Origin of the sequence: Streptomyces sp. NPDC050560, from assembly GCF_044457285.1 — a bacterium.
Lineage (GTDB): Bacteria > Actinomycetota > Actinomycetes > Streptomycetales > Streptomycetaceae > Streptomyces.
Genome location: NZ_JBITGT010000007.1, coordinates 280,453 through 392,248, shown reverse-complemented (window position 1 = coordinate 392,248; position 111,796 = coordinate 280,453). Strand labels below are relative to the sequence as shown.

The following is a 111,796-nucleotide window of genomic DNA, read 5'->3' as shown; positions in this document are numbered from 1 at the left end:
GCAGAACCGGAAGCAGAAGACGGAGCCGGAACCGAGCCCGAGCCCGCGGCTGCAACCAGAGCCGAACCGAGACCAGCTTCTCGAACCGGAACTAGAAACGGAATCCGAACCGGAATCCAAACCGGAACCGGAACCGGCACCGGCATCCCCACCCCGGCCCCCCGCGGCGCCCCCTCGCCGCTGAACCACATCCGCGTCCCCGCCCTCTTCTCCCTCCTCCTGCTCCTGGTGTGGTTCCCGCTGATCACGGGCCGCCGCGCGGACCACTACGCGTCCGCGACCACGCTCGACCCGGACGGCTTCCTCACCCGATGGCTGCTGATGACCGCCGGCCTCTTCACGCTCTCCGCGCTCTGGCTCGCCGTACGGCTGCTGCTGCGGTGGCGGCGCAGCGCCACGAAGGGCCGCCCGGCCACCGCCCACTGACGCACCGCGCCCCAGCCGCTCGCGCGCGCGTGCCGCAGCAGCGCCGGTACGCCCACCCGCGCCCACGGGAACGGGCCCCCGCCGAAGCCGCGCCCGTCCTCGACCCGCACGTCCACCCGCTCGTCCACGTCCACCGGGGCCGCCTCCGCGAGGAGCAGCCCGCCGGGCGCGAGCAGCGCAGCCGCCCGGTCGAGGAGCGCGCCGGGATCGCCGCCGATGCCGATGTTCCCGTCGATGAGCAGCGCCGTGCCCCAGCCCCCCTCGTCGGGCAGCGGCTCGAACACCGAGCGGCGCAGCGCCCGCGCCCCGATGCCCACCGCGCGCGCCACCGCCGCCTCGCTGACGTCGATGCCGAGCACCCGGTGCCCGCGCGCGGACAGCTCCGCGACCAGCCGTCCCGGCCCGCAGCCGATGTCGAGCACCGCGCCACGGCAGCGCCGCAGCACCGACAGGTCGGCCGCGTCGGGGCCCGCGCACCAGCGCTCCACGTCGAGCGGCAGCAGCCAGCCGTCGTCGCGCCGCAGGAACAGCGGCCCCTGCCCGGTGCGCAGCGCCTGCGCGTAGGGCCCCGCCGACCAGTTCCTCTCACCGGGCCCCCGCACGGCCGTCATCGACCGCCCCCGCCCCCGCCGGAGCCGCCGCTCCCGCCCCGTACCGCCGCAGGGCCCAGGAACTCGGCGAGCAGCGCGGCGAACCGGGTGCGGGGCGCGAGCGCCGCCACCGCGAGCGCGTCATCCGGCGTGTCCACGTCCCGTACCACCGGCAGGTCACGCACCCGAAGGCCCGCCCCGGTCAGCCGGGCGCGCTGCGCGCTGCCGGTGTGCGGGGTCGACATGGGCACGCCGTGCAGCAGCGCGGGCGCCGCCGCGGGCTCCGCGAGGCCGAGCGCCCAGAAGCCGCCGTCGGCCGCGGGCCCGAACCAGGCGTCGCAGTCCCCCCAGCCGCCCGCCGAGGTCGCGGGCGCGAGCAGGTCCCCGGTCAGTTGCGGGGTGTCCATGCCCACCAGCAGCGTCGGCCCCGTACACGCGCCGAAGGCGGCGGCAAGACGCTCGTCGAGCCCGCCCGCGCCCTGCGGTACGACGTCGAAGCCGGGCGGCAGCCAGCGGCCGGGGGCCCCGGCGAGCGCGAGCACCCGCCGCCGGGCCGGCACCGCGGCGACCAGCGCCAGGGTGTCCCGCAGCGCCGCCTCGGCGAGCCGCGCGGCCTGCTCGGGGGTGAAGCGCGCGGTCAGCCGGGTCTTGACCCGCCCGGGCCGCGGCTCCTTGGCGATGACGAGAAGGGTGGGGCGCCCGTCATCGTTCATCGACGACCACCCGCACCCACGGTGCCCGCACCGGGACCCGGCTCCGCGAGCACGCCCCGCATGTCCCGCACCGCGTGCCAGGTGCCCCGCCAGGTCCCGGTGACCTTCGACTTCCCGGTACGCGGCAGATACGGCACGTCGTGCTCGACGACCCGCCAGCCCGCGTCCGAGGCCCGTACCACCATCTCCAGGGGGTAGCCGCTGCGCCGGTCCGCGAGCCGCAGGCTGAGCAGCGCGTCACGGCGCGCGGCCCGCAGCGGCCCGAGGTCGTGCAGCGCGAGCCCGGTGCGGCGGCGCAGCATCCTGGCGAGGGCGAGGTTGCCCGCGCGGGCGTGCGGCGGCCAGGCCCCGCGCGCGGCGGGGCGGCGCCGCCCGAGCACCAGGTCGCTCGTCCCCGAGGCCACCTCGCGCACGAACGGCACAAGAAGCGCGGGGTCGAGCGAGGCGTCGCAGTCGCAGAAGCACACGACATCGGCGGTGGCGGCGAGCAGCCCGGCATGGCAGGCGGCGCCGAAGCCGCGCCGCGGCTCCGCCACCACGGTGGCCCCGAGCGAGCGCGCGACGTCGGCCGAGCCATCGGCGGACCCGTTGTCCACGACGAGCGCCCGCCACCCGGGCGGCACCCGTCCGAGCACCCACGGCAACGCGTCGGCCTCGTCGAGGCAGGGAAGCACCACATCCACCGGGCTCGACGCATGCCCTGCACGTACGGAAGGCGAGTGAGTCACCCGCTTCACCTTACGGACGCAAACCCGGCAAACGGGGCCCGTGCGCCTTACGAAACGCGGACGTCGGGGGCGGAGGCGGGCGGCCGGCACCCCGCCACCCGCGGCCGCCTCACAACTGCGCAGGGCGCGCGGGACGGCGCGCGCTGAGGATGACGGTGTCCATGGGCGGCCCGCAGCCCCCGCCCGGGTCCCGGAGAGTGTTCACGCTTTCCACGGCGAGACCTGCGCGCGTGAGCTGTCGTTCCCACACGGGGACGCCCAGCACCCACCGGGCGAGCGTGGCGGTGGCCCCGTCGGCGGTGCGTACCGGGATACGCACAGGGCGCACGTCGGGCTCCGGGGGGCTGCCGTCACGGTAGTGACCGAGTGTCGAGATCACGAGGAGCCCGCCGGGGCGCAGCGCCTGCGCGGTGGCGGGCAGGAGAATCCGGGGGTCGGTGAAGTCGACGGCGCCGAAGACGCTGTATGCCGTGTCGATGCTCGCCGGGTGCCGCTGGAGGCAGGCGGCGGCGTCCGCATGGACCGGATGGAGCCGGGGCACGTGGCCGTACCTCGCGTGGGCACGCTCGGTCGCGGCGGGCGAGGCGTCCACACCGATCACTCGCCGCGGTGCGAGCGTCCATGCGACGTGGGCGGCCAGGCGACCATTGCCGGAACCGAGGTCGACAACTGTCCGCCCGGCGACGTTCCCCAGGAGTTCGGCGCCGGGACCGGCGCGCTGGTACCAGTCCCAGTGGAAGCGTCCTGCCACGCCGCGGTTCTCGTCGTCGGTGCGGCGGCTGGTGCCGTAGCGGTGCCACAGGTCTGGGTGTGCCGATGAGGATGCCGTCACCCGGCTCATCCTCGCGGGCCGGGCGGGGCCGCGGGGGCGGAACGGGGACGGTGCACCCTGACGGGGGGCGCGCGGAGGCCCCGGTGCCGAGGCCGAGGCCCCTGCCGGGTTGTGTGCGGGGCCGTAATGAGAGGACACCAGGCGCACAGGTCCTGCGGGGGCCGACTTTCATGGCGTGCAACCGGTTTGCAGCGAGCGGCGGGCGCCCCGCGCGGGATGGGTGAGTGCCGGTCCGCGTCGGTCTTCCAGCAATACGGCTTCGCGCGGGCGCGGCCCGCTGGTCACTCCGTCCCGGGCATGCCCGTCCGCACGGCGTGCACAAAGGTCGCGAACGCCTCGGCCGTAACGGACAGTTGCGCGCCGTCGTGGTTCGCCGTCTTGGAGTCGCGGACGGGGACGGTGCCGCGCGAGGCGACGAGGTTCGTGGCGACCTCGATGCACTGGCCGCCGTTGCCGCTGTAGGAGGACTTGAACCAGCGGGGCGAGCCCGTCTTCACGCTGTCCACGAACGTGGAGAACGCGGCAGCGGGGATGGTCAGTACGGGGCCGCTCGTGTTCTTGGAGTCGCGGACGGGGACGATGCCGTGCGGGGCCGCGAGGTTGGCGGCGACCTCGATGCACTCGCCGCCATTGTTGCTGTACGAGGACTTGAACCAGCGGGGGGATTCCGTCGTCATGAGGGCTCCTTACGTTGCTGGTGGAACACGGACCGACCCCGCCGCCCGCTGGACGTGGGGCGACGGGGTCGGCGGTGCGCTGCGCTCAGTTGGTGCCCATCGTGCCCGTCTTGACGCCGTCTACGAAAGACGAGAACGCGTCGGCGGCGACGGTCAGGACCGGGCCGCTCACGTTCTTCGAGTCGCGGACGGGGACGATGCCGTGCGGGGCGACGAGGTTGACGGCGGCCTCGACGCAGTTGCCACCGTTGCCGCTGTAGGAGGACTTGAACCAACGGGGGGATTCGGTCATCACTGGGTGCCCTTTCGCAACTTCTGGATCATGGCCACGGACGCCGCTTGTGACAGCGCTTCAGCCTGTAGCTGATGGTAGGCCGTCAGCAAGGGGACGACGAACGTACTTTCCCGTTCGAGGTGGCCCCGGTGGGAAGATTCGGCGTACGACATGAGCGTACGTTCCGGCATCGTGAGCACCGTGACAGGCAAGCGCAGTGGCCTGCGCTCCCCCATCGAGAACGGTGCGATCTGCAAGATGGTGTTGGGCAGCTCAGCGAACTCCAGTATGCGCGCGAGCTGTTCCTCCATGACGGAGGGCTTGCCCATCGGCCGGTAAATGCACCCTTCGTCCAGCACCATGTGGATCAGTGGCGATGGCGATCGTACGAGGCTCGCTTGCCGCTTCGCAATGAGATCAACCCGTTCCTCCGCTTGTTCGGGAGTGATCGCCTCTCTGCGTACCGCGTCTGCTTCAAGCACCGTGGCGTACTTGGGTGTCTGCAACAGGCCAGGAATAGCGCCTACTGCGTACTCGCGGATTTCCGCCGCCCGTGTTTCATGAGTGAGGTACTCCGGATACCCCTCGATAAGCGCGTTCTGGCGGACCGCCTGACTCTGCCGCTCGAATCTCCCGTTGCTCCCGAAGACCCTGTCAAGACTTGCCGCAAACTGGCGAGTTGGTGGACGTCGACCAGTTTCCACGGCGGAAATATGCGTTCCCGAGCAGCCTACGCGCTCCGCCAACTCATCCTGTGTCCAGCCCCGTTCGTCCCGCAGCGTGCGAAGTTGCAGCCCGAACCTCGCGCTGGGTGACTTATCGGGGTCTAACTCTTTTCGGTTCAACTACCTCTCCCGACTATCCGTACGGATGGCGCAAGTTGATGGGTCACCAACTCTGGGTCACCCTAAGTGCCCCGGTAGTGGCGTCGCTACGGAGAGGAGCGAGCCTTGTCCCGGAAACACCTTGTCATCGCACCCGAGGCCCCCCGTGAATCACCTTCACGAGCCGCCCTCGAAGAACAGAACGAATCGACGCCGTTAGAGGTTTTGGTCGAACGGGCCCTGAAATTGGGCCGGGAGATCGAGGCCCATCTCAGAACACTGGACGAGCGGTGAGCCGCGCGGGCGCCAACGGCGCGTGGGGCGGCGGGAGTTACCGCGTGCACGCGGCCAGTTTCACGCATCCGAGGCAGGTCGCTCCCGGCATGGCCGTCTTCTGCTCGGAGCGTGGCATGCCCGGTGTGGTGACGGCCACCGAGGGCGTGTACGTGGAGGTCATGCGGCCCACGGGGCTTGTGTGGCGGGTGCGTTACTGGCGGCTGCGCCCGGCGACGTCCTGGGAGCGGCGGCAGCTCATAGCCATCGCCGCGCTCCACAGGAAGAGCCGAAGGAGGATTCCGTGAAGGACGGCAGGCGGTCGGCGGGGGCCATGGACGTGGACCCGGTGGACCCGGTGGGCACGGTCGGCGAGGACGTGATGACGGTGCACGAGCTGCGCTGGCGGCGTGATCGCCATGGTGCGCTGTTCTTGTGGCCGAAGTGCGGTGCGGGGCGGCGGGGTGAGCTGGTCACGGAGTGGCTGCGGCCCGTCAACTGCGCCGACTGCAAGGCCCTGAGGGGCACGTAGCGGGCCGGGGACGTGAGAGAGGAGGAGGGTGTGATGTTGCAGTGCACGGCCCTGCGGCGGTTGCCCGTACCGGAGACGCTGCTGCGCGCGGGCGCGGCGGGTGACCCGCCGGAGGACCCGGTCTGGTGCGCCAACGGCTACGCCGCCTGCGAACTCGCCGAGGGGCACGAGGGGGAGCACGCCGACCACCTGTGGGACGTGCCGGGTCCCTACGCGGCGGTGTGGTTCCTGTGGAACGACGGTGACGGCGACGGGGCCCACCGCTTCGCGACACTGCGCTGGTGCACCACCGCGGACTCCCGCGGCGACCCCTGCGAGTTGTACGCGTACCACCCCCGGGAGCACTCGTGGGCCGTGACCGACCCCACCCACGAAGCCCTCACCGCCGACATGAAGGACCACCCGGAGCGCTGGGGCCTGCCCCCGCACCACCCCGGCTGACGTACCGGGGGCGGGCACGGGTCACGCCCGGCGCACAACCCTTCGTGCTCCTGACAAGTCTGGAAGGGCGCGTGACGCGCGTTGTCACGCGCCGTTCCGGTCCGGCCCGCCGGGGCGGTCACGTCGGGTCCTGGAAGGTGTGGCAGATGAACTTGCGCAGAGCGGCAGGCGGTATCGGTCTGATGGCGGCGGTGGCGGTGAGCCTGTCGGTGACCGCGCCCGCGGCCCTCGCGGACACCGCGGACGGCCGCGCCGCCGCCACGAAGGGCGCCGGACTCCGGGACGACTTCAACGGCGACGGCTACGCCGACGTCGCCTTCCCCGTGCCCGCCGCGGGACTCAAGAGCTACGAGGGGAACCAGGACGGCGGCGGACCGGCGTACGACGGCTACGTGGCCGTCATGTACGGCTCCGCCGACGGCCTCGTCACCTCCTCACGGCAGGTCTTCGACCAGAACAAGCCCGGCATCCCGGGCGACGCGGAGCAGGGCGACGCCTACGGCAGCTCCGTCACCTCCGCCGACCTCGACCAGGACGGATACGCGGACCTGGTCGTCGGGGCCGGTGGTGACAACGGGGGCAAGGGATCGCTCTCGGTCATCTGGGGAGGCCCCGACGGTCTCTCGGGATCGACCTGGCTGTCCCAGGGGGCCGACTACCAGGACGCCGTCGGCGACCTCGCCGTGGCGGGGGACTTCGACGGCGACGGCGCCACCGACATCGCGACCGGCGTCCACGGGACGAGCCTGCGCGTCCTGACAGGACCCTTCGACCGCGACGGCACACCGGCGGGAGGCACCCACGAGGTGGAGGGCCCCGACGCGGGAACACCCGACGCGGCGCGGATGAGCGACCTGGCCGCGGGCGATGTGAACGGTGACGGCGTCGCCGACGTCGTCTCCGCGGGCGGCAGGGGCGACGACAGCCACGTCGGCTACTTCGCGGGCGCCTCCACGGGCCTCACCACGGGCACCACCGTCGGCGGTCTCGACGGCGCGGGCGACAACCTGGACGTCGGCGACGTGAACGGCGACCACCGCGCCGACATCGTCATCGGCCGCCCGGACGGCAACTTCGGCAGCGAGAAGCCCCTGCCGGAGGCCAAGGGCGGCATGGTCACCTACGTGCCGGGCGGCGCGGAAGGGCCCGACCCCTCGAAGCTCGGCAGGATCAACCAGGACAGCCCCGGTGTGCCGGGCGTCGCCGAGGAGGACAAGGTTGACGGCTCCGTCGACGAGTTCGGCAAGGGGGTCTCGATCGGCGACATCGACGGCGACGGGTACGCGGACGTGTCGGTCGGGGTGCCCGACGAGACCTTCGACGGCATCGAGATGGCGGGCAGCGCGGTCACCCTGCGCGGGACCGCAGAAGGACTGACGGGCCAGGGCGCGCAGGTCTTCAGCGAGGACACCCCGGGGGTGCCCGGCATCTCCCAGGAGTACGACTTCTTCGGCTCCGCCACCAAGCTCACCGACACCGACGGCGACGGCATGGCCGACCTGGTCGTCGGCTGCTCGGGCGAGGGCGAGGTCGCTTCGGAGGACAGCACCGACGGCTCGATCTGGGTCCTGCGGGCGACGGCGGACGGCGTGACCCCGGATGGCTCGATCACCTTCGGCGCCCGCACCCTGGGAGTCCCCCAGCACAACGGCGGCGGCCTCGGCTCGCTCTTCTCCTCCTGACCCGCCGCCACACCACGCCCCTGAGCCGAACGCCCGGCTCGGGGGCGCGGCACTGTTTTGAACCGCTTCGCGACGGTGTTCGTTGCATATGAGCACCCGCCCCGGGCACGGTCTTGGCGGGAAGCGGGAGACGGAAGGAAACCTGGGAGACCATAATCCGTCCAGACGGCGGCGGACCTCGCAGGCGGTCTACCAGGTGGACGGTACGGAGCGAGAAGCTCCGCCCGCCTATCTGGACTACGACCCGCGCGCGCAGCTCACGGATCGCGAGCAGGCCGATTACGACGCCGTGGCCCGCGCACGTTGGGCAGAGTGGCAGCGGGCCCAGGCCATGTCGGGGGCCACGCAATGGCAACAGCCGCCCCCCGCCCCGAATTACCAGGTCGACACCCGCCCGGCTCACCTGGCCGACACCCGTCCCGCTTACCCGGCTCTGTCCAACCCGGCCATGCCGTACGCCGGGGGGCCGATGGACCTGGACCCGACAGCCGCCCAGTTCGGAGCCAACCAGCCGCTGACCCCGGTGAGCCGGGCGAGTTCCACTCGGTGGAGCCGGGACTCCCGGGGCGTGAGCCCGGTCGGGGGATCGAGCCGGGTTCCGTCCCCGGCTACCAGGTGAGCCCGGTCGACCCCCAGCCGCCGGGCTGGCCCCCGGCGGGCCGGGGACGGCAGGACCCGTCCCAGCTCGTGGCAGCGGCGGCGAGCCTTTCCCTCACCGACGAGCCGACCTCGTCGCGGTCCGGCACGCCGAGGACCGGCCCGTCGGGTCTGCACCGGAGTGCCCATGTCCGACGGCACGTGCCCGAGGCAGAACGGGGGAAGCGGGGCAGGGGACAGGGGCACGGACCCGGAGGGGGCAGGGGCTGAGACGGCCGCTCGGAGAGACCGGCGGCCCGGTCCCCGGCCAAGGGAATCGGGGGCCGGGCCTTCAGGCCCCCGAACCGAAACCGGGCTGACCAGGCCCCGTCCGGGAGCCGCCGTCCCGGCGTCAGTGCCGTCGCTTCCGGCGTTCCGCGGCCGCGGCCTGCTGGTTCGCGCGGCGTGCCGCCCCGAGCGGGTCCCGGCGCGGCACCCGGTCCCACCGGATGACGACGCGGCGCGGATCGGCCCGGTCCACGACCACCGGCACGCGCTGTCCCGACTTCGGACAGCGCGAGCTGGGCACGGTGGCGGAGAACTCGACGGCCCGCGGCGCGATGCCCGGCCCCTCGACCACGCCCATCACGAGCGCACCGTAAAAGGCGCTCGACGTTGCCCCCATCGCCCCCGGCTGCGCGCAGACAGTCACCTTCAACGAGCCCGAAACAGGCTCCCTCATCCGCTTAACCCGCCACCACATCGCAAGTCCCATACGACCAGATCCTCCCAGGCCGCCGCGGACTGGGCGAGGGTCGGGTGGCCTTCGCACACCAGGTGGTCCGGGCCCGGCCCGACACGGCCCCCAGCGGCCGCGTTTCACCTGGGTTCAGCACGGCATTCCCGTCACCGGGAAGAACTACTGCCCGACCTGCGCCTCGGTGAACCGCCGTTCTGGCCGGCCCCGTTGCCGTGGTGACCGTTCTGGCCGGCCCCGTTGCCGTAATAGCCGTTCTGGCCTCCGGCTCCGTTCTGCCGCGGGGCTCCGTTGCGGGCCGGCCCACCGCCATTCGTGCCCGGGGTCATTCGTGCCACCTCCGCCATCAATTCCCCTTGGCGCTGCGTGAGGAAACTGCTGTAGCCGGCCAGGGAGGAAAGCGCCGACGCCGGCTCCGCGGCGGGCTGCTGCTGGGTGGCGGCCTGGGCCCTCCTCTGTTCCCGCCTCTCGGCGCGCTCCCGTTCCCTCTGGTCCCGCCTGTCCAGCTCTTCCGCCAGCCGCTCCTGAACGGGGGTCGCGGCTTGCACCCACCGCTGAAGCGCGAGCGAGTGCCTGGCGCCTGCCTGCTGGTAGGCCGCCATCCGACGTTCTGACTCTGGACGTTGACTCAACCGTGTCTCGGCCTGCGTGAGGGCTTGGCTGGTCTCCCTGAAGCTGTCGGAGAGTGCGGTCGTTCGTCGGAAATCTCGCCGAAGGGAGTGTGATGCGTGCCTCTCCATGTACTCAACTCCGCCTCGCGCGGCGTTGGACGAAGCCAGATTCTGCTGATAGTCCAAATCTGCCTGGTCTTGGGGGGAGTAGCGGCTTGGTTCCTCGTAACCGCTGGAGTCACTGGAGGGTTCGTAATTGTCAGACACTTTTACCGACTCTCCTTTTGCTGATACCGGCGGAGACCCGTGACGTGCCGGGCGTGCCGCTCTTCCGCTCGGGCTCGCCAACCGCATATGACGCTTACCCCCAGTGCAACGTCCCGATGAGCGGACCGGTTCAGCCCGCGGCGAGGGCTCCAGGTCCGGGCGGCAGAGCACATGGGAGCCGGGCGGCGCGGGACGGGAGGCCGCGGGAAGTGGCATCACGCCGGTTCGCGTCCGCACAAGACGCCGGTCCGCTGCCGAGGCAGGCAGCGGACCGCCCGGTCAACGGGGTGCCCCCGGACGGCCCGATGATTTTCGGTGCCCGCACCCTGGAAGTCCCCCGGCACAGCAGCGGCGACCACCCCCTCCGATGCCTCCCGAGAGGCTTGTTTATGCGACAACGCCAATAGTTGCGTTGTCGCATGGACGGCGCGGACGCCCGCTCCGTACGGTCGTGGAACTGTCCCACGAGGGGCACGGAACAGGGGGATTCGCCATGGCTCGTGAGGAATGGGCCGCGCGGTTCGAGCACTTCAGGCGGGAAGCCTGGCGGCTCGAAACGTTGCCGCGGTACCTCATGCCGCAGGAGGAAAAGGAGTTCGCGGGCTTCCGCGCCGGGGTGCGTATCGACCCGGAGAAGGTGGTGAACGAGTACACAGACCGGCTGCGCCGACAGGTCACGGAGGGGCGCACACAGGGGCGTGTCCATGTGGTGACCCGCCCGCTGTCGGATTACCTGCGCTTCGAGTTCCACCACTGCTACAAGGCCCACGCCATGGCGGGTGAGCAGATCCGCATTCTCGACGTCACGGAAAGGCCCAACCCACTCGATGGAGTACGGGACTTCTGGATGTTCGACCAGTCCGAAGTGGTGCTCATGAACTACCATCCGGACGGCAGGCAGATCAGCCGGGAAGTCCACAACGGCGATCCTGAACCGTTCATCGAATACCAGAGGATCGCGGTATCCGAGTCGATCACCTTCGAGGAGTACGTGAAGGGTCTTGACCTTTGAACCCGAGGCCCTGGGGCAGTCCAGGTTCGACCTGGCGGGGGCTCTGAGGAACGAGCGTAAGCGAGCCGGGTGGACGCAAGTCCGGCTCGCGAAGCGGTGCAACATGAGCCAGACCAGGGTCAGTAACATCGAGAGCGGGAAGCTGACCCCGGCCTTGGTGGACGTGGAACTGATCCTCGAAGCTCTTGGGACGGAGGGGGCGCCGGCAGCCGAGGTCCTCGCTCTGGCCCGCGCGGCGAACACGGAGTGGCAGGACCACTGGGGCTCCCAGCGGCGGGGACTGGACAAGAAGCAGAACGAGTTGGCCCGCCTGGAAGCCGTTACCTCCGAGTTCCGGTTCTTCCTGCCAACCATGATCACGGGGCTTTTGGCGACGCATGACTACGTGCGGGCCAGTCTGTCGCGCCGACTCTCACTGAACGGCCGCAACCGACATGCCCCGCTCCGGCTCACCACCGACAGGTGCGGGGCACGCCCTTGACGGAGAGAGCCACCATGCCGACACGTCATAACCATGATGACGAACGCGATCTCTTGGACACCTACGCAACGAGCGTCACCAGGGAGATCGGCGCTCCAGTCATGAACTGGACGCAGTACGCCGGGCACGGCCCAGGTTGGGAGAACCTGTTGCTGAGGGCCGGGTTTTTGACGGCGGAGGTGCGGATTCTCGGCGCCCCCCAACCGGACCACATCGGGACGTTGATCGGGCGGGCCATGGCGAATTGAAGCGGGGCCGGGCGTCACGGCCGTCCCGGCCGCCCCGGGAGCCCAGGCCATCCCGGCCCTTCCAGCCGTCCCGGCCGCCCCGACAAGCCCGGCAGCTAAGCGTCCCCCCTCCGTAGCCCCGCGAGCACCGCGTCGAGCAGGGGCTGTCGGTACTCCGGGGTGCCGGGGACCTTCGCGATGGCCACCACGAGGTCGAGGATCTGGTCGAGGTCCAGGTCGTCAGTGATCTGGTGCGCCTCCTGGGCGGCGGCGAGCAGCGGCCGGCCGGCCGCCAGCATCCGGCCCCGGCTGTCGAAGACGGGATCGGTCCTGTCGGTGTGCTCAAGCAGGCCGATGACGACCGGCCGCTTGGTGGTGACGTACTGGAAGAACCGGCGCAGCCAGTTCGTGAGCCGGTCCCCCGGGCTGTCGCCCTCGACCGCCGCCGCGGCGGCGCAGACCTCGTCGACCTCGTCGACGAGCAGCGCCTCCAGGAGTTCATGGCGGCTCGCGAAGTTGCGGTACAGGGTCGCCATGCCCACCCCGGCCCTCCGGGCGACCTCGGCCATGGACGTCTCGGTTCCCGCGGCGGAGAAGGCGCCGCGTGCCGCTTCGAGAATCCGTCGGCGATTGCGGGCCGCGTCGGCCCTCCTGGAGGGCGGCGAGTCAGTCATCCGAGTGTCCTTGCGTAAGTGGATAGGCTATCCGTATAGTGATGTGAACACCCTCTCCGTTTCTGCGGAGACCCTATCGAATCCGTTCAGGGAACGCCATGAGCACAGTAAGTACCCCGGGGCCGACCGCGACGTCCGGCCCGTCACGCCCCGTCCGCCGCTGGCTGGTACTGGCGATCTGCTGCCTCAGCGTGGGCGTGACCGGCATCAACCTCACCATCGTCAACGTGGCGCTCCCGTCGATCAGCGAGGACCTGCACGCCCCGGTCAGCAGCCTTCAGTGGACGGTCTCCACCTACTCCCTGGTCATGGCCTGCCTGCTCCTGCTCTCCGGTTCGATGGCCGACCGCTTCGGCCGCAGGCGGATCTTCCAGCTCGGGCTGACGCTGTTCTCCCTCGGTTCCCTCCTGTGCGGCCTGGCACCCGGCGTCGGCTGGCTGATCGCCTTCGTCAGCGTGCAGGCGGTGGGCGGCTCGATGCTCAACCCGGTCGCGATGTCGATCATCGTCGGCGTGTTCACCGACCGCCAGGAACGGGCACGGGCGATCGGCGTGTGGGGATCGGTGATCGGGATCACCGTCGCGGTCGGACCCGTGCTCGGCGGCCTGCTGGTCAGCGGCGTCGGCTGGCGGTCGGTGTTCTGGATCAACGTCCCGCTCGGGATCGCCGCCCTCCTGCTCACCCGGCGGTTCCTCCCCGAGTCCAGGGCCGCCAGGGCGCGCGCGTTCGACCCGCCGGGCCAGGCGCTGATCATCGTCCTGTTCGCGTCGATCATCGCCGCGACCATCGAGGGCCCCCGCCGCGGCTGGGCGGACCCCTGGATCATCGTCCTGCTCGCGCTCGCCGCCCTGGCCCTCGCCGGGATACTCGTCGTCGAGCCCCGGCGGTCCGAGCCGCTGATCGACCTGCGGTTCTTCCGCAGCCCCCCGTTCTCCGGCGCGAACGTGACCTCCCTCGTGATGTCGGCAGGACTCGGCGGGTTCCTGTTCCTCAACACCCTTTACCTCCAGGACCTCCGCCACTTCAGCCCCCTGCGCGCCGGGCTGATGATCATCCCGTTGGCCGTGGGCCAAGCCGTCGCCGCCACCCTCTCCGGGCGGCTCGTCGCCTCCCGGGGCGACCGCCTGCCCCTCACGCTCGGCGGCGCGCTGCTCGCCGTCGGCGGCTTCCTCCTCGTGCCCCTGACCGCCCACACCGGGATCGTCCATCTGCTGGCCGCCTACACCCTCTTCGGCCTCGGCGCGGGCATGGTCAGCCCCCCGGTCAACCACACCGCCGTCACCGGGCTGCCGCCCGACCAGGTCGGTGTCGCCGGGGCGCTCGCCGCCAGCGCCCGCCAGTTCGGCATCTCCGTCGGCGTCGCCGTCACCGGCTCGATCGTGGCCGGCGCCGGGACCGGCACCGGCTTCATCGACTCAAGCCACGCCGCCTGGGCCGTCCTCGGCGGCTGCGGACTCGCCGCACTCGTGCTCGGCATTGTCTCCACCAGCGGCTGGGCCAGGGCCACCGCCGCCCGCAACGGGCAGCGCCTCGCCGCCGCACCGCTCCCCGCGTCCCAGGGCCACCCCGCGCCCGGCCGATCCGCGGACCCCTCCGAGGCCGGGAAGGAGTGACGAGTGACGCGGGGCCGCTCGCGGACTGATCCGCAAACACCGATCCGCAAACAGCGGACTGAATGTGTTCAGTTATGCAGTGAGGGATCTCATGACAGAAACTGTTTCCAGCGAACTCCCCGGTCAGGAATTTCCGGTCGCCCGCGGTTGCCCGTTCGCCGAGCCCGACGCGTATGCGCGCCTGCGCGAGCGGAAACCGGTCAGCAAGGTCCGTCTGCGCGGCGGGCAGCAGACCTGGTGGGTGTCCGGGTACGCAGAAGCCCGTGCCGTCCTCGCCGATCGCCGTTTCTCCTCGGACCGGAGAAAGGACAACTACCCGAACCCCAACGGGGACCCACGTTTCCGCGAGAGGTTCCGCCACCAGCCGCCGCCCATGGTCAGCCTGGACGGCGCGGAACACACCGCGGCCCGGCGGGCGTTGACCGGCGAGTTCACCATGAAGCGGCTGGCCGCGCTGCGGCCCCGGATCGAGCGGATCGTCGACGGGTTCGTCGACGCCATGCTGGCCTCCGACTCCCGCCCCGTCGACCTGGTGCAGGCCCTGTCCCTGCCGGTGCCGTCGCTGGTGATCTGCGAGCTACTCGGCGTGCCCTACCGCGACCACGGCCACTTCCAGAGCCGCACGGCCGCCATGATCCGCAGGACCGCGTCGGCCGAGGAGCGGCTGCGGGCCTTCGACGAACTGCGCGGATACCTCGCCGACCTGCTGGCCCGCAAGGAGTCGGAACCCGGCGACGACCTCCTCAGCCGGCAGCTCGCCCGGCAGCGCGAGAAGGGCGCGCTCGACCGCGAGAGCCTGGTGAGCACGGCCACCGGGCTGCTGGTCGCCGGTCACGAGACCACCGCGAACATGATCTCCCTCGGGGTGGCCGGGCTGCTTGAGCACCCGGAGCAACTGGTCTCGATCACGTCCGACCCGGCCAGGACACCCCGGGCCGTCGAGGAACTGCTGCGCTACTTCTCCATCGTGGAGACGGCCACCTCGCGAATCGCGACCGAGGACGTCGAGATCGCGGGGGTCACCATCAGGGCGGACGAGGGAGTCATCGTCTCCGGGCTCTCCGCCGACTGGGACCCGGCGGTGTTCGAGAACCCCGGCGCACTCGACCTGGGGCGCGAGGCCCGTCACCACATCGCCTTCGGCTACGGCCCGCACCAGTGCCTCGGTCAGAACCTGGCCCGGATCGAGTTGCAGACCGTGTTCGACACGCTGTTCCGGCGGATTCCCGGCCTGCGGCTCGCCGAGCCGGTGGACGACATCCCCTTCAAGGCCAACGCCTCCGTCTACGGCGCCTACGCGCTGCCCGTCACCTGGTGAGGAGAGAGCGATGCGGATCGAGGCCGACAACGGAGTCTGCGTGGCGGCCGTCGGCCTGTGCCCGTCCCGGGCGCTGTCCGTCGTGGCGGAGTAGTGGCCCCAACCGGGTTGCGCACCGCGGCAGTCGGGCCGACGACGCAGCGAGGCCCCGCCACTCCCTCCGCGAAGTGGCGGGGCGCGCACCGGCCACCGGGCCGGCCTGCCCGGCGCACACCGCGGCCGTCCGGCAGGCCCGGGGGCGTACACCGGCCGTACGGCCGCCCGTTCAGCCGGTGAAGTTCACGTCGCTGCACGAGTAGAACGACTGGTCCTTGTGGCTGGCCTGCCAGATCATGAACACGATGTGGTGCCCCGTCCTGCCCGGCGCGCTCACCGGGATCGAGACCGCGGTGCCCGGGTAGTCCGGGTCGGGGCTCGGGTCGCCCTCGCCGGGCAGTATCTTGCCGGTCTCGGCGACCAGTTCCAGGTCGTCCCAGCCGAGCGGCTGGGTCGTGGGGTCGTAGCCCTGCTTGGTGACGTAGACGCGGTAGTAGTCGGCGCCGTGGTCGGCCGCGTCCAGGTTGACGAACGTGAAGTTGTTCGGGGTGTCCGTGGCCGTCCAGTCGCCCACCGCGTCGAGGGAGTTGTAGAAGCCGCCCTGGGCCTGGCCGCCGCTGCACAGGTGGCCGTCCTTGAGCACTTCCTCGTGCCTGCCCGCCACGTCGTCCTGGTAGAGGCCGTTCCAGTTCCACATGGTGTTGGGGTTGGCCTGCCACGCCTGCCAGCACATGGGGTCCTCGTCGGCCATGGCCGGGTTCTGGAAGTCGCCGCCCCAGCGGTCGAGACAACTGAAGTTGCGGGAGGGCGGGGTGATCGCGGTGCCGTGGGCCGAGGCGGTGCCGCCCGCGCCGAGCGTGCCGACGAGCGCCGCCGCGGACGCCAGCGTCAGCAGCCGGACGACCGCTTTCTTTTGCGTGTTCATGTCAATCCATCCTCGGGGTTCGCGTGCAGGGGGGTGCCCGATCCTTGGGAGCGCTCCCATGTGCGGGGATGTGGGAGCGCTCCCAATGTAAGGGGCGCGACCGGCGCGTGGCCAGGGGGCGGACCGCGCCTTCGTGCGGGCGGGTACGGGCGGTCGGGGGAGCCGGGAACCTTACGGATCGCGGACGATCGGCGCCCCGGGCGCCGCGTGCGCCCGCGCGGTCGGGGGCGGGTGCGACGCTGAAGGCATGCAGAACCAGCCGCACACCCCCGGCGCCCGCGTACTCGTCGTCGATGACGACCCCACCGTCGCGGAGGTCGTCGAGGGCTATCTGACCCGTGCGGGCCACGCCGTGGTCCGGGCGGCCGACGGCCCCGCCGCCCTCGCCAGGGCCGGCGAGCGCCGCCCCGACCTGGTGGTGCTCGACCTGATGCTGCCCGGCATGGACGGCCTTGAGGTCTGCCGCAGGCTGCGCGAGGACGGGCCCGTGCCCGTGGTGATGCTCACCGCCCGCGGCGACGAGGACGACCGCATCCTCGGCCTTGAGGTCGGCGCGGACGACTACGTCACCAAGCCGTTCAGCCCCAGGGAGCTGGTGCTGCGCGTGGAGTCGGTACTGCGCCGCAGCCGCCCGCCCGCGGCCTCCGACACCGCCCCGCTCGCCGCCGCGGGGCTCACCGTCGACCCGGCCGCCCGCCGCGCCAGCAAGAAGGGCGCCGAACTGGCGCTGACAGTGCGGGAGTTCGACCTGCTCACGTTCTTCCTGCGGCACCCGGGGCGCGCCTTCGGGCGTGAGGAGCTGATGCGGGAGGTGTGGGGCTGGGACTTCGGCGACCTGTCCACCGTGACGGTGCACGTGCGCAGGCTGCGCGGCAAGATCGAGGACGATCCCGCGCGGCCCCGGCTGATCCAGACCGTGTGGGGCGTGGGCTACCGCCTCGACACCGGCGCACCGCCACCGGACGGAGCCGCCCCGCGGCCCCCTGGCGCGAGCGCCCACCCCAGTCCCTGACGGCCCGTACCCCCGAGGACCCCCGTGCACGACATGCTGCTGATAGCCCTCTACGCCTTCCTCGGCGCCGCCGCCGTCGGGCTGCTCGGGGTGGGCGCGCTGCTCGCGCTGCGCCGCAGGTCGCTGACCGTGTCGCTGGCGGTGGTGGTCTCGGTGGCGGTCATGGCGATGCTCGCCGGGACGCTCGCGGTGGCCTGGGCGATGTTCCTCTCCGCGCACGACCTCAAGGTGGTGACGACGGTGGTGGCGATGGCGGCGGTGGTGTCCCTCGCGGCGGCACTGCTGCTCGGCCACTGGGTGGTGGCGCGCAGCAGGGCGCTCACCAGGGCCGCGCGCTCCTTCGGCGAGGGCGGCAGCTTCGCGGCGCCCTCGGTGCCGCCCACCGCCGAACTCGCCGCGCTCACCAGGGAGCTGGAGGCGACAAGCGCGCGGCTCGCGGAGTCCAGGGACAGGGAGCGTGCGCTGGAGAGTTCGCGCCGGGAGCTGGTCGCCTGGATCTCCCACGACCTGCGCACCCCGCTCGCGGGGCTGCGGGCGATGTCGGAGGCGCTGGAGGACGGCATGGTCGACGACCCCGACCGCTATCTGCGCCAGATGCGTACCGAGGTGGAGCGGCTGAACACCATGGTGGGCGACCTCTTCGAGCTGTCCCGTATCCACGCGGGCACGCTGGCGCTCACCAGGTCGCGGGTGTCGGTGTACGACCTGGTGGGGGACGCCATAGCGGGCGCCGACCCGCTGGCCCGCGAGCACGGGGTGCGGCTCGTGGGCGACGGGATCGACCCGGTGCCGGTGGAGGTGGACGGCAAGGAGATGAGCAGGGTGCTGGGCAACCTGCTGGTCAACGCCATCCGCAGGACCCCCGAGGACGGCACGGTGGCGGTGTCGGCGCGGCGCGGCGACCAGGGCGTGGTGCTCGCGGTGACGGACGGCTGCGGCGGGATTCCCGAGGAGGAGCTGCCGCGGGTCTTCGACACCGGCTGGCGCGGCTCCGACGCCAGGACGCCGCCCGCGGGCGCGGGCCTCGGCCTCGCCATCGTCCGCGGCATCGTGGAGGCCCACCGCGGCTCGGCGACGGTACGCAATGTGCAGGGCGGCTGCCGCTTCGAGGTGACGCTCCCGGCGTCGTGAGACGGGCGCCCGCGGCTACGGGCGGCTCACCCCGCACCACCGCCCACCCCCGTCTCACCCCGCGCGCCCCCGCTCGCCCCACTCCCGCGCGCCTCAGCGCTTCTCACCCCCGCGCGCCTGCGCGCGACCCGAGCGTCGCCGCGTTGCCTGTGATGGCGTAGCTCTCACCCCCGCGCGCCTCCGCGCCTCTCACCCCGCGCGCCTCCGCCCGCCTCACCCCCGCGCCCCCGCGTCCGCCCCGCCACCGTCCGGCGGTACGAGCAGATCCACGATCCGGCCCGCGTCCTCGGTCTCCGCCACCCCCCGCAGCCCCTCCAGCGCCCGTGCCGCGCCCTCGGGGCCGAGGAGGGGGGTGGCCAGGGTCGTGAACTTGGTCTCGACGGACTGCCGGGACAGGGGGCGGGCGGGGTGGCCGAGGGGGTGGGTGCGTTCCGCGGTGCGGGTGCGTCCTTCGTGGGTGGTGACGGTCACCCGGCAGGGCGCCTCGCCGGGCCAGCGGGCGGTGAACCCCGGGTCCTCGCGCACCGTCACCCGCGCCAGCAGCGCCCGTACCTCCGGGTCGGCCAGCCGCTCCGGGTCGAACGAGCGCACCGTCACCGGGCCGTGCACCAGGGCCACCGCCACCAGGTACGGCAGGCTGTGGTCGGCGGTCTCACGGGTCTCGGGGGACCACTTCGCCGGGTCGCCCGCGATCTCGTCGTACGCGTTCCAGTACGTGTCCACCCGCACCCCCGCCACGTCCGCCGCGTCCACCCCCGCCTCCTCGCGCAGCGCGAGCACCATCTCCACCGGCGCCTGCGCATGGAACTCCACCGGGCGCTCCTTGATCGACGTGGCCTCGACGAGCCAGGGCTCAGAGCCGCCGAAGGGCCGTACCGCGAACTCGCCCGTGACCTGCTGCCAGAGGCCGTCCTTGCCCTCGAAGGCGCGGTCGGGCCCCGTCATGCCGTCGGCGGCGAGCTGCGCGGCGAACACCCCGAGGCGGACCGCCGCGGCGGTGGCGCAGCCCTTCCACATCGACAGCGCCCCGGCGCGGGTGGCGCGGGTCGGCACGGACATGGTGGCGGCGAGCGCCACCGCGTGTTCGAGGCGCTCCTGGCCGAGGCCGAGCAGCAGCCCCGCGCCGACGGTCGCGCCGAGCCCTGTCATCACGCCCTGGTCCCAGCCGCGGGAGCGCACCGACACCGTCTTCGCGATCGCCCCGTACGCCTCGTACCCCGCGACGATCGCACGCAGCAGCGCGGGCCCGGGCGCGCGCACCGACTCGGCGACCGCGAGCAGCGCGGGGACCATGTCGCTCGGGTGCCCGGAACCCGCGCCCGCGTAGGTGTCGTTGCAGTCGAGGTAGCGGGCCATGACGGCGCCCGCGAACGCGGCGTGCTCGACGTCGGTGGCGGCCGCGGTGCCCAGTACCCGCGCGGGCGGCGTCCCGCTGTGCCGCGCGGCGATCGCGCGGGCGATCGCCGCGGGCGGGCTGTCGCTGCCGCCCGCCGCGCAGGCGAGGGTGTCGAGGAGGCGCAGCGCGGCGGCGTCGAGCACCCGCCCCGGGATGTCGCGGTCGAGCAGTTCCAGGCTCCGCCGGGCCAGCGCCCGGGTCGTCGCGTCGCTCATCGGCACCTCTCTCCGGCCGGCCGTCCCCGGCACTCCTGCCCCGTTGCCCCCTCGGCCCGTCCGCGGGCCCCACCCCTCCTACCCGTTACCCGGCGCCGCCCTCGCCCCACCGCCCCGTACGAACACCGCGCACGACCCGTACGAACACCGCTGGTCCTGCCGGTGAACGGTGCCGGTGGCGGGTGGAGCCGCCCGGGGGCGTGGCGGCGCTGTGTTACCGTTGCTGGCGTTGCAGTTTTGGTACCCATGAACTCTGTGTGCGCCTGACGGGATGTGACCCTCGGGCGCATTCCTGTGTGTGGCCTCCGGACGGGGTGGTCAACGCGGCGACACCCGGTTCGCGAGGTGCGGGCCGTGGACCTGCCCCTGTCAGAGGAGACGACATGGCAACCGGAACCGTTAAGTGGTTCAACGCGGAAAAGGGCTTCGGCTTCATCGAGCAGGACGGCGGCGGCGCCGACGTCTTCGCCCACTACTCGAACATCGTCGCCACCGGCTTCCGTGAGCTGCACGAGGGCCAGAAGGTGGCCTTCGACGTCACGCAGGGCCAGAAGGGCCCGCAGGCGGAGAACATCGTCCCCGCCTGATCGACCGGCGCGACGGCAGCCGGGTCCCGCATCTTGGACGCGGGGCCCGGCTTTTCGTTCGCGCCCACCGACCGGCTCGTTCCCCGAGTCTCCGCCCCTCGTATGCACCGGCGGAGCCCCTCCCGGCACGCGCCGACCCCAGGAGGAACTCCCCAGATGCAGGAGAAGAACCGGCGCTCCGCGCCCCGCCGCTCCGGCGGGCAGGACCGGCGCCGCGGCGACGGCGCACCCCGCCGCCGCACGGAGCGGGCCCGCGGCCCGCGCCAGGCCGTACCCGTGCAGGGCGAGTTCGCCATGCCGGAGAACACCACGCCAGGGCTGCCGCCCGTGGCCGCCTTCGACGACCTCGGCCTCCCGGCGCCGCTCCTGGCCGAGCTGGCACGGCAGGGCGTCACCGAGCCGTTCCCCATCCAGGCCGCCACCCTGCCGAACTCGCTCGCGGGCCGTGACGTCCTCGGCCGCGGCAGGACGGGCTCGGGCAAGACCCTCGCCTTCGGCCTCGCGATGCTCGCCCGCACCGCGGGGCGCCGCGCCACCGCACGCCACCCGCTCGCGCTCGTCCTGGTGCCCACCAGGGAGCTGGCCCAGCAGGTCACCGACGCCCTCACCCCCTACGCGGGCGCGCTGCGGCTGCGGCTCGCCACCGTCGTCGGCGGGATGTCCATCGGCCGCCAGGCCGCCGCGCTGCGGGCCGGGGCCGAGGTCGTCGTGGCCACCCCCGGGCGCCTCGCGGACCTCGGGGAGCGCGGCGACTGCCTCCTCGACCAGGTCGCGCTCACCGTCCTCGACGAGGCCGACCAGATGGCCGACATGGGCTTCATGCCCCAGGTCACCGCGCTGCTGCGGCAGGTGCGCCCCGACGGGCAGCGGATGCTGTTCTCGGCCACTCTGGACCGCAACGTCGACACCCTGGTACGCCGCTTCCTCAGCGACCCCGTCGTGCACTCGGTCGACCCGTCGGCGGGCGCCGTGACCACCATGGAGCACCATGTGCTGCGGGTCGGCGTCGACGACAAGAAGGCCGTCACCGCCCGTATCGCCGCGCGCGACGGCCGGGTCCTGCTGTTCCTGCACAGCAAGCGCTCCGCTGACCGGCTCGCCAAGCAGTTGCTCGCGGTGGGCGTACGGGCCGCGGCGCTGCACGGCGGCAAGTCCCAGCCGCAGCGCAACCGCACCCTCGACCAGTTCAAGACGGGCGAGGTCACCGCGCTCGTGGCGACGAACGTCGCCGCCCGCGGCATCCACATCGACGACCTCGACCTCGTCGTGAACGTCGACCCGCCCGCCGACCACAAGGACTACCTGCACCGCGGCGGACGCACCGCGCGCGCGGGCGCCTCCGGCAGCGTCGTCACCCTGGTCCTGCCCGAGCAGCGCCGCGACATGGCCCGCCTGATGACCAGCGCGGGCATCACCCCGCGCACCGCCGAGGTCCGCCCCGACGACCCGGAGCTGGCGCGCGTCACCGGCGCCCGCGTCCCCACGGGCGTCCCGGTCACCCTCGCGCCCGCGGTCGCCGCGGTGCGCGCCGGTACGGGCGGCGGCGCGGGCACGGGCGGACGCAAGGGTTCGGGGCGCCGCAGGGGCTCGGGCGGCCGTACCGCCTCGGGCGCTCGTACGGGTACGGGCGCCCGCACGGGCTCCGGCACCCCCGCGGCGCCCGGCGCCCGTACGGGCGGGGCCGGGGCCGGGCGTACAGGCTCCGGTGTGCGCGGAGGCAAGGGCGGTGGCCGGGGCGCGGCGGCGAAGGGTTCGGGCGCACCGCGCCAGGGCCGCGCCGCGGCGCCGCGCGGACAGGCGGCCTGAGGCCCGCCGCGGCGGAGACGGGCCCTGGTGGGTGGCGGGTCAGGCGGCCCCGGGGCCGGGCTCCGGGCGCTCCCGCCCCACCGAGTACAGATAGCTGTCGACGAACCTGCCGTCCCCGAGGACCGCGCCCACCAGGATCACCGCGGTCCTGGTGAGGCCCGCCTCCCGCACCCGGGGCGCGATGTCGCCGAGGGTGCCGCGCAGCACGGTCTCGTCCGGGCGTGAGGCGAAGGCGACGACGGCGGCGGGGCAGTCGGCGCCGTAGTGCGGAAGCAGCTCGGCCACCACGCGTTCGGCCTGCCGGACGGCGAGGTGCAGCACAAGGAGCGCGCGGCTGCGGCCGAGCGTCGCCAGGTCCTCGCCCGGCGGCATCGGCGTCGCACGCCGGGCGACACGCGTGAGGACGACGGTCTGCCCGACCCCCGGCACCGTCAGCTCCCGGCCGAGCGCGGCAGCGGCGGCGGCGAAGGCGGGCACCCCCGGCACCATCGCGTACGGGATGCCTGCCGCGTCCAGGCGCCGCATCTGCTCGGCGACCGCGCTGAACACCGACGGGTCCCCCGAGTGCAGCCGCGCCACGTCATGGCCCTCGGCGTGCGCGCGTACGAACTCGGCGGTGATCTCGTCCAGGTCGAGCCGCGCGGTGTCCACGAGGCGGGCGCCGGGCGGGCAGTCGTCGAGGAGTTCGCGCGGCACCAGGCTGCCCGCGTACAGGCAGACCCGGCAGGAGGCGAGCAGCCGGGCGCCGCGCACGGTGACGAGGTCGGCGGCGCCCGGGCCCGCGCCGATGAAGTGGACGGTCATACGGCGGGCTCCTGGGGCGGTTTGGTGACGGACCACTGGGTGACCGGCATGGCGGCGCGCCAGCCGGTGAAACCGCCGACGGGGACCGCGTGCGAGACGGCCAGGCGCACCAGCTCCCCGCCGTGCCGGGCGCGGTGCCCGGCGAGGGCGGCCTCCGACTCAAGGGTGACGGCGTTGGCGACGAGCCTGCCGCCCGGCGGCAGCGCGGCCCAGCAGGCGTCGAACACACCGGGCACGGTGAGCCCGCCGCCGACGAACACCGCGTCGGGCGCGGGCAGTCCGGCCAGCGCGTCCGGTGCCGCGCCCGTCACGACCCGCAGCCCCGGCACGCCGAGCCGTTCCGCGTTGCGCAGGGCGCGCCCGGCACGCTCCGGGTCGCGCTCGACCGCGACGGCGGCGCACGCGGGATGCGTACGCATCCACTCGATGCCGACCGATCCGGCCCCGGCGCCGACGTCCCACAGCAGCTCGCCGGGGGCGGGCGCGAGCGCGGCCAGGACGACCGCGCGCACCTGCCGCTTGGTGAGCTGCCCGTCGTGCTCGTACGCGTCGTCGGGCAGCCCGGGTACGGCGCCGAGCCGCAGCGCGCCCGGTGCCCTGCGGCACTCCACGGCGAGGACGTTGAGCGGTTCGCCCGGCGGCTCGCGCCAGTACGCGGCGGTGGCGGTGACATGCCGTTCCCGTACGCCGCCGAGCTGTTCGAGCAGATGCAGGGTGCTGGGTCCGAAGCCGCGCTCCGTGAGCAGCGCGGCGACCTCGGCGGGGGTGCCGGCACCCGCGCTGAGCACCAGCAGCCGGCGCCCGTGGTGCAGGGCGGCGGCGAGGCGGGCGGCGGGGCGGCCGACGAGGGACACGGTGGCGGTGTCCTCGACCGGCCAGCCGAGCCGGGCGCAGGCGTAGGACACGGACGAGGGGTGCGGCAGCACCCGCAGCCGCCCGGGGCCCGCCTCGGCGGCGAGCGCCCGGCCGATGCCGTGGAACATGGGGTCGCCGCTCGCCAGCACCACGAGGCCGCGCGGCGCGTACGCGGCCAGCAGCCCGGGCACGGCGGGCCGCAGCGGCGACGGCCAGGGGACACGCTCGGCGCGGCAGTCGGCGGGCAGCAGGGCGAGCTGGCGGGGGCCGCCGATCACCACGCCCGCGCCGAGCAGCGCGGCGCGCGCGGCACCGCTGAGCCCGCCCCAGCCGTCGGCACCGACCCCGACGACGGTGACGGGGGCACTGGGCTGCGGGTCGCTGGGCTGCGGGGTGTCGGGGTGTGCCGCGCCGGGTCGTGGGCCGGACACGGTTACCGGGGGCCGGGGTCGGGGGCGGTGGTGCGCCCGAGGTGGGTGACGTCGGGGCCCGGTGGCTCTATCTCGTAGAAGCCCATGCGGTCGTAGAAGGCGCGGGCGCCGGTGTTGGCGTTGGCCATGGTGAGGTGCACCCTGGCCACGCCCCTGGCGTGGAGCGCGTCGAGGAAGGCACGCATCAGCCGCCGCCCGAAGCCGCGGTGCTGCCAGTCGGGCAGCAGGTCGATGTGCAGGTGCGCGGGGTGGCCGGCGAGCGCGGGCAGGAGCATGCGCTCGGGGGTGTGCAGCAGCTCCGCGACGAACTCGTCGGGCGTGCCGGGCGCCCCGGCGGGCCGCGGGTAGCGCCCGGCGACCCGGGGCAGCCAGACCTCGCGGAACTCCTTCACGAACCGCGCCGTGTCCGCCGTCCCGAGCACATACCCCACGGCCCTGCCGGTGCCGTCGTCGAGCACGAAGGCCAGCTCGGGCGCGAGCGCCACATACGGCTCCGCGAAGGTGACGGGCAGCACATCGGGATCGCCGAACACGCCCCGCGCGTCCCCGCCCCGGTGCCCGGTCCGCACACAGATCTCGTAGAGCGCACGCAGGTCCCCACCCCGATAACCCCGCACACCAGCAACTTCATCCACACCCCATCCTCACCCACCGCCACGGGGGCGGACAAGGCGGGGCGGGGGTGGGGGGGGCCGGGGGGCTCAGCGGCGGGGGGCCGCGGGTTCCAGGTGGGTGACGACGCCGGCGAAGAAGCGGTCGACGGCGTGGTCGACGCTGCGGATGAAGCCGGCCTCGGCGCTGCCGCGACCGCTGCCCATGCCCTTGAAGAGGGAGAGCCTGAACCCGGCGATCCGCTCGCCGCCGCGTGGCAGCATGTCGGCGGGCTCCGGCCGCAGCCGTTCGAGCGTGCTGCGCGGGCCGCGCCCCTCCGCGCCCTCGATCAGGGTCTCCACATGCAGGTCGGCGGGGGCCTCGGCGAGCTGCCGCAGCAGCCGCTTGGCCCAGCTGAGCGGGTAGCCCTGCGCGGGCGCCGGTACGTCGATTGAGGTGCGCAGCTTGCCGGTGCGCAGGTCCGCGACGAGGCCGAGCACGCCGGGGCCGCCCTCCACCCGTAGTTCGGCCTCCAGCCTGCCGTCGACGCAGAACGCGTCCGCGACCGCCGCCCTGCGCTCCTGCGGCGCCACCCCGCGCCGTGCGCGCTGCACCGGCAGCACCTTGCGGCCGAGTTCGCCGCCGAGCCGCAGGCAGACCTGCCGGATCAGCCGCTCCCAGCTCTCCACGACGTCGGCCGCGCGCGGGTCCCCCGGGCAGAGCGTCTCGTCGTCGATGCCGTTGCGCACGGGCACCCAGGACGGGCCCATGTTCTGGAAGCCGTGGCAGCCGGAGCTGTCGTGCTGGAGGTAGTGGAGCAGTTCGCCGAGCAGCCAGGCGTGCGCCGGGCTGCCCACCCCCTCGTGCCTGATGAGCGTCTGCGCCTGGTGGGTGACCTCGGCCCAGGAGAGGTGCCACAGCGACACCTTGTTCTTGCGGCGGCCGTCGGTCTTCACGTCGACCAGCGGGGCGCCGTCGAGCGCGACGTCGTTGGAGAGGGTGATGACGGCCTCGTAGCCGCGGCGCGCGGCGATGTCGAGGTACGCCTGCACCTGGTCGCGCCTGAGCGGGTTGCCGTTGGTCTTGGTCTCGACGAGCGCCGTCCACAGCTTGCCCGCGCGCTCCACCCTGAGCACCCCGTCGGGGCGGCGTGGGGTGTCGCCGTGGGGCAGCGTCACCTCGGTGAACGTCTCCATCCGGCCCGCGGGGGCGCCGAACCCGGCGCTCAGCCGCCGCCCGAACTCCGGCACCTGCGCCATCACGGAGAGCAGGACGGAGGTGGCCCTGGTCTCCCGTTCCCGGTCGCTCTTCAGGGTGGAGACGGGGAACAGCCTGGCGGGCCGCCATGACTCGTTCTCCGCGAGCGACTTCTTGAGGGTCCTCGGCAGCGTGATCTTCTTGCGGGCGGTACGGGGGCGTGCCACCTGCCTCGCCGGTACGGGCGGCTGCGCCGCGACCCCCGGCGCGTGCGGCCCGTCGGCGGCCCCGGGCTCCGGCGTCCCGGGCGCGGGCGCGGCGTCCGGGGCTTCCCGCGGGGCCGGGATCGCTGCCACGGAGGGCGCGGGGGCCGGGGGACCGGAGGACACCGGGGTGTGGGGGCCGGGGTGCGGCGCCGTCGCCGACGGGGCGGCAGCACCGGGCGCGGGGACGGCGACGGCACTGGGCGCGGGCGCGGCGACGGCGGCAGGAGGTCCTGCCGGGCTGGCGGGGGCTTCGCCACCCGCTCCCGCCCCTGTCCCGACCCCTGCCTCCGCCTCCGCCTCCGTACCGGATTCGTCCGGTGCGGCGCCCGGCCCTGTCCCGGGTCCGGGCTCGTCGGCCGCGTCGGCGTCGTCGTCGATGTCGACGCCGAAGTCGGTGGCAAGCCCCGCGAGTCCGCTCGCGTAGCCCTGGCCGATGGCGCGGAAGCGCCAGTCGTCCGCCCGCCGGTACAGCTCGCCGAAGAGCAGGGCGCCCACCTCGTCGGCGTCGTCGATGGCGAAGCCGAGCAGTGTCTCGCCCGAGCCGTCGCGCAGCGTCAGCCGCAGGTCGTCCAGGTCGCCGAAGCAGGACCCTGCGTCCCTGCTGGCGGCGACCACGATGCGTTCGACGTCGGGCGGCACCGCCGTCAGGTCGAAGCCGATCCTGTCCTCGTCCCCGCCCTCGATGGGCGCCTTGCCGAGGAGCTGCACACTGCCTTCCGCCGCCACCGGGTTGTTGTAGAAGCAGAAGTCCGCGTCGCTGCGGACCTTCCCCGACCCGTTCAGCAGCAGCACGGACACGTCGGCGTCGCCGTCGCCCGCGGGGCTCTTCCAGCCGAGTCCGATCATGACCGAGCCGGCGTTCTCGCTCAGGTCGGCCAGCCGCACGTTGGCACCCTTGGCCATGTCGCGCACCGGTCCCCACCCCCTCACCGCAGTGACGCACCGGGGTACGGGGTGCGTCGGTGGAACCTTAGCGCCAGAACATGGGCAAGTATCCCTTGGTGCTCAAAACCCCGTACTCCAGGGATATATGAGGCAACGTCCGGCCCCCGCGGCGCCGCGGGCGCGGGCCCTTCGGCGCCGCGGGGCGGCGGTCAGACGTGGAGCGCCAGTCTGGTCCTGTGGTGGCGGGGGTTCTCCGACTCGTCGATGAGGGCCACCGCCAGGTCGGCGTAGGAGAGGGTCGCGGTGAAGGGTGGGGTGTCGGGGGTCGTCAGGTAGGTGCCGGTGCGGGGGAGTTCGAGGCTCAGGCCCGCGGGGGGTGTCAGGGTGAGCCAGTCCACCGGGGAGCCTGCCGCCGCGGCGAGGTGGGTGTGGCCCGCGTCGTGGGCGGCGGCGAACGGGGCGTACGGGGGCGGTACCGCCGCCGGGTCCTCGTACAGCGGGCGGCCGTCGGGGCCGGGCAGCGCCGAGAAGATGCCGACCGCCACGAGCCGGGGCACGCCCGCGAGCGCGAGGCCCGTCAGCAGGGCGTCCGCGGCCTTCACGAAGAACTCCGGGTCGAACGGCTCGATCTCGGGCCCCGGCAGCGGGCTGACCGCGTGCACCGCGGCGAGCCTGCCGCGCGCGGTACGGGCCACGTCGTCGGCGCTGGTGATGTCGCCTTCCACCAGGTCGACGCCGTCCGCGGCCACGGCCGCGTGCCGCTCGGTGGAGCGCACCACCGCCGTCACCCGGTGGCCGCGGCGCCGCGCCTCCGCGACGACGGCCCGCCCCGCGCGCCCGCCCGCGCCGTAGACGACTATGCCCGACGCCTCGGCGGACGCGGCGGCGGGGGACGCGGCGGGCGCGGTGTGCTCGCCGGGGCGTGGGGTGTCGGGGGCGGTGCGGTGGGCGGGGCTCTCGTGGTCCTGGGTCTCCGTCATGAGGCCGTACGGTATCCACGGGATACTGATTACCTCAACGATACCGGCGTATCCTCGGCGCATGCCGGAACCCCTCGACCCCGCGATGTTCGACCCCGCCTGCCCCAGCAGCGCCATGCCCGTGCAGATCGGCGGGCGGTGGACCGCCATGGTGGTGCTCTGCCTCGAAGGGGGCCCGCGCCGCTTCGGCGAGCTGCGGGTGCCGCTCGCCGGCGTCACCCCGAAGGTGCTGACCGCCACCCTGCGCGCCATGGAGCGCGACGGCATGGTCACCCGCACCGCGTACGACGAGAACCCGCCACGCGTCGAGTACGAGCTGACGCCGCTCGGCCGCAGCGTGCTCGACCTGATCGGCGCCGCCCGGGTCTGGGCCGAGCGGCACCTGCCGGGGCTGCTCGCCGCCCGCGCCGCACACGACGAGACCCGCGCGGCCGACGGCCCCCCGCCGCTCCTCGGCGCACCCAGCGCCTGAACGGGCGCCCGCCCGCCGGAGCTTACGGAGGTGTGACGGACCGCCGCGTCCCGGGCCCGGGGCGGGGGCGGCGGCCTAGCGTGGGCGCATGCGGGTACTGGTCACCGGCGGTGCCGGGTTCATCGGCTCCGAGATCGTCAGGGCGCTCACCGGGCAGGGGCACGAGGCGGTCGTCTACGACGCGCTGCTCGCCTCCGCGCACCCCGCCGCGCCGCCACCGCCGCGGGACGGCGTCCCGCGGATCACCGCCGACGTCCGCGACCGCGACGCGCTCGCCGCGGCGCTCGACGGCGTCGACGCCGTCTGCCACCAGGCCGCCATGGTCGGCCTCGGCAAGGACTTCGCCGACGCGCCCGACTACGTCGCGAGCAACGACCTCGGCACCGCCGTCCTGCTCGCCGTCCTCGCGGCGACTCCGGTACGCGCGCTGGTCCTCGCGGGCTCGATGGTCGTCTACGGGGAGGGGCGCTACGCCTGCCCGCGCCACGGCGACGTACGGCCGGGGCCGCGCGCCGCCGACGACCTGGCGGCCGGGCGCTTCGAGCCGCGCTGCCCGCGGTGCGGCGAGGCGCTGCGGCCCGGGCTCGTCGGCGAGGACGCGCCCACCGACCCGCGCAACGTGTACGCCGCCACCAAGCTGGCGCAGGAGCATCTGACCGCGTCCTGGGCCAGGTCCGTCCAGGGGCGCGCGGTGTCGCTGCGCTACCACAACGTGTACGGGCCCGGTATGCCGCGCGACACCCCCTACGCGGGCGTGGCCTCCTTCTTCCGCTCCGCGCTCGCCCGCGGCGAGGCGCCCCGCGTCTTCGAGGACGGCGGCCAGCGGCGCGACTTCGTCCATGTCACCGACATCGCCGCCGCCAACGTGCTCGCGCTGGAGGCGGCGGCGGGCGGCGGGGTGCCCGAGGGTCTGGCCGTCTACAACACGGGCAGCGGAGAACCGCACACCGTGGGGGAGATGGCGGGGGCGCTCGCCGTCGCGCATGGCGGCCCTGCCCCCGTGGTCACGGGCGAGTACCGGCTCGGCGACGTGCGCCACATCACCGCCGACTCGGCCCGCGCCCGCGCGGACCTCGGCTGGAAGTCGGGGACCGGCTTCGCGAGCGGCATGCGCGCCTTCGCCCGCGAGGAGCTGCGGTAGGGGTGGGGAGCTGCGGTGGGGGTGGAGAGCTGCGGTGGGGGGGGAGCTGCGGTGGCGGCGCGGGGCTGCGGTGGCGGCGCGGAGCTGCGGTGGGGGTGACGAACTCGCCTTCGTCGCCCGCCTCGCCTTCGTCGCCCGCGGCCTTCGCCGTTGCCCCGCCGCCCGGCTGCCCCCGCCGCCCGGCGGCCCGGCTGCCCCCGCCTCCCGGCGGCCCGGCCGCCCCGCCGTCGCGCAGGCGCCGGTGGCCGGGCCGGGCCGCAGGCCCCGTGTGCTTGAGTTGGGCGGTGCGGCCACCCTGCCGCCGCCCGTCCGCCGTCCCGCCTTCCCGCCATCCCCCCCGCCCCCCATCCCGCCGCCCATGGAGAACCACCGCCGTGCCCGAGCCGCACATCCTGCTCCTCGGCGGCACCACCGAGGCCCGCCGCCTCGCCGAGCTGCTGCACCCCGCCCATGGCTACCGGGTGACCAGCTCCCTCGCGGGGCGCGTCGCGCGGCCCAGGACGCCGCCCGGCGAGGTGCGCGTCGGCGGCTTCGGCGGCGCCGCGGGGCTCGCGCACTGGCTGCGCGCGCACACGGTGACCGCGCTCGTCGACGCCACCCACCCCTTCGCCGGAACCATGAGCGCCCACGCGGCGCGGGCCGCCGCCCTCGCCCACGTCCCCCTGCTGGCGCTGCGCCGCCCCGGCTGGCTGCCGGTGCCGGGCGACGACTGGCGCCCCGTGCCAGGGCTCGCCGAGGCCGCCGCGCTGCTGCCCTCGCTCGGCCGGAGGGTGCTGCTCACCACCGGCCGCACCGGCCTCGGCGCCTTCGCCGCGCTCGACGACCACTGGTTCCTCGTACGGTCCGTGGACCCGCCGGAGCCGGGCACGCCCCGCCCCGCGCGGCTGCGGACGCTGCTCGACCGGGGCCCCTTCACCCTGGAGGGGGAGCGCGCGCTGCTGCGCGGCCACCGCGTCGACGTCCTGGTCACCAAGGACAGCGGCGGCACCGCGACCGCCCCCAAGCTCACCGCCGCGCGGGAGGCGGGCCTGCCGGTGGTGATGGTCACCAGGCCACCGGCCCCCGCGGGGGTCACGGCGGTGGCCACGCCCGAGGAGGCGGCGGCATGGCTGCGCCGCGCCGGGGCCCGCCCCGCGTAGCACCGCCCGCCTCGACCGGCCGTCGGTTTCGCCGCCTCCCGGCGCTACCGGTAACTCCGCGGTGTCCACACGACCTCGTCCGCGAGCCCGGGGCCGCGGTGCACGGTGCGGCTGCGGGACGAGCCGACCAGCAGGATGGTGCGCATGTCGACCTCGGCGGGGTCGAGGTCCCCGAGCCGTACGATCCGCACCCGCTCCCCGGCGCCGCCGACGTCCCTGGCCACCACCACCGGCGTGCCGGGGTCGCGGAGTTCGAGCAGCAGGTCGCGGGCCGCGCCCACCTGCCAAGTGCGGCTGCGGGAGCCGGGGTTGTACAGCGCGAGCACCAGGTCGGCCGCCGCCGCGGCGCGCAGCCGCTCCGCGATGACCTCCCAGGGCTTGAGCCGGTCCGAGAGCGACAGCACCGCGTAGTCGTGCCCGAGCGGCGCCCCCGCGCGGGCGGCGGCGGCGTTCGCCGCGGTCACCCCGGGCAGCACCCGCACCGGCACCTGACGGTAGCCCTCCTCCGCCGCCACTTCGAGTACCGCCGTGGCCATCGCGAACACCCCCGGGTCCCCGCCGGACACCACCGCCACCCGGCGCCCGCGGGCGGCCAGTTCGAGCGCGAAGGCGGCGCGCTCGGCCTCCACCCGGTTGTCGGAGCCGTGCCGCGCCTGACCGGGCCGTGCCGGGACGCGCGCGAGATACGTGGTGTAGCCGACCAGGTCGTCGGCCGTCGCCAGCGCGGCCCTGCTCTGCGGCGTCAGCCACAGCGGCCCCGCGGGCCCGGTCCCCACGACCACGACCTCACCCCGCGCCGCACCCTCCCGCGCCGCACCCTCGCCCGCCCGCTCGGCGCCCTCCCGCGCCGCGTCCTCCCGCCCCGCCTCCGCCACGTCTGGCGCCCCGCCCGCCGGCGCCGCCGCGCGCGGCCCCGGCAGCAGTGCCACCGCGAAGTACGGCACCGAGTCCGCCGCCACCTCCGCGAGCGGCGCGGTGCGCTCGCCCGGCATGGTGGCGCGCTCCGCGTACCGCGCCTCGGCCAGCCTGCCGCCGCGCTCGAACGCGCCGCGCACCGCCGGGAACGTACGCCCCAGCTTGAGCACCACCGCCGCGTCGGTGCCCGCGAGCCGCGCCGCCAGCTCGTCCTCCGGCAGCGTGCCGGGCAGCACCGTCAGCACCTCGTCGCCCTCCACCAGCGGGGTGCCGAGCCGGGCCGCCGCCGCGCTCATCGAGGTCACGCCCGGTACCACCTCGGTGGGGTAGCGGTCCGCGAGGCGCTTGTGCATGTGCATGTAGGAGCCGTAGAAGAGCGGGTCGCCCTCGGCGAGCACCGCCACGTCGCGGCCCGCGTCCAGGTGCGCGGCGAGCCTGGCCGCGGCCTTCTCGTAGAACTCGTCGAGCGCGCCGCGGTAGCCGCCCGGATGGTCCGTGGCCTCGGTGGTGACCGGGTAGACCAGCGGCTCCTCGATGTGCTCAGGGCGCAGATGGCGGGCCGCGATCGAGCGGGCGATGGACCTGCCGTGCCGGGCGCTGTGGTACGCGACCACGTCGGCGGCGCCGATCACCTCCACCGCGCGCACCGTCATCAGCGCCGGGTCGCCGGGCCCGAGCCCCACCCCGTACAGGGTCCCTACGGTGCTCATTCCGCCTCGCTCGCGAGCGCGTTGACGGCCGCGGCCGCCATGGCGCTGCCGCCGCGCCTGCCCCGTACCACCAGGTGGTCGAGGCCGGAGGCGGCGAGCGCGTCCTTCGACTCGGCCGCGCCGACGAAGCCGACCGGGACCCCGACGACCGCGGCGGGCCGCGGCGCGCCGTCCGCGACGAGTTCGAGGAGGCGGAAGAGCGCGGTGGGCGCGTTGCCGACGGCGATGACCGCGCCGCCGAGACGCTCGCCCCACAGGTCGAGCGCGGCGGCGCTCCGGGTGGTGCCGAGCCGCCGGGCGAGCGCGGGCACACCGGGCTCGCCCAGGGTGCACACGACGTCGTTGTCCGCGGGCAGCCGCCGCCGGGTGACACCGCTCGCCACCATCTGGGTATCGCACAGCACCGGCGCACCGGAGCGCAGCGCGGCGCGCGCCCGTGCGACCACGCCCGTGCTGTACGCGAGGTCGGCCACCAGGTCGGTCATGCCGCAGGCGTGGATCATGCGCACGGCGACCCGGGCGGCGTCCTCGGGCAGGCCGGAGAGGTCGGCCTCGGCGCGGATGGTGGCAAAGGACTCGCGGTAGATCGCCGCGCCGTCCCGCTCGTACTCGTACACGCTGCTCATCCTGTCGGTGCCGCTCATGGTGGTCTTACGTGGCCGCGCGCGGCGGGTGCCGCGGTGGGTGCTCAAGAGGTGCCGGGGGTGCCGGCGGTGCCAGGGGTACTGGCGGTGCCGGGGGTACTGGCGGCGCCGGTGGTGCGGGCGTCGGGGGGTGGGGTGTGGACGGTCTCGCGGTAGCGTCCAGGCCCGGTGGCGACCCGGTCGACCCAGGCGCCGTGCGGATGCCCGCAGCGCCGCTCGCAGCCCGACCAGTACTCGGGGAGCGCCCCGGTACGTGGCCCGGCGTCGGCCCGTACGTCCGCGAGCGCCCTGGCGCAGCCGGGCAGCCCGGTGCAGGCGCCGACGCCGCGCCAGGGCGAGTCGTCCGAGGTGGTGAAGCCGTGTCGTACGGCGAGCGTGTCGAGCAGGGCGCGGGCGCGGTGCGGTGTGCGTCCTGGCGGCCCCGCCACCACGACGCCCCGCCAGGGGGTGAGGCGCAGTTCAGGGGCGGGGAGCAGGGCGCGCCACTGGGCGGCGGTGACCCGCCCGAGGCGCGGCGCGACGGACAGGCTGACGCGCCCGTCCGGCCCGGTGACCGCGCCGAGGGGCGGGGGGCCGGGGTGCGGGGCGGCGCCGGTCACGGGCGCGCGTCCGGGTGCCTGCGGGTGCTCGATGCCCGCCGCCCGCAGCGCCGCCGCGATGTCGGGCCGCCGGTGCGGGGGGAGTTCGCGCATGCGCCAGGCGCCCGTGTCCCGGGCGGCTTCGAGGAAGGCGCGGGCGGCGGCGAGCGCGGCCTCGGGCGCCAGGCGCGCGGGTACGCGGTGGCCGCCGGGGGTGAGGAGCGCGGTGCCGTCAGGGGCCGCGGTGAGGGTGAGGTCGGCGCCGAGGGCGGCGAGGTCGCCGCGGCCGTCGTCGAACGCGAAGAGGAAGCGCCCGGAGAGCGCGGCCGTCCAGTCGTTCTCGCGCAGCAGGGCGTCAAGGCGCCGTGCCCACTCCTGGGCGTCCGCGAAACCGGCGCCGTCGAGGCAGGACAGCGGCGAGGCCAGTACGTTGCGTATCCGCTCGTGCGCCGCCGAGGGCAGCAGGCCCGCCGCGTCGAGCGCGGCGGCGAGTCCGGTCATGGCGTCGGCGGCGATGCCGCGCAGCTCCGCGTTGCCGCGTGAGGTGAGGCCGATGGCGCCGTCGGCGAAACGTTCGGCCGCGGCGCCGAGCGCCTCGGCCTGCCCGCCGTCGAGCCGCCCGCCCGGCAGCCGCACCCGTACGAGCAGCCCGTCGGCGGCGGTGTGCGGACGCAGCACCCCGGGGCAGGAGTCGGAGCCGGTACGCACCCGCCCGACGGGCGATTCCCCGTGGTCGGAGGGGTCGCGCCGCGCGGTGGAGCCCCCCGGACTGCGGCGGGGCGCGGCGGCGTTCGACATGCGGATGAGCATACCGGTGGGGTTTCGAGGGGGCTTGGGTGTGGTCGTACGGGGGTGGGGGCGTGAGCCGCGGGGGTGTGCCGTCGGGGCTTGAGCCGCCGGGCGTGAGTCGCTGGGCGAGGGATGGTCGGGAGCGCGGTGGGAGCCTCCTGCTGGCCACGGAGGGCCCGCCGCGGGCACCGGCCGCGTCATCGACCGCCACGGCCCCCTGCCCCGCTCCTGAGCGCCCCGGTCCCCGCGTCGGTCAGACCCCCGCCACGGCGGCGGGCACGAGCCGCGGCACCGGCGGCAGCGGCGCGCGGCCGGGGGCGGCCTGGAACGCCTGGATCACCAGCGCGGCGAACCGGCGCGAGGCCGCGACCTGGGCGGCAGGCGAGTCGGCGTGGATGCCCCGGTTGGCCATGAGCATGAGGATCAGATCGTCCAGTACGAAGTCCTGCCGCAGCCGCCCGGTCTCCTTGGCGCGCCCGGCCAGTTCCGAGATTGAGTGCAGGGCCTGCCCGCGGTCCTCGGCCAGCTCGGTCTGGTCCGCGTAGGCCGTCACGAAGACCTTGCTGAAGCCCCGGCTCTGCGCGTGCAGTTCACACAGCCGCTCGATGACGTGGCAGAAGCCGCGCCAGGGGTCGGGTTCCGCGAGCCCCTCGTCGACGAGGACATGGCAGGCGACCATCTCGTCCCTGAAGGTCTCGGCGATCAGTGCCTGCTTGGTCGGGAAGCGCCGGTACAGGGTGGCCGGGCCGACCCCGGCCTTCCTCGCCACCTCGCGCAGCGGGACGCCGAGGCCCTCGGAGGCGAACAGCGCGCGGGCCGCCGTGAGGATGCGGTCCCTGTTGTCCAGCGCGTCGGATCGCAGGATGTGAGGCAAACGTTCAGTCACCACTCTCACTTTAGGGCAACCGGACGGGGGCGTCCGTTAGCGTCCAAAAGCGGCGGCAGAGGACCCCGGGCGGTGACCGGGGCGGCGGGCGTCGCCGCAGGTGGCAGGGCCGATGGCGGCCTCGCCACGGCGGCCCGTACGAGCCGTGCGCGCGGGCGGCGACCACGTCAGGGCGCCCCGGCGGGACCAGGAGACCGGACAGAGAGTGGGAGAAGACAGTGCAGGCAGTCGCGATCCGTTCCTTCGGAGACCCCGGCGGACTTGCCGTCGTGGACGTCCCGGCGCCCGCCCCGGGGCCCGGCCAGGTGCTGGTCGCCGTGGAGGCGGTCGGCGTGGGCGGCGTGGACGCCGTGATCCGGCGCGGCACCCTCGGCGGCTTCGGCTTCGAGGAGGGGCACGTCCTCGGCAGCGAGGTGGTGGGAGCCGTGACCGCGGTCGGCGACGGGGTCGACGGCTCGTGGCTCGGCCGCCGGGTGTACGCGTTCACGGGCCTGGGCGGCGGGTACGCGGAGTCGGCCGTGGCCGACGTGGCGGAGATCTCCCCGCTGCCCGTGGGCCTGTCACCGGCCGCGGCGCTCGCGGTCGGCAGCTCCGGGACGGTGGCCCACTTCGGCCTGGAACACGTCCACTTCGCGGCGGGCGAGCGGCTGCTCGTGCGCGGCGCCGCGGGCAGCATCGGGAACGCCGCCGTACAGCTCGCCGCCCGGCGGGGGGCGGCCGCGGTGGCGGTGACGACGTCGTCGCCCGAGCGCGGCGCCCGGCTGCGCGAACTGGGCGCGACCCATGTACTCGACCGCGCGGGCGGGGGCGGCGCGGACGCCCCGGCGGAGTACGACGTCGTCCTCGACATCGTCGCGGGCGCCGGCCTGCCCTCCTTCGTCGACAGGCTGGCCCCGAACGGCCGCCTCGTCGTGGTCGGCGCGGTCGGCGGCTTCCCCCCTGAGGACTTCGCCGCCCGGCTGCTCGCACGCTTCCGCAGGTCCCTGGCCTTCGCCACCTTCAGCGCCGACACGGTGCCGACGGCCGCACGCCGCGAGGTCCGCGAAGCCCAGTTCGACGCCGCCTCCCGCGGCGAACTGCGCGCCGTGGTCCACGAGTCCCTGCCCCTCGCACAGGCGGCACTCGCCCACCGCAAGATGGACGACGGCGAGGTCTTCGGCCGGATCATCCTGACGGTCTGACCTGACCTGACCTGATGACGAGGCGCCCGCGGAGGCACGGCGCCTGCGGCGGCCGCCCCCGCAGCCGCCGGAGCCCTCACTCGTCGAGTACCGCAGCCACCGCCTCGACCTCGACGAGTTGGTTGTCGTAGCCGAGGACGGTGACGCCCAGCAGGGTGCTGGGGACGTCGTGGTCGGCGAAGGCGTCCCTCACCACCGTCCACGCGGTCACCAGGTCCTCCTGGCGGGACGAGGCGACCAGCACCCTCGTACTGATGACGTCCTGGAGCGACGCCCCGGCGGCGGCGAGGGCGGTGCGCATGTTCTCGACCACCCTGCGGGCCTGGCCCGCGTAGTCCCCGGGCGCCACGGTCGCGCCGTCGTCGTCGAGCGGGCACGCCCCCGCGAGGAAGACCAGCCGGGCCTCCGGCGGGGCCGTGGCGGCGTAGGCGTACTCGGCGACGTCGGAGAGGTCGCCTGAGCGGATGAGGGTGACGGCGCGGGCCATGGCGTCGGGTTCCTTCCGGTCGGGGCCGGGCGCCATCCTGCCTCCGCCGCCCCACCGCCCGCACTCCGTTTCCGCCGCGGCGGGGACGGGGCGCCGCGCCCCGCGAAGAAACGGGCGGGGTCTAGATCCGCGACTTGCGCAGGGAGTGCCAGACGGCTCCCGCCAGTGCCCGTGTCGAGCGGGGGACCGACAGTCGTTCGTGTTCGCGGTACAGCGACCAGTTGTACGGGACGAGGGAGAGCTTGTTGGACGACAGCGATCCCGCGCGGTGGGCCCTGTACACCGCGAGCGGTTCCGTGAGGCCGCGGGCGGCGTGGCCGTCGCGCATGATGGACAGCCAGAGCGCGTAGTCCTGCCGCTTGGGCATCTCCGGCATCAGCCTCGTACCGAGGGCGTTGCGGTCGTACATGGCGGTCAGCGCGCCGATGTGATCCTGGGTCAGCATCGCGCGGTAGTCGACGCGTTCCCGCGCCAGGACCACACGCCCGTTCGGGACGAAGCCGGTGCTCTCGCCGTCGTAGTCGGCGTCCATCTTGTAGTAGGAGGTGAACGTCAACGGTGCGTCGGCCGTCGCCGCGAACGCGGTCTGCCGCTCCAGCTTGTCGGGCAGCCACATGTCGTCACTGTCCAGGAAGGCGACGTAGTCCCCCTTGGCCCGCTCGATGGCGAGGTTGCGCGCCTTTCCCGCGCCGCCCCGCTCGGGGGCCGACCGCGGCAGGACGCGGTCGTCCTGCCGGGCGAACTCCGTGAGCATGTCCATGGAGCCGTCGGAGGACTTGTCGTCGGTGACCAGAAGCTCCAGGTCGCTGTGGGTCTGCGTGAGTACGGACCGGACTGCGGCGCCCAGAGTGGCTTGCGAGTTGTACACGGGCATCACGACAGAGACCAGGGGCACGGCGTTTCTCTCCTCTATCCAGGGCGTAAGCGGCCCGTCGCGAATCCCGCGCGGAACCGGAGGGCCCGCCCGTACGGGCGGTGGGCGCCAGGCCCGCTCCGGTTCCCGGGGCTCGCCCGGGCCAACGCGCACTACCGGTGCCGACGCGAGCACGGGGACCGGCACACCGCCGCCCGGCGCCACCTTGTCCAACCGCTTTCCCGGCCGGCTCCACCGCTGCCCGAGGACGCGGCGGCACCGCGATGAGCAACGCGCTTGCGCGCCACTCTTCCAAGCGCCCGCACGCCCCGCAAGCCCGGTCCGCCCGCCGGCCCCGCCCCGCAGCCCCGTCGGCCCGGCACCCCACGACCCCGCTCGCCCCCGCCCAAGCGGCGCCACCCCACGCCCCATACCCCACGCCCCATACCCCCCGCGCCCCCCACCTCCTACGATGTCCAGGCGGCTGTCGGCGTGAGTCGGCGTTGAGGGGGGCGTACACCCCCTGGGGAGGAAGTCCGGTGTGAGTCCGGTGCGGTCCCGCCACTGTGTGCCCGGGGGTCCGGGTGAGTCAGGAACTCCTTCCGCGTCCGACCACCCGGGGCGAGGACACCCCGAGGAAGGCACGCCCACGCATGCTTCTGCTGCTGTCGACCTCCGACACCGACCTGCTCAGCGCCCGCGCCGCCGATGGCCCGGTGCCGTACCGGTTCGCGAACCCCAGCCGGATCACCACCGGGGAACTGCCCGCCCTGCTCGACGGGGTCTCGCTCGTCGTCGTACGGCTCCTCGGGGGCGTGCGCGCCTGGGAGGACGGGCTCGGCCTGCTGCGCGCCGACGGGCGGCCCGTGGTCGTGCTCAGCGGGGAACAGGCCCCCGACGCCCAGCTCATGGCCGCCTCCACGGTGCCCGTCGGCATCGCGGCCGAGGCGCACGCCTACCTCGCGCACGGCGGCCCCGGGAACCTGGAGCACCTGGCCCGCTTCCTCTCCGACACCGTGCTGCTCACGGGGCACGGCTTCGACGCCCCCGCCCCCGCGCCCTCCTGGGGCCCGCTGCCGCGCCCGCACGCCCGCGACGGCGCGGGGCCCACCATCGCGGTGCTCTACTACCGCGCCCACCACATGAGCGGCAACACCGCCTTCGTGGAGGCGCTGTGCACGGCCGTCGAGGACACCGGCGGGCGGGCGCTGCCCCTGTACGTCGCCTCCCTGCGCACCCCCGAGCCCGGGCTCACCGAGGCCCTCGGCGCGGCCGACGCGATCGTCACCACCGTGCTCGCCGCGGGCGGCACCAGGCCCGCGGGGGCCTCCGCGGGCGGCGACGACGAGTCCTGGGACGCGGGCGCGCTCACCGCGCTCGACGTGCCGGTCATCCAGGCCCTCTGCCTCACCGGCACCCGCGCCGCCTGGGAGACGAGCGACGAGGGCGTCTCGCCGCTGGACGCCGCGAGCCAGATCGCCGTGCCCGAGTTCGACGGGCGGCTCATCAGCGTCCCGTTCTCGTTCAAGGAGATCGACGAGGACGGGCTCCCCTCCTACGTGGCCGACCCCGAGCGCGCCGCGCGGGTCGCAGGGACCGCGGTGCGCCACGCCCGGCTGCGGCACATACCGGCGTCCGCGAAACGCCTCGCGCTCGTCCTGTCCGCGTACCCCACCAAGCACTCGCGTATCGGCAACGCGGTCGGCCTCGACACCCCCGCGAGCGCCGTCGCGCTGCTGCGCAGGCTGCGGGCCGAGGGCTACGACATCGGGGACCCGCCCGGGGTGGCGTCCGGCGAGGGCGACGAGCTGATCCGCGCGCTCATCGACGCGGGCGGCCACGACCAGGAGTGGCTGACGGACGAACAGTTGGCCCGCAACCCGGTACGGGTCCCGGCCGCCGACTACCGCCGCTGGTACGCCACCCTGCCCGCCGCGCTGCGCGAGTCCGTCGAACGCCACTGGGGGCCGCCGCCCGGCGAACTCTTCGTCGACCACAGCCGCGACACCCCGGGCGCCACCGAGGGCGACATCGTGCTCGCGGCGCTGCGCCACGGCAACCTGCTCATCCTCATCCAGCCCCCGCGCGGCTTCGGCGAGAACCCCATCGCCATCTACCACGACCCCGACCTGCCGCCCTCGCACCACTACCTCGCCGCCTACCGGTGGATCGCCGCGCCCCGCGAGGACGGCGGCTTCGGCGCCGACGCCCTGATCCACCTCGGCAAGCACGGCAACCTGGAGTGGCTGCCCGGCAAGAACGCCGGGATGTCCGCCGCCTGCGGGCCCGACGCCACCCTCGGCGACCTCCCGCTCGTCTACCCGTTCCTCGTCAACGACCCGGGCGAGGGCACCCAGGCCAAGCGGCGCGCGCACGCCACCCTCGTCGACCACCTCGTACCGCCCATGGCGCGCGCCGACTCCTACGGCGACATCGCACGGCTCGAACAGCTCATGGACGAGCACGCCCAGATCGCCGCCATGGACCCGGCGAAGCTGCCCGCGATCCGCGCCCAGATCTGGACGCTGATCCAGGCCGCCAGGCTCGACCACGACCTCGGCCTCGACGACCGTCCCGACGACGAGGGCTTCGACGACTTCCTGCTCCATGTCGACGGCTGGCTCTGCGAGATCAAGGACGCCCAGATCCGCGACGGTCTCCATGTGCTCGGCAACGCGCCGGGCGGCGACGACCGCGTCAACCTCGTGCTCGCCGTGCTGCGCGCCCGCCAGGTCTGGGGCGGCGAACGCGCCCTGCCGGGGCTGCGCGAGGCGCTCGGCCTCGACGAGTCCGCCGCCTCCCGCACCGCGGCCGACGCCGCGGAGGCACGCGCCGCCGAACTGGTCAGGGCCATGGAGGACGCCGGCTGGGACCCGGCGGCCGTGCCCGCCGTCGCCACCGGGGACGCCGCGGCCACCGCGCCCCTGCTGGACTTCGCCGCCCGCGAACTGGTGCCGAGGCTCGCCGCCACCACCGCGGAACTCGACCACGTACTGCACGCGCTCGCCGGTGGCTTCGTGCCCGCGGGCCCCTCCGGGTCGCCGCTGCGCGGACTCGTCAACGTGCTGCCGACGGGCCGCAACTTCTACTCCGTCGACCCCAAGGCCGTACCGTCGAGGCTCGCCTGGGAGACCGGGCAGGCCCTCGCCGACTCGCTCCTTGAGCGCTACCGCGCCGACCACGGGAGCTGGCCCACCTCCGTCGGCCTCTCGCTGTGGGGCACAAGCGCGATGCGCACCGCGGGCGACGACATCGCGGAGGCGCTGGCGCTGCTCGGGGTGCGCCCGGTGTGGGACGACGCCTCGCGCCGTGTCACGGGCCTCGAACCGGTGCCGCTCGACGAGTTGGGCCGCCCGCGGATCGATGTGACGCTGCGGATCTCCGGCTTCTTCCGGGACGCGTTCCCCACCGCCACCGACCTCCTCGACGACGCGGTACGGCTCGCCGCGGGCCTCGACGAGGGCGACGACGACAACTTCGTACGGGCCCACACCCGCGCCGACATCGCCCGCGGCGCCGACGAACGCCGCGCCACCACCCGCATCTTCGGCTCACGGCCCGGCACGTACGGCGCGGGCCTGCTCCAGCTCATCGACTCCCGCGACTGGCGCACCGACGCCGACCTCGCCGAGGTGTACACCGTGTGGGGCGGCTACGCGTACGGCCGCGGGCTCGAAGGGCGCCCGGCGCGCGCCGAGATGGAGACCGCCTACCGGCGCATCGCGGTCGCCGCGAAGAACACCGACACGCGTGAGCACGACATCGCGGACTCCGATGACTACTTCCAGTACCACGGCGGCATGGTGGCCGCCGTCCGCGCGCTCGCCGGGGCCGCGCCCGAGGCGTACGTGGGGGACTCCACGCGTCCTGAGACGGTGCGCACCCGCACCCTGGTCGAGGAGACGTCCCGGGTCTTCAGGGCCAGGGTCGTCAACCCCCGCTGGATCGAGGCGATGCGCCGCCACGGCTACAAGGGCGCCTTCGAACTCGCCGCCACCGTCGACTACTTGTTCGGCTACGACGCCACCACCGGCGTGGTCGCCGACTGGATGTACGACAAGCTGACGGAGACCTACGTACTCGACCCCGTCAACCGCGCCTTCCTCCAGGAGGCCAACCCCTGGGCGCTGCACGGCATCGCGGAGCGCCTGCTCGAAGCGGAGTCCCGCGGCATGTGGGCGAAGCCCGACCCGGCGGTCCTCGAAGCGCTGCGGGAGGCGTTCCTTGAGACGGAGGGCGATTTGGAAGAGGGGACGGAAGGGACGGAGGGGGCAGGCGGCGGCGCGTAGGCCCCGTGACCTGGGGCGGTGCGGTCCCGGGGCGGTGTCACCACTCCCGGCCCTGTCCTGGCGGTCCTTCCTGGGTCCACTCCCCGTGCTGGTCGACCCACCAGGCGATACGGCAGTCAAGGCAGGTGTAGCGCCAGCGCGGCAGCCCCGTCTCCTTGTCAGGCGCCTGCGCCACCACGACGTGGGTGTCACGGCACTTGATGCACTGGACGGGTCTCCTGAGGCTCACCCGCCCATTGTGGCAGGCCCGTTCGGAAGTGGCGGCGGTCCTGCACGAGGGCGGCGGCGGTGTCGCACGCGCGCGCGGCGCCTCAGGAGCGCGGGTGCTTCTCGACGACCTTGCCGTCGAAGTCGCTGACCAGGTAGGCGCTTTCGTACGCGTCGCCGACGTAGACGAGGATGTCGGGCTCGTCGGTGCCCCGGACGCCCCAGGCCGGGTCGAGCAGGGCGTAGGTCTTGTCGGGGTGCTCGATGCCGAGGGTGGTCTCGGCGGTGTGGATCAGCGAGGGCAGCTTGTCCCAGTCCATCTTCGCGATGTCCACGGGCGGTTCGTCGGACGCGTGGATCTCGCCGCCCATGTGGTTGTTCTCGGTCCTGCCCCCGCGGTACGTGAAGCTGTCGTACACGTCGCCCCTGCCGGGTACGGGCGCCTCGGCGTTGATGAAGTCGCCGTACACGTTGAACTGGGTGACCTTGGTGCCGCCCATCACGGGCTTCATCCGCTGGATGGCCTTCTTCAGGTTCGCGGGCTCCAGCAGGTCGCCGGTGGGGCCCCCGGCGGGGCCCGGGGTGGCGGTGCCGGTGCCGGGGGAGTCGTCGGTGGCGCCGGTCGCGGAGGCGCCGGGCTCCGCGGGCTGCTCACTGGACGAGCCGCCAGAGGCGCCCGAGCCGCCGCTGTCGTCGTCCCGTGTCGCCGCCCAGATGCCGAGACCTACCCCGGTGGTCATCAGCAGCGAGACGGCCGCGTAGATCATGGCGTACTTGGGGCGGATGGGCCCGTACCCGTGGTGCGGCTCGGGCCGCCCGGTTGGCGGTGTGTCGGACGGCGGCCCCGCGGCGGGGGGCCCGGGGAGGCCGGGGGCCGCGTCGGCGGCTGCGGCGCCGGGGGCCGCGAGGTCGGGGGCCGTGGCGGGGTGCGGGGCGGTTCCTTCGGCGACGGCGCTCAGGACGGCCGCCACCTCGTCGGCGCCGGGGCGCGCCGCCGGGTCACGTACCAGCAGCGCGGTCAGCAGGTCCGTGAGCGCCCCCGCGCGTGCCGGGGGAGGGATCTCGCCGTCCAGCACGGCCGCGAGGGTGGCGAGCGTGGTGGGCCGCCGCAGCGGATGGTGCCCCTCGACGGCCACGTACAGCATCATGCCGAGCGACCACAGGTCGGACGCGGGATCGCCCTCCTGGCCGCGGACCCGCTCGGGCGCGATGTAGTCGGGGGAGCCGATGAGGGAGCCGGTGCCGGTGAGCCTGGTCGACTCCCCCAGGGTGGCGATGCCGAAGTCGGTGAGGACGGGGCGGCCGTCGGTGTGCAGGAGCACGTTGGCGGGTTTGACGTCCCGGTGGTGGATGCCCGCGGCGTGCGCGGCGCGCAGCGCGGACAGCACCCCGAGCCCGATCGCGGCCGCCTCGCGCGGCGCCATGGGGCCCTCGTCGAGGCGGGCCTGGAGCGAGCGGCCCGGCACCAGCTCCATCACGATCCAGGGGAACGAGCCGTCCGACGGGTCCACGATGTGGTGCACCGTGACCACGTTGGGGTGGTCGAGCCTGGCGAGCGCCCGCGCCTCGCGCAGCACCCTGGCCCGCAGCACGCGCGCGCCCTCGGGGTCGTACTCGGCGAGGTGCGGGTCGGGCGGCCGTACCTCCTTGAGCGCCACCTCGCGGTGGAGCACCAGGTCACGCGCCCGCCACACCAGGCCCATACCACCGCCGCCGAGCCTGCCGCCCAGCTCGAACCGTCCGTCGATCACCCGCTGCAACTGGGCCCCCTCCCCCACGCCCTGGATGGTACGGCCCGCCGGTGACGTACAGCAGCCCGCGCCGTCGAATCGACACGCACCGCACGCCCGGCCCGACCGCGCCCCCCGCCACTATGCCTCCCGCCACCACACATCCCCCGGCACCGCACCTGGCGCCACCGCGCCCCCGCCCGTACGGGGCCGTGCGGGGGAGGGGGACGACGCGCCGCGATGTCGCCCGAATGGCTCTCGCCGGGTCGCCCCGCAGGGCCCCGCGGGGTGCAGTGGACGCGGACGGCCCCGTTCCGGGGGCCGCGATGCCCGCCGGGCCCCCTGCCCGCCGGAGTCCCCCGAAGGAGTCCCATGAGGATCAGTGCCACAACAGCGCTCACCGCCGCGGCGGCGGCACTGTTCGCTGTCTCTGTCACCGGCTGCTCGCAGGGCAGCGACAACTCCGAGTCCGCCACCCACGCCCGGGTCGAGGCCGCGGCCAAGCAGACAGAGAGCCCGTCCGCGTCCCCGAGCATGTCGGAGTCCCCCTCCGCGTCGCCCTCCACCTCCCCCGCCTCGGAGATCAAGGCCGTCGAGACGGCCGGGCTCGGGAAGATCCTGGTGGACGGGAAGGGCCGCACCCTCTATCTCTTCGAGGCCGACAAGAGCACCAGGTCGACCTGTAACAACGCCTGCGCCGAGCAGTGGCCGCCCGCCACGGTGAACGCCGTTCCCAAGTCCTCCGGCAGCGATCTCAAGGCCGACCTGCTCGGCACCACCAAGCGCGACGACGGCAGCATGCAGGCCACCTACAACGACCACCCGCTCTACTACTTCGCCGAGGACAAGAAGCCGGGCGATGTGAAGGGCCAGGGCGTCAACGCCTTCGGCGCCAAGTGGTTCGTCCTCGACGCCGCGGGCGCCGCGGTCACCAAGTCGCCCGGCAGCAGCGCGAGCCCGAGTGAGAGCCCCAGTGAGAGCCCGAGCGAGAGCCCGTCGGAGAGCCCCAGCGGTGACACCGCGAGCCCGACCGGCGGCTCGCCCGGCTACTGACGGGCCCGCCCCCGACCACGGCACGGCAACCACACAGGGGCCGGGCGCACCGCCGCCCGGCCCCTGCGCCGTACCCCGGCGGCTCCCGCGGCCGTACCGCAGCCGTACCGCGGCCGCTCGCGGGAACGACCCCTCACGGAGGACCGATGGCGACCACGGACACACCCGCCGCACCCGCCCGCACCCGCTGGGCGCGCCGCCTCGCGCGCGGCGTCGCACGGCTGATCGCCGCCGCGGGGCTCGCCCTGGACGCCCAGGTCCACGCCAGGCTCGCCCCCCAGTACGACACCGTGAACGAGAGCATCAGCCAGGGGACCCTCTTCCGGATCGAGGCGGCCCTCGCGGCGCTCGCCGCCCTGCTGATCCTGGTCTGGCACCACAGGATCTCGGCGCTCTTCGCCTGGCTGGTCGCGGCGGGCGGCCTCGCGCTGCTGCTGATCTACTACTGGGTCGACGTCGGCACCCTCGGCCCGTTCCCGAACATGTACGAGCCGGTCTGGTACGACGACAAGACCCTGACCGTGATCGGGGAGGGCGCCGCGGTGCTGGCCGCCACGTACCTCCTGGTGGCGCGGCGCCCCAACGGCGGCCGCAGGCACCGCCGCCACCGCCGCCTCAGGTGAGCACCGGCCGCACGGTGGCACGCGTCGCCCCCGGTCCGGGCCGCGTGCGGTACGGGCCGGGTGGCGGGAGGCAGCCACCGGGGAGGCCTGTCCGGGTGACGTAGGGTGATAAAGGCGGCCCAATCGGGCAGCCCCCGCACGAACGGAGCCCCCGAGGATGACTCGGCACCTGGGCAACATGGTGGGCTCCACGCTCCCCGCCGACGTCTACGCCCGCTATCTGCGCCGGACCGGCCAACACCCCCATCTGCGCCACCGGCGAGCACGGCACCCCCGCGGAGCCGGCCGCCGCTGCCGCTGGGGTGCCCGTCCCCGCCGACACCTGGCCCGGGCCGGCCGCCGAGGGCAGGGTCTTCTACGTCTGGTTCGACGCCCCCGTCGAGTACGTCGGCGCCACCAGGGAGTGGACCGACGCCGACCCGGGGCGCCTGCCCTTCTCCCACAAGCGCTTCGGCGACACCGTCCCCGAGGGCACCGGCTTCACGGTGCCACCGGTGCTCTTCGCCAAGATCACCCCAGAGGAGCTGGCGGCATTCGTGGAACGCTTCGGGGGGCGGGGCGCGGGGAGTTGAGCCTCGGGGCACTGAGCCTCGGGGGGTGAGGGGGTGCGCCCCCGGTGGCCGTTCCGTCCGGTTTCACGTGAAACATTCACCCCACCGCGCGGCCGCCCCTACCCCCACCTGCCGTTTCCCGCACCCCTCACCTGCCCCTCAACCCCCGCCGCATACCGCCCAGTTGCGCCGCACTGCCGCCATGGTGTATTCACTGAGTGCTCAACCAGTCAAAAACGCGAAGGCATCCGATGGCACCCCGGTCTCCGGCTCTGAACAAGGCCATGCGCGAGGAGTCCCGTGCGCGGATCATGGCCGCCGCCCTGGAGCTGATCGCGACCCAGGGCTTCGAGGCGACCTCGCTCGCCGCCATCACCAGGGCGGCGGGGGTCTCCCAGGGCCTGGCCTCGTACTACTTCCCGGCCAAACGGGACCTGCTGGTCGCTGTGTTCGGGCAGTGGCTCGACGCGATCACCGGCGCGATGATCGCCGCCGCCGAGGACGCCGGGGAGAGCGGCCCCGACGCCGCGCTCGCGCGGCTGATCGACATGGTGCTCGGCGGCGCCAGGTCGGACCTCGCGGTCACCCGGCTGATGCTGGCCGTGATGGTGCAGCCCGCGGTGCGCTCGGTGCTCGCCGAGGCGGAGTCCGCGGCAGAGGAGCGGGTCGCCGCGGCCGAGGCCGCCGTCGCCTCGCTGTTCGCGGCGCGCGGCGCCGAGGACCCCGCCCTGGAGCAGGTGATGTTCCGCAGTGTGCTCGAAGGGGTGACCTTCAAGCTGACGGTCTACGAGGACACGTATCCGATCGAGGCGGCCCGCCGCCATGTGTACCGGCTCTACCGGCTGCCGGAGCCCGAGCCGATGTTCGACGAGCATCCGGGGCCGATCAGGCTGCGCGCCCCGCTGCGGCGGGAGTGAGGCGGCCGGGGCCGCCGCCGTCCCGCCGTCCGTGGCGTCCATGGCGCCCGCGGTGCTGAAGCCGCGCTGACGCGGCGGCGAGAGCCGCGCAGAGACCAGCCCTCCGGCTCGGGCCCACGGCGTGGGGAGGCCCGTGGAACCGGCCGGAGGGTCACCCGCCGCCGCGCGGGCCCGTCATGGACCACGGCCTTCCATGACGGGCCCCGCGGCGGCCCTCACCTCCGGGGCGGGCGGCCGTGCCGCCGCCCCGGAGGGGCCTATCCGACCCCGAGCGCCTGGCCCGCGGCGTCGGCCATCGCGGCCTCGCCCTCGGCGTTGGGGTGCACAGGTACGTAGTTGGTGCCGAAGAGGGCGGGCTCGACCCAACGCGTCCCGGCCGGGGTGCAGGCGTCGCGGCCGTCGGAGCGCCCGTTCATGTCGGCGTAGGCGGTGCCCGTGTCGGCCGCCGCCCTGCGCACCGCGTCGTTGAGATCGCTCTGGAGCCCGCGCAGGTACGGCACGTCGCCCTTGGCGATCGGCATCTTCACGAAGCAGCCGGACGAGTACGTACTCGGCATGATCCAGGGGTAGCCGAGGATCGCGACCCGGGCGCCGGGCGCGCGCTCCTTGATCGCGGCGAGGGTGTTCCTGATCGCCGGGTAGACCGTCTGCTCGATGCCGTCGGACCACTTGGAGCCGTTCTGGTCCTTGCAGGGGCTGCCCTGGCCCGCGCTGAGGATTCCGGCGGTGGCGCAGGTGAGGATGGCGTCGAGGAAGGTGCCCTCGTCGTTGCCGCCGATGGTGAGGGTGACCAGGTCGGTGTCCTGGCCGAGGCGGTCGAGCTGCGGGGCCACGCCCGGGTACTGGGAGGCGGTGAAGTCCCCGGTGGTGGCGCCGCCGCAGGTGGCGTCGGTGAGGGTGGCGCCGATCCGGGCGGCGAGCACCTTCGGGTAGTCGCGGGTGCTGACGGCGCACAGCAGCGGCGAGTCGAGCGCGACCGGGAGCACCCCGGAGCCCGCGCTGTAACTGTCGCCGAGCGCCACGTAGTTGAGGGGTTCGTCGGAACCGGCCGCGGCGGCCGTACCGGAGGTGAGGGCGGCCACCACACAGGCGGCGAGGGCGACGACGGCGCCTGAGCGGCGCGCCGGGCGGCCGGCTCTGGTGCCTTCGGTGCTACGGGGCTTGTGCATGGCGTACTCCTTGACGTGGGGAGGGGCACGACAGGACAACACCGGCCAGTGGCGCGGGGGACCGGCACACCGCAAAGCTACCCGTCAGTAAGTCATTCGTATACGTGCGGGACATCAGACCTTTGTCGCGACACGGCGGCACGGCCCGGCGCAAGGGGCCGCTCGCACGGCGTCGCAGAGGGCGCCGGGGGAACGCCGGGGCTGCTCAGAAGGCTCAGGAGACGCAGGAGACGCAGGTGCGGGACGCGGGGCGGGCCAGCAGCCGTGCGGCCGGAATGTCACGGCCGCAGTCGGCGCACCGCCCATAGGCGCCGCGGTCGAGGCGGTCGAGCGCGGCGTCGATCTCGTCGGCGTACTCGCGGGCCTGGCGGAGCATCGCGGCGACGTGGGCCCGCTCGAAGGCGGTGCTCGAACCCTCGGGATCGTGCTCGTCGTCCACGGCCACCAGGGCGTTCGCCGCGACGATGGCGTCGAAGTCCCGCCCGAGGGCCGCGATCCGCGCGGCGGCGTCCTCCCGCTCGGCCCCGAGACGCGCCCGCACGGCGGCGTCGTCGAGCCGCCCGCTCCCGCCGCCGTCCCCCGGTACCGGGGCTGCGCCGTCCCCGGCTCGGGGCGCCCGCCCGCTCCCTCGGTCGAATCCGCTCATAACGGGAGAACGGCGGCGCCCGACCCGGCTATTCCACGACCGCGAGGAGCGGACGGCCCCGGGCCACCCACCCCTCCCGTCCACCTCCCGGGTCCCGTCCACACCCCGGGTCCTGTCCACACGTCCCGCTCCCGTTCACACCCCCCGGCCCCCTTCCACCCCCCCCGGGCCCCCTTCCACCCCCCGGCCCCCTTCCACATCTCCGGGCCGGGCCTCATCCCGGGCCGGGCTTCACCCCCGGGTCGCGGTGTCCCGGCCGCCGCGCGGCCGGATGCGGCCGAGGCGGCGGGCCCTGGCCAGGAAGTACACGGTCGGCACCAGGCACACCACGATCGCGAACACGCTCGCCTCGGGCCCGAAGGCGCCGCCCGACACCGCCTGCGCGCCGTGCGCCGCGCCGTCCAGCAGTCCGGTGCCGCCGTCGCCCGCGCCCGAGACGGTGCTGCCGAAGATGCCGCCCTCCGCCATGTTCCAGCCCAGGTGGAGGCCGATCGGCAGCCACAGCGAGCGGGTCGCCGCGTAGACCGCGCCGAACAGCAGGCCCGCCTCGATCGCGATGGCGAGCGCGCCCCAGACGGTGGCCCCCTCGTTGACCAGGTGCAGCGCGCCGAAGAGCACCCCGGACACCGCCAGCGCCCCCCAGGTGCCCGTCCTCTCCTCAAGCACCCTGAACAGCGCGCCCCGGAAGACCAGTTCCTCCGTGACCGCCACGCAGCACATCAGCCCCAGTGTGGTCACCGCCCCGCCGAACGACCCCCAGCCCGCCACCCGGTAGCCCCCGCACGCCGCGATGAGCCCGAGCGTGGCGCCGAAGAGCCCGAGCCCAAGCAGCGCGCCGCGGCACACCCCCGACCTGGCGTCCCGCAGCGCCAACTCCTCGGGCCCGCCCCGCCCTTCGACCGTGCGCACCAGCCACACATACGCCCACAGCGCGAGCGCCGCCGTGCCCACACCGGACAGCAGCGCGGTGAACGGGGTCGCGTCGGCAAGGGAGTTGACCCCGGTGGTGGCGGCCTCCACACCGAGCAGCGGTACGAGCAGCGCGGGCAGCCTGACCCAGAAGGACCGCGCCCACCCCGGCCGCCCGCCCTCTCGCACCCCGCGGGCCCCCGCCGCCGTGCCGTCCACCGCCCCGGCCACGGGCTCCTCGTCACGCGTCGACATGGCGTCCTCCTCCCGGTGCCGGCGCACTCGCCCCGGCTTCGATGCAAGAAACGTACGAGGTCAGGGCGGTGTGAAGGGTCCCCGCAGGGTGGACAGCCGAGGGCCGTCGGCATCCCCCGGGAGAGCTACCCCGCCCCGCACCACGGGGGGATTCGCGGGCACACCGCCCGGCGCTACGTTCGTCCCACGAAGGCGCCGCGCGAGGCGGCCCCAGCACAAATCCGCGAGAGGCCAGGAATGCCGTGAGCGACCCCGTGCCGAGCCACCCACGCCCCACCCCCGGCGGCACCCCGTGCCGATAGACGCACCGTCGAGTGCCACCGCACGGCCACGGACCCTGGGGGAGCGCCGCCGTGCCTCCGCAGGACGGTGGCGTGCCTCCGCAGGGTGGTGGCGTGCCCCCGCAGCGCGGTGGCGGGCCTCCGCAGCGCGATGGCGGGCCCTCACCGAGTGGTGGCGCGCCCGCCCCCAGCCCGTCAAGGACCGCGAACTCGCCGCCCTGCTGGCGCTGTTGGCGTTCACGGAACCGCTGTCCAAGGTCGCCCCGCAGTTCGGCGACCTGCCGGTACGCGGCATCGGCGCGGCCGGTGTCCTGCTGACCCTGGGGGAGGTGGTCCCGCTCGCGGTGCGCACCCGGTGGCCCGCATGCTGCCTCGCGTTCAGTTGTGGCTCGTTCGCCGTCCACGAGGCCATGGCGTACCCGCCGACCTTCGGCGGCATCGGTGTCTACCTCGCGCTCTATTCGGCCGCGGCCCACCTGACCCGCCACCGGGGCGCGCTCGCCGCCGCGGCCACCGCCGCGTACCTCGGCTTCGCACTCGCCCTCCACGCCCTCGGCTCGCCCGAACGGCCCGCCGACTACGGCCTGTTCTTCCTCGCCCTCGCGGTGGTCTGGGCCGCGGGCGCTGTCATGCGCGGGCGCCGCGCCGAGGAGGCGGAGCGGCGGCGGCTGGCCGCCGAGTCCGCCATGGCCGCCGAACGCAGCCGTCTGGCACGGGAGTTGCACGACGTGGTGACACACCATGTGACCGCGATGGTGGTGCAGGCGGACGCCGCCCAGTTCCTCGCCGCGGCACCCGACCGCCTCACCGGCAACCTGACCGCCATCAGCGGCACGGGCCGCCGCGCCCTCGCCGAACTGCGCTTCCTGCTCGGGGTGTTGGAGGCGACCGGGGAAGGGCAGGGGGCCGACCGCTCGCCGCTGCCCGGCAAGGTGCAGGATCTGGTGGAGCAGAGCAGGCTCGGCGGCCAGCCGGTCGAGTTCACCGAGGAGGGGGAGCGCGTGACGAGGGCGATCGGGGCCGAACTCACCGCGTACCGGATCGTGCAGGAGTCCCTGACCAACGCGGTGAAGTACGCCGCGGGACGGCGGACCCTCGTACGTATCGCCCACACCGCCGAGTGGACCGATATCGAGGTCACCACCGAAGGGCCCGGGGACGGCGCCCCCGCGGCCGACTCCCCCGCACTGCGCCGCGGCGGCCCCCATGTCTCGGGCGGGCGCGGCCTCGGCGGCCTCAGGGACCGGGTCGACCTGCTCGGCGGCGAGTTCACCGCGGGGCCGCGCGGCGACGGCGGCTTCGGCGTGCGGGCCCGTATCCCCGCGGCGGCGGCCTCGTGACCGGGCCCGCAGAACCGCTCCCCACCGCCGCCCCCGACGCCGGGATCAGGGTGCTGATCTGCGAGGACCAGCCGCTGGTGCGGGCCGGTTTCGCCACCGTCTTCGCCGCGCAGAACGACATGGAGGTCGTCGGCGAGGCGGCCGACGGGCGGGCCGCGGTGGCGGCGGCCGAGCGGCTGCGGCCCGACGTCGTCGTGATGGACATCCGCATGCCGCTGCTCGACGGCATCGAGGCCACCCGCCACCTCGCGGGCCCCGACTCCCCGAGCCCCGCCCGCATCCTCATCGTCACCACCTTCAACGTCGACGAGTACGTGTACGAGGCGCTGCGCGCGGGCGCCAGCGGCTTCCTGCTCAAGGACGCGCACCCGGGCGAACTCGTGGCCGGGGTGCGGACCATCGCCCGCGGCGACTCCCTGCTCTCGCCCGCCGTCACCCGCACCCTCATCGGCCGCTACGCGCAGCGGGTGCGGCCCACCACCCCGGCGCCCTCCCCCGACAGGGAACGCCTGAAGGCCCTGACCCCGCGCGAGCACGAGGTGCTGCTGCTGATCAGCCGGGGCCTGTCGAACGCGGAGATCGCCGCCGAACTCGTCATCAGCCAGGAGACCGTGAAGACCTACGTCTCCCGCATCCTCACCAAGCTCGACCTGCGCGACCGGGTCCAGGCGGTGGTCCTCGCCTACCGCGCGGGCGTCGCCCCCGGCGCCGACTGACCCGGCACACGAACCGGCGCGCCCGCGCCCCCGCGCCCCGCACGCCCGGCCCATGGCGCCTGGCCTGCGCGCTCAACTCCGTTGCGTAGGCCGGTTGTTCCGTACTACGGATTCAGTACGACCTTGCCGACGACGGTCCCGGACTCGGCGAGCCGCAGCGCCTCCGCGGCACGGGCGAGCGGCAGCCGCGCGGCGACCGGCGCACTCAACTCGCCGCGGGCCAGGGCGTCGAGGACCTGGGTGAGGTCGGCGCGCAGCCGGGCCCTGAAGCGGTTCTTCGCGAGCCCCCGCCCGGCCCAGACGTTGAAGAAGCAGGCGTGACGGCCGTTCGGCAGCGCGTTCCACAGCCAGACCCGGCCCAGCAGCCTGAGCACGGGAAGCTGCTTGGAGCCGCCGTCGTCGCGGGTGGCGGCGCTGCCGTACGAGACGAGGGTGCCGCCGGGCGCGAGCAGCCGCCAGGAGTCGGTGATACCGGGCCCTCCGACGTGGTCGAAGACGGCGTCCACACCGCCGGGGGCGAGTTCCCGCACCCGCGCGGGTACGTCCTGCGTGCGGTAGTCGACGGGGGTGACACCGCGGGCCCGCAGCCCCTCGTGGTGGCGTGCGGAGGCGGTGCCGATCACCTTCACCCCCGCCGCGTGGGCGAGTTGGACCAACACCATGCCGACACCGCCGTTGGCCCCGTGCACCAGGACGGTCTGCCCGGCCCGCACGCGTGCCTTGCGGTGCAGCATCTGCCAGGCGGTGACGCCGTTGACCACCACGGTCTCCGCCTCCGCGGGACCGACGCCCGCGGGCACCGGCACCACGTCCGCGGCGTCCACCCGCACATGGCTGGCCCAGCCGCCGACCTTCACGAGCGCGGCGACCCTGGTGCCCACGAGCCCGGGCCCGACACCGCGCCCGGCGGACTCCACCGTCCCGACCAGGTCGTAACCGGGCACGAAGGGGAACGGCGGCTGGTCGTAGTACTTCCCGCGGCGCATCTGCTGCTCGGCGAAGGAGACCCCGGTCGCCTCCATCCGCACCACGACCTGCCCGTCCCCGGGCGCCGGCACCGTCCCGCGCCGTACCTGAAGCCCCTCGGGCTCCACCTTCCCCGGCAGCACGACCTCGACCAACTCCACGCCACCCATGACACCCTCCTCCACTGCCCGGCCGCCTGCTGGCTAGGCTCACTCACGCCTGTGAGAAGTTATAACCAACGGGCATGCGGAGTGTCAATCACTTTCGCTATACCCTCTAACGGTGCGAGCGTCTGGTGGGGTGGGGTGGCGGTTCTGTGGCGTGGCGGTGCCCGGCTGTCCGGCCATCGCCCAGGGGGTGTGAGGACACCCCCTAGCTCTCGGGCGGGCCCGGCTTGCCGTCCGCGACCTCCCAGCGGTCGTTGGCGCCCAGCGGGTAGTCGTAGGCGGGGCGTGCGGCGTTGCCGCTGGTGTGGAAGGGGCGGCCGTTGTCGTCGACGCGCACCGTGCCGCGCCTGCTGCCGCTCGACCAGTCCAGCTCCAGATACCAACTCACGTCATGGGAGCGGGCGTTCGCGGTGACGAAGTACACCTCGGGGTCGGACTCGCTCACCTTGTACGGGAAGTCGCGCTCCCCCGCCTCGGGGGCCACCACGGGCTGCCCCGCGTCCAGGTCCACACCGAAGTGCCGTGTCTCTACGCCGCCGCCGCACGCGTCGACACCCATGGCGTAGTCGTTCCAGGCGAGCGGCGCGCCCTTGCTCACCACATGCACGTGCAGCCCCTCAAGGACGACGGTGTTCTTCCCCGCCCCCTGCACGGTCAACTGCACCCACTGCTCGTCGGATGCGACCCCGCCGAGCGCGGTGACCCAGCCGCGCGCGTAGTTCTCGCTCGGCGGCGGCGGGACCTGGGCGGGCTCACGGTCGATCAGATAGTGCTGGTCGCACGGGCCTTTCCAGTGGTACGCGTCGGTGACCACGGTGGGCGGTGTGGCCTGCCCCGCCGCCTGGTCGCCCGAGCCCTGCGCGGGGGCCGAGCCCGTGGCGCCGGGTTTGCGGGAGGCGGTCGAGGACGGGGACGGGGAGCGGTCCCGGCCGTTCGGGGAGGCGGCGGGCCGCTTGTCGCCGCCCGGGTGCGCGGTGTCTCCCGCGGCGGCTCCCCCGGCCGCCTTCCCGCCGTCGGTGCGGCCGCCGTCGGGCAAAAGGTTCACGACGAGCACGGTCGCGAGCGCCACCGCGGCCACGCCGGCCCCCGCCAACGCCACCCTGCGCCGTTGGCGCTGCCGCGCGGCGGGGGAGGGGGACGTTCCGGACGCGGGCGCAGGGGCGGCCGCCGGGCCGGAGGGGGCGCCTTCCGCGCCCGCGGCTTCCGCCCCCGAAGCTTCCGCTTCCCCCGAAGCGCCTGGGATTCCCGGGGCTTCCGGGGCTCCCGTCGCTCTCGAGCCCTCAGGGGTCGCCGGGGCCGCCGGGGCCGCCGGGGCCGCCGGGGCCTCCCCCGAAGCCTCCGCTTCCCCCGCAACTGCTGGGGCCTCCGAAACCCCTGGGCCCCCCGAGCCCTCCGAAGTCTCCTTCCCCTCCCCAACCCCTGGAGCCTCCGCTTCCCCCGCAGCCTCTTGAGCCCCCGGAGCCTCGGCAACCGCCGCCCGTGCGGGCGGAGCACCCTGTGGAGCGGGAGCCGCCGTTTTCTGGCCCCGCAGCGCGTCGGCCAGTACCCACCTCCGATGCAGCTCCACCAGCTCCTCGGGTGTCGCCCTGCACACCCGCGCCAGCCGCTCCACGGGCGCGTACTCCGTAGGAACCGCGTCCCCGTTGACATACCGGTGCAGCGTGGACGCGCTCATGTGGAGCCGCTTGCCCAGCACCCCGTAACTGAGTCCCGACCGCTTCTTCAGCTCCCCCAGAAGCTCGGAAAAGCTGTCCCCGGCCATCGTCTCTCCCACTCGCCACGTCCCGGATCGGCGTTCCAAGGGGGCTGTCCTCCCCCAGGTCAGAGGCGTACGGGCGTTCCAGCGTTCCGGATGCACCGGCCACTGTGGCGGCTGGGACGGGTCGCCCCGCAAGCTCTGGTCATCCAAGCATGCCGCTCCCGGCGCCCGGTTGAGCGGTAGGTCTCCGCCATACGTACCAGGGGGTCGTCCCATGTCCGCTCGTACCACCCGCACCCGGCTGTTCGCCGCCACCGCGCTCGCCCTCGCCGCGCTGTCCCTGACCGCCTGCAACGACGGCGAGGGCGGCAGCGACGAGGGCGCCTCCACCGCCTCCCCCTCCGCCACAGGAAACCCGGGCGGCTCCGGCAACTCCGCGGGTACGAGCAGGGGTTCGGACGGGAGCGGCAACGCGGGCGCCGAGTCCCCCGGCGGCCCGAAGCGCTCGGCGGGGACCGGAGGCCCGAACTCGGCGGCGGGCTCCGCCGGTTCGGAGGGCGGCTCCGGCAGCGTCCCGTGCACCGCCGCCACCACCAAGACCACCGCCACGGTGGTCTCCCGCCCCGTGAACCACCTCCTCGTCACCGTCACCAACACCGGTTCGAAGAGGTGCGACCTCGTCGGCTATCCCGTACTCCGCTTCGAGCACGCCCAGTCGGTGCCGCCGGTCAACGAGGACTCCAAGCCGCAGGCGGTCGTCACGCTCGCCCCGGGCGACTCCGGTTATGCGGGCGTCACCCTGTCCGCGGGCGACGGCAGCGGCTCGAACGGCCACACCGCCAGGACCCTCGACGTCCTCTTCGGCGACGGCAGCGACGGATCGGACAGCGCCGCCCCCGCGCTGCCCGCCGCGGGCGTCCACATTGACGACAAGCTGACCACCACCTACTGGCAGCAGGAGCTGGACGACGCCCTCCTCTGGTGACCGGGCACCTGGCGACCGCCCCCGCGCCCTCCCGCACCGCCACGGCCCTGACGCCCACCCTCCGCGCCCTCCACGCCTCGTCCGCTGCCGGGCCAACAGGGCATCACCGCAACGGAACTTCCGTCCCCCCGCCCCCCGCACCCCCGGCCCCGTACCGCAAACCGTCGAAGAGGAGCGTGGTGATCCGGGCGGCGTCCTCGCGCCAGCCCTCCGTCGCGCGCAGGTCGCAGACGCCGCCCATGGCGCGCAGCAGAATCCTCCCGTCGACGTCGGGGCGGATCGTGCCCGCTGCCGCGCCCGCGTCGAGCAGTTCGTCGAGGCAGCCGGCCATCCGCGCACGCGCGTCGCCGAAGACCGGCGAGTCCGTCGCCATGATGCCCGCGAGCGCCCCCGCCATCCCCTTACTGACGGCGGCGTGCTCCACGAGCAGCAGCAGGAAACGCCACAGCGCCTCGGCCGGGCCGTGCTCCCCGAGCAGCGCGGGCGGCGCCCCGCACAGCTCGGCGACCTGCTGCCGGTAGACCTCCTCGACCAGCGCCTCACGCGTCTCGAAGTGCCGGTAGACCGTGCCCACCGCGACCCCGGCCCGCCGGGCGATGTCCTCGATGTGCGCGTCGGAGTCCCCGTCGAGAAAGGCGTCGCGGGCCGCGGCGAGGAGCGCGTCCCGGTTGCGCCGGGCGTCGGCGCGCAGCGGTCGTGGCGAGGGCAACGGTGCCTCCATAAGGTGAACCAGGTTCAGTATAGTTTCCGGAGTACGGTTCACTTTACTGAGGAGCAGTGGCCATGACAGTGCCGGAAGAGGGTCTGGACGGTCTGCGCGTACTGGTCACCGGCGCCAGCCGGGGCCTGGGCGCGGCGACCGCCCGCCGTTTCGCCGACGCGGGCGCGCGGGTGCTGACCGCCTCGCGCACCGCGCCCCCCGAGGGCTCTCCCGCGACCCACATCCCCGCGGATCTCGCGACCGAGCGGGGCGTCGCGGACCTCGGCCGCCGGGTGCTCGACACCCTCGGCGGCGTCGACGTGCTGATCGACAACGCGGGCGCCACCACCGGCTCGACACCGACCCTGGAGCGCTCCGACGCGTCCTGGCGCACCGAACTCGATATCAACCTGCTGGCCGCGGTACGCCTCGACCGGATACTCGTGCCGGGGATGGTGGAGCGCGGCTCCGGCGTGGTCGTGCACGTCTCGTCGATCGCCAGCAGGGTGCCCCAGCGCGCGGAGGCGCCGTACGCCGCGGCGAAGGCGGCGCTCAACGCCTACAGTCGCGAACTGGCCACCGAGGTGGGCGAGCACGGGGTACGCGTGGTGTGCGTACTGCCCGGCTTCGTCGTCACGGAGGGCGCGACACACCACCTCAAGACCCTCGCCGACGGCGAGGGCATCCCGCTTGAGGAGGCACGCCAACGGATCGTGGACCGCCTGAACGTCCCGATGGGACACCCGGGCGAGCCCGCCGACGTGGCCGAACTCATCACCTTCCTGGCCTCCCCCCGCGCGAAGTGGCTCACCGGCGCCCAGTTCCGCGTCGACGGAGGCATCATCCCTACGGTGTGAGGCCGGTCCCTGCCCGCAAGTCCGAGTAACGCCCGGTTAACGCCCCGGACGGTTGCATATGTGGCGGGCACGGCGCCGCAAAACACGGTGCCGGCCCGGCCACATCGCACCGATGTAGTCGATGCAACCGGATGCGGCCGATGCAACGGGATGCAACCGATGTGACTGACGTGACCGACACGACCGATGTCACCGACACGATCGATGTCACCGACGTGACCGGTGTGGCCGACACACGGACAAAACGGATGAAGGGAACCGACATGAGGAAGTACAGGAAGCTGATCCTCGCGGGTGTGGTCGCGGCCACGCTCGTCGGCGGCACCGGGGCCGCGATGGCCGCCGCCGGGGGAACGGAGAAGGGGCACGGCAACGTCACAGTGGACGACGGCAAGACCGGCGCCCACAAGGACGGCGGCACGCAGTCCCACGCCTCCCGTCCCGGCGGGGCGAAGGACCACGAGTCGTACCGCACGCCGCACCGGGACCCCAACGGGCCCCGCGAGAAGGGTTGGACCAACACCAGAAAGGACGACGGCAAGCCCGCTTCCACCAGGAGGGCACCCCGCCCGCCGACGGGGGCAAGCCGGAGAGCCACTCCTACCCGGCGCGTTGACCCGGGCGTGACAGGGCCGGTGGGCAGGGGTCGGCGCCGCCGCTGCTCCACCGGCCCCGGGGACCGTCCGCCCGGGGACCGTCCGACGGAAGGAGTACGAGGTATGCGGGTGTTGGTGGTGGAGGACGAGGCCCTGCTCGCGGACACGATCGCCGAGTGGCTGCGCGGTGAGGCGCACGCCGTCGACGTCGCCTACGACGGGGCGGGCGCCCTGGAGCGCACCGACGTCAACGACTACGACGTCGTCGTCCTCGACCGCGACCTGCCGCGGGTGCACGGCGACGACGTCTGCCGCCACCTGGTCGCGGCCGGGTCGTCGGCCCGGGTGCTCATGCTGACCGCGTCCACGACCGTCACCGACCGGGTCTCCGGCCTCTCCCTGGGCGCCGACGACTACCTCACCAAGCCGTTCGCGTTCCCCGAACTCGCCGCCCGCGTCCTCGCTTTGGGCCGCCGCACCCGCGCCACCTCGGCCCCGCTGCTGCGCCGCGCCGACATCACCCTCGACCCCGGCAGCAGGGCGGTGGACCGCGACGGGCGGGCGATCGCGCTCACCAACAAGGAGTTCGGGGTACTGGCCGAGCTGCTGGCCGCGGGCGGCGCCACGGTCTCGGCCGAGCACCTTCTGGAGAAGGTCTGGGACGAGCACGTCGACCCGTTCACCGGCGTCGTACGGGTCACCGTCCTCAAGCTGCGCCGCAAACTCGGCGCCCCGCCCGTCGTCGAGACCGTCACCGGAGTGGGGTACCGCATCCCATGACCCTGCGCACCCGCCTCACCCTGGTGTACGGCGGCCTGTTCCTGGCCGCGGGCGTCGTACTGCTCGCCACCACCTACGCGCTGTTCAACCAGCAGTTGACCAGCGGCGGTTCCGGACTCAGCACCCACCGCGAGGGCTCCGCCACCACACCGCCCCCGGTCGAGGGCGAACCTCCGGCCACCACCGCCTCCTTCGAGGACAAGGAGCGGCAGCGGCTCAACGACGCCGCCGCCACCACCCTCCTCACCCAGGGCGGCATCGCGCTCGGCGCCGTCGTCGCGGCCGCGGGCGGCCTCGGCTGGCTCGTCGCGGGCCGCGTCCTGGCGCCCCTGCGCCGGGTCACCGACACCGCGGCCCGTATCGCCGCTGCCCCCGCCGCCGACCGCGGCCTGCACGAACGCATCGCGCTCACCGGCCGCGACGACGAGGTCAAGGACCTCGCCGACACCTTCGACACCATGCTCGAACGCCTCGACCGCTCCTTCGACGGCCAACGCCGCTTCGTCGCCAACGCCTCCCACGAACTGCGCACCCCGCTCACCCTCGGCCGCGCTCTCGTCGAGATGGCCATGCACCGCGCCACCGCCTCCGACGACGTCAAGCAGGTCGGCGCGCAGCTCCTCGACATCAACGCCCGCCACGAACGCCTCATCTCCGGCCTGCTGTTGCTCGCCGGTGCCGAGAACCACGTCCCCGAAGCGGCCCCCGTCGACCTAGCCGACGTCGTCACCCACGTGATCGCACGCAGCGCCGAGGAGGCGCGCGGGGCCGGGATCACCGTGCACACGGAGCCGGGCCACGCCCCCACCACCGGCGACCCGCAGCTTCTCGAAAGCATGGTGAAGAACCTGGTCGCCAACGGCATCCGGCACAACACCGCCGACCCCGACGGCCTGGTCCGCGTCGTCAGCCGCGCCCACGGCAACCGTGTCGACGTCGAGGTGAGCAACACGGGCCCCGAGGTGCCCGCGTACGAGATCCCGTCCCTCTTCGAGCCGTTCCGCCGCCTGGGCACGGAACGCCTGGTCACCGCCAAGGGCTCCGGCCTCGGCCTGTCCATCGTCCGCGCCATAGCCCACGCCCACCACGGAACGGTCACCGCCCGCCCCAACCCGACCGGCGGCCTCACCGTCACGGTCACCCTCCCCGGGGAAGGACACCCCCGGGGGCCTACTTACTGACGGCGAACCGCATCAGCGCATGCTCACTGCCCTGCTTGATCTTCCCGGTCTCGTTGATGACCTGGAGCTTCCAGGCCCCGCCGACACGCACCGCCTTGGCCACGGCGCACCCGTTGTCCTGGCTGAGCAGGCTCGGCCAGATGTCGGCGACCTGGTGCGTGCTGCCGCCGGTCGCGTCGTACACCTTGAAGCTGATGTTGCGCGCCTTCTGGAAGGAACTCCCCTTCTTGTAGGCGGCGGCGACGAACACGATCGACGTGATGACATCCGGAACCCGCGCGAACTCCACGGTCACCGTCTCGTCGTCACCGTCCCCGCGCCCGGTCTGGTTGTCACCGCTGTGGATGAGCGAGCCGTTGCCCATGGGGTCGAGCGAGTCGAGCCCGGCGAGCCGCACCGGGTCCCCGCCCTGCATGGCGATGGCGATCAGATCGAGATCGGTCCCGGTCTTACGCCGCAACTTGCCGAGCACTCCACCGGTGCTGCCGGCCGTGGGGTCCCAGGAGACGCCGATGGACAGATGAGTCACCCCGTCCAGGTCCGCAGGGCCGTCTTCCTTGGTGAGCGTGATCATGTGTGGTCATCCTCCGTCGCCGCATCCACGTCCGGGCCCAGTCTGCCTGGCGGGCGGCGCGAGGGACGCCGAGGGGTCTCTCCACACGAGCCCCTTTACAGTTCCCCCATGGGGAGCAAACGCAGGCGGCGCCGCCTGGTGGCGGACGGCACGGTCTACGGCTGGTGCTTCTGGCACCGGCACGACCGACGGCGCGGGCACGCGGGATGCAGCAGCACGCTGACACTGTGGCGCCCCGACTCCACCGCCCGCCTGCGCCTCGTGTTCCACCGCGCCCCCGGCCGCCTCATCGCCGACGGCTACCTCACGGAGGGCGCCGCGATGCGCCTGCCGGACGGCGCCTACCTGAACCTGCACGAGCCCAAGAACGTACGCTCCCTACTCGACGAGGCCCTGACCAGCGGCCTGTTCCCCAAAACAGGCACAACAGAAACAACAGGCTGGCCCCTCTTCGACGCTCTGCTCCCACCTCCGCCGTAGCCCGACCATGGCTACCGCACGAGGCGCGCCGAGGCTCCACGAGCGCCGGTCGGACAGGTGGGTTGGTGGACCTGAAGCTGTGAACGTACCGCCGAGGTCCGACAGCGACGACCGGCCACCCACCGCATCCGACAACAAACCTCCTGGCCATCGGCCTGGGCTTTATGGTGGAGCGGGTGACGAGAGTCGAACTCGCGCTCTGAGCTGGGAAGCGATGGCGCTTGCGACGCTCCACGGTTGCTGACCTGCGTGGAGTTGTCTTGCTGGCCGGTGCTGCGCAGGCCCGATCGCACTACTGTTGACCGTGGTTGTCCGATCTCAAGGGAACGGATCTCAAGGGCACGGATTGGGCACGGCCTCGACTTCTGTCGTTCGGCTGCATCATAGAGCTTGTGGGAGCGGTCCCAGACGTCGCCCAGGTGGAAGCGGTACGAACGACCTGGCAGCTGCAATCGGCAACCGCTCACCGCGGTGTGATCAGAAGGGCTGGGCTGCGCTCTCCTTGCTTCCGCTGGTGTCGTCCCGGCCGCTGTTGGCGGCTCGAATCTCCGGTAGATGGTCGGTGATGGCCTGTGCGTAATCGGCGAGGAGAGCCGTCAAACGATCCAACCGGGCGGACAGTTGCTCGTGCTCGTCGATTTCCGTGAGTGTCCAGGGGGCCTTGTTGCTTTCCAGCGCGGCGATGCGCAGTCCGGCCACTGCCGCCTGAATCACTGCCTTGGTGGCGCTCCGCAGGCGGTCCGCGGCCCCGTCGGGGGCTCGGTCGAGAAGAAAGCCGAGTTCGTTCGGCTCGGGAAGTGCCGGCATGCCGTGCTCGAGCCAGAAATCTCCCCAGAGACGACGGCGCCGCGCCTCGGGATCGCCATCGTGTAACACCCGGACACCGCCTGTCTCGTCCTGCCGGACGAGCAGCCCGGAGCGGGCTGCGAGATCGGCGGTCATGGCCGCGAGGTCATCGGCGTACTCGGACATGGGACCCGGCTTCGGAGTGGCCAGAAACGTTCCCAGCTCCACGAGTTGATGCGTGTGCTCATCCGCTCTCGGCAGGACAGCCAGGTCGTCGTCGGCCATCAGGGTGCCCGGCGCGGCCGCACTCACGCGTGCGTGGAGCAGGGGTGTTCCAAGGACCGCGGCCTTCCACGCCATCAGGGCCGCGTCCACCCACCAGCAGACGAACTTACGCGCGGCGTCGCGGTGCCCCTTCGCGTAGCGGGTGGCCAGCCCCAGGCGCACCGACAGCAGTACCGACTCCGCGTTGTACCGCGACCTCTTGGCCGCGACGCGCTGTTCGATGTCGGCCTCGTTCAAGGCGTTCAACTCGTCCATGCGCCGCTCCGCGGCTTCGCACTCCCGGAGTAGGACGGCCGCGCCACGAGCGAGGGCCGACAACGCCTCGTCGATTTCTGGTGCGGTCAGGCCCCCGCCCGCCTCGGCCGGGACGGGTGGAGGGTCGGTGAACGGCGGGTGATCGGTCATGTTGCGCTCCTGCGGGACGGAATGAAGGATTGCGGCGTGCGGCTTTCGCCTCGGCAGAGGACGCAGAGGATCGTAATCTCTGGGCGAAAGGGGCGTGCCAGAAACCGCGGAATACGACTTGCGAGTCGTCTTGCGGTGTTACGGGGTGCGCTTCGTATGAGGGATAGGGGCTGTACGCCGGCCGAGGAGGATATTCCTGACGCGGTCGCCGACGCTGTCCGGCATGGGCTCGACACCTCAAACACTGCCCTTGGTCGCAGCCCTCCCAAAGCCTCTCCAGGCGGCGAAGCACGACCAGGTCCCGCCCGCAGCGTGCGAGCACGCCTAGGACCAGGGATCGCCCGCTATCCACCCCTGGAGCATCTCCAGGCCCGCGAGCATGACCAGCCATGCTTCGTTCGCGGTCTCCGTGTCACTGAACTGGCCGGGGCCGTTCACGACGGAAGAGATGATGTCGCGTCCAGGCGCCCAGTTGGGTACGAGGACGGTGTCTGACCCCCGCCGCGCCTCCGGGAAGCCCTGGCGCTGCTCCGCGTAAGTCCGTGGGGGGCGGCAGAAGACGGGTGTGCGGGCGTAGGGCCGGTCTGTCAGTTGAACGAGAAGCGCGTCGCGGCTTCGTCGGGAGTCACCCCTTGACGACGCCCGGGAACGTCGTGAACTACGTGAGCGCCCTCCGAGCGCAGTTGGCCGGTGTCGGTGTGCCGGGCCATGAGCGAGGCGGAGGCGTGGACGTCGGCGGTGGTGATGTCGGTCCGGCCGCGCTCCGCCTGCTGTTGGAGGAGTACGCCGAGGTCCGGGTTGAACCGCAGCATGGTCACCGGGGCGTCGAAGCGCCTCGCGATGGCGATGAGGCGGGTGCGCGCCTGGGGAGTCACGTTCGTTGACTCGGCGACTGCTGTGCGTCCGTCGGCGAGCCGGGCGGCGATCCGTCGGTCGCGTTCCGCGAAGATCCGAGCGTCCGCCGCGTCGGTGTGCGCCTCGGTGGGTGCGGTGCCGAAGAGTTCCGCGCGGATCTCGTCGCTGGAGACCACGGCGTCCTCGTCGATACGCCCGAGTGCGATCAGTGCCCGGACGAAACTGCTCTTGCCCGAAGCCGGCGGGCCGACGAGGACCACGAGTCCCGCGGGTACTCGTGTCAGCCCCGACGGTGCCGGCCCGTGAGGCTCTGGGCGGGATCCCTCAGCGGCAGAATCCGCCGGGGCCGTCTGCGATGGGCCGTTCGGCGCGGTCGTGCACTCCATCAGAACTCGGCTTCCTCGTGCGGCGACCGGGCGGAAGCCTGCCTTGCTCCATGCCCTGATCGCCGGGCGGTTGGCTGCTTCGGGATCGACCGTCACCCGGTCCCATCCCACGACGGCAAGGAGGTGCCGGACGAGGGCCCGGGCGGCGTCAGGGCCATATCCCTGACCCTGTGCGGGTGGCAGGAGAACCATGTCCACGCCGCCCTCGCGAGGGCCGGAGGCGACGTACTGGGCGTATCCTACGGGATCGTCGCCTCGGAGTACCAGCAACGAGACCACTGCGGGACGCCGCCTTCCGGTGTACTTGGCGGCCACTTCCTCGCGGGTGAGAGGCCGCCCGCCCCAGTTGCGGACGAACTCGGCATCGGCGAACCACCCGGCGAGCAGCGGCAGGTGGTTCTCGGTGGCGGGGACGAGCGATACGGCCTCGCCCTCGATGCCGCCCTCAGATGTGCCCTTCACGGAATGCCGATCCCTTTCGTGTGCGTGTTGTCCCTCCTCATCCTTCCCGCGCGTGGCGGTGCGGCGGGGAGCCGGTACGGAGCAGCCAAATCCGCGTTGCGGCGGTTCGGGAGGGGGGAGGATGCTGACCCGCGGAGGTGCTCCACGTGACAAGCGTCGTACTGGGACTGACCGTGCGGGACCTGGTGCAAGCGGATCTGGCGTCGTGCGGCTGGGCCGGATCCGCGCGTCATCTCAACAATGTCGCCATGCAGTTGGATCGCAGGCCGTCCGGCGACGTCGACTATCTGGCCGTGTGTGCCCGTGCCGGGATTCCGATCGCCAAGGGCGGTGTCGACTACCGGGCGAAGGATGGCGCGGGCACGCTGTGGCAACTTGCCGTCCACCCCGCGCTGCAGTCCTGTGGCGTGGGCACGGTTCTCGTCGAGGCCATGGAACAGCGCATCAGGAATCGGGATCTGTGCCGGGCCGAGCTGGGCGTGGAGGACGGCAATCCACGTGCCCGTGCCCTCTACGAGAGGCTGGGCTACCGCGCCTACGACTACCGGCCGGACGCGTGGGAAGAGCAGGCTCCCGACGGGACGCTGTACCGCCACGAAACGATGTGCACCATGATGCGCAAGGACCTGTCGTAGGACTTCGCCCTTCCCGGGCCGTCCACCCGGGGTGCGAACCGGGCTTCCGGCCGAACCGATGCCCTGGAGGGGGAGGAAGCAGGTGGAGGCCGAGCCGTTTCCCACCTCGGTGGTGCAGCGGAGCTTGCGCAGGAGGCTCCAGCTCTTGAGGGTGGCCATGGCCTGCTCGACGAGTGCGCGGATTTCTGCGTGGGAGCGGTTGACGGCTTGCCGGCCTGCGGAGAGTGTCTCCCAGCGGCCTCAGTAGGGCAGTCGTATGGTGTCGCTGGCTCCGCGGTAGCCCTTGTCGGCGGAGCATTCGACGTCGGCTGCGGCGGGTCGGAAAAGGCTCAGTGCCCCGTGTCCCGCGATAGTGACGTCAACACTAAGGGGGGACAGGAGCACCCGAAGCATGGTCAGCCGGATCTCCCTTCTCGGCTCACTCTGGCCGCTCCGGGTCCCGCTGGCCCGACTCCGTGGGGAGTTGTCCGGCGAGTTCCTTTTCCCCGTACTCCAGAACAGCGCGTGCGGGTGCGCAGGCTGGACGTCCCGCACGATCTGATCGGCATCGCCGCCCGGCGGCAGGTCCCCGTGGTGCGCGGTCTGCTCAAGCAACAGGTACGGACGGGCCGTGGCCGGGGTCCGCAGAATCTCGATGCGATCGGTATGCCAAGGAAGGAGGCATCTGAGTTCGTGATTGATGACCCGTTCCGTAGCCTTCCAGCGCAAGACACTGCGCTGAGAAGCAAAACCGTGCGACTTAGCGCATGCGGAGGGCGTGGAGCCCTCAAATTGGTCTAAACAACAAGCAAACCCCAGGCCACCAACCTGGGGTTTCATCACGGAGCGGGTGACGAGAATCGAACTCGCGCTCTCAGCTTGGGAAGCTGATGTTCTACCATTAAACTACACCCGCGCGACATTCCGGGTGAACCGGGGTGTCAACGTCGCTTACTGTACCCCATGCCCAGCCCCCCGCGCTCGGGGGTAGCGTGGCCTCGCTCGGTGGTGGGTGGGGCGGAGAGGCGTCTGGAGTGCCGTCCCTTTCATCCCGTAATGTGGCTGTTCGTTGGTCGTCATTCCGGCTCGGGGAAGGGACTCAAGGACTTGATGGAGCGCACCGTCGTCCGCTGTGCCGAGGGGCACGTGTTCAGCACCGCTTCGTTCCCGATGCAGCAGGCGGACCGGCTTGGGCCCGGTCGGCTGCTGCGTTGCCCGCAGTGTCATCGGCTACGCTCCGCCGTCCCCGTCCCTGTCGCCGTTCCCGCGGTGCCACAGGAGCGGTAGCGCGCGGCGCGTGTTCGGCCCGGCGCCCGGGCCCGTCGCTTCCGATGTGGATTGCGGCGGGGCCGGGCGTTCTGCGTATCCTCGGGGCGTGCTTCTCTCAGACAAGGACATCCGGGCCGAGATCGACGCGGGGCGGGTGCGTATCGACCCGTACGATCCGGAAATGGTGCAGCCGTCGAGTATCGACATCCGGCTGGACCGGTACTTCCGGGTGTTCGAGAACCACCGCTATCCGCACATCGACCCCGCCGTCGAGCAGGTCGGCCTCACGCGGCGGGTGGAGCCGAAGGGTGAGGAGCCCTTCATCCTGCACCCGGGGGAGTTCGTCCTCGCGTCGACCTACGAGGTCATCACGCTGCCCGACGACCTCGCCTCGCGTCTTGAGGGCAAGTCCAGCCTCGGGCGTCTCGGGCTGGTGACGCACTCGACCGCGGGGTTCATCGATCCGGGGTTCTCGGGGCACGTCACGCTGGAGCTGTCGAACCTGGCGACGCTGCCGATCAAGCTCTGGCCCGGTATGAAGATCGGGCAGTTGTGTATGTTCCGGCTGTCCTCGCCCGCCGAGTTCCCGTACGGGTCCGAGCAGTACGGCTCCCGTTACCAGGGGCAGCGCGGGCCCACCGCGTCGCGGTCGTACATGAACTTCCACCGGACCCAGGTGTGAGTACCGGCGCCGGTGTCGACGGAGCCCGGCGCGAGGAGTTGTCGTACGAACTCTTCGGCACGGCCGTGCGGGAGCTGGCGCGGACCGTCGCCGACGACGGCTACGAGCCGGACGTCGTGCTCTGCATAGCCCGCGGGGGCGTGTTCGTCGCCGGGGGGCTCGCGTACGCGCTCGACTGCAAGAGCATGCACCTGATCAACGTGGAGTTCTACACGGGCGTCGGGGCCACGCTGGACGTGCCGGTCATGCTGCCCCCGGTGCCGGGCGCCGCCGACTTCGAGGGCAGGCGGGTCCTCGTCGCCGACGACGTCGCGGACACCGGCGCGACGCTCGCGCTGGTCGAGGACTTCTGCCGGGCGTCCGCCGCCGACGTGCGTACCGCCGTGCTCTACGAGAAGCCGTGGTCGACGGTGAAGTGCCGGTACGTGTGGCGGCGTACCGAGCTGTGGATCGACTTCCCGTGGAGCGTGCTGCCCCCGGTGCGCGACGCGGCCGGGACGGCGGGGGAAGGGGCACCCTCGGCGTAGCCACGCCCCCACCCCCGCGGCGCAGCCCCTCAGCGCGCCCCCACCCCCGCGGCCCAACCGCTCAAAGCGTCCCCAGCTTCACGATCACCAGCAGTGCCGCCAGTTGGATCGTCGCCGAGCCGAGGGCCTTCGGCCACGGCAGGTCGTGGGAGCGGCTGACCATCATCGTGAGCAGGGCGCCCGCCGCGGCCCACGTCACCCAGCCGAGCAGCCGTACGAAGCTCTGGTCGCCGCCGAGGAACATCGCCACCACGAGGCGCGGTGCGTCCGTCAGGGACATGATCAGCATGGAGAGGCCGACGGTGGGCTGCCAGGCGCCGTCGCCGCCGAGCTGGCGGGCCAGGCTGTGGGTGACCACGCCGAGGATGAACGCGCTCAGGGTGATCGCCACCGCCGTGATCAGCACGATCGGGATCGCCGACGACAGCGTGGCGTTGATCGCGTCGTCGCGGGCGCCGTCGAAGCCGAACACCGCGAGCAGCCCGTAGAGGAAGGTCACGATGAGCGCGGGCGCCCAGAGGGCGTAGTCCCGCATCTGAAGGAAGGTGGGGGCGGGGCGCAGCACGATGCCGGTCAGCAGGTCGCGCCAGGGGAGGCGGGGGCCGACAGGGGGCGCGGACGCCTGGCCGGCCCGGTAGGTCTCGCCCTGGCTGTACGGGTCCTCGCCGATGCTGAACTGGCGGGTGTGGCCGGGGTTGTCGGCCGCGTACGGGTCGGGCCCGCCGTGCGGCGCGGAGTAGCCGCCGTCGCCGAAGTACTCGGGCTCGCCGTGGTCGGGGCCGCCCGGCCACTGGCCATGGCCGCCGGGGCCCTGGGCCTGCGGCCCGCCGTACCCGTAGCCGCCGCCGTGCGGGGCGCCGTGTCCATGACCGCCGGGGCCGCTCGCATGGGGCCCCTGGGGGTACGTCGGCGCTCCCGGGCCCGCGCCGTAGGGCGGTCCTGGGTTGCCTGCGGGCGGCTGCTGGGCGTACGGGGCTCCGCCACCGCCGTGCGGGGGCTGCTGCTGCCCGTACTGCTGCTGCCGCGGGTTTCCTCGCGCGGTGCCGTTGTCCCGGCCGCGTCCGTTCCTGAATCCAGCCACGTAACCGAACGTACCCGCTTCGGCGGATCGAGGTGCCGGGGCCAGGGGAACGGGGGGTCCATTGCGGCCGAGCTGTGACATCCCCTAAGGGGTCCCCGACGGGGTGGCGCCACTGGTGGGAGGGGGGTTGGCCCCACCCCCACCGGCGCACCCGGACACGCGGGCGCGCGCCCGGGCGCGCACAAGGTGACGTACACCGGCGCGTACCGGTCGAGGCGCGCGGGCGCGCACCACCCGGCCCGCGCGGGCGCGTTACTCCACCGGCTCGGGCTCCGGCTCGCGGTCGGCCTCCGAGGCGCCGGCCGGGGGCGGTTCAGGGGCGGTTTTCACGGAGTCGAGGAGGAGCTGGGCGACGTCGACGACGCGGAGGTCGTCGCGGGCGGCGCCGTCGTTCTTCTTGCCGTTGACGGAGTCGGTGAGCATGACGAGGCAGAAGGGGCAGGCGGTGGAGACGATGTCGGGGTTGAGGGACAGGGCCTCGTCGACGCGCTCGTTGTTGATGCGCTTGCCGATCCGCTCCTCCATCCACATCCGCGCGCCGCCCGCGCCGCAGCAGAAGCCGCGCTCCTTGTGGCGGTGCATCTCCTCGTTCCTGAGGCCCGGGACCTTGGCGATGATGTCGCGCGGGGGTGTGTAGACCTTGTTGTGGCGGCCGAGGTAGCACGGGTCGTGGTACGTGATCAGGCCCTCGACGGGCGTGACGGGGACGAGTTTTCCCTCGTCGACGAGGTGCTGGAGAAGCTGGGTGTGGTGGATGACCTCGTAGTCGCCGCCGAGTTGGGGGTACTCGTTGGCGAGGGTGTTGAAGCAGTGCGGGCAGGTCGCGACGATCTTCTTCGACGCCCGCGGCCTGCGGGTGTCCGCCTCGTCGGGGTCCTCGCCAAAGGCCGTGTTGAGGTTCGCGACGTTCTCCGCGCCCAGCTCCTGGAAGAGGGGCTCGTTGCCGAGGCGGCGGGCGGAGTCGCCGGTGCACTTCTCGTCGCCGCCCATGATGGCGAACTTGACACCGGCGATGTGGAGCAGCTCGGCGAACGCCTTGGTGGTGGCCTTGGCGCGGTCTTCGAGGGCGCCCGCGCAGCCGACCCAGTAGAGGTAGTCGACCTCGGTCAGGTCCTCGACGCCCTTGCCGACGACGGGGACCTCGAAGTCCACCTCCTTGGTCCACTCAAGGCGCTGCTTCTTGGCCAGGCCCCAGGGATTGCCGCGCTTCTCCAGGTTCTTGAGCATGGTGCCCGCCTCGGAGGGGAACGCGCTCTCGATCATCACCTGGTAGCGGCGCATGTCGACGATGTGGTCGACGTGCTCGATGTCGACGGGGCACTGTTCGACGCAGGCGCCGCAGGTGGTGCAGGACCACAGGACGTCGGGGTCGATGACGCCGCCCTCGTCCAGGGTGCCGACGAGCGGGCGCCCGGCCTCGGCGAGGGCCGCCGCCGGTACGTCCTTGAGCTGGTCGGCGGTGGCCTGCTCCTCGCCTTCGGCGTCCTTCCCGCCGCCCGCAAGCAGGTACGGCGCCTTGGCGTGGCCGTGGTCGCGCAGGGACATGACCAGCAGCTTGGGGGAGAGCGGCTTGCCGGTGTTCCAGGCGGGGCACTGCGACTGGCAGCGGCCGCACTCGGTGCAGGTGGAGAAGTCGAGCAGGCCCTTCCAGGAGAAGTGCTCGATCTGGCTGACGCCGTAGACGTCGTCCTCGCCCGGGTCCTCGAAGTCGATGGGTCGGCCCGCCGAGGTCATGGGCTGGAGCGGGCCGAGCGCGGTGGCGCCGTCGGCGTTCCGCTTGAACCAGATGTTGGGGAAGGCGAGGAAGCGGTGCCAGGCGACGCCCATGTCGGTCTTGAGCCCGACGGTGATCATCCAGATGAAGGACGTCCCGATCTTGATCATCGCGGTCAGGTAGACCATGTTCTGGAGGGTGCCGGTGCTCGCGCCCCGGAAGGCGGCGACCAGCGGGTACGAGATCAGATACGAGGCTTCGTAGCCGTCGACGTGGTGCAGGGCGCCTTCGAGGCCGCGCAGGGTGAGGATGCACAGGCCGATGATCAGGATGACGGCCTCGACGAAGTACGCCTGGCCGAGGTTCGAGCCGGAGAAGCGCGACTTGCGGCCCGCGCGGCCCGGGAGGGAGAGCTGGCGGATCGCGATCAGGGTGAGGATGCCGAGGGTGGTGAGGATGCCGATCAGCTCGACGAAGACCTCGTACGGCGGCCAGGTGCCGATCACCGGCAGCGCCCAGTCGGCGGCGAAGAGCTGGCCGAAGGCGTTGACGAGGGTGAGGACGAGGGTGAAGAAGCCGACCGCGACGAACCAGTGCGCCACGCCGATGACGCCCCAGCGCAGCATCCGGGTGTGGCCGAGGAACTCCCTGATGACCGTGACGGTGCGCGGCCATGGGGCGTCGGTCCTGGTGCCGCCCGGCACGTCCTGGCCGAGGCGCACGTACCGGTAGATCTCTGCGATGGCCCTGGCGAACAGGGCCACGCCTACCACGGCGAGAACCAACGACACGATGATCGCGGCGAGTTGCATGGAGGCTCCTCGAACCTGCGCGGGCGGGGCGGTTGCTGTGCGGTGCTCTGTCCTGGCGGCCGTCAGGGGCGGCCGTCCGGCTCGATACTACTAAGCGGTAACTTATGGCATACGTTCGAGATTACCTGAGTCGTCGCGCGGCAGCGTAGTCAGTGCGCCGGTGATCTGTGTCGCGTGGCTGGTGGCGGGGCCGCTCGGCGGGCGGGGCGTCTGCTGGTACGGGCAGGGTGTCGGTTGTACGAAGTGTGGGCTGTACGGGGGAGGGTGCGGGGGCGGGCTTGTGCCGCGCCAGATCCTCGGTGAGTGTTCCCGGGAGGGGCGGCGTCGGGGCGGGCGGTGGGGCCTGAGCGTCCTGCGGGGGCGAGTCCCCGGCGCGTGGACTCGCCGTCGGCCCGCTTTGGTGATCATGCCCGCCTCATGACTGGAAAGGCGTTCAGTATGACGCTGTCTCATTCCGACCTTGCCGACGTCGATTTAGGCCACCTCGGAAGTGCGGTGGCCGACTGGAAAACCATGGTGGGTCACCTCAAGACCTTGGCCCATGAGGCCAAGCTCGGAATGCAAGCCAAGTCGGAAAATGCGCGCTGGGCCGGCGTCAATGCCACAGTGACGCGGGGGTTTGTTCAAAAGACCGCCAAGGAGGTCGACGATCTCCACGCGGAGGCGCAGAGCATTTACACAGTGCTCGACGACGCGTACCGCCAACTGCTTCAGCTTCAGAAGCAGATCGTCCAACTGCTGGAGGACGCCGATTCAAAGGGATACGTGGTGGCGGATACGGGCGAGGGGTCGGTGACGCTCACCGTCCGAACATACGCGGGGGAACCCGTCAATGAGTCTTCCGAGACGAAGGAGGATCTCAACAGCCATCGGGAGAGAATAAACGCATGTCTGTCACGGGCTGCCGAGGTGGACCAGGTGGTGACCTGGGCGCTGGGCCGCATACACGGCAATGACGATCACAATCCCGGGCACCACACATACGACTCCCTTGCCGACGCCACAAACGACCTGATCTCCCAGCACCCCTTCTTCGAGTTCCCTCCAGCCCAGGCAGAGGATGTCAACAGGCCGCTGTGGGGCAGCGCGGAGCCGACAGCAGGGGACCGGGAAACCTTCATGCTCGCCGCCACGGGCGCGCTCCCGTACATGGCCATGAAAAAGCACAAAATCGCTGCCGACCTGCTGGAACACTGGTTGGACAACGGTGGTGAGCCGGTCGAGGTGAGTCCCACGAAGATGATGACGGACCTGGACTCTTTCAAGGCGAATGTGGGGAACGAGATAAAACCGGGAAAATTTGACAGCGGCTGGAAATCGTCCAGCGTGGCGGCCGGAATGGGAGTGCCGGCATACCGGCATGGCGAAGCGGAGCAGGATTGGTATTATGCGCTGAATGGGTATCAGTACAGGGTGAGAGGGGAGACGGTGGAGCGCCATGGCAAGCTGACCGGGGAAGTGACCGTGGATGTGTATAAACGCTACAACTGGGGCAACCCGGCCGGCGGAAAGGGGCGTGGTGACATAGGCTGGGGGCCTGTGTCGGTGCGGCAGAATGATATGGCTCGTCTGAACACCACGGGCCTGGCGCAGGATTACGACGTCATTGGCCATGAGACTCTTCATGTGGGGTAAGCGTCGGCTGCGTGTCGGTATGGCTGGGCCTGGCGCCGTTGTGGCCCTGTTCCTCATGGCGTCGATGGCCGGGTGCTCGGGTGGTGACTTTGCGCATCAGTTTCATGGGGTGGAGGTTGATGTTCCTCTCGATGAAGCCTTGAAGACTCATCAGGTCTCCTTGCCGGAAAAATCGCGTGACATACATTATTCGGCCAACAGCAAGCTGGAAGGCTATCCGTTTCTCCTCACCTTCGAGATCCCTTGCCGGGTGCGGGACGAATTCCTCGGTTCGAATCATCTGCGTGTCTCCACAGAGGACAGGCTGAAAGGGTCCAGCGCTGCCATGGAGGCGTCGCGTGAAGGGCTGCCGCCTGGTTCCCGTACCGCGTGGTTCCGTCGGGCAGGGGCGGATGGGCGGTCGGAATTCGAGGCCATTGTGGCGTCCGACGGTGCGGGGTCTGCGTGCCAGGTGTGGGCCAACTCTATGCGTGAGGACCCGAGCTAGCAGTGGGACACAGACAAGCAGAACGCCCCTTCCGCGATCTTGGAAGGGGCGTATGTGCTGCTCGGTGAGGAGTGGCTGGGGCCGGGGTCGAACCGGCGACCTTCCGCTTTTCAGGCGGACGCTCGTACCAACTGAGCTACCCAGCCATGCGGTGTGCCTGGGGCAACCGCAGCGGTCCTGACGGGATTTGAACCCGCGGCCTCCACCTTGACAGGGTGGCGAGCACTCCAAACTGCTCCACAGGACCAAGCTTCGCGCGGGACACAGTCTTGCACATTCCCCGACCCGTCCCCAACGTGGTTTCGCCGGGAGGAAGTGGTGTGCTCGGTGTGGTCCTCCGGGTCCTTTCAGGGCCCGATGTCGCTCGATGAGCGTATCAGAGTGCGGGGGCGGCGCCCGCCGCCGTGTGCGCCGCTCAGGGGCGGTGCCCCGGGGGCATCGGGGCGGCCGGAGGGCCGCCCGCGTCGCGTTCCAGGATGAGGTCGGCGGCCGTGGCGATGTCGGGGGCCACGATGTCGGGCCGGGGGCCGAGAGGGCTCGGGACCGCGCCGGGGCGGCCGACGAAGGCGGCGTGGCAGCCGGCCGCGAGGGCGCCCGAGACGTCCCAGGTGTGGGCCGCGACGAGGCGTATGCCCCCTGGTGTGACGCCGCAGACCCTGGCGACCTCGTGGTACGGCTCGGGCGCGGGCTTGAGACGGCGCACGGTGTCGGCGGAGACGACGTGCTCGAAGAGGCCGAGGAGTCCGGCGTGGGCGAGTTGGGCGTGCGCGGTCGTCGCCACCGAGTTGGTGAGCGCCACCAGGCGCAGCGGGCTCCCGGCGAGCCGGGCCAGCGCCCGCGGTACGTCCGGGTGCGGGGGCAGCCGCTCCATCAGCGCCACGGTGTCCGTCACCTGCCGCTCGGTGAGGGCGACGCGCTCGCGTTCGGCGAGCATCCGCAGGGCGGCCCGCTGGGCGGTGGTGAAGTCCACGTAGGAGCCGGTGAGGCCGCCGACGAAGGAGAGTTGCAGCATCGTGCCGAACCACTGGGTGCGCATGCCGGGGGCGCCGAAGAGGCGTTGGAAGGGCTCGTCCAGCGCCCGCAGGTCGAGCAGGGTCTCGTTGACGTCGAACGCGATCACTTCCGGCATGGAGTCTTCCGTCCTTCGGTCGTCCCCTGGTCGTCCCCGGTCTTCCGGGCGCCTTCGGCGGTACGGGGCGGTCCCGGGGGTTACGGGGTCTGTCAGCGGGTGAGTGGTGGCCGGGGGCGGTGGTCTTACCGGTTGGCGTGCCTCCCGTCGCCGCCTTCGTCGCCGTCGCCGTCGCCGTTCTCTGCGTTCCTGCCGGGGGCGGTGGCGGGGGCGGCGGTCACCGCTTCCAGGAGGTCGTCGAAGTCCTCCGCGCAGGGGCCGCAGGCCCGCAGATGCGCGGCCATGCCCGGGTAGCGGGATTCGGGGTCGCTGCCCGCGAGCGTGAGGTCGGCGTAGACGTGCAGGATCTCCATGGCCCGCTCGCAGCCGACGTCGCGGGGGTCGGTGGCGAGGAACGCGTCGAGGCTGAGCGGACGGTTCATGGCTGCCTCCCCGGCGCCGGGTCCAGGTATCCGTCGGCGACGAGCCGCGCCCGCAGTTTGCGGCGCGCGTCGAACATGGTCTTGTAGACGGCGTTGCGGTTGGTGCCGAGCCGGGCGACGAGCGCGTCGAGCGGTACGCCGTCGAGCACCAGGGCGGCGAAGATCCGGCGCTGGTGCGGGGTGAGCTCCGTCTCGACCGCCCTGCGGACGCCCGCCGCCAGCTCGCCGGCCGCCGTCGTCTCGTGGGGCTCGTCGCCCAGCAGGCCGGGGAGCCGGTCCCAGTCCTCGCCGTCGAGCGGCACATGGCCGCGGCGCCAGAAGTGCCGGCCCAGCTTGCCGGACAGCTCGAAGATCACGAACTTGTACGCCCAGGTGGTGAAGCGGCTCTCGCCGCGGAACTCGCGGACCTTGCGCACCACGCTCATCAGGGCGTCGGCGGCGGCCTGGTGGGCGAGGTCGTCCAGTTCGGGGCCGGTGATCCGGTACCGGGGGCCTCTGCGGCGCGCGGTGCCGAGCGCGACGCGCAGCAGCAGCGCGTGCAGCCGCTCGCACGCCTCCTCGTAGCCGGGCCCCTCGGAGGTGAGGGAGCGCACCCAGGCGGCGGACTCGCCGTCCAGGCCGCCGGGTGGGGGCGGAGGACCGTTCGGGGCGGCCCGGGTGTTCGGCGCCTGGTCCGCCTCCTTGCTCGCCACTCGCCCGGTCACCCCGCCGGGGCTGTCGGACGCCGTGGAGTCCACGCGGCTCATGCCGCCAGCGTACGCGCGGCGCCGTGGGGCCCGCGGGCGCCGTCCTGGGCCGGTGGCGGGCGGGAGGTAAGACGGACGGCCCTGGCGGCACTGACTGGGGTGTGTGCCCGCCGGACCGCGGCGGGCATGGGTGACGGGGGGCCACCCGTCACCGACGCGGCGAAGGAGAACCCCATGACCGTACTCAAGCCCGGTGACGACTTCCCCCGGCTCACGCTGAACGTGGTGGGTGGCGGGCCGTTGACCGTGCCCGACGCGCTCGCGGGCCACTACGGCGTGGTCCTCTTCTACCGGGGCTCCTGGTGCCCGTACTGCAAGGCGCAGCTACGGGCCTTCGAGCGTGCCCGGGACAGCCTCGCCGGGGTGGAGGCGAAGGTGGTCGCGCTCTCGGTCGACGACGAGCCGACCACGAGGGAGCTGGTCGACTCGCTGCGGCTCACCTTCCCGGTCGGCCACGGTGCCGACGCCCACGCCGTCGCCTCGGCCACCGGCGCCTTCGTCAACCCGGACCCCGTGCACCTCCAGTCCACCGGCTTCGTGCTCGACCCCGGGGGGAGGGTGCTGGTCAGCGTCTACTCCAGCGGGGCCATCGGGAGGCTCGTACCCGAGGACGTGGTCGGGATGATCAAGTACGTACGGGAGCACGCGGCGGCCGAGGGCTGACCGGAACGGGGGCGCGGCGCCCAGGCGCCCTCCGGCGCCCGCCCCGGCGCGTCCCCGCACCCCGCGCCTCCCTGCCCGGGGCCCACGCTCCCCACATCCCACGCTCCCCGCCCCCCTCCCCCGCCACCCCGCCCGCGAGCGGCATTGTCCCGGCCCCGCGGGGTCAGGATGGGGGGATGGACACGAACATGGACATCGAGGCGCTGCGTGGTGAGACGCCGGGCTGTGCCAACCGGCTGCACCTGAACAACGCCGGGGCCGGGCTGCTGAGCCGCCGTACGCTCTCCGCGGTGGTCGGGCACCTGGAACTGGAGGCGGCCATCGGGGGTTACGAGGCGGCGGACCGCAAGCGGCCCGAGATCGACGCGGTGTACGCGGGCCTGGCCAGGCTGCTCGGCGGCAGCCCGGACGAGATCGCCCTGTTCGACAACGCCACCCACGCCTGGAACGCCGCCTTCTACTCGCTGCCGTTCGCGCCCGGGGACCGGATTCTCACCGGCCGGGCCGAGTACGGCAGCAATGTCCTCGCCTACCTCCAGATCGCCCGCCGTACCGGCGCCGAGGTGGTGGTGGTCCCCAACGACGAGCACGGGCAGCTCGACACCGCGGAGCTGGCGCGGCTGATCGACGAGCGGACCCGGCTCGTCGGGGTCAGCCACGTGCCGACGAGCGGCGGCCTGGTGAACCCGGTCGCGGAGGTCGGCAGGATCACCCGGGCCGCGGGGGTGCCGTTCCTGCTCGACGCGACGCAGTCGGTCGGGCAGTTCCCCGTGGACGTGGCGGAGATCGGCGCCGACATGGTCAGCGGCACGGGGCGGAAGTTCCTGCGGGGGCCGCGCGGCACCGGGTTTTTGTGGGTGCGCGAGGCGCTGCTGCCGGCACTGGAGCCGAACGTCGTCGAGATCGAGTCGGGCGTCTGGGACGGCGCCCTGGGGTTCTCCTGGGCGCCGGGCGCGCGCAGGTTCGCCACCTGGGAGATGAGCTACGCGAACGTGCTGGGCCTCGGCGCCGCGGTCGACCAGGCGCTCTCGCTCGGCATGCCGGCCGTGGGGGAGCGGGCGCTGGCCCTCGGCGGATATCTGCGCGAGCGGCTGTCGGCGCTGCCCGGGGTCACGACGTACGACCTGGGCCGTGAGCGGTGCGCCATCGTCACGGCGAAGGCGGACTCGGTGGCGTCGGAGCGGATCGCCGAGGTGCTGCGGGCGGGCGGCGTCAACGTGACGACGACCGTGCCAGGCCACACCCAGTTCGACACGGTGGACCGCGGGGTGCATCCGCTGGTCAGGCTGTCGCCGCACTACTACAACACGGAGGAGGAACTGGACACGGCCGTCCGCCTGTTCGCCACGGCAGCGGCGGCTTGATCGGCGGCCTCCCCGCCCGCCCACGCTCCGACGCCAAGCGATGACACAGAGTGTCATCGACTGCTAACGTTCCGACGCCACGGCATGTCATCACGAACGCGCTGAGGAGACTGACGATGGGTTCCGAGGAACATGCCCCCGACCGCACGGTTCTTGTGACGGGCGCCACAGGCTACGTGGGAGGCTGGGTCGTCGCACGGCTGCTGGCTCGCGGGTATCGAGTTCGCGCCACCGTCCGCGATCTCGGCCGCGGGGAACGGCTCACCGGCTCCATAGCCGAGCACGCCCCGGTGGACGCGCTCACCCTCGTCGCGGCCGACCTGCTGAAGGAGGACGGGTGGGGCGCGGCCTTCGACGGGGTCGACGACCTGGTCCATGTCGCGTCGCCGGTGGCGAACGACACCACCCAGGACATCGTCGACACCGCGCGCACCGGCGTCCGCCATGTGTTCACGGCCGCGGAGAAGGCCGGGGTGGAACGGATCGTCATGACCTCGTCGCTGGCCGCCGCCACGACCGGGCACGGCGACCGGGTCGTCGACGGCGAGACCTGGGCGAACCCCTCCGACAGCGTCGGCGACACCTACGCGCGCTCGAAGACGCTCTCCGAGCGCGACGCCTGGCGGAGGGAGGCCGCGGGCCGCTGGTCCCTCGCGACGATCCTGCCGGGGCTCGTCATGGGTCCGGCGGTGGAGGCCGATGCCGTCGGCTCCTCGGCGGAGCTTGTCAGGCTGATGCTCCTCGGCAAGATGCCCGCGCTCCCGAACCTCGGCGGGCTGATCGTCGACGTACGGGACATCGCGGACCTGCATGTCGACGCCCTCGCCGAGCCCGGTGCCGCTGGGCAGCGGCTGATCGCCGGGGGCGACTTCCTCTGGCTGCGTGACATCGCGCTGCTGCTGCGCGAGCGGCTCGGCGACGAGGCGTCGAAGGTGCGTACCCGCCGGATGCCCGACGCGCTCGTGCGGCTCGCCGGGCGCTTCAACCCGGCGATGGCGTTCATGGCCGCCAGCATCGGCCGGCGGCCCCGCGTCGACGCCTCCAGGGTGGAAGAGTTGCTGGGCTGGCGGACCCGGGCCGTGGAGGAGACGCTTCTCGACACCGCACGCGCCATACTCGCCGCGCGGTGACCCCGCACCACCCCGGGACCCCGCCCGGCGCCACCCGGCGCCACCCGGCGCCGCATGGCGCCGCATGGCATCACATGGCATCACGTGGCACCGCTTGGCGCTGATCCGGCGTCGCGTGGCGCCATGTGGTGCCATTACGGCTTTACGAGGGGGCGTGGGAAGGCTTGGCGTCATGGATGTGCGGGGTGGTGTCCCCGGGTTTCCGCAGGTCAAGGGTGATCTGGGGATACGTGGCCCCGGTGCGGTGTCATAATGGGTTGCACGTGGCGCCATAGTGGTGCCATGATGGCGTTATGGACCTCACCCCGTATGTCGACACCCTCCGCCGGGAACTCGCGGTGGCCGCCGAGGCCGGGGGCGACGAAGCCCGCGAGCTGGCCGAGCGGCTCACCGCTCCGCTGGAGTCGGCGACCCGGCTGACCATGCTCGGTGTGCTCTCCGCCGCGATGGACGAGATCACCCGCGAGCTGGCCCCCGGCTCCGTCGACGTACGGCTGCGCGGCCTCGACCCCGACTTCGTCGTGACACCGCCGCCCGGCGAAGGCGACCGCGGCGGGCTTCCGGCGCCCGTCGAGGCGGCAGAACCGCCCGCCGCCCAGGCCCCCGCCGACGCCGACGAGGGCGGCACCGCCCGCGTCAACCTCCGGCTGCCCGCCCACCTCAAGGCGCGCGCCGAGGAGGCCGCGAGCCGCGAGGGCCTCTCGGTCAACGCCTGGCTGGTACGCGCCGTGTCGTCCGTGGTCGATGGCGGCAGCCGCCCGCGCACGACGGAGAAGTCCCGCTCCGTAGGACAGAGCTTCACGGGCTGGGTGCGCTAGCCCGCACCACCCGCACCACTCCACCCGCCGCACTCCACCCACGCCACGCCACTCCACCCACACCACGTCCCACCTGCGAGGACGCCCCAGAGACCCATGAGGACGGTACGGTCATGCCTTCTTTCGACACCCCCGAAGCGATCATGGTCACGGCGCGTGTCGCCGCGGGCTCGTTGCAGTTCACCGCGGACGACCGCGCCGACACCGTCGTCGAGGTGCTGCCCCGCGACCCGAAGAAGGACGCGGACGTGCGGACCGCCGAGCAGACCGAGGTCGGCTTCGCCGGTGGCGTCCTGACCATCGGGACCCCCAAGTCGGCGCTGTTCTGGCGCACCGGCGTCGTCGACGTGACCGTGGCGCTGCCCACCGGCTCGGGGATCGACGTCACCGGCTCCTGGACCCAGGTGCTCGGCGAGGGGCGGCTCGGCGAGGTCCGCGTCAAGACCTCCACGGGCGACGTACGGCTCGACACCACGGGCCCGCTCCGCCTCGCCGCGTCCAACGGCTCGATCACCGTCGACGGGGTCGAGGGCGCCGCCGAGATCACCACAAGCTCGGGCAGCATGCGCGTCGGCTTCGTCGACGGCTCCGCCGTCCTGAAGAACTCGCACGGCACCACCACCGTCGGCGCCGTCACGGGAGAGCTGCGGGTGAGCGGCGCCAACGGCGACATCGACATCAGCCGCGCCGAGGGCTCGGTGACCGCCACCACCGCCCACGGCGCCCTGCGCGTGGGCGAGTTGGTCCGCGGCACCGCCGAGCTGCAAACCGCCTATGGCGCCATCGAGATCGGGGTACGCGAGGGCACCGCCGCCTGGCTCGACGCCAGTTCGGGCGCCGGGCAGGTGCGCAACACCCTCGCCACCGCCGAGACGCCGGGGAAGGCCGAGGAGACTGTACGGGTACGCGCCCGCACCCGCTTCGGCAACATCGACGTCCGCCGCGCCCGAGCCTGACCCCCCGCCCCGGGGGCCATCCAACCCGCACCACCACCCCACGCCCTCCGGGGCCACCCACCTCCGCCACCCCTCCGCGCGGCCTCCCCCGCACACACCCACCCAGCCCCCCGACCGGGAGACCCACATGCCTTCCCCTGTCATGTCCACATCCAAAAACGCGCCCCCCGCCGTCTCCGCCGTCGGACTGCGCAAGGCGTACGGCGACAAGAGCGTGCTCGACGGCATCGACCTGCGTATCCCCGCCGGGTCCGTGTTCGCGCTGCTCGGGCCGAACGGCGCGGGCAAGACCACCACCGTGCAGATCCTCTCCACACTGATCCCCGCCGACGGCGGCCGGGCGCAGGTCGCGGGGCACGACATCGCCGCGGCGCCCGACGGGGTGCGCGCCGCGATCGGTGTCACGGGCCAGTTCTCCGCCGTGGACGGGCTGATCACCGGCGAGGAGAACATGCTCCTCATGGCCGACCTGCACCATCTGCCCAGGCGCGAGGGGCGGCGGGTGACCGCCGAGCTGCTGGAGCGCTTCGACCTCACCGGCGCCGCCAGGAAGCCCGCCGCCTCCTACTCGGGCGGTATGCGGCGGCGCCTCGACATCGCCATGACCCTGGTGGGCAGTCCCCGGATCATCTTCCTCGACGAGCCGACCACCGGCCTCGACCCGCGCAGCCGCCGCACCATGTGGGGGATCATCCGCCGGCTCGTCACGGGCGGTGTCACCGTGCTCCTCACCACCCAGTACCTGGACGAGGCCGACGAACTCGCCGACCGCATCGCGGTGTTGAACGACGGGCGGATCGCCGCGGAGGGCACGGCCGAGGAGTTGAAGCGGCTGGTCCCCGGCGGACACGTACGGCTGCGCTTCTCCGACCGGGCCGCGTACCGCGACGCCGCCCATGCCCTGCGCGAGGGCATCGCACCGCGGGGCCCGGACGCCGCGCACACCGTCGCCGCCCTCCACACCGGCGCCGCGGCGGAAGCCGACGACGACGAGGGGCTTGTGCTCCGTATCCCCAGCGACGGCAGCCAGCGCGAACTGCGCTCCATCCTCGACTGGTTGGACGCGGCCGGTGTCGAGGCGGACGAGCTGACCGTGCACACCCCCGACCTCGACGACGTGTTCTTCGCCCTGACCGGCGCCACCACCCCCGACCGGTCCGGGCGGGCCGGCCGGTCCGAGGAGGACAACCGATGAGCACCCCCCTGGCACCCGCGGGCCCCGCCCCGCTCGCCCCGGCCCGCCGGGGCCGCTTCGCCCTCGCCGTGCGCGACTCGGCCACCATGCTGCGCCGGAACCTGCTGCATGTGCGGCGCTACCCCTCCCTCACACTGAACCTGCTGCTCACCCCGGTGATGCTGCTCCTGCTCTTCGTCTACGTCTTCGGCGACGTGATGAGCGCCGGAATCGGCGGCGGCGGCGCCGACCGGTCCGCGTACATCGCCTATCTCGTCCCGGGCATCCTGCTGTTGACGATCGGCAGCACCACCATCGGCAGCGCGGTGTCCGTTGCGATGGACATGACCGAGGGCATCGTCGCCCGCTTCCGCACGATGGCGATCCACCGCGGTTCCGTGCTCGTCGGACACGTCGTCGGCAGCGTGCTGCAATGCGTGATGAGCATGGTCCTCGTCGGCGCCGTCGCGGTCGCCATGGGCTTCAGGTCCACCGACGCCACCGTCGTGGAGTGGCTGCTCGCGATCGGGCTGCTCGCGCTGGTCTCCCTCGCGCTCACCTGGGTCGCGGTCGGCATGGGCCTGTCGAGCCCGAACGCGGAGGCGGCGAGCAACAACGCCATGCCGCTGATGGTCCTGCCGCTGCTGTCCAGCGTCTTCGTGCCGGTCGACGCGATGCCGGGGTGGTTCAGGCCGGTCGCCGAGTACCAGCCGTTCACCCCGGCCATCGAGACCGTACGGGGACTGCTGCTCGGCACCCCGGTCGGCCACAACGGCTGGCTCGCCCTCGCCTGGTGCGTGGCGCTGGCCGCGCTCGGCTACGCCTGGTCCACGTCCCTGTTCAACCGCCCGCCGAAGTGACCCCCGCCCCTCCGGTCGGTCAACGCCCGCGCCCCGCCGCCCCCTCCGCGTCCGCCGTGGGGTGTGAGGGTGGCGGTGGTGCGGTGGAGGCGCGTGGTACGAGGCGGGTGGGGAGGCGGGTGCGCAGGGGGTCGGGGGTGTGGCCTTCGAGGAGGGTGAGGAGCATTTCGACGGCGCGCTGGCCCATGAGTTGGAGTGGCTGTTCGATGGTGGTGAGGGTGGGGTGGGTGGCGGTGGACTCGCTCTCCTCGTAGCGGCGCGTACGAGGGCGGGGTCGTGGGGGATGCCGGCGTCCCGCAGCGTCTCGCGGTAGCCGCGCTCGCGCTGGCGCCCGGACTCCAGGTCGCGCGGGGGGTCAGAGGATGTTCTGTCCCTGTCGGGGGGCCGATGGGCGGATTTCGCGGAGCATGGCGGTGAGTACGGGGCCGTCAGCCGAGGGCTGTTGGACGCTGATCTCCTGGTAGCCCCAGCGTTCGTACAGAGCTTTTACCTTGCCGTTTCCGCTCAGGGGGTTCACGAGGAGGGACACCTGCTCCTCCTGGCGGTGGGCCAGGAGTCCGTCGTGAATGTAGCGAGCGGTTCCGGTACCCCGCCATGGAACCCTTACCATGATCTCCTTCAGAGCCACAGTTGGACGTTCACTGCATCCTTGGGGTAGAGGGGTGGTCATTCGCCGCCACCAGCGGTCTTCTGGTTCGAGGGTATTGACGTAGGCGTAGCCAACGGGCTCGTCTTCATCGAAGCCGATGACAGCCTCCCAGCCAGGTTCCGTGCCGTGTCGCGAAAGCCGTTCCGCGTAGCGCTCCACTGAGTAGTGAGGTTGGTGGAGCTGTTCGGCACGTACCTCTGAGTAGACGTCGATTAGCGTGCTCCATACAGCCTCAATGTTGGTGGCATGGCTCAGTGCGATGCCATCAATCGTCATTACGGCTCCTCCGGTTCTCGTTTGTGTACTCGTCCCAAGTGCGGTTGTGAGAGCTGTTCCGAGCTGTAAAGCGCAGCGCGTACCCGAAGTCGCGCAACATGCTGGCCACGCGAGGATGCTGCCCGGTGGGTTCGGCGGGAATCGACATGGCGGTGGTGACAGCGGGCTCCAATTCCCCTTGTCCCAACTGGGCCAAGGCCACGCGAGCAGTCGTGATGACTCGGGTTCGATGCATTTCGGGTCGTAGCAAGGCCAAGCTACGGTGCCCGTGCGCTTCCGCGCTCTCGTAGTCACCCAAGGCGAGGTAAGCGGCTACGGCGAGGCTCTCCAGTTCGGCTTGGTCATAGAAAGCAGTCATCCAGACCGGCCGCTGCTCATCCATATTGGCTTGCTGGAGAGCATCCTGGGCGTGGCCGAGAGCCTGACGCACCGCCCTCGCATCCCCGTTCAGCCCTTGGATGGCTGCGTGCCTCGCATGGCCGAGAGACGCGAACATCGAATCGCGGCGGGCGATGGGCAGGTTTCTGGCTACATCGTTGGCAGCCAAGGCATCCGCTGGGCGAACCATGTGGCGATAGAGGCTCCCCGCATGGGACCAAATGCGAAATTGAATGGTCGAGTCACCGGACATGGCTGCCAGGCTGGATGCTCGGTCGAAATGACGTTGGGCGGCGTCGAAGCGACATCCATCGATGGCGGCCCACATAGCGCTCGACGTGAAACTGGCCGCACAACCGTAGAGAGCCCCGCGCAGGCGCTGACTCGCGGTGCCCCGTGCCTGGAGGGCGATGGCCTCTCCCGCAAGTGCGGAGGCTTGGGTCTCGATGGTGAGCTTCCCGCCGTAACGGTGGTCACTCGCGATGACCAGCGAAAACTTGGAGACAAGGCGTCGAATATCGCCAAGTCCTACGCGTGGCGGGGCTCCGTAAGCGGGAACCCTCATGGAAGTCAGAGCTGCTCCGGCCGAGGAAGTGACGAAGGAACGGCGGTGCACTGGACTCCTCGTTGATGCTGAGCCCGAGGGCTCTTCCCTTCGGGACGTGAAGCCCAACTCGTTCATCGGGCACCCGAACACCGCCTCCAACGCCGACCGTTGCCTGGGATGTGGCCAGTTCGTTTTTCCGGTCAGCCAGTTGCGTACGGTGCGGTCGCTGACCGTGCCCTCGTACCCGGCGGCACGCAGGTCGGCGTTCACCGCCTCCGCTAATTCCGCCTGCGTGAAGCCGCATTCGATCATGCGTGCCCTGAGGATTTGATTGCCCTTCACGCACATCACGGTAGCCATCCGAGGCGGTCCGGACGAACCGCCCGCCTCGGAAATTTCCGGTCACCCATCTTGCACTCAACGCAGTTTTTACCTCACGCTCCGTACCCGGTGGTCGTTGACTGAACGCGGGCGCCACACCCAGGACGGCTTGAGCGGCCGGAAGGAGGACGTCCGTCCCGCCCCGGCGCGGGTGGGCCACACCATGCCGTTCCACCACGTAGAGGTCCTGATGACCGTGAGCACACAACCTCGCCCCACCGGTCACCCCGGCTACTCAGAAACGTTGCCCCGTAAGCCGCAAAGCGCCGACCGCGCCCGCAGTCTGGTACGGACAGCGTTGGGCGTGTGGGGGTTGCGGCGCGCGGTCGATGACTGTGCCTTGATCGTCACCGAACTGGTGACCAACGCCGTGAAACACGCCCGAGGCCCCTCTCTCCGCGTTACTGTCGCGCGCCGCGGCCGTTTCGTGCGGGTCGCGGTAACGGACGGGTCGCGAACACTGCCCAGACTCCGTCATCCGTCGGGTGCCGAGGCCGACGGGCGTGGGCTGATGCTTGTGGATGCTCTGGCCGACGAGTGGGGTGCCGATCTCAAGAGCTGGGGAAAATCCGTGTGGGCGAACCTGGATATCGAGAGCAGTGCGTGACCGGTTGCCTCGCCGAGATGCCGTGCCTTTTGTGCACGGGGAGAGATGGATGGACTACACGATCGATCACGCTGCGCTGCGCGAGGGTGAGCACGCCGCCGATGAGCTGGCGGACGCCCTCAAGGCGGCGGGGGTCAGGTTTCCGTCGCTCCGGGGGGACTTCCCCGTGGCCGGCCGTCCCTTCGTGCACCTTGGTGGCGTGTCCGCGACCGCAGTTCGCGAACTAGGCCGTGTCGTTCGGATCTTCGCGGGGGTGCGACGCCAGCTACGGCACCTCGCCGCGTTGTCGGACCGCCCACGTACGCCCAGTACGAGGACGATCCTCCGCCTTGCGATGCACCGCATCTGACGCCACACCCTGGTCCACGAAGATCCAAACGACACGCCCTAGCCGCCTGGATTCGAGCGCATTCCTGAGAGGGAGCGATCAGCGGGTCTGTGCCGAGTGTTCGACCCGAGTTCGGCTTCACGAGCACCGTCCGGAACACAAAGAACCGAGGAGAAGATCTTGCAGACAAGTACGTCGGGTGTGAAGACAGTTGCCCAAGCTCCTTGGGGGCTGCGCCGTATGGCTCCGTTGCGCAACGGCACTCCCTCCCCATGGCGGTACGTGGGACTCGACCCGGTCACGCAGACCGGTCGATGGGCCGGGGAGGACGGGGGTACCGCGCCCGCCGAACTCGGCAGGCATGGAACGAGCGTGAACACCTACCCGCCCACGCAGGTGGGCAAGGACGGCACGGTGGATGCCGACTCCGGTCACGACGCCGAGCAGGACGAGGGCCAGGGGTAGCACCGTGGCCGAACACCCGGTGCTGGTCTGCACCCAGGACGAGGACGCGACCGCTGATCTGGTCATCTCGGAACTGAGCCGCCGCCGAGTGCCCGTCATCCGGTTCGATCCAGGGCGGGACTTCCCCACCGCGGCCGTGCTGGCCGCGCGCACCGCCGCGGACGGCTGGTGCGGACGGCTCACGGTCGGGGCACGCACGGCCGACCTGTCCGCCGTGCGTGCCCTGTATCACCGTCGCCCCAGTGCTTACCCGACCAACAGCGTCCAGCAGATCGCTCGTTTCGCCGCGCGGGAGAACCGGCGCGGTCTCGGGGGCGTGCTGGGGGCTCTGCCGAGGTGTTTGTACGTGAGCCATCCGCAGGCCATCGCGCGTGCGGAGTACAAGCCCGCGCAGTTGGACGCGGCGACGCGGATCGGGTTCACGGTCCCCGCCACTCTGATCACGAACGAGCCGAGGGAAGCCAGGAGGTTCTGCGCCGACCAGCCGACCGTCTATAAGCCCCTGCACGCCGACGCGTACGACATCGAAGGTGAGCCCGCCGGAATCTGGACCGCTCCCGTCGAGGCAGACGAGATCGATCACGCGGTGAGCCACAGTGCGCACCTGTTCCAGGCGAGGGTTCCCAAGGTGGCGGACGTGCGTGCGGTCGTCGTCGGCGCGCGAGTGTTCAGCGCCCTCATCACCGCGCCGTCCGGAACTGTGGACTGGCGCCAGGAGTATCGGAGCCTGGTCTACGAACCGGTCGACTGCCCGGAGACCACACGCCGGGCGCTGGTCCGCTTCCTCACCGGCTTTGGACTGAGCTTCGGCGCCTTCGACTTCGCCGTGACTCCGGAGGGTGCATGGTGGTTCCTGGAGTGCAACCCCAACGGCCAGTGGGCGTGGCTCGAAGAGGCAGCGGGGCTGCCGATCACCAGCGCGATCGCGGACCTGTTGGAGAACGGAGCGCCCTCGTGACCGAGTCCCTGTCCTCGCAGCACCTGCGCGCGGATCTCGCACGGCGTCTGGTCGATTCCGGCGCGCTGCGCAGCCCTGAGTGGAGCGAGGCTGTGTTGACCGTGCCACGTGAGGTGTTCCTCGCGCAGGGTTGGTTCGAGTACGAAGAGGGTGGTTGGTATCGGCCCGAGACCGGCGTTTCCGAGGCAGGTCTCGCGCGGATCTACGAGAACGACTCCCTGGTGACACAGGTGGCCGGGAGCGTTTTTCCCGAGCAGGTGGAGGGCAGGATCGCCGCTGCCCCCTCGTCGTCGTCGACCCTGCCGGGCTTGGTCGTGCGGATGCTCGAAGAGCTGAGGGCGGGACAGGAGACGAGCGTCCTGGAAATCGGGACCGGGACCGGCTACTCGACCGCGCTGCTCTGCCACGTGGTGGGCGAGGACAACATCACCACGGTCGAGGTGGACGCGGAGGTGTCCGCCCGGGCGGGCATGGCACTGGGGAGCACAGGTTACTGGCCTACACGTGTGGTGGGAGACGGCCTGACAGGGCACCGGCCCCGCAGACCGTATGACCGTGTGATCGCGACATGCGGTGTGCACACCATGCCGGACGACTGGATCACGCAGACCCGGCCCGGTGGCGAGATCCTGGCCACGGTGGGCGGTTGGATGCAGGCGTCCGAACTCGTCCGGCTGACGGTCGCCGACGACGGCACGGCGGCGGGACCGCTCCTCGGCGGACAGGTCTCCTTCATGCTGGCTCGCTCGCATCTGGCACCTCCGCTCGGCATGTTGCCCGATCTGGACGCGGGTGACGCCGTGCCCACCGACCTCGGAGCTGACGCGCTCGGCGAATGGACCGCCCGGTTCGTCGCACAGTTCGCCGCGCCCCGGGCGCAGTTCCTCACCTTGGAGCGTCGGGGGCGCAAGGAGTACGTGCTGGTCGACGCCGAAACCGACTCCTGGGCGGTCGTCTTCCCGGAAGGCACGCGATGGATGGTCCGGCAGGGCGGCCCCGCACACGTGTGGGACCGGATCGCGGAAGCGGTCGTGCGGTGGCGCGCGGACGGCCGACCCCCTGCCGAACGGATGCGGCTGCGGGTCGGCCCCGAGGGACAGCGCCTCACCTGGACCTAGGCCCCGCCGCCCCCTCCGCGTCCGCCGTGGAGTGTGAGGGTGGCGGTGGTGCGGTGGAGGCGCGTGGTACGAGGCGGGTGGGGAGGCGGGTGCGCAGGGGGTCGGGGGTGTGGCCTTCGAGGAGGGTGAGGAGCATTTCGACGGCGCGCTGGCCCATGAGTTGGAGTGGCTGTTCGATGGTGGTGAGGGCGGGGTGGGTGGCGGTGGACTCGGGGACGTTGTCGAAGCCGATGACGGAGAGGTCGTCGGGGACGTGCAGGCCGAGGGTGGTGGCGACGTCGATGGTGGCGATGGCGGTGACGTCGTTGGCGGCGAAGACGGCGGTGGGGCGGTCGGGGAGTTGCAGCAGGTGGCGGGCGGCGTCGGCGGACTCGCTCTCCTCGTAGCCGGCGGCGCGTACGAGGGCGGGGTCGTGGGGGATGCCGGCGTCCCGCAGCGCCTCGCGGTAGCCGCGCTCGCGCTGGCGCCCGGACTCCAGGTCGCGCGGGGGGCGGCCGAGGAAGCCGATGCGGCGGTGCCCGAGGGCGAGGAGGTGCTCGACGGCGAGCCGGGCGCCGTGCAGGTTGTCGGCCTCGACGGTGGGCGCGGTGTCGGCGCCGACATGGGGGTCGACGGCGACGACGGGGGAGCCGATCTCCTCGGTGGAGACGGTGGGGGTGACCAGGACCGCGCCGTCGATCAGGGTGCCCGAGAGACGGGAGAGGTAGCGGCGCTCCCAGCCCATGTGACCGCCGCCCTCGCCGCCGGTCGAGTAGACGACGAGTTCGTATCCGGTGCCCTTGATGGCGCGGGCGCAGCCCTTGAGGAGTTCGGCGCTGTACGGCTCGATCGCCCAGACCAGGACCCCTACGACATGGGTGCGGTGGTTGCGCAGGCTGCGGGCCACCAGGCTCGACTCGTAGCCCAGCTCCTCGATGACCGCGCGCACCCGCTCCAGGGTGCCCGCCGCCACCCCGTGCCGCTCGTTGAGGACTTTGGAGACGGTCGCCACCGAGACGCCGGCTCGCGCCGCGACATCGCGGATGGTCACACGGTTTGTGGTCACGGTGTGATGCTACCGCCACCTAAAACGATTTCGATAACGTTATCGATAACGATTGACACGCCCGGGGCGCGCCTGCACGATGACCGAAACCCACAGCGGGACGGAGAGCGGACGCGGGATGCGTGGCGGGCGTGGGACGCGCCGCCGGCCCGTCGCCGCTTCGAGGTCCTGTCCTGTCGGGCGTCGCGGCCCCGCGAAGACCGGCAGGACAGGACCTAGTCGTGCCCCGGACCCGATGCCGCGCCCGGGGCGGAGAGGCGGACAGCATGACGGCTTCGGCCACCTCACGCAGGAGTGTGCTCACCGGCATGGCGGCCCTCGCGGGCTCGGCGGCGCTCGCGGGCTGCGGCACCTCGGGCCCCAAGTCCCCGGGCGCGGGCGGCGGTTCCGGCAGCGCCTCGGCCTGGATCATCAGCGGTGTCACCGAGAAGGCGTTCGAGCGCTCCTTCGACTCCTGGAACAGCGGGCACGCGGGGCAGCGGATCGCGGTGCAGTCCTTCGCCAACGACCCGTACAAGCAGAAGATCCGTACCGCCGTCGGCGCCGGGCAGGCGCCCACGCTGATCTACGGGTGGGGCGGCGGGGTGCTCGCCTCCTATGTGCGGGCGGGCTCGGTCGCCGACCTGTCGGACCTCGCGGCCGACCCCGCGCTCAAGGGGCGGTTCCTGGACTCGGTCGCGGCGGTGGGGAGGGTCGGCGGGAAGACGTACGCGCTGCCGAACAACGGCGTCAAGCCGGTGATGGTCTACTACAACAAGGAGCTGTTCGGGAAGGTCGGCGCGAAGCCCCCGCAGACCTGGGACGAACTGACGGCGCTGGTATCGAAGTTCAAGAAGGCGGGCATCGCCCCGTGCACCGTGTCGGGGCAGGCCAAGTGGCCGCTGCTGCCATGGCTCTCGTATCTGATGGACCGTATCGGCGGGCCCGGTGTGCTGGACGCGATCCTCGCGGGCAAGGCGAAGGCGTGGTCGCACCCGGCCGTCACGCAGGCCAACGAGATGATCCAACAGCTCGTGAAGTCGGGCGGGTTCGTGAAGGGCTTCGCGTCCATCTCCACCGACTCGGGCGCGGACATCGCGCTGATGTACACCGGCAGGGCCGCGATGAGCCTCGGCCTGCCGGCCACGTACCAGACCATCCAGACGGCGGACCCCGGCTTCATCAAGGACGGCAAGCTGGGCTACTTCCCCTTCCCGGCCGTCGAGGGCGGCAAGGGCGACCCGGCGAGCGTCACCGGCAACCCCTCCAACTACTGGTCGGTGTCGGCCGACGCGGACGAGGAGGCGCGGGCGGCCGCCCGCGCCTATCTGACGAGCGCGCTGCTCAACAAGGCTTATGCGAAGGACCTGTTGGCGGTCGGGAACGTGCCGCCGGTGGCGGGCTTCGAGGACGAGATCGCGGCGTCGCCCGACCCCGGCTACTTCAGGGCGGTCTACGACGCCACCGCGAAGGCGCCGGGCTTCTCGCTCTCGCTCGACCAGGCGCTCAGCCCCCAGGCGGGCGACGCGGTGCTGACCGGCCTCCAGCAGGTCTTCCTCCGGCAGATCGGCCCGAAGGAGTTCGCCGACCACATGAACGCCACCCTCTGACGCCGAAGGCGAGTTGGACATGGCTTACTCACAGGCGGGCGCGGGTTCCGGCGCGGGCATGGGCGCGGGCGCGGGCCGCGGCGCCGCGCCGGGTGCCAAGGGCCGCGGGGCCGGGGCCGGTTCGGGGGCGACGGGGCGCGGCACCGCGCTGTTCGCGCTGCCCGCGCTGGCGATGTTCGTGCTGTTCGCACTGGTGCCGCTGGCGGGCGCCGTGGTGCTCAGCTTCGTGCGCTGGGACGGCCTCGGCGCGCTGAGCTGGGCGGGGCTCACCAACTGGACGAAGATCCTGGACGACCCGGTCACCGGCAACGCGCTGCTGCTCACGCTGAAGATCATCGTGGTGTCGTGGGTGGTGCAGACCCCGGTCAGCCTGCTCCTCGGGGTGTTCACCGCGGGCACCCAGCGCTACCGCGCGGTGCTCGCCGCGCTCTACTTCGTGCCGCTGCTGCTGTCCTCGGCCGCGGTGGCGATCGCGTTCAAGGCGCTGCTCGACCCCAACTTCGGCATCGGCGGCGCCCCGGGGCTCCACTCCCTCGCGCAGAACTGGCTCGGCGACCCCACCCTGGTGCTCTACGTGGTCGTCTTCGTGATCGCGTGGCAGTTCGTGCCGTTCCACACCCTGCTCTACCAGGCCGCCGTGCGGCAGATCCCGCAGTCGCTGTACGAGGCGGCGACGCTGGACGGGGCGGGCGCGGTCGAGCAGTTCTGGTACGTGACGCTGCCGCAGTTGCGCAACACGGTGATCACCTCGTCGACGCTGCTGGTGACCGGGTCGCTGACCTACTTCGACGTGGTGTTCGTGCTGACCGCGGGCGGCCCCGGCAACGCGACCAGGCTGCTGCCGGTCGACATGTACCTCACCGGCTTCCAGGCGAACGACATGGGCGCGGCGAGCGTGCTCGCGGTGCTGCTCGTGGTGATCGGCCTCGGTCTCGCCCTCGTACTGACGAAGTTCTCCGGCTTCAGCCGGATGTCCAGCGACCGGGAGGGGCTCTGATGGCCACCACCACACCGCTCGACGCCACCGCGCCCCGCCGCGCCCCCGGCGCCCGCCGGGCCGGGCGCTCCCCGCGGCGGCGCAGGCCCAACGTGCTGGGCGGGCTCGGCGGCCTTGTCTGGCTCGCCGTGATCATCGTGCCCGTCTACTACGTGGTGATCTCCAGCCTCCGGCCGCAGCAGGGCTTCTTCGCGACGAACCCGCTCGCGCTCCCGAGCAAGGTGACGTTCGCGAACTACTCGCTGGTGCTGGACAGCGGCTTCGGCCGGTACTTCCTCAACAGCGCGGTCATCACGGCGGCCTCGGTGGTGGCGACCGTGGTGCTCTCGCTGATGGCCGCGTACGCGGTGGTGCGCTCCAGGACCCGTCTTGCGCGTGGCGCGTTCTCGGTGTTCCTGCTGGGGCTCGCGATCCCCGTGCACGCGACGATCATCCCGCTCTACTACATGATCACCCGGGCCCACCTGTACGACAGCCTGCTCGCGCTGATCCTGCCGTCGACCGGCTTCGCGGTGCCGATCACGGTGCTGATCCTCGCCAACTTCATCCGGGACATCCCCGGTGAACTCTTCGAGTCGATGCGGATGGACGGGGCGACGGACTGGCGGATGCTGCGCAGCCTGGTGCTGCCGCTGGCGCGCCCGGCGATCGTCACCGTCGGCATCTATGACGCGCTGCACGTGTGGAACGGGTTCCTGTTCCCGCTGATCCTCACGCAGAGCCCGGGCAACCGGGTGCTGCCGATGGCGCTGTGGACGTTCCAGGGCGAGTTCACGGTGAACGTCCCGGCGATACTCGCCGCCGTGGTGCTGTCGACGCTGCCGATGCTCGCCGCGTACCTGGTGGGCCGCCGCTCTCTGGTACGGGGCCTGACCGCGGGCTTCGGCAGGTGAGGGGCGCCCGTGCGGGGAACGCGTGCGGCGGGCCCCGGGAGGTGTCACGCGCCCGTGCGGGGGCCGGGGGTGCCGGGCCGCCGCCGTCGCGCGGCCCCCCGCGCCCCGACTGGCGACGCGCCGCGGGCGACCGCCTCCGGCCACCTTCCCGCACCCTGGAGCACACCAATGAACTCCCCCGTGAACGCCCCGGCGCACCAGGACGCCTCCGTGCTGCTGCGCGTGGACGGCGCCCGTCTCGTCACCGCAGGAGGTGACCCGGTGCGGCTGCGCGGCGTCGGGCTCGGCGGCTGGATGAACATGGAGAACTTCATCACCGGCTTCCCCGCCACCGAGGAACTGCACCGTGACGCGCTGCGCCGGGTGGTCGGACAGGAGGCGTACGACGCCTTCTTCGACCGCTTCCTCGACGTGTTCTTCACCGACGCGGACGCGGCGCTGCTCGCGGGCGCCGGGATGAACTGCGTGCGGGTGCCCTTCCACTACCGGCACTTCGAGGACGACGCCCGCCCCCTGGAGATCAGGCCCGAGGGCTTCGCACTGCTCGACCGGGTGGTGGACGTCTGCGCCGGGCACGGCCTCTACACGGTGCTCGACCTGCACGCCGCGCCCGGCTTCCACAACCAGCGCTGGCACAGCGACAACCCGACCCACCGCTCGTTCTTCTGGACTCACAGGCACTTCCAGGACCGGGTGGTCAACCTGTGGGAGGCCCTTGCCGAGCACTACCGCGACAACCCCTGGGTGGCCGGCTACAACCCCCTCAACGAGCCCGCCGACTCCGAGGGCGAGAGCATCGGCCCCTTCTACGAGCGGCTGCACGCGGCGATACGCGCGGTCGACCCGCACCACGTCGTCTTCCTCGACGGCAACCGGCACGCCACCGAGTTCGACCTGTTCCGCGACCCCTGGCCGGGCACCGTATACACGGTGCACGACTACGCCCTCTCCGGCTTCGCCGACAGCGGCCCGTACCCCGGCGAGTCCCGTGGCCAGTACGTCGACCGCGACTACCTCGCGGCCCGCTTCCTGAAGCGCTCGGAGTACATGCGTGCCACCGACACCCCCATCTGGGTGGGGGAGTTCGGGCCCGTCTACAGCGGCGACCAGGAGCGCGACGAGCACCGCTACCGCACCCTCGCCGACCAGCTCGACCTCTACGACGAGTACGGGGCCGGCTGGAGCCTGTGGACGTACAAGGACATCGGCCTCCAGGGCGTCGCCCGGGTGCCCGCCGACTCCCCCTACGTGCGACGGATCGCGCCGGTGCTGGAGAAGAAGGCGCGGCTCGGCGTCGACGTGTGGGGTGGTGTGGACACCGGGGTGCGGCACATCCTGGACCCGATCGAGGCCACCGTGGCCGAGGAGTTCCCCGGCTTCGACCCGCTGCCGTTCGGCGCCAGGCAGTGGATTCACGTGCTCGTACGGCACATCCTGCTCGCCGAGCCGATGGTCGAAGACTTCGCGCGCTGCTTCCGGGGCCTGGACGCGGACGGGATGCGGGCGCTGGCGGACTGCTTCGCGCTGGAGCGCTGCACCGTGCGCGAACCGCTGCTCGCCCTGCTCAAGCAGCACCTGTGAGCGTCGACGCACGTAGGGAAGGCGGCTGTTCATGAGGATCGAGAGCATCGAGACGCTGCTGCGCGGACCGCTCGCGGTGGTACGGGTGCGCACCGACGACGGTGTCGAGGGCATCGGCCAGACCGCCCCCTACGAGGCCGCGCACACGGTACGGGTGCTGCACTCCATGGTGGCGCCGGTGTTCCTCGGGCGCGACCCGTGGGATGTCGAGACCCTGGTGGACACGTGCCTGCGCACCCACTACAAGTTCCCCGGCGGTTTCGTCCACCGCGCCCTCGCGGGCGTCGACACCGCCCTGTGGGACGTGCTCGGCAAGGCCGCGGGCCGGCCGGTGGCGAAGCTGCTCGGCGGGCAGGCCCGCGACACGGTGCCGGTGTACGTGTCCAGCATGCGGCGCGACATCACCCCCGAGGCGGAGGCCGAACGCCTCACCGCACTGGTCGCCGAGCACGGCTTCGGGGCGGTGAAGATCCGCGTCGGCGAGGCGATGGGCCGCGACACCGACGCGGCGCCGGGGCGCACCGAGCGCATCGTGCCGCTGATGCGCCGCGAGTTGGGCGACACGGTCGACATCTCGGCGGACGCCAACGGCGGTTACTCGGTGGGCCGCGCCATCCGCGTCGGGAGGCTGTTGGAGGACCACGGCTACTTCCACTACGAGGAGCCCACCCCGTTCACCGAACTCGACCGCTGCGCCGAGGTCACCGCCGCCCTCGACATCCCGGTGTCGGGCGGCGAACAGGACTACGCGCTCCCGCAGTTCCACCGCATGCTCAGCGAGCGCGCGGTGCGCATCGTGCAGCCCGACATCGGCTACATCGGCGGTGTCTCGCGGGCCCGCAAGGTGGCGGTGCTTGCGGAGGCCGCGGGCGTCCCCTGCACCCCGCACTGCGCCAACCACTCCCTCCTCCAGCTCTTCACCCTCCACCTCGCCACCGCGATGCCGTCGTGCGTCCACTACCAGGAGTGGAGCGCGGAGGAGACACCGTGGACGACGGGCGTGTACGAGCCCGCGCTCCGCGTGGAGCAGGGCCGCCTCACGGCTCCCACCCGGCCGGGCTGGGGCGTGGAACTGACGCCCTCGTTCGTACGGGAGGCGGTGGGGGAGGTGTCGCGGGGGTGAAGGGGGCGGCTCGCCTGGATTCCGGGCACATCTGTGGGAATCTGGGGCGGGTTGGCATTTTTACGGCGGGGGTGGGGCGTGGTGGAAGACCGTACGGCCGAGGGGGTGGACGGGAGGGTCAGGGCGTCGGTGGCGCAGGTTTTCGGTTCGGATGCCCAGGGGGGCCAGCGCGCCGGCCGATTCCGGGGCAGCGCGTTCTTCGTGGCTCCCGGCCTCGCCGTCACAAGCGTCTCCGTCGCCGGTCCCGAGGGCTCGCGTGGGCCCTCGTCGGTCCGGCTGGTCTGGGAGGGCGGGGAAGCCACCGGTGCCGTGGAGTCGTTGGCGGAGGATCTGTTCACGTCCCGGGGCCCGCGTGGAGCCCATGACCTGGCGATCATCCGACTACCCGAACCCGTCGGCAACGGCTTTCCCCGGCTCTCCGACCGCACCCCTGAACTGACCGACACCCTCTGGGGATACGGTTTCGCGGTCCGGAGCGGAACGCGCGCGCAGCTGTGGACGGCCGCCCTGACATACGGTGGCCTGCTCGGGCAGGCGTTGCGGGTCAGTGGCACCGAACTGCCCGACGGGAGCGGGGGCGGCCCTCTCGTGGACCCGGCCACCGGCGGGGTGTACGGCGTGCTGGTGGCCCGCCAGTCGTCCGGCGCAGAGGGGCTCGCCCTGCCGCTCACCTCACTCAGGGACAGTGACGACCCGCGTGCCGCGGCCCTCTTCCGGGAGATCCGGGAGCGCAACCAGGCGTACCACCGGGGCGATTCCACGGCCGCCGGGCGCGGGCGCCCCGGCGGCCTGCGGTCCTATGGCGCGATGCGCCGACCGCACGCCCTCGCCGCCCTCGGCAGCGACCGGCCAAGCGCGGTGGACCTGCTGGGCCACGGCGGCGACGTCGACATGCTGGCCATGCTGGTGGCCGCGGAGTCCACCGCGCCCCCGCTGGCGATCGCGCTGCTCGGGGAGTGGGGCGCGGGCAAGTCGAGCACGATGGAGCAGATGCGCGCCCGGGTGGCCGAACTCGCCGCGGGCGCACGGCGGCAGGGCGGTGCGCGTACCGCCTTTGTCGCCAATGTGCGGCAGATCCGGTTCAACGCCTGGCACTACGCCGAGGACCACCTGTGGACGGGGCTCGTCGACCATCTCTTCAGGGGACTCGCCGCGGAGACGGGCGAGGGCCCCGCGGTGTCGACGGGCGAGGTGCAGCGCCGACGCGACCGGCTGCGTGCGGAGTTGGAGCGGGCCAGGGCCGAGGCCGGACGCCTCCAGGCGGTGGCCGACGCCGCCGCGGACACCGCGCCCGACGGACGCGCGGGCGCCGTCGGCGACCCCCTGCGCGGCCCCCGGCTGCTGTGGGCGGAGGCGGGCACCGTCGCCCGCTCCGCGTGGGCCAACCGCGGGACGCTGCTGGTGTGGGCCGCGGTGCTCGGCGCCGCGTGGGCGGTGTGGGCACTCGCGGGCTCCTGGATCGCGGCCGCGCTGCCGCTCGCGGTGGGCGCGGGGGCCGCGGTGGGCCCTGCCGTGCGCCGCGTGCGTGCCTGGCACGCCGCGCTGGGGCGGATCGCCGCGGGGGCCGGTGAACGCCTCGGGCGCGACCTGGAGGAGGCCAACGAGCGGGTGGCGGTGACCGCCGACCGGCTCGCCCAGGTCGACGCGGCCGTACGCCTCTCCGAGTTCCTGCGCCGCCGCGCCGAGGAGCCGTCGCCCTACGAGCCGTACCGCAGCCTGCTGAGCCAGGTCAGGCGCGATCTGGAGAGGCTGGAGGGCGATCTCGCGCGGGCGCGCGAGGAGTGGCGCAGGCGCACGGGGGCCGGGTCCGGGGCGCCGCCGCTGCAACGGGTGGTCCTCTACATCGACGACCTGGACCGCTGCTCGCCGCGGCGGGTGGTGGAGGTGCTTGCGGCCGTCCATCTGATGCTGGCGCTCGAACTCTTCGTCGTGGTGGTCGCGGTGGACCCGCGCTGGCTGGTCAAGGCGCTGCGCCTGCACCACAGGGACCTCTTCGGGCCGGGGCCCGACGCGGCCGGGGAGGGCGTGGAGGCAGCGGGCGCGGGACCGCTCGACTACCTCGACAAGATCTTCCAGATCCCGTTCACCATCGCGCGGCCGGGCGAGGAGGCCACCGGGCGCTACATCCGGTCGCTGCTGGAGGCGCGGGAGTTCGGACTCGGAGCGTTCGAAGGAGGAGAGTCCGGGAGAGGGGAGTTCGACGGCGGTGGGTTTCCGTCGTCCGGCGGCGACCGCAATCCGCACCGGCCCTACATTGCGCCGACGGCCCCGTCCCTCCCCGAGCGGCCTGTCGGGCCACCCGACTCCCCCGCCCATCCCATGTCGGTGGAGACCGACTTCATGGCCCTCCTCGGGCCGCTGCTCCCGACACCCAGGGCCGCGAAGAAGCTGGTGAACCTGTACTGCCTCGTCAGGAACGGGGTAACGGACGACGACCCGGGCCTGTTCAGGCCCGACAGACTCCGGCCCCTCCAGGTGCTGTTGGCCGTTCTGGTGGGCTCGCCCGCCGCGTCCCAGCGGATGTTCGTCGCGCTGGCGGGTGCGGGGGACGACGAGGACGTACGCGACGTGCTGAACGCCCTGGCGGAGCGCGAGGGCCCGGGACCCCTGGCCGCCGCTTGCGCGAAAACCGTCGCGGCCCTGGCGCGTGTGGCCCTGAGCACCGAGGTGCCGAACAGGGCCGGTGCCTTCCACCCCTGGATTCCCCTGGTGGCACGCTTCAGCTTCCACTCGGGGGCGTGGGACGGGGAGTAGCGAGGCCCGGACAGGGGGGCCGGGTCAGGGGTGGTCGGTGGGGCCCGTCATGGTGTGGGGGTCCACCCAGGCGCCGAACTGTGCGCGGGTGACGCCGTGCCGGGCGGCGGCGGTGGGGATGTCGTCGCCGGTGGCCAGGGCGTCGCGGGTGATCTCGGCGGCGGCGTGGTAGCCGATGTGGGGCGAGAGGGCCGTCGTGAGCATCACACTGCCGCGTACGTTGGCCGGGCCCCGGTCGGTGGCTTCGAGGCCGCGTACACACTGCGCGTCCGTGTTCCGCACCGCGGCGGCCAGCAGCCGGGTGGACTGGAGGGCGGCGTCGATGGCCACCGGCATCATCACGTTCAGCTCCAGCACGCTGCCGGTCTGCGCGAAGCGCACGGTGGCGTCGTTGCCGACGACCCTCGCCACCGCCATCGTCAGGGACTCGATGACCGACGGCGGGACCTTGCCGGGCATGATGCTGCTCGACACCTTCACATCGGGCACCCGCAGTTCGCCGAGGCCCGCGCGGGGGCCCGTGGCCAGCAGCCGGATGTCGCAGCCGATCTTGTGCAGGGCGAGCGCCGCCGTGGTCACCGCGGCGTGCGCGGAGACCATGCCGTCGAGGGTGGACTGGCCGCAGAAGTGGTTGGCGGTCTCGTGGAAGCCGATGCCGAGGTCGGCCGCGAGCCGGGCGCACACCTTCGCCGCGAAGCCGGGGTGTGCGTTCAGGCCCGTGCCCACGGCGGTGCCGCCGAGGGGGAGTTCCGACAGCTCCGTGACCGCCGCCTCCACCCGGGGCACGGCGCGCTCCAACTGGCCCGCCCAGCCGTGGAACTCCTGGCCGAGCCGCATCGGGGTGGCGTCCTGGAGATGGGTGCGGGCGATCTTGAGGACGTCCCGGAACTCCACCGCCTTCTCCGCGAGCGTGTCGCGCAGCGTCCGCAGCGCGGGGACCAGGTCGGTGCGCAGGGCGACGGCGGTGGCGACGCGCATCGCGGTGGGGACCACGTCGTTGGAGGACTGGCAGCGGTTGACGTGCTCGTGCGGGAGCACTGTGACGGACGGGTCGTGGCGGCGGGCGAGCGCCGCGACGACCTCGTTGGCGTTCATGTTGCTCGATGTCGCCGAGCCCGTCTGGTACGTGTCCACGGGGAACTGGTCCCACAGGCCGCCCGCGAGCACCTGGTCGCAGCCCGCGGTGATCGCGGCGGCCTCGGCGGCGCCCAGCAGGCCGAGTTCGGCGTTGGCGAGCGCCGCCGCGCGCTTGACCCGTACCAGCGCGGCCAGGAACTCGACCGGCATCGGGACGCCACTGACCGGGAACGCCCGCACCGCGTGCCCGGTCGCCTCGCCCCACAGCGGCCCGTACGCGGCGGCCCCGTCCCCCGCGCCGTCCCCCGCCGCGGCCCCGTCTCCCGCGGCCCCGTCCGCCGTCACAGCGCGGTCACCCGGCGCTCCGCGGACTCCAGGAACGACGGCAGGATCTCCACGCCCCAGCCGGGCGCGTCCGAGATCTCCACGCGGCCGTTCTCCACGACGGGGCGCGGCGCGAAGAACTCGGTGCCCGCCTGCTCGATCGACCACTCCTGGAGCTGGGTGCACGCCGGGCTCGACAGCACCAGGTGCGCGGTGAACACCGGGATGAGGGAGTGCCCCGAGGAGTGCGGGGTGCAGGGGATGCCCGCGATGTCGGCCATGTCGGCGACCTTGCGGGCGCGGGTGAGGCCGCCGATGTAGCAGACGTCGGGCTGGATGACGTCGACGAGGCGCTCGGCGACCATACGGCGCACGATCTCCAGCGAGAACTCCTGCTCGGCGGCGCCGATCGGGAGGTCGAGCTGCCGGGCCACATAGCCCATGTTGTCCAGTTCCCAGCTCGGGTTGGGCTCCTCCAGGTGGTAGAAGCCGTACTCCTCAAGGCGGCGGCCGACCGCGACGGCGCCGCCAGGCGAGTACGCGCCGTTGGCGTCGGCGTTGAGCAGGAACGCGTCCCCGAACTCCCTGCGCATCGCGGGGACAAGCTCGGCGGTGCGGCCGTTCCACAGCTCCGCGTCCCGGCCGTTGCGCACCCCCACCTTGATCTTGGCGGCGGTGAAGCCGTACGTGTCGACCGCGGCCCTGATGCGCGCCAGCTCCTCGTCGACGGGCGTCTCGCGGCTCATGCTGGAGGCGTAGACGCCCACCGAGTCCCGGAACGCGCCGCCAAGCAGCCGGTACACGGGCTGCCCCGTGACCCGGCCCTTGAGGTCCCACAGCGCGGTGTCGACGCCGCTGACGGCGCGCATCAGGAAGCCGCCCAGGTACTTGTACTCGGCCCTGATGGCGCGCTCGACGAGGGTGGCGATGTCCCAGGGGTTCTGCCCGACGAAGTGCTTGGCGACGAGCCGGTGCAGCACCAGGGCGGTGATCTCGGGCTCCGAGGGCGCGGTCTGGCCGAACCCGAAGCGGCCGTCCTCCGTGGTGACCTTGACAAGGCAGAGGTTGCCCGAGGTGTAGGTCTCCACGGAGGCGATGCGCGGCGCGTCGGCCCCGGAGGGAGCCGCGGAGGGAGCCGTGGACGGGGGCGTGGACGGGGACGGGGGCGGGGTCACGCGATGTCAGCCTTTCATTCCGGACATGACGACTCCCTGCACGAAGTACCGCTGCGCCAGCAGGAAGACGACGAAGATGGGGATGATGGTCAGGGTGGCCGCGGCCATCAGGCCGGGGGTGTTGGTGAAGAACTCCCCCTGGAAGAGGGCGAGTGCGACCGGGAGTGTCTGGAGGTCGGGCGAGTTGAGGAAGATCAGCGGGCCCAGCAGGTCGTTCCAGGAGTCGACGAAGGTGAACAGCGCGACGGTGGCGAGCGCGGGCTTCGCCAGCGGCAGCATCACTCGGTAGAAGGTGGTGAAGACGGACGCCCCGTCGATACGGGCGGCCTCCTCAAGCTCCTTGGGGATGCTCATGAAGAACTGCCGCATGAGGAAGGTGCCGAACACCGGTGTCATCGCGCGCGGCACCCACAGCGGGTAGTGGGTGTCGACCCAGCCGAAGTTGCGGAAGACGACGTACTGCGGGATGAGGTAGACGATGTTCGGGATCAGCGCGGAGGCGAGCACCACCACGAACACCGCGTCCCGTCCTGGGAACTTGATCCTGGCGAAGGCGTAGCCGGCGAGCGAGGCCACCACGAGCAGCCCGAGGACGTTGAGGAACGCCAGCTTCACGCTGTTGAGGAAGTAGTGCGGCAGCACGTCGAGCGCCTGCCGGTAGCCCTCCAGAGTGGGGTGGTGCGGGATGACCGAGGTGGCGTCGGACAGCGACTCGGGGCCCGACTTCAGCGAGGTGCCGATCATCCAGAACAGCGGGAAGAGGAAGCCGATCGCGAGGACGGCGAGGAAGGCGTAGTAGATGCTCCGCAGCACCTTCGGGTTCTGCAACATGGCCGCCACGGCCGTGCCGCGCCCGCCGTCCTGTGTCGTGCCGAGCGCGCTCATCCGTAGAACACCCACTTGCGTTGCATTCTCCACTGGAAGACCGTCAGCGCGGCGATGACCAGGAAGAGCAGCCATGCCATCGCGGACGCGTAGCCCAACTGACCGTCCGCGAAGGAGGTGTTGAACAGTTGGAGCAGATAGGTGTTGGTGTCGTTGCCAGGACCGCCGTGGGTCATCACGTAGACGATGCCGAACACCTGGAAGCTGGCGACGAACTGGCTGATGCTGACGAAGAAGAGCGAGGGCGTCAGCAGCGGCAGCGTGATGCTGCGAAAGCGCCGCGTCCTGGAGGCGCCGTCCAGGCTCGCCGCCTCGTACAGCTCGGCGGGGATGGACTGGATTCCGGCCATCAGCACGATCATCGGGTAGCCCACGCCCTGCCAGACGCTGACGAAGACGACCGCGACGAGCGCCCAGGGCGAGGTGACCAGCCAGTCGGGTCCGTGGATGCCGAAGAACCCGAGGATGCTGTTGAAGACGCCGTCGCGGCCGTCGTAGAGCCGGAACCAGACCACGCTGACGGCCACGACGTTGGCCACGTAGGGCACGAAGAACGCCAGCCTGAACACCGTCATGATCCGCCGCTGCGGGCTGATCAGGGTGGCGAGGGCCAGCGCGAGCAGCATCGTCAGCGGGATCGCGCCGAGCATGAACAGCAGGGTGTTCCTGACGACGGTGTGGAAGAGGGTGTCGTGCAGGATCAGCTTGGAGTAGTTGTCGAGGCCGACCCACTTGCGGGGTGTGAAGCCGTCCCAGCTCGTGAACGACGAGTACGTCGTGACCAGCATCGGGTACAGGTGGAAGACGGCCAGACCGGCGACGAGCGGGGCGATGAAGAGGTAGCCGACCAGGTTGCGGCCGCCGCGGCGGGGCGCACGGCGGCGCGCCCCCGCGGCCCCGGGCGCGCTCGTCTGCGCCCTGCCGCCCGGCGCCCGGCGGTCGTGTGTGTTCAGGGACATGACGGCCTCATCCGATGATCTCCTCGATCTCCGGGCGGAGCCTGCCGAGCACGTCGGAGGCGCTTGCCCGGCAGTTGCGCACGTCGTCGAGGGCCGGGCGGTAGATCTGGAGGGCCTGCTGCACCTCGACCACCCGTCCTGGCAGCACCGCGTTGTTGGCCGCCTCCAGCATCAGGCCCATGTGCCGGGGCGAGCCGCCGCCGCCCGAAGCGGTGATCCCGTCGGCGGCCGAGCGCAGCCCCGGCACGAACGCGCCCGCCTTGGCGAACCCGGTGGCCCCCGGGGTGCTGGTGAGGTAGTGCAGGAGCTGCCACGCCTGCTCCTTGTGGGCGGCCTTGGCGGGGATCGCGAACACGATCTGGTTCGCGTACGTCTGCTGGCGCACCTGTCCTGGGATCGGGGCGATGTCCCACTCGAAGTCCTTCACGTTCTGCCGGAAGAAGTCGACGAACGTGGAGACCCGCTGGATCATCCCGATCTGTCCCGCGGCGAACATCTCGGCGCCCTTGCCGTCCTGTTGCAGCTCCGACCAGCGCGGTTGGGCGTCGTGCTCGCAGGTCAGGTCGGCGACGAACTGGTAGCCCTCGGCGTCGGCCGGGTCGGCGAGGGTGAAGCGCCTGCCGTCCTTCGACCAGCGCCCCGTGCCGCCGTTGTTCACCGTGAAGATCATCTCGAAGCCGGAGTCGTCGAGGACGCAGGCGCCCCAGCGCTTGTCCGGTAGGGAGAGCTTCTTCGCGGCGTCGAGGAAGTCCGCCCACTTCCAGCCCTCGTCGGTCCAGGTGGTGGGCGGGAGCGGGACGCCCGCCTCCTTGAACATGGTCTTGTTGTAGAAGAGCACACGGGGCTGCATACCGAGGCTCCAGCCGACGTACGAGCCGTCCGGCTGGCGGGCGTTGTTGTACACGGTGGCGAAGTAGTCGGCCTCGTGCAGACCGCTTTCGCGCATGAAGTCCCGCAGGTCGTGCAGCCGCCCGGTCTTGGCGTAGGAGGCGACGAAGTCGTCGTCGATCCGCATGAGGTCCGGCGGGTTGCTGGCGCCGAGGACCGTACGGCACTTCACCCAGTAGTCGCTGCCGGACGCCGCGAACTGGTACTTGATCTTCTTGCCGGTGGCCCTGGTGAACGCGTCGAACACCTTCGGGTAGGGCGAGCCGTCGAGGGCTTCCCAGTTCATCACGGTGATGGTCGAGTCGTCCGAGGCCGAGGCGTTCCCCGCGCACCCCGCGAGCGCGGCGCCCGCGGCCGCCCCGCCGAGGCCCGCCAGCACCCGCCTGCGACTGATAGCTGCCATCTGAGTCCTCGCTCCTCCGTCCCCGCGCGCCCACGCGACGGACCGCCGCGGCACGGCGGGCACCGGCGTGCCCGGCACCGGTACCGCGGTGGCGTTTCGGCCATGTGCACGAAACGTAGGCGAAACCCTCGGGTTCCACAAGGCGGTTGCTGGCTTCCGTGATATGGAATTTTTCGGTTCGGCTGGTCGGACGCGATCCGGAGCGGCCGCCATGAACTGCGGTTTCCTATGATGGGACGGGAGTTGTGGGGCACGGAGAGGGTCTCGAAATATTTCGGGGTTGTCCGAAACTTTCCCCTGATTCCGCCGGTACGTTGGCCTGTCCACGACCCCCGCGGGAATTTCCCGTCCGGCCCTCTCCGCATCTCCCGGGATAGGGCTACGCTGCTGCAAGCGCGGACTTGGCGCGTTTTCGACGCATCCAAACGCCGAACAGGCCATTTAGTGATCGCTGTTGGCAATAACGGAGCGGTACGTGGCAATTAGTGTGCCTGGTGGCTAGATGGGGCGGCTTACGATCCCTCTCTGGAGAGGGGAGGACCGTTGCACGGCTCATCGCATTCCGGCGCCTCAGGCTCCGAGAAGAGAATTCCCGTCAGAGTGCACGCGCCTGACCCGATCTCCCACGAGGGCGCGGTCGGCCAGCTACGCCGGCACCCGGTGATCGAACTCGTCGAGGAGACCACGGGCCGCGACGGCGCGGTCGCCGTGCTGCTCGCCGAGTCCATCGACCAGCGCACCCTGTCGTCGCTGCGGCGCCTCGTGCGCGGCGAGGGCCTGCGCGCGGTGCTGGTGGTCAGCCAGATCCGCGAGGCCGAACTGCTCGACGTCATCGAGTGCGGCGTCGGCGCCATCGTGTGGCGCCACGAGGCCACGGAACACCGGCTGCTCCAGGCCGTGATCGCCGCGTCGCGCGGCGACGGAGACCTGCCGTCCGACCTGATCGGCCGCCTCATCAGCCAGGTCAGCGCGCTGCGCCCGGGCGCCTCCGGCGGCCCCGGCGGCCGCCCCGCCGGGCTCACCGCCCGCGAGATCGACGTCCTGCGGCTCGTCGCCGAGGGCCTGGGCACCGGGGAGATAGCGGGGAAGCTATCGTACTCGGAGCGCACGGTGAAGAACATCCTGCAAGCCCTCACCACCCGCCTCGCCCTGCGCAACCGCGCGCACGCCGTGGCGCACGCCCTGCGCGAGGGATACATCTCGTGACGCACGAGGTGGGCGGCTTCCTCGCCCCCTGAGGACCCCGGGCCCTCTGCGGACCTCGGGCACCCACCGGGCCTTGGCACCTCACCACCACCGCCTTCCGTCCGGGCGCCGACAGGGGCGCGCGGCGGCCGGGGTGCACGGCAACAACAGAGGCGCGTGGTGGCCGGGGTGCGTGCCGGCGCGGCCACCACGCGCCCCCGTCACGCCACCCCGCGTTCCTCCAGCGCCGTCTTCAGGCTCCGTAGCGCGTAGTAGACACGGGACTTCACCGTGCCGGGCGGCACGCCCAGGTCGGCGGCGGCCTGCTGGGTGGTGAGGTCCGAGAAGAACGTGGCCGCAAGTGCCTCGCGGTGGGCGGGCGTCAGCGTCTGGAGCGCGTCGCGCACCACGATCGACGACAGCACCCGCTCGGTCCCGTCCGTCTCGGCGCCCATCTCGCTCAGCCAGGTGGCGCCGCCGACCTCGATCGGCCGTGCCATCCGCGTGCGGTGGGCGTCGACGACCAGGTTGTGCGCGACCCGGAACAGCCACGGCCGCACCGCCATGCCCTCGCGATCGAACAAATTCCGCTTGTTCCAGCAGCGCAGCAGCGTCTCCTGGATGACGTCCTCGGTGCGGTGCGTGTCCCCGCCCAGCATGCGCAGTACGTACGTGTAAAGGGCGGGACCGTGTCGAAGGTAGAGGTCGCGCAGGGCGCGTTCCTCCTGGGAAGGCGCGCTCGCCGACCCGATGACCGTCACGTTCACCTTCTGCTCCCTCCTCGGGAAACCGGCTCCGAGGGGGGAACGGAGCCGAACCTTCGGCGGAGCGGAGTGTTCCGGGAGAGGTTCCACTTCCGATTGACGTCTGATCTACGAAGCGATGGACGTGCAGGCGGTGGCACATGGAGCTGGTGTGATCACTGGGGCGGCGATGTCGTCCTGTGGTGCGCCGAGGGGGCGCCTCACACCGGTGCGCTCAGCGCGTCCACGTCCCTGCGCACCTGGTACGCCAACTCCTCCTCGTCGGGGCTCAGCGGCTGCCTCAGGTCCAGCCGCTCCCACATGTTGAGGAGTTCGTGCCCGTGGGTGAGCGCCGCCTTCTCGTCCTCCAGCCACTGCCAGGCCGCCGTCGCCCGCGCCACCTCCGCGTGCGCCCGCGCGTCCCCCGCCACACACCGGGTGCGGGCCACGGAAAGGGCGAGCACGGTGGCCTCGTGGTGGTCCCCGGCCAGATGGGCCAGGTACGCCTCAAGGGCCCTCGCCTCGACGGTGTGCGGATGGTCCATGCCCGCGGAGAGCGTCAGGGACTTGCGCAGCACGGTGGCGTGGGCGAAAGCCTCGTCGCGCCGGTCCTCGGCCGCCAACGCGTTGATGTGCCCGACGCGTTGGGCGAGTTCGGCGGGTATCCCGGTGTCGGCAGGTGCGGGGGTGTCGGGGACGGCGGCCCGCGCGGCGGACGCGGCGCGGACCACGGCGGTGGCGATGGCGGAGAAGGCGGTGGCGGCGGCCCGGGACGGCTGCGTCCGTGGGCCCGCCGCCCCGGATTCCGGGGAGTCCGTCTCCTCGGGCGCCGGTTCGCTGCCCGCGGGTGCCGTCGTCGTGGCAGGCGCCGCTCCCAGGACGGGCAGGTGCACCGATGTCGGTTCCGCTGCGGGGGTGTGCGAGACCGGTGCGTGGGTGCGGAGTGTGTCCGTGTCGGCGGTGTGGCCCACCGGCGACACCGTGGTCGCGTCGTCGAGCGGCCCGGTGGGCTGGGGGGCCCAGGCCGGGGGCGCGTACGGGGCGGTCGCCTCCGCGGCCACCGGGTCGGAGGCGTGGACCTCTTCGGCGTCCGGCTCCTCCGGGACTGAGGCCGGGACCGGGGCTGAGGCCGGGGCCGGGTCGGGGTCCTGGTCCGCGACGACCTCCGCGTCGGGTGACTCCTCCTGGAGCCCGACCGTCTCCTCCGTGAGGTCGTCCGCCTCCTCCGCGAGGCCGTCCGTCCCCTCCGTGAGGCCGTCAGCCTCCTCCGAGAGGTCGTCCGCCTCCTCCGGGAGGTCATCCTCCTCCGCGAAGCCGTACGCCTCCTCGTCCAGGGGGTCGACGCTGCTGGAGCCGTCCGGTGACACCTGGAGCAGGAAGCGGGCACCGCCGGGACCGTCGTCGACCAGGGCCTCCATGGTGGTGTCCCGTTCCTCGGCGTACCTGTGCAGGTAGTCGAGTACGGCGTCGTGCACGGTCTTCGGCTGCTCGGGGACGAGGAGCAGGCCGTCGATCTGGACGACGCCGTTCTCGGATATGTACACCTCGGAACGGGCCATGGCAGTTCTCCTCACTGTGGGGTTCTGGGCGGGACGCGGACGGCCGCGCGGCTCAGCCGGAGTCGTCGGTGCCGTTGGTGACGTCGGGGTCGGGGGTCTCGCCGTCGGGCCACTGGACGGTGCCCGAGTACTTGGAGAACGCGAAGCGGACGGCGCCGATGTAGTTCTGGGCCGCGTTGCTCTCCGGCGGGCCCTTGGCCTCCCGGACGGCGTCCATGCCGACCTTGTAGCCGGCCAGCGCCATGTCGAGGACGCTGCCCTTGGCCTTGCCCTCGTCCTTCAGCTTCTGCGCCTCGTTGGCGAGCGCGCACATGTAGCGCCCCTGGGCCATGATCGAGTCCTCCGTGTCGAAGGCGTCGACCTTGTCGTTGTCGTCGTCGTCCTTGCCGTACTTCTTGAAGATGTCGGGCGGTAGCTGCGAGATCCCCTTCTCGCCGTTCGGGCCGATCATCTCCGCCCTGAAGTGGGACGCCGCGTCGATCTGCGAGGCGATGACGATAGGGCCGATCGCGTCGCACAGGTCCCCGGCGTCCTCGATGGAGTCCTTCAGGTCCTCGGGGACGGATCTGGGGTCGAGGTCGCCCTTGCCGTCACCGTTCGCCACGTCGATGACCTCCTGCCCCTGGTCGCTGGACGGGGGGTCGCCATGGCCGTGATGGAAGATCAGGTAGAGGATCACCAGGGGAAACAGCAGCACGCCGAGGCCCCCGATGATGAAGTCGGCGACGACGACCACGATCATGGCGAGCGGCGCCAGCAGGCAACCGCAGCCGAGACCGGCCGCCGCGACGTTCCTGGCGGTCTTCGCACCGGTGCTCTTCTCTTCACCCCCGGATTCCTCACTCATGGGCGCACGCCTTCTTCTCCTCATCTTGAACCGCGACGGCAGAGCGGACCGTTGTGCTGTCGAGACGGGTCCGGCAGATCAGAACGGGCCGCGACGCGAAGAAGTTCAAACCGGTGGAAACAAGATGAATCCGAGCAGCGGAAGCACCAGGGGGGAGGAGGCACGCATGGGCAACCCCCCGGCATCGCAGAAGCCGGGCGCGTGGGTACGTGGGCCGAAGCCCCCGCAGCCGGCGCCCGCACAGCCGCGGCCCGCCCCGCGGCGTGACGCGAATCCGTCGGCGACGAGCGAGCACGGCCGCCCGGCTGCCCCGCGGACGACCGGCGGCGCCCCGGCCCACCCGGCACCTCGCGGGCCGCAGCCCCGCACCGGGGCTCCCGGCGGACGCACACCGTCCCCGGGAGCGGCGGCGCGGCAGCGGCAGCCGGAGGCCCCGGAAGCCACGGGCGTGCCGCCCGGGCGCCCGCCGCGGCGCGCCCAGCCGCCGGAGCGGTCGGGCCCACGCCCCCCTGCCCCGGCCGCCACCCCCGCACCCGCCGCCGCGAAGTCCCCGCCGGGACGCCGGCCCTCCCGTGGGCCGAAACCCGACGCGCGGGGGAGCGCACCCACCGGGAGCACCACGGCCGGGGGTGGCTCGGGCGGCACCGTCGGCTGGGTCAAGGCACACGGCGGGGCCGGTGCCACCTCCCTGACCGCGGCCATCGGGGGAGTCGACATCGGCGCCCGGTGGCCGAAGCCGGGGAAGGGCGAACCACGCCGTTTCATGATCGTGGGAAGGACCAGCGCGTCGGGCCTTCGCTCCGTCTCCCGGGTGCTGCGTGCCCTGGACGAGGGCAAGGCGCCGCCGCAGATCGAGCTGATCGGCGTGGTGCTCATCGCCGACGCGCCCGGGAGGCTCCCGCTGAGCCTGCTGCGCCGTATCCGGGTCATCCGCTCCGTCACCCATGTCCACCGGGTGCCGTGGATACCGGCATGGCGGCTCGGGGACGAGCCGCGGACCCTGCCACGTCAACTCGTCAGGCTCACCGAACTCGTGGGTGCCGACCTGAGCACGAAGGGCATGTGACATGACGTTGGCATCCCGTGCGTTCTGGCGGCTCGCCGCCTACTCGCCCCCCAAGGCGGACATCGGCTGGATCTTCGGCACCCTCTCCTGGTGCGCGTCAGCGGCGGGGGTCGCGGGACTGACCATCGTCGGCATCAAGATGTCGCTCCAACTGCGCCGCGGCGAGCCGGGCGAGGGGGGCGACCACTTCCGAGGTGTCTTCTACATCGTCCTGGCCTGTCTCGTGGCCACCTCGGCCGGTCCGCTCGTCACGTTCCTCGGCGATCTCTCGCTCCAGCCGCCGCAGAAGTGATGTGCCCCTGAGCCTCGTACCCCCTGACGCTTCACCCCCTCACTGTCAGCCGTCCCCCGCTCCCGCGTAGGCGGGGCGCCGAAATCCCCCGGAGACAAGCATGTCGCTCGTGACGTACCAGGCCGCCGCCTACAAGGCAGCCAACTACCTCGCCGCCGACCCCTTCAACGTCAAGAAGGACGCCCCGGACAAACTTGAGAACAAGGTCAACCTGGTCCTGGGCATCGCCGCCTGGGCCGGCACCGCCGCCGGTGTCGCCGGAGTGCTGATCACCGGCGCGATGATGGCCGTCTCCCTCAAGCGGGGCGAGAGTTCCGAGCACATGAGCCGTCTGGGCATGGTGCTCGGGGGCTGTGTCCTGGTGGCCACCGCGGGGCCCCTGGTGCAGTTCGTCTTCAACTAGGCCGCACTGTGGCGATCTTCAAACGCCGGGAGAAGCCGGTCGAGGAGCCGAAGCCCTACTGGCAGCAGCGCAGTTGGCGGATGTCAGCGGGTTTCCTCGGCATCGTGGTGGTCGCGGGCGCGGCCACCGCCCTCACCTCGGGTGGCGATACCGTCAAGTCCGCCGACGACTCCCGGCCCCAGGAAAGCGCGGCGGTGGCCAAGGGGCCGCTGTCGGGCCCCCTCGTGGACAACGGACGCCCCCGGGACTGCCACACCGACGACAGCGGCGGGTCGACGGTCCCGAAGAGCGCGCCCAAGGACGTCGTATGGCGGAGCCTGGGCGCCGCCCAGGTGCCCGTCTCGTCCTCGGCGGGACCCAAGCAGCGGGAGGGGACCCCGTGGTGGTGCTTCGCACACACCCCCATGGGGGCGGTCGAGGCCGCCGTGATCATCCCCTCCCAGGCCAGCGGGTCCGGCTGGCGCCAGGTCAGCCGGGAGCAACTCGTCGCAGGGAGCGGCCGTGACCAGTTCGAGAAGGATCGCGAGTACGAGTCGGACATCGACGGTCCCGACGACGTGGACGCCGGGTCCCTGGGCTACTACGCCGGTTTCGCCGTGCTCTCCTACCAGGACGAGGCGGCCACGGTGAAGCTGCTCATCAAGAGCGATGTCGGCGGTCTCACCGGCACCACGACCGTCCACCTGCGGTGGGACCGGGGCGACTGGAAGGTGCAGCCGTCCGGCGGTGGCGAGCTGTTCTCGGCCATCGACTACACCGCGAACACCAACGGCTTCATCATGTGGGGAGACTGACGTGGCGGCGGGATGTAATGCCGACAACCCGATCGTCGGTTTCTTCAAGTTCCTCGGCAACCCCATCGGAACCATCCTCGAAGCGATCGCCAACGCCGTGCTCAAGGCCGCCGTGGACATCTACGGCGCCATGG

General features: G+C 72.5%; 105 protein-coding genes, 3 tRNA genes, 7 pseudogenes and 1 riboswitch (1 of these 116 cut by a window edge). Of the genes and pseudogenes, 59 read left to right on the top strand and 56 right to left on the bottom strand.

The features are described from left to right. Positions 1-266 precede the first annotated feature (266 nt). From ACIBIW_RS18865 to ACIBIW_RS18830, 8 genes and pseudogenes are all read right to left on the bottom strand, one after another. Positions 267-1,037, bottom strand: a complete 771-nt coding sequence (locus ACIBIW_RS18865; protein WP_399337454.1) for a class I SAM-dependent methyltransferase — start codon at positions 1,035-1,037, stop codon at positions 267-269. Further along, positions 1,034-1,729 carry a DUF2064 domain-containing protein gene (locus ACIBIW_RS18860; RefSeq protein ID WP_399337452.1) on the bottom strand — a complete coding sequence of 232 codons (696 nt, stop codon included), beginning with the start codon at positions 1,727-1,729 and terminating at the stop codon, positions 1,034-1,036. The genes ACIBIW_RS18865 and ACIBIW_RS18860 overlap by 4 nt, the downstream gene beginning before the upstream one ends. Beyond that, positions 1,726-2,466, bottom strand: coding sequence for a glycosyltransferase family 2 protein (locus ACIBIW_RS18855; protein WP_399337450.1), 741 nt, complete (start codon positions 2,464-2,466; stop codon positions 1,726-1,728). Before ACIBIW_RS18855 ends, ACIBIW_RS18860 begins: the two co-directional genes overlap by 4 nt. Before the next feature lie 100 nt (positions 2,467-2,566). Then, a complete protein-coding gene (locus ACIBIW_RS18850) occupies positions 2,567-3,289 on the bottom strand; it encodes a class I SAM-dependent methyltransferase (protein WP_399337448.1) in 723 nt (240 codons plus the stop codon). A 281-nt stretch (positions 3,290-3,570) separates the two neighbouring features. Further along, positions 3,571-3,756, bottom strand: a pseudogene (locus ACIBIW_RS18845) (DUF397 domain-containing protein); the annotation flags it as partial. An 18-nt stretch (positions 3,757-3,774) separates the two neighbouring features. Continuing rightward, a pseudogene (locus tag ACIBIW_RS18840) lies at positions 3,775-3,966 on the bottom strand (DUF397 domain-containing protein); the annotation flags it as partial. Between the two features lie 85 nt (positions 3,967-4,051). Continuing rightward, complete coding sequence (locus ACIBIW_RS18835) at positions 4,052-4,258, bottom strand: DUF397 domain-containing protein (RefSeq protein WP_399337446.1); 207 nt, start codon at positions 4,256-4,258, stop codon at positions 4,052-4,054. Next, complete coding sequence (locus ACIBIW_RS18830; RefSeq protein WP_399337444.1) at positions 4,258-5,085, bottom strand: Scr1 family TA system antitoxin-like transcriptional regulator; 828 nt, start codon at positions 5,083-5,085, stop codon at positions 4,258-4,260. Before ACIBIW_RS18830 ends, ACIBIW_RS18835 begins: the two co-directional genes overlap by 1 nt. A 317-nt stretch (positions 5,086-5,402) precedes the next feature. On the opposite strand from ACIBIW_RS18830, the gene ACIBIW_RS18825 reads away from it, so the two are divergent. From ACIBIW_RS18825 to ACIBIW_RS18810, 4 genes are all read left to right on the top strand, one after another. Continuing rightward, entirely contained in the window at positions 5,403-5,645 is a 243-nt protein-coding gene (locus tag ACIBIW_RS18825; protein WP_399337442.1) for a hypothetical protein, read from the top strand. Beyond that, on the top strand, positions 5,642-5,869 hold the full coding sequence (locus tag ACIBIW_RS18820) for a hypothetical protein (RefSeq protein ID WP_399337440.1): 228 nt from the start codon (positions 5,642-5,644) through the stop codon (positions 5,867-5,869). The genes ACIBIW_RS18825 and ACIBIW_RS18820 overlap by 4 nt, the downstream gene beginning before the upstream one ends. Before the next feature lie 33 nt (positions 5,870-5,902). Continuing rightward, positions 5,903-6,310 carry a hypothetical protein gene (locus ACIBIW_RS18815; RefSeq protein WP_399337438.1) on the top strand — a complete coding sequence of 136 codons (408 nt, stop codon included), beginning with the start codon at positions 5,903-5,905 and terminating at the stop codon, positions 6,308-6,310. Positions 6,311-6,456: 146 nt separating this feature from the next. Beyond that, positions 6,457-7,992 (top strand): FG-GAP repeat domain-containing protein, encoded by a 1,536-nt coding sequence (locus ACIBIW_RS18810; RefSeq protein WP_399337436.1) that lies wholly within the window; start codon positions 6,457-6,459, stop codon positions 7,990-7,992. Between the two features lie 988 nt (positions 7,993-8,980). On the opposite strand, the gene ACIBIW_RS18805 is transcribed toward ACIBIW_RS18810, so the two are convergent. Continuing rightward, a complete protein-coding gene (locus ACIBIW_RS18805) occupies positions 8,981-9,217 on the bottom strand; it encodes a hypothetical protein (RefSeq protein WP_399337434.1) in 237 nt (78 codons plus the stop codon). Positions 9,218-10,696: 1,479 nt separating this feature from the next. On the opposite strand from ACIBIW_RS18805, the gene ACIBIW_RS18800 reads away from it, so the two are divergent. The 3 genes from ACIBIW_RS18800 to ACIBIW_RS18790 are packed head-to-tail and all read left to right on the top strand — an operon-like array spanning position 10,697 to position 11,944. After that, on the top strand, positions 10,697-11,215 hold the full coding sequence (locus ACIBIW_RS18800; protein WP_399337432.1) for a DUF6879 family protein: 519 nt from the start codon (positions 10,697-10,699) through the stop codon (positions 11,213-11,215). Further along, the gene (locus tag ACIBIW_RS18795; protein WP_399337430.1) at positions 11,205-11,696 is read left to right on the top strand and encodes a multiprotein-bridging factor 1 family protein; all 492 of its coding nucleotides are present in this window, start codon (positions 11,205-11,207) and stop codon (positions 11,694-11,696) included. The genes ACIBIW_RS18800 and ACIBIW_RS18795 overlap by 11 nt, the downstream gene beginning before the upstream one ends. 14 nt (positions 11,697-11,710) lie before the next feature. Next, complete coding sequence (locus ACIBIW_RS18790) at positions 11,711-11,944, top strand: hypothetical protein (RefSeq protein ID WP_399337428.1); 234 nt, start codon at positions 11,711-11,713, stop codon at positions 11,942-11,944. A gap of 95 nt (positions 11,945-12,039) precedes the next feature. Here ACIBIW_RS18790 and ACIBIW_RS18785 read toward each other — a convergent pair whose 3' ends face one another. Next, positions 12,040-12,597, bottom strand: coding sequence for a TetR/AcrR family transcriptional regulator (locus ACIBIW_RS18785; RefSeq protein ID WP_399337426.1), 558 nt, complete (start codon positions 12,595-12,597; stop codon positions 12,040-12,042). A gap of 98 nt (positions 12,598-12,695) precedes the next feature. Here ACIBIW_RS18785 and ACIBIW_RS18780 point away from each other — a divergent pair, with 98 nt between their 5' ends. Continuing rightward, positions 12,696-14,210, top strand: a complete 1,515-nt coding sequence (locus ACIBIW_RS18780; RefSeq protein WP_399337424.1) for an MFS transporter — start codon at positions 12,696-12,698, stop codon at positions 14,208-14,210. A 91-nt stretch (positions 14,211-14,301) separates the two neighbouring features. Beyond that, positions 14,302-15,528 carry a cytochrome P450 gene (locus tag ACIBIW_RS18775; RefSeq protein WP_399337422.1) on the top strand — a complete coding sequence of 409 codons (1,227 nt, stop codon included), beginning with the start codon at positions 14,302-14,304 and terminating at the stop codon, positions 15,526-15,528. Positions 15,529-15,793: 265 nt separating this feature from the next. Here the strand turns inward: ACIBIW_RS18775 and ACIBIW_RS18770 are convergent, their stop codons facing one another. Beyond that, positions 15,794-16,489: a lytic polysaccharide monooxygenase gene (locus tag ACIBIW_RS18770; protein WP_399337421.1), complete on the bottom strand. Its 696-nt coding sequence runs from the start codon at positions 16,487-16,489 to the stop codon at positions 15,794-15,796. 247 nt (positions 16,490-16,736) lie between these two features. Between ACIBIW_RS18770 and ACIBIW_RS18765 the strand changes: the two genes are divergently transcribed. Both ACIBIW_RS18765 and ACIBIW_RS18760 read left to right on the top strand, forming a co-directional pair. Further along, a complete protein-coding gene (locus ACIBIW_RS18765) occupies positions 16,737-17,501 on the top strand; it encodes a response regulator transcription factor (RefSeq protein WP_399337419.1) in 765 nt (254 codons plus the stop codon). 24 nt (positions 17,502-17,525) lie between these two features. Then, the gene (locus ACIBIW_RS18760; protein WP_399337417.1) at positions 17,526-18,632 is read left to right on the top strand and encodes a sensor histidine kinase; all 1,107 of its coding nucleotides are present in this window, start codon (positions 17,526-17,528) and stop codon (positions 18,630-18,632) included. Between the two features lie 213 nt (positions 18,633-18,845). Here the strand turns inward: ACIBIW_RS18760 and ACIBIW_RS18755 are convergent, their stop codons facing one another. Continuing rightward, positions 18,846-20,243 (bottom strand): MmgE/PrpD family protein, encoded by a 1,398-nt coding sequence (locus tag ACIBIW_RS18755; protein WP_399337415.1) that lies wholly within the window; start codon positions 20,241-20,243, stop codon positions 18,846-18,848. 383 nt (positions 20,244-20,626) lie between these two features. Between ACIBIW_RS18755 and ACIBIW_RS18750 the strand changes: the two genes are divergently transcribed. Further along, complete coding sequence (locus ACIBIW_RS18750; RefSeq protein ID WP_399337413.1) at positions 20,627-20,830, top strand: cold-shock protein; 204 nt, start codon at positions 20,627-20,629, stop codon at positions 20,828-20,830. Between the two features lie 156 nt (positions 20,831-20,986). Beyond that, positions 20,987-22,636: a DEAD/DEAH box helicase gene (locus ACIBIW_RS18745; protein WP_399337411.1), complete on the top strand. Its 1,650-nt coding sequence runs from the start codon at positions 20,987-20,989 to the stop codon at positions 22,634-22,636. Positions 22,637-22,675: 39 nt separating this feature from the next. Here the strand turns inward: ACIBIW_RS18745 and cobM are convergent, their stop codons facing one another. From cobM to ACIBIW_RS18720, 5 genes are all read right to left on the bottom strand, one after another. Next, on the bottom strand, positions 22,676-23,440 hold the full coding sequence (cobM, locus tag ACIBIW_RS18740) for a precorrin-4 C(11)-methyltransferase (RefSeq protein WP_399337409.1): 765 nt from the start codon (positions 23,438-23,440) through the stop codon (positions 22,676-22,678). After that, entirely contained in the window at positions 23,437-24,726 is a 1,290-nt protein-coding gene (gene cbiE / locus ACIBIW_RS18735; protein WP_399337407.1) for a precorrin-6y C5,15-methyltransferase (decarboxylating) subunit CbiE, read from the bottom strand. The genes cobM and cbiE overlap by 4 nt, the downstream gene beginning before the upstream one ends. A gap of 2 nt (positions 24,727-24,728) precedes the next feature. Further along, on the bottom strand, positions 24,729-25,361 hold the full coding sequence (locus ACIBIW_RS18730) for a GNAT family N-acetyltransferase (protein WP_399337406.1): 633 nt from the start codon (positions 25,359-25,361) through the stop codon (positions 24,729-24,731). 66 nt (positions 25,362-25,427) lie between these two features. Beyond that, the gene (locus tag ACIBIW_RS18725; protein ID WP_399337404.1) at positions 25,428-27,683 is read right to left on the bottom strand and encodes a TerD family protein; all 2,256 of its coding nucleotides are present in this window, start codon (positions 27,681-27,683) and stop codon (positions 25,428-25,430) included. Between the two features lie 191 nt (positions 27,684-27,874). Next, on the bottom strand, positions 27,875-28,645 hold the full coding sequence (locus tag ACIBIW_RS18720; RefSeq protein ID WP_399337402.1) for an NAD(P)-dependent oxidoreductase: 771 nt from the start codon (positions 28,643-28,645) through the stop codon (positions 27,875-27,877). Positions 28,646-28,706: 61 nt separating this feature from the next. Between ACIBIW_RS18720 and ACIBIW_RS18715 the strand changes: the two genes are divergently transcribed. The 3 genes from ACIBIW_RS18715 to ACIBIW_RS18705 all read left to right on the top strand — a co-directional run bounded on the left by ACIBIW_RS18715 (position 28,707) and on the right by ACIBIW_RS18705 (position 31,397). Further along, entirely contained in the window at positions 28,707-29,117 is a 411-nt protein-coding gene (locus ACIBIW_RS18715) for a winged helix-turn-helix transcriptional regulator (protein WP_399337400.1), read from the top strand. Positions 29,118-29,205: 88 nt separating this feature from the next. Further along, the gene (locus tag ACIBIW_RS18710; protein WP_399337398.1) at positions 29,206-30,258 is read left to right on the top strand and encodes an NAD-dependent epimerase/dehydratase family protein; all 1,053 of its coding nucleotides are present in this window, start codon (positions 29,206-29,208) and stop codon (positions 30,256-30,258) included. A gap of 374 nt (positions 30,259-30,632) precedes the next feature. Then, entirely contained in the window at positions 30,633-31,397 is a 765-nt protein-coding gene (locus tag ACIBIW_RS18705; protein WP_399337397.1) for a cobalt-precorrin-6A reductase, read from the top strand. A gap of 44 nt (positions 31,398-31,441) precedes the next feature. Here ACIBIW_RS18705 and ACIBIW_RS18700 read toward each other — a convergent pair whose 3' ends face one another. The 4 genes from ACIBIW_RS18700 to ACIBIW_RS18685 all read right to left on the bottom strand — a co-directional run bounded on the left by ACIBIW_RS18700 (position 31,442) and on the right by ACIBIW_RS18685 (position 35,919). Further along, on the bottom strand, positions 31,442-33,022 hold the full coding sequence (locus tag ACIBIW_RS18700) for a precorrin-2 C(20)-methyltransferase (protein ID WP_399337395.1): 1,581 nt from the start codon (positions 33,020-33,022) through the stop codon (positions 31,442-31,444). Next, positions 33,019-33,648: a precorrin-8X methylmutase gene (locus tag ACIBIW_RS18695; RefSeq protein WP_399337623.1), complete on the bottom strand. Its 630-nt coding sequence runs from the start codon at positions 33,646-33,648 to the stop codon at positions 33,019-33,021. Before ACIBIW_RS18695 ends, ACIBIW_RS18700 begins: the two co-directional genes overlap by 4 nt. Before the next feature lie 62 nt (positions 33,649-33,710). Further along, complete coding sequence (locus ACIBIW_RS18690; RefSeq protein WP_399337393.1) at positions 33,711-35,042, bottom strand: hypothetical protein; 1,332 nt, start codon at positions 35,040-35,042, stop codon at positions 33,711-33,713. 244 nt (positions 35,043-35,286) lie between these two features. After that, on the bottom strand, positions 35,287-35,919 hold the full coding sequence (locus tag ACIBIW_RS18685) for a TetR/AcrR family transcriptional regulator (RefSeq protein WP_399337391.1): 633 nt from the start codon (positions 35,917-35,919) through the stop codon (positions 35,287-35,289). 218 nt (positions 35,920-36,137) lie between these two features. Between ACIBIW_RS18685 and ACIBIW_RS18680 the strand changes: the two genes are divergently transcribed. Continuing rightward, complete coding sequence (locus ACIBIW_RS18680; RefSeq protein ID WP_399337389.1) at positions 36,138-37,100, top strand: zinc-binding dehydrogenase; 963 nt, start codon at positions 36,138-36,140, stop codon at positions 37,098-37,100. A gap of 76 nt (positions 37,101-37,176) precedes the next feature. Here the strand turns inward: ACIBIW_RS18680 and ACIBIW_RS18675 are convergent, their stop codons facing one another. Both ACIBIW_RS18675 and ACIBIW_RS18670 read right to left on the bottom strand, forming a co-directional pair. Then, on the bottom strand, positions 37,177-37,587 hold the full coding sequence (locus ACIBIW_RS18675; RefSeq protein ID WP_399337387.1) for a RidA family protein: 411 nt from the start codon (positions 37,585-37,587) through the stop codon (positions 37,177-37,179). A 121-nt stretch (positions 37,588-37,708) separates the two neighbouring features. Further along, entirely contained in the window at positions 37,709-38,482 is a 774-nt protein-coding gene (locus ACIBIW_RS18670) for a glycosyltransferase family 2 protein (RefSeq protein WP_399337385.1), read from the bottom strand. A 486-nt stretch (positions 38,483-38,968) separates the two neighbouring features. Further along, a riboswitch (cobalamin riboswitch) is annotated at positions 38,969-39,039 on the top strand. 54 nt (positions 39,040-39,093) lie between these two features. Between ACIBIW_RS18670 and cobN the strand changes: the two genes are divergently transcribed. Next, a complete protein-coding gene (cobN, locus tag ACIBIW_RS18665; protein ID WP_399337383.1) occupies positions 39,094-42,729 on the top strand; it encodes a cobaltochelatase subunit CobN in 3,636 nt (1,211 codons plus the stop codon). A 37-nt stretch (positions 42,730-42,766) separates the two neighbouring features. On the opposite strand, the gene ACIBIW_RS18660 is transcribed toward cobN, so the two are convergent. Together ACIBIW_RS18660 and ACIBIW_RS18655 are read right to left on the bottom strand one after the other, a co-directional pair. Then, on the bottom strand, positions 42,767-42,958 hold the full coding sequence (locus tag ACIBIW_RS18660; protein WP_399337380.1) for a hypothetical protein: 192 nt from the start codon (positions 42,956-42,958) through the stop codon (positions 42,767-42,769). Between the two features lie 82 nt (positions 42,959-43,040). Next, complete coding sequence (locus tag ACIBIW_RS18655; RefSeq protein ID WP_399337378.1) at positions 43,041-44,714, bottom strand: serine/threonine-protein kinase; 1,674 nt, start codon at positions 44,712-44,714, stop codon at positions 43,041-43,043. A 324-nt stretch (positions 44,715-45,038) separates the two neighbouring features. On the opposite strand from ACIBIW_RS18655, the gene ACIBIW_RS18650 reads away from it, so the two are divergent. From ACIBIW_RS18650 to ACIBIW_RS18630, 5 genes and pseudogenes are all read left to right on the top strand, one after another. Further along, positions 45,039-45,719 carry a hypothetical protein gene (locus ACIBIW_RS18650; protein WP_399337375.1) on the top strand — a complete coding sequence of 227 codons (681 nt, stop codon included), beginning with the start codon at positions 45,039-45,041 and terminating at the stop codon, positions 45,717-45,719. 146 nt (positions 45,720-45,865) lie between these two features. After that, positions 45,866-46,342, top strand: a complete 477-nt coding sequence (locus ACIBIW_RS18645; RefSeq protein WP_399337373.1) for a hypothetical protein — start codon at positions 45,866-45,868, stop codon at positions 46,340-46,342. Positions 46,343-46,641: 299 nt separating this feature from the next. Beyond that, positions 46,642-46,764, top strand: a pseudogene (locus tag ACIBIW_RS18640) (class I tRNA ligase family protein); the annotation flags it as partial. A 6-nt stretch (positions 46,765-46,770) separates the two neighbouring features. Continuing rightward, entirely contained in the window at positions 46,771-46,914 is a 144-nt protein-coding gene (locus ACIBIW_RS18635) for a hypothetical protein (RefSeq protein WP_399337621.1), read from the top strand. Between the two features lie 263 nt (positions 46,915-47,177). Next, on the top strand, positions 47,178-47,810 hold the full coding sequence (locus ACIBIW_RS18630; RefSeq protein WP_399337371.1) for a TetR/AcrR family transcriptional regulator: 633 nt from the start codon (positions 47,178-47,180) through the stop codon (positions 47,808-47,810). 257 nt (positions 47,811-48,067) lie between these two features. Here ACIBIW_RS18630 and ACIBIW_RS18625 read toward each other — a convergent pair whose 3' ends face one another. The 3 genes from ACIBIW_RS18625 to ACIBIW_RS18615 form a co-directional block, all read right to left on the bottom strand. Further along, positions 48,068-48,979, bottom strand: coding sequence for an SGNH/GDSL hydrolase family protein (locus ACIBIW_RS18625; RefSeq protein WP_399337369.1), 912 nt, complete (start codon positions 48,977-48,979; stop codon positions 48,068-48,070). Positions 48,980-49,193: 214 nt separating this feature from the next. Then, on the bottom strand, positions 49,194-49,625 hold the full coding sequence (locus ACIBIW_RS18620; RefSeq protein ID WP_399337367.1) for a TraR/DksA family transcriptional regulator: 432 nt from the start codon (positions 49,623-49,625) through the stop codon (positions 49,194-49,196). 231 nt (positions 49,626-49,856) lie between these two features. Further along, positions 49,857-50,789 (bottom strand): lysostaphin resistance A-like protein, encoded by a 933-nt coding sequence (locus ACIBIW_RS18615; RefSeq protein WP_399337365.1) that lies wholly within the window; start codon positions 50,787-50,789, stop codon positions 49,857-49,859. Positions 50,790-51,081: 292 nt separating this feature from the next. On the opposite strand from ACIBIW_RS18615, the gene ACIBIW_RS18610 reads away from it, so the two are divergent. Together ACIBIW_RS18610 and ACIBIW_RS18605 are read left to right on the top strand one after the other, a co-directional pair. After that, positions 51,082-52,410 carry a sensor histidine kinase gene (locus tag ACIBIW_RS18610; RefSeq protein WP_399337363.1) on the top strand — a complete coding sequence of 443 codons (1,329 nt, stop codon included), beginning with the start codon at positions 51,082-51,084 and terminating at the stop codon, positions 52,408-52,410. Then, positions 52,407-53,126 (top strand): response regulator, encoded by a 720-nt coding sequence (locus ACIBIW_RS18605; RefSeq protein WP_399337361.1) that lies wholly within the window; start codon positions 52,407-52,409, stop codon positions 53,124-53,126. Before ACIBIW_RS18610 ends, ACIBIW_RS18605 begins: the two co-directional genes overlap by 4 nt. A 104-nt stretch (positions 53,127-53,230) precedes the next feature. Here the strand turns inward: ACIBIW_RS18605 and ACIBIW_RS18600 are convergent, their stop codons facing one another. Then, positions 53,231-54,262, bottom strand: coding sequence for a medium chain dehydrogenase/reductase family protein (locus ACIBIW_RS18600; protein WP_399337359.1), 1,032 nt, complete (start codon positions 54,260-54,262; stop codon positions 53,231-53,233). A gap of 202 nt (positions 54,263-54,464) precedes the next feature. Then, positions 54,465-56,021, bottom strand: coding sequence for a helix-turn-helix domain-containing protein (locus ACIBIW_RS18595; protein WP_399337357.1), 1,557 nt, complete (start codon positions 56,019-56,021; stop codon positions 54,465-54,467). A 211-nt stretch (positions 56,022-56,232) separates the two neighbouring features. Here ACIBIW_RS18595 and ACIBIW_RS18590 point away from each other — a divergent pair, with 211 nt between their 5' ends. Then, entirely contained in the window at positions 56,233-56,943 is a 711-nt protein-coding gene (locus ACIBIW_RS18590) for a DUF4232 domain-containing protein (RefSeq protein WP_399337355.1), read from the top strand. 103 nt (positions 56,944-57,046) lie between these two features. Here the strand turns inward: ACIBIW_RS18590 and ACIBIW_RS18585 are convergent, their stop codons facing one another. Continuing rightward, entirely contained in the window at positions 57,047-57,652 is a 606-nt protein-coding gene (locus tag ACIBIW_RS18585) for a TetR/AcrR family transcriptional regulator (protein ID WP_399337353.1), read from the bottom strand. Between the two features lie 74 nt (positions 57,653-57,726). Here ACIBIW_RS18585 and ACIBIW_RS18580 point away from each other — a divergent pair, with 74 nt between their 5' ends. The 3 genes from ACIBIW_RS18580 to ACIBIW_RS18570 all read left to right on the top strand — a co-directional run bounded on the left by ACIBIW_RS18580 (position 57,727) and on the right by ACIBIW_RS18570 (position 61,057). After that, positions 57,727-58,500 carry an oxidoreductase gene (locus tag ACIBIW_RS18580; RefSeq protein ID WP_399337351.1) on the top strand — a complete coding sequence of 258 codons (774 nt, stop codon included), beginning with the start codon at positions 57,727-57,729 and terminating at the stop codon, positions 58,498-58,500. A gap of 719 nt (positions 58,501-59,219) precedes the next feature. Next, positions 59,220-59,876: a response regulator transcription factor gene (locus ACIBIW_RS18575; RefSeq protein ID WP_399337619.1), complete on the top strand. Its 657-nt coding sequence runs from the start codon at positions 59,220-59,222 to the stop codon at positions 59,874-59,876. Further along, complete coding sequence (locus ACIBIW_RS18570; protein ID WP_399337349.1) at positions 59,873-61,057, top strand: sensor histidine kinase; 1,185 nt, start codon at positions 59,873-59,875, stop codon at positions 61,055-61,057. The genes ACIBIW_RS18575 and ACIBIW_RS18570 overlap by 4 nt, the downstream gene beginning before the upstream one ends. Here ACIBIW_RS18570 and ACIBIW_RS18565 read toward each other — a convergent pair. Further along, on the bottom strand, positions 61,047-61,631 hold the full coding sequence (locus ACIBIW_RS18565) for a TerD family protein (protein ID WP_399337346.1): 585 nt from the start codon (positions 61,629-61,631) through the stop codon (positions 61,047-61,049). The genes ACIBIW_RS18570 and ACIBIW_RS18565 overlap by 11 nt on opposite strands. Before the next feature lie 108 nt (positions 61,632-61,739). Here ACIBIW_RS18565 and ACIBIW_RS18560 point away from each other — a divergent pair, with 108 nt between their 5' ends. Beyond that, a complete protein-coding gene (locus ACIBIW_RS18560) occupies positions 61,740-62,111 on the top strand; it encodes a hypothetical protein (protein WP_399337344.1) in 372 nt (123 codons plus the stop codon). Between the two features lie 477 nt (positions 62,112-62,588). Here the strand turns inward: ACIBIW_RS18560 and ACIBIW_RS18555 are convergent, their stop codons facing one another. From ACIBIW_RS18555 to ACIBIW_RS18545, 3 genes and pseudogenes are all read right to left on the bottom strand, one after another. After that, entirely contained in the window at positions 62,589-63,587 is a 999-nt protein-coding gene (locus ACIBIW_RS18555) for a hypothetical protein (protein ID WP_399337342.1), read from the bottom strand. Positions 63,588-64,174: 587 nt separating this feature from the next. Then, positions 64,175-64,693 (bottom strand): annotated as a pseudogene (locus tag ACIBIW_RS18550) (AAA family ATPase); the annotation flags it as partial. Positions 64,694-64,792: 99 nt separating this feature from the next. Beyond that, positions 64,793-65,290, bottom strand: a pseudogene (locus ACIBIW_RS18545) (GNAT family N-acetyltransferase); the annotation flags it as partial. A 146-nt stretch (positions 65,291-65,436) separates the two neighbouring features. Here ACIBIW_RS18545 and ACIBIW_RS18540 point away from each other — a divergent pair. Further along, on the top strand, positions 65,437-65,925 hold the full coding sequence (locus tag ACIBIW_RS18540) for a GNAT family N-acetyltransferase (RefSeq protein WP_399337340.1): 489 nt from the start codon (positions 65,437-65,439) through the stop codon (positions 65,923-65,925). A gap of 108 nt (positions 65,926-66,033) precedes the next feature. Here ACIBIW_RS18540 and ACIBIW_RS18535 read toward each other — a convergent pair. Both ACIBIW_RS18535 and ACIBIW_RS18530 read right to left on the bottom strand, forming a co-directional pair. Then, positions 66,034-66,225 (bottom strand): annotated as a pseudogene (locus ACIBIW_RS18535) (transposase family protein); the annotation flags it as partial. 524 nt (positions 66,226-66,749) lie between these two features. Then, positions 66,750-66,820, bottom strand: a tRNA-Gly gene (locus ACIBIW_RS18530). A gap of 459 nt (positions 66,821-67,279) precedes the next feature. Here ACIBIW_RS18530 and dcd point away from each other — a divergent pair. Both dcd and ACIBIW_RS18520 read left to right on the top strand, forming a co-directional pair. Beyond that, positions 67,280-67,855 (top strand): dCTP deaminase, encoded by a 576-nt coding sequence (gene dcd / locus ACIBIW_RS18525; protein ID WP_399337338.1) that lies wholly within the window; start codon positions 67,280-67,282, stop codon positions 67,853-67,855. Continuing rightward, complete coding sequence (locus tag ACIBIW_RS18520; protein ID WP_399337336.1) at positions 67,852-68,382, top strand: phosphoribosyltransferase; 531 nt, start codon at positions 67,852-67,854, stop codon at positions 68,380-68,382. The genes dcd and ACIBIW_RS18520 overlap by 4 nt, the downstream gene beginning before the upstream one ends. 61 nt (positions 68,383-68,443) lie before the next feature. On the opposite strand, the gene ACIBIW_RS18515 is transcribed toward ACIBIW_RS18520, so the two are convergent. Together ACIBIW_RS18515 and ACIBIW_RS18510 are read right to left on the bottom strand one after the other, a co-directional pair. Continuing rightward, entirely contained in the window at positions 68,444-69,544 is a 1,101-nt protein-coding gene (locus tag ACIBIW_RS18515; protein WP_399337334.1) for a Yip1 family protein, read from the bottom strand. A 171-nt stretch (positions 69,545-69,715) separates the two neighbouring features. Then, positions 69,716-71,989, bottom strand: a complete 2,274-nt coding sequence (locus ACIBIW_RS18510; protein ID WP_399337332.1) for a (Fe-S)-binding protein — start codon at positions 71,987-71,989, stop codon at positions 69,716-69,718. A gap of 417 nt (positions 71,990-72,406) precedes the next feature. On the opposite strand from ACIBIW_RS18510, the gene ACIBIW_RS18505 reads away from it, so the two are divergent. Continuing rightward, a complete protein-coding gene (locus tag ACIBIW_RS18505; protein WP_399337330.1) occupies positions 72,407-73,624 on the top strand; it encodes a hypothetical protein in 1,218 nt (405 codons plus the stop codon). Between the two features lie 40 nt (positions 73,625-73,664). Further along, a complete protein-coding gene (locus tag ACIBIW_RS18500; protein WP_399337328.1) occupies positions 73,665-74,111 on the top strand; it encodes a hypothetical protein in 447 nt (148 codons plus the stop codon). Between the two features lie 72 nt (positions 74,112-74,183). Here ACIBIW_RS18500 and ACIBIW_RS18495 read toward each other — a convergent pair. The 5 genes from ACIBIW_RS18495 to ACIBIW_RS18475 form a co-directional block, all read right to left on the bottom strand. After that, positions 74,184-74,257, bottom strand: a tRNA-Phe gene (locus ACIBIW_RS18495). A 26-nt stretch (positions 74,258-74,283) separates the two neighbouring features. Further along, positions 74,284-74,358, bottom strand: a tRNA-Asp gene (locus ACIBIW_RS18490). A 168-nt stretch (positions 74,359-74,526) separates the two neighbouring features. Beyond that, positions 74,527-75,240 carry a haloacid dehalogenase type II gene (locus ACIBIW_RS18485; RefSeq protein ID WP_399337326.1) on the bottom strand — a complete coding sequence of 238 codons (714 nt, stop codon included), beginning with the start codon at positions 75,238-75,240 and terminating at the stop codon, positions 74,527-74,529. A 125-nt stretch (positions 75,241-75,365) separates the two neighbouring features. Beyond that, positions 75,366-75,662, bottom strand: coding sequence for a hypothetical protein (locus ACIBIW_RS18480; RefSeq protein ID WP_399337324.1), 297 nt, complete (start codon positions 75,660-75,662; stop codon positions 75,366-75,368). Then, positions 75,659-76,408: a sigma-70 family RNA polymerase sigma factor gene (locus ACIBIW_RS18475; protein ID WP_399337322.1), complete on the bottom strand. Its 750-nt coding sequence runs from the start codon at positions 76,406-76,408 to the stop codon at positions 75,659-75,661. Before ACIBIW_RS18475 ends, ACIBIW_RS18480 begins: the two co-directional genes overlap by 4 nt. Before the next feature lie 174 nt (positions 76,409-76,582). Here ACIBIW_RS18475 and ACIBIW_RS18470 point away from each other — a divergent pair, with 174 nt between their 5' ends. The 7 genes from ACIBIW_RS18470 (at position 76,583) to ACIBIW_RS18440 (ending at position 83,373) form a co-directional block, all read left to right on the top strand. Continuing rightward, the gene (locus ACIBIW_RS18470) at positions 76,583-77,071 is read left to right on the top strand and encodes a peroxiredoxin family protein (protein ID WP_399337320.1); all 489 of its coding nucleotides are present in this window, start codon (positions 76,583-76,585) and stop codon (positions 77,069-77,071) included. A 176-nt stretch (positions 77,072-77,247) separates the two neighbouring features. Continuing rightward, on the top strand, positions 77,248-78,435 hold the full coding sequence (locus tag ACIBIW_RS18465) for an aminotransferase class V-fold PLP-dependent enzyme (protein WP_399337319.1): 1,188 nt from the start codon (positions 77,248-77,250) through the stop codon (positions 78,433-78,435). A gap of 116 nt (positions 78,436-78,551) precedes the next feature. Further along, a complete protein-coding gene (locus ACIBIW_RS18460) occupies positions 78,552-79,565 on the top strand; it encodes an NAD-dependent epimerase/dehydratase family protein (protein WP_399337317.1) in 1,014 nt (337 codons plus the stop codon). A 293-nt stretch (positions 79,566-79,858) separates the two neighbouring features. After that, positions 79,859-80,383, top strand: coding sequence for a toxin-antitoxin system HicB family antitoxin (locus ACIBIW_RS18455; protein ID WP_399337315.1), 525 nt, complete (start codon positions 79,859-79,861; stop codon positions 80,381-80,383). 113 nt (positions 80,384-80,496) lie between these two features. Beyond that, entirely contained in the window at positions 80,497-81,339 is an 843-nt protein-coding gene (locus ACIBIW_RS18450) for a DUF4097 family beta strand repeat-containing protein (protein ID WP_399337313.1), read from the top strand. A 127-nt stretch (positions 81,340-81,466) separates the two neighbouring features. Further along, on the top strand, positions 81,467-82,534 hold the full coding sequence (locus ACIBIW_RS18445) for an ATP-binding cassette domain-containing protein (protein ID WP_399337310.1): 1,068 nt from the start codon (positions 81,467-81,469) through the stop codon (positions 82,532-82,534). Positions 82,535-82,620: 86 nt separating this feature from the next. Then, positions 82,621-83,373 carry an ABC transporter permease gene (locus ACIBIW_RS18440; RefSeq protein WP_399337617.1) on the top strand — a complete coding sequence of 251 codons (753 nt, stop codon included), beginning with the start codon at positions 82,621-82,623 and terminating at the stop codon, positions 83,371-83,373. Positions 83,374-83,392: 19 nt separating this feature from the next. On the opposite strand, the pseudogene ACIBIW_RS18435 reads toward ACIBIW_RS18440, so the two are convergent. The 3 genes and pseudogenes from ACIBIW_RS18435 to ACIBIW_RS18425 all read right to left on the bottom strand — a co-directional run. After that, positions 83,393-83,602, bottom strand: a pseudogene (locus tag ACIBIW_RS18435) (substrate-binding domain-containing protein); the annotation flags it as partial. Between the two features lie 126 nt (positions 83,603-83,728). Further along, positions 83,729-84,298, bottom strand: coding sequence for a GNAT family N-acetyltransferase (locus ACIBIW_RS18430; protein WP_399337307.1), 570 nt, complete (start codon positions 84,296-84,298; stop codon positions 83,729-83,731). Continuing rightward, positions 84,288-85,571 carry a helix-turn-helix transcriptional regulator gene (locus ACIBIW_RS18425; protein ID WP_399337615.1) on the bottom strand — a complete coding sequence of 428 codons (1,284 nt, stop codon included), beginning with the start codon at positions 85,569-85,571 and terminating at the stop codon, positions 84,288-84,290. Before ACIBIW_RS18425 ends, ACIBIW_RS18430 begins: the two co-directional genes overlap by 11 nt. A gap of 223 nt (positions 85,572-85,794) precedes the next feature. On the opposite strand from ACIBIW_RS18425, the gene ACIBIW_RS18420 reads away from it, so the two are divergent. The 5 genes from ACIBIW_RS18420 to tgmC all read left to right on the top strand — a co-directional run bounded on the left by ACIBIW_RS18420 (position 85,795) and on the right by tgmC (position 89,080). Next, a complete protein-coding gene (locus ACIBIW_RS18420; protein ID WP_399337305.1) occupies positions 85,795-86,211 on the top strand; it encodes an ATP-binding protein in 417 nt (138 codons plus the stop codon). A gap of 49 nt (positions 86,212-86,260) precedes the next feature. Next, a complete protein-coding gene (locus ACIBIW_RS18415; RefSeq protein ID WP_399337303.1) occupies positions 86,261-86,560 on the top strand; it encodes a hypothetical protein in 300 nt (99 codons plus the stop codon). A gap of 96 nt (positions 86,561-86,656) precedes the next feature. Next, positions 86,657-87,004, top strand: coding sequence for a putative ATP-grasp-modified RiPP (gene tgmA, locus ACIBIW_RS18410; protein ID WP_399337301.1), 348 nt, complete (start codon positions 86,657-86,659; stop codon positions 87,002-87,004). A 4-nt stretch (positions 87,005-87,008) separates the two neighbouring features. Further along, positions 87,009-87,962: an ATP-grasp ribosomal peptide maturase gene (gene tgmB, locus ACIBIW_RS18405; RefSeq protein WP_399337299.1), complete on the top strand. Its 954-nt coding sequence runs from the start codon at positions 87,009-87,011 to the stop codon at positions 87,960-87,962. Next, positions 87,959-89,080 (top strand): ATP-grasp peptide maturase system methyltransferase, encoded by a 1,122-nt coding sequence (tgmC, locus tag ACIBIW_RS18400; protein WP_399337297.1) that lies wholly within the window; start codon positions 87,959-87,961, stop codon positions 89,078-89,080. Before tgmB ends, tgmC begins: the two co-directional genes overlap by 4 nt. Here tgmC and ACIBIW_RS18395 read toward each other — a convergent pair. Beyond that, positions 89,067-90,125: a LacI family DNA-binding transcriptional regulator gene (locus ACIBIW_RS18395; RefSeq protein ID WP_399337295.1), complete on the bottom strand. Its 1,059-nt coding sequence runs from the start codon at positions 90,123-90,125 to the stop codon at positions 89,067-89,069. The genes tgmC and ACIBIW_RS18395 overlap by 14 nt on opposite strands. Before the next feature lie 266 nt (positions 90,126-90,391). Here ACIBIW_RS18395 and ACIBIW_RS18390 point away from each other — a divergent pair, with 266 nt between their 5' ends. The 6 genes from ACIBIW_RS18390 to ACIBIW_RS18365 all read left to right on the top strand — a co-directional run bounded on the left by ACIBIW_RS18390 (position 90,392) and on the right by ACIBIW_RS18365 (position 99,062). Then, on the top strand, positions 90,392-91,714 hold the full coding sequence (locus ACIBIW_RS18390) for an extracellular solute-binding protein (protein ID WP_399337293.1): 1,323 nt from the start codon (positions 90,392-90,394) through the stop codon (positions 91,712-91,714). 172 nt (positions 91,715-91,886) lie between these two features. Next, positions 91,887-92,711, top strand: coding sequence for a carbohydrate ABC transporter permease (locus ACIBIW_RS18385; RefSeq protein WP_399337613.1), 825 nt, complete (start codon positions 91,887-91,889; stop codon positions 92,709-92,711). Beyond that, complete coding sequence (locus ACIBIW_RS18380) at positions 92,711-93,604, top strand: carbohydrate ABC transporter permease (protein WP_399337291.1); 894 nt, start codon at positions 92,711-92,713, stop codon at positions 93,602-93,604. The genes ACIBIW_RS18385 and ACIBIW_RS18380 overlap by 1 nt, the downstream gene beginning before the upstream one ends. A 168-nt stretch (positions 93,605-93,772) precedes the next feature. Beyond that, positions 93,773-95,185, top strand: a complete 1,413-nt coding sequence (locus ACIBIW_RS18375) for a glycoside hydrolase family 5 protein (protein ID WP_399337289.1) — start codon at positions 93,773-93,775, stop codon at positions 95,183-95,185. A 31-nt stretch (positions 95,186-95,216) separates the two neighbouring features. Beyond that, complete coding sequence (locus tag ACIBIW_RS18370) at positions 95,217-96,308, top strand: mandelate racemase/muconate lactonizing enzyme family protein (protein ID WP_399337287.1); 1,092 nt, start codon at positions 95,217-95,219, stop codon at positions 96,306-96,308. A gap of 318 nt (positions 96,309-96,626) precedes the next feature. Beyond that, positions 96,627-99,062 (top strand): P-loop NTPase fold protein, encoded by a 2,436-nt coding sequence (locus ACIBIW_RS18365; protein WP_399337285.1) that lies wholly within the window; start codon positions 96,627-96,629, stop codon positions 99,060-99,062. 24 nt (positions 99,063-99,086) lie between these two features. On the opposite strand, the gene ACIBIW_RS18360 is transcribed toward ACIBIW_RS18365, so the two are convergent. Genes ACIBIW_RS18360 through ACIBIW_RS18340 form a run of 5 tightly spaced genes read right to left on the bottom strand, consistent with a single transcriptional unit; the run spans position 99,087 to position 104,773 of the window. Beyond that, on the bottom strand, positions 99,087-100,484 hold the full coding sequence (locus tag ACIBIW_RS18360; RefSeq protein WP_399337283.1) for a lyase family protein: 1,398 nt from the start codon (positions 100,482-100,484) through the stop codon (positions 99,087-99,089). Next, positions 100,481-101,638: a mandelate racemase/muconate lactonizing enzyme family protein gene (locus tag ACIBIW_RS18355; RefSeq protein WP_399337281.1), complete on the bottom strand. Its 1,158-nt coding sequence runs from the start codon at positions 101,636-101,638 to the stop codon at positions 100,481-100,483. Before ACIBIW_RS18355 ends, ACIBIW_RS18360 begins: the two co-directional genes overlap by 4 nt. A gap of 6 nt (positions 101,639-101,644) precedes the next feature. Then, a complete protein-coding gene (locus ACIBIW_RS18350) occupies positions 101,645-102,523 on the bottom strand; it encodes a carbohydrate ABC transporter permease (protein WP_399337279.1) in 879 nt (292 codons plus the stop codon). Next, a complete protein-coding gene (locus tag ACIBIW_RS18345; protein ID WP_399337277.1) occupies positions 102,520-103,482 on the bottom strand; it encodes a carbohydrate ABC transporter permease in 963 nt (320 codons plus the stop codon). The genes ACIBIW_RS18350 and ACIBIW_RS18345 overlap by 4 nt, the downstream gene beginning before the upstream one ends. A 7-nt stretch (positions 103,483-103,489) precedes the next feature. After that, on the bottom strand, positions 103,490-104,773 hold the full coding sequence (locus ACIBIW_RS18340; protein ID WP_399337275.1) for an ABC transporter substrate-binding protein: 1,284 nt from the start codon (positions 104,771-104,773) through the stop codon (positions 103,490-103,492). Between the two features lie 543 nt (positions 104,774-105,316). Here ACIBIW_RS18340 and ACIBIW_RS18335 point away from each other — a divergent pair. After that, on the top strand, positions 105,317-105,979 hold the full coding sequence (locus ACIBIW_RS18335; RefSeq protein ID WP_399337273.1) for a response regulator transcription factor: 663 nt from the start codon (positions 105,317-105,319) through the stop codon (positions 105,977-105,979). A 200-nt stretch (positions 105,980-106,179) separates the two neighbouring features. On the opposite strand, the gene ACIBIW_RS18330 is transcribed toward ACIBIW_RS18335, so the two are convergent. The 3 genes from ACIBIW_RS18330 to ACIBIW_RS18320 form a co-directional block, all read right to left on the bottom strand. Then, entirely contained in the window at positions 106,180-106,725 is a 546-nt protein-coding gene (locus ACIBIW_RS18330; protein ID WP_399337271.1) for a sigma-70 family RNA polymerase sigma factor, read from the bottom strand. Positions 106,726-106,922: 197 nt separating this feature from the next. Then, positions 106,923-108,260 (bottom strand): hypothetical protein, encoded by a 1,338-nt coding sequence (locus ACIBIW_RS18325; protein ID WP_399337269.1) that lies wholly within the window; start codon positions 108,258-108,260, stop codon positions 106,923-106,925. A gap of 52 nt (positions 108,261-108,312) precedes the next feature. Next, complete coding sequence (locus ACIBIW_RS18320) at positions 108,313-109,107, bottom strand: lytic transglycosylase domain-containing protein (protein WP_399337267.1); 795 nt, start codon at positions 109,105-109,107, stop codon at positions 108,313-108,315. A gap of 763 nt (positions 109,108-109,870) precedes the next feature. Here ACIBIW_RS18320 and ACIBIW_RS18315 point away from each other — a divergent pair. From ACIBIW_RS18315 to ACIBIW_RS18295, 5 genes are all read left to right on the top strand, one after another. Beyond that, on the top strand, positions 109,871-110,173 hold the full coding sequence (locus ACIBIW_RS18315; protein ID WP_399337264.1) for a hypothetical protein: 303 nt from the start codon (positions 109,871-109,873) through the stop codon (positions 110,171-110,173). Position 110,174: 1 nt separating this feature from the next. After that, positions 110,175-110,465 carry a hypothetical protein gene (locus ACIBIW_RS18310; RefSeq protein ID WP_399337262.1) on the top strand — a complete coding sequence of 97 codons (291 nt, stop codon included), beginning with the start codon at positions 110,175-110,177 and terminating at the stop codon, positions 110,463-110,465. Between the two features lie 100 nt (positions 110,466-110,565). Continuing rightward, complete coding sequence (locus tag ACIBIW_RS18305) at positions 110,566-110,868, top strand: hypothetical protein (protein WP_399337260.1); 303 nt, start codon at positions 110,566-110,568, stop codon at positions 110,866-110,868. An 8-nt stretch (positions 110,869-110,876) separates the two neighbouring features. After that, complete coding sequence (locus ACIBIW_RS18300; protein ID WP_399337259.1) at positions 110,877-111,662, top strand: hypothetical protein; 786 nt, start codon at positions 110,877-110,879, stop codon at positions 111,660-111,662. Position 111,663: 1 nt separating this feature from the next. Further along, positions 111,664-111,796, top strand: partial view of a hypothetical protein gene (locus ACIBIW_RS18295; RefSeq protein ID WP_399337257.1) — the 5' end (the start) only. 1,082 nt of this gene lie beyond the right edge of the window; the window shows 133 of its 1,215 coding nt (coding positions 1-133); its start codon is at positions 111,664-111,666; the stop codon falls past the right edge of the window.

Coding starts and splice junctions, on each gene's coding strand:
- ACIBIW_RS18350 (WP_399337279.1), bottom strand. CDS start 102,523: ATGAGCGCGCTCGGCACGACACAGGACGGCGGGCGCGGCACGGCCGTG.
- ACIBIW_RS18590 (WP_399337355.1), top strand. CDS start 56,233: ATGTCCGCTCGTACCACCCGCACCCGGCTGTTCGCCGCCACCGCGCTC.
- ACIBIW_RS18650 (WP_399337375.1), top strand. CDS start 45,039: ATGAGGATCAGTGCCACAACAGCGCTCACCGCCGCGGCGGCGGCACTG.
- ACIBIW_RS18380 (WP_399337291.1), top strand. CDS start 92,711: ATGGCCACCACCACACCGCTCGACGCCACCGCGCCCCGCCGCGCCCCC.
- ACIBIW_RS18460 (WP_399337317.1), top strand. CDS start 78,552: ATGGGTTCCGAGGAACATGCCCCCGACCGCACGGTTCTTGTGACGGGC.
- ACIBIW_RS18455 (WP_399337315.1), top strand. CDS start 79,859: ATGGACCTCACCCCGTATGTCGACACCCTCCGCCGGGAACTCGCGGTG.
- ACIBIW_RS18595 (WP_399337357.1), bottom strand. CDS start 56,021: ATGGCCGGGGACAGCTTTTCCGAGCTTCTGGGGGAGCTGAAGAAGCGG.
- ACIBIW_RS18560 (WP_399337344.1), top strand. CDS start 61,740: ATGGGGAGCAAACGCAGGCGGCGCCGCCTGGTGGCGGACGGCACGGTC.
- ACIBIW_RS18340 (WP_399337275.1), bottom strand. CDS start 104,773: ATGGCAGCTATCAGTCGCAGGCGGGTGCTGGCGGGCCTCGGCGGGGCG.
- ACIBIW_RS18750 (WP_399337413.1), top strand. CDS start 20,627: ATGGCAACCGGAACCGTTAAGTGGTTCAACGCGGAAAAGGGCTTCGGC.
- ACIBIW_RS18620 (WP_399337367.1), bottom strand. CDS start 49,625: ATGAGCGGATTCGACCGAGGGAGCGGGCGGGCGCCCCGAGCCGGGGAC.
- ACIBIW_RS18385 (WP_399337613.1), top strand. CDS start 91,887: ATGTTCGTGCTGTTCGCACTGGTGCCGCTGGCGGGCGCCGTGGTGCTC.
- ACIBIW_RS18725 (WP_399337404.1), bottom strand. CDS start 27,683: ATGGCCAAGGGTGCCAACGTGCGGCTGGCCGACCTGAGCGAGAACGCC.
- ACIBIW_RS18325 (WP_399337269.1), bottom strand. CDS start 108,260: ATGGCCCGTTCCGAGGTGTACATATCCGAGAACGGCGTCGTCCAGATC.
- ACIBIW_RS18720 (WP_399337402.1), bottom strand. CDS start 28,645: ATGACGGAGACCCAGGACCACGAGAGCCCCGCCCACCGCACCGCCCCC.
- ACIBIW_RS18320 (WP_399337267.1), bottom strand. CDS start 109,107: ATGAGTGAGGAATCCGGGGGTGAAGAGAAGAGCACCGGTGCGAAGACC.
- ACIBIW_RS18480 (WP_399337324.1), bottom strand. CDS start 75,662: ATGAACCGTCCGCTCAGCCTCGACGCGTTCCTCGCCACCGACCCCCGC.
- ACIBIW_RS18580 (WP_399337351.1), top strand. CDS start 57,727: ATGACAGTGCCGGAAGAGGGTCTGGACGGTCTGCGCGTACTGGTCACC.
- ACIBIW_RS18425 (WP_399337615.1), bottom strand. CDS start 85,571: ATGTGCGTGAAGGGCAATCAAATCCTCAGGGCACGCATGATCGAATGC.
- ACIBIW_RS18810 (WP_399337436.1), top strand. CDS start 6,457: ATGAACTTGCGCAGAGCGGCAGGCGGTATCGGTCTGATGGCGGCGGTG.
- ACIBIW_RS18420 (WP_399337305.1), top strand. CDS start 85,795: ATGACCGTGAGCACACAACCTCGCCCCACCGGTCACCCCGGCTACTCA.
- ACIBIW_RS18790 (WP_399337428.1), top strand. CDS start 11,711: ATGCCGACACGTCATAACCATGATGACGAACGCGATCTCTTGGACACC.
- ACIBIW_RS18315 (WP_399337264.1), top strand. CDS start 109,871: ATGATCGTGGGAAGGACCAGCGCGTCGGGCCTTCGCTCCGTCTCCCGG.
- ACIBIW_RS18505 (WP_399337330.1), top strand. CDS start 72,407: ATGACTGGAAAGGCGTTCAGTATGACGCTGTCTCATTCCGACCTTGCC.
- ACIBIW_RS18600 (WP_399337359.1), bottom strand. CDS start 54,262: ATGGGTGGCGTGGAGTTGGTCGAGGTCGTGCTGCCGGGGAAGGTGGAG.
- ACIBIW_RS18430 (WP_399337307.1), bottom strand. CDS start 84,298: ATGACGATTGATGGCATCGCACTGAGCCATGCCACCAACATTGAGGCT.
- ACIBIW_RS18485 (WP_399337326.1), bottom strand. CDS start 75,240: ATGCCGGAAGTGATCGCGTTCGACGTCAACGAGACCCTGCTCGACCTG.
- ACIBIW_RS18815 (WP_399337438.1), top strand. CDS start 5,903: ATGTTGCAGTGCACGGCCCTGCGGCGGTTGCCCGTACCGGAGACGCTG.
- ACIBIW_RS18375 (WP_399337289.1), top strand. CDS start 93,773: ATGAACTCCCCCGTGAACGCCCCGGCGCACCAGGACGCCTCCGTGCTG.
- ACIBIW_RS18615 (WP_399337365.1), bottom strand. CDS start 50,789: ATGTCGACGCGTGACGAGGAGCCCGTGGCCGGGGCGGTGGACGGCACG.
- ACIBIW_RS18675 (WP_399337387.1), bottom strand. CDS start 37,587: ATGGCCCGCGCCGTCACCCTCATCCGCTCAGGCGACCTCTCCGACGTC.
- ACIBIW_RS18510 (WP_399337332.1), bottom strand. CDS start 71,989: ATGCAACTCGCCGCGATCATCGTGTCGTTGGTTCTCGCCGTGGTAGGC.
- ACIBIW_RS18800 (WP_399337432.1), top strand. CDS start 10,697: ATGGCTCGTGAGGAATGGGCCGCGCGGTTCGAGCACTTCAGGCGGGAA.
- ACIBIW_RS18630 (WP_399337371.1), top strand. CDS start 47,178: ATGCGCGAGGAGTCCCGTGCGCGGATCATGGCCGCCGCCCTGGAGCTG.
- ACIBIW_RS18625 (WP_399337369.1), bottom strand. CDS start 48,979: ATGCACAAGCCCCGTAGCACCGAAGGCACCAGAGCCGGCCGCCCGGCG.
- ACIBIW_RS18755 (WP_399337415.1), bottom strand. CDS start 20,243: ATGAGCGACGCGACGACCCGGGCGCTGGCCCGGCGGAGCCTGGAACTG.
- ACIBIW_RS18305 (WP_399337260.1), top strand. CDS start 110,566: ATGTCGCTCGTGACGTACCAGGCCGCCGCCTACAAGGCAGCCAACTAC.
- ACIBIW_RS18575 (WP_399337619.1), top strand. CDS start 59,220: ATGCGGGTGTTGGTGGTGGAGGACGAGGCCCTGCTCGCGGACACGATC.
- ACIBIW_RS18555 (WP_399337342.1), bottom strand. CDS start 63,587: ATGACCGATCACCCGCCGTTCACCGACCCTCCACCCGTCCCGGCCGAG.
- ACIBIW_RS18415 (WP_399337303.1), top strand. CDS start 86,261: ATGGACTACACGATCGATCACGCTGCGCTGCGCGAGGGTGAGCACGCC.
- ACIBIW_RS18440 (WP_399337617.1), top strand. CDS start 82,621: ATGCTGCGCCGGAACCTGCTGCATGTGCGGCGCTACCCCTCCCTCACA.
- ACIBIW_RS18715 (WP_399337400.1), top strand. CDS start 28,707: ATGCCGGAACCCCTCGACCCCGCGATGTTCGACCCCGCCTGCCCCAGC.
- ACIBIW_RS18775 (WP_399337422.1), top strand. CDS start 14,302: ATGACAGAAACTGTTTCCAGCGAACTCCCCGGTCAGGAATTTCCGGTC.
- ACIBIW_RS18310 (WP_399337262.1), top strand. CDS start 110,175: ATGACGTTGGCATCCCGTGCGTTCTGGCGGCTCGCCGCCTACTCGCCC.
- ACIBIW_RS18390 (WP_399337293.1), top strand. CDS start 90,392: ATGACGGCTTCGGCCACCTCACGCAGGAGTGTGCTCACCGGCATGGCG.
- ACIBIW_RS18515 (WP_399337334.1), bottom strand. CDS start 69,544: ATGTCACAGCTCGGCCGCAATGGACCCCCCGTTCCCCTGGCCCCGGCA.
- ACIBIW_RS18695 (WP_399337623.1), bottom strand. CDS start 33,648: ATGAGCAGCGTGTACGAGTACGAGCGGGACGGCGCGGCGATCTACCGC.
- ACIBIW_RS18865 (WP_399337454.1), bottom strand. CDS start 1,037: ATGACGGCCGTGCGGGGGCCCGGTGAGAGGAACTGGTCGGCGGGGCCC.
- ACIBIW_RS18765 (WP_399337419.1), top strand. CDS start 16,737: ATGCAGAACCAGCCGCACACCCCCGGCGCCCGCGTACTCGTCGTCGAT.
- ACIBIW_RS18780 (WP_399337424.1), top strand. CDS start 12,696: ATGAGCACAGTAAGTACCCCGGGGCCGACCGCGACGTCCGGCCCGTCA.
- ACIBIW_RS18465 (WP_399337319.1), top strand. CDS start 77,248: ATGGACACGAACATGGACATCGAGGCGCTGCGTGGTGAGACGCCGGGC.
- ACIBIW_RS18770 (WP_399337421.1), bottom strand. CDS start 16,489: ATGAACACGCAAAAGAAAGCGGTCGTCCGGCTGCTGACGCTGGCGTCC.
- ACIBIW_RS18745 (WP_399337411.1), top strand. CDS start 20,987: ATGCAGGAGAAGAACCGGCGCTCCGCGCCCCGCCGCTCCGGCGGGCAG.
- ACIBIW_RS18700 (WP_399337395.1), bottom strand. CDS start 33,022: ATGAGCACCGTAGGGACCCTGTACGGGGTGGGGCTCGGGCCCGGCGAC.
- ACIBIW_RS18835 (WP_399337446.1), bottom strand. CDS start 4,258: ATGACCGAATCCCCCCGTTGGTTCAAGTCCTCCTACAGCGGCAACGGT.
- ACIBIW_RS18565 (WP_399337346.1), bottom strand. CDS start 61,631: ATGATCACGCTCACCAAGGAAGACGGCCCTGCGGACCTGGACGGGGTG.
- ACIBIW_RS18445 (WP_399337310.1), top strand. CDS start 81,467: ATGCCTTCCCCTGTCATGTCCACATCCAAAAACGCGCCCCCCGCCGTC.
- ACIBIW_RS18860 (WP_399337452.1), bottom strand. CDS start 1,729: ATGAACGATGACGGGCGCCCCACCCTTCTCGTCATCGCCAAGGAGCCG.
- ACIBIW_RS18785 (WP_399337426.1), bottom strand. CDS start 12,597: ATGACTGACTCGCCGCCCTCCAGGAGGGCCGACGCGGCCCGCAATCGC.
- ACIBIW_RS18690 (WP_399337393.1), bottom strand. CDS start 35,042: ATGTCGAACGCCGCCGCGCCCCGCCGCAGTCCGGGGGGCTCCACCGCG.
- cobM (WP_399337409.1), bottom strand. CDS start 23,440: ATGACCGTCCACTTCATCGGCGCGGGCCCGGGCGCCGCCGACCTCGTC.
- ACIBIW_RS18710 (WP_399337398.1), top strand. CDS start 29,206: ATGCGGGTACTGGTCACCGGCGGTGCCGGGTTCATCGGCTCCGAGATC.
- ACIBIW_RS18470 (WP_399337320.1), top strand. CDS start 76,583: ATGACCGTACTCAAGCCCGGTGACGACTTCCCCCGGCTCACGCTGAAC.
- ACIBIW_RS18345 (WP_399337277.1), bottom strand. CDS start 103,482: ATGTCCCTGAACACACACGACCGCCGGGCGCCGGGCGGCAGGGCGCAG.
- ACIBIW_RS18645 (WP_399337373.1), top strand. CDS start 45,866: ATGGCGACCACGGACACACCCGCCGCACCCGCCCGCACCCGCTGGGCG.
- ACIBIW_RS18570 (WP_399337349.1), top strand. CDS start 59,873: ATGACCCTGCGCACCCGCCTCACCCTGGTGTACGGCGGCCTGTTCCTG.
- ACIBIW_RS18450 (WP_399337313.1), top strand. CDS start 80,497: ATGCCTTCTTTCGACACCCCCGAAGCGATCATGGTCACGGCGCGTGTC.
- ACIBIW_RS18475 (WP_399337322.1), bottom strand. CDS start 76,408: ATGAGCCGCGTGGACTCCACGGCGTCCGACAGCCCCGGCGGGGTGACC.
- cobN (WP_399337383.1), top strand. CDS start 39,094: ATGCTTCTGCTGCTGTCGACCTCCGACACCGACCTGCTCAGCGCCCGC.
- ACIBIW_RS18370 (WP_399337287.1), top strand. CDS start 95,217: ATGAGGATCGAGAGCATCGAGACGCTGCTGCGCGGACCGCTCGCGGTG.